This is a genomic window from Streptomyces phaeolivaceus (genome assembly GCF_009184865.1).
Lineage (GTDB): Bacteria > Actinomycetota > Actinomycetes > Streptomycetales > Streptomycetaceae > Streptomyces > Streptomyces phaeolivaceus.
The window spans coordinates 7107090-7221703 of record NZ_CP045096.1 but is presented as its reverse complement, the minus strand read 5'-3'; the positions used below and the strand labels follow the sequence as shown (position 1 = coordinate 7221703).

105 protein-coding genes, 2 tRNA genes, 1 pseudogene and 1 riboswitch (1 of these 109 only partly in view) are annotated in these 114614 nt (G+C 70.8%); of the genes and pseudogenes, 52 read left to right on the top strand and 56 right to left on the bottom strand.

Annotated features, from left to right (window positions below):
* Together F9278_RS33500 and F9278_RS33495 are read left to right on the top strand one after the other, a co-directional pair.
* Positions 1-962, top strand: the 3' portion of a protein-coding gene (locus F9278_RS33500) for a DUF4097 family beta strand repeat-containing protein (protein ID WP_152171643.1). Its footprint begins 163 nt before the window's first position; 962 of the gene's 1125 nt are visible here — the last part of the coding sequence; its start codon lies beyond the left edge, outside the window; its stop codon occupies positions 960-962.
* 1 nt (position 963) lies between these two features.
* On the top strand, positions 964-2139 hold the full coding sequence (locus F9278_RS33495; protein WP_152171642.1) for a PadR family transcriptional regulator: 1176 nt from the start codon (positions 964-966) through the stop codon (positions 2137-2139).
* Between the two features lie 67 nt (positions 2140-2206).
* On the opposite strand, the gene F9278_RS33490 is transcribed toward F9278_RS33495, so the two are convergent.
* The 4 genes from F9278_RS33490 to F9278_RS33470 form a co-directional block, all read right to left on the bottom strand.
* Entirely contained in the window at positions 2207-2791 is a 585-nt protein-coding gene (locus tag F9278_RS33490) for a Clp protease N-terminal domain-containing protein (RefSeq protein WP_152171641.1), read from the bottom strand.
* The gene (locus tag F9278_RS33485; protein ID WP_152171640.1) at positions 2791-3000 is read right to left on the bottom strand and encodes a helix-turn-helix domain-containing protein; all 210 of its coding nucleotides are present in this window, start codon (positions 2998-3000) and stop codon (positions 2791-2793) included. Before F9278_RS33485 ends, F9278_RS33490 begins: the two co-directional genes overlap by 1 nt.
* 102 nt (positions 3001-3102) lie before the next feature.
* Positions 3103-4068, bottom strand: a complete 966-nt coding sequence (locus tag F9278_RS33480) for a zinc-binding dehydrogenase (RefSeq protein ID WP_152171639.1) — start codon at positions 4066-4068, stop codon at positions 3103-3105.
* Between the two features lie 378 nt (positions 4069-4446).
* The gene (locus F9278_RS33470) at positions 4447-5688 is read right to left on the bottom strand and encodes an NAD(P)-dependent malic enzyme (RefSeq protein WP_152171637.1); all 1242 of its coding nucleotides are present in this window, start codon (positions 5686-5688) and stop codon (positions 4447-4449) included.
* A 611-nt stretch (positions 5689-6299) separates the two neighbouring features.
* Between F9278_RS33470 and F9278_RS33465 the strand changes: the two genes are divergently transcribed.
* From F9278_RS33465 to F9278_RS33455, 3 genes are read left to right on the top strand one after another with little or no spacing between them, the layout of a single operon-like run.
* The gene (locus tag F9278_RS33465; RefSeq protein WP_152171636.1) at positions 6300-7265 is read left to right on the top strand and encodes an ABC transporter substrate-binding protein; all 966 of its coding nucleotides are present in this window, start codon (positions 6300-6302) and stop codon (positions 7263-7265) included.
* Between the two features lie 50 nt (positions 7266-7315).
* Positions 7316-8257, top strand: coding sequence for an amino acid ABC transporter permease (locus tag F9278_RS33460; RefSeq protein WP_152171635.1), 942 nt, complete (start codon positions 7316-7318; stop codon positions 8255-8257).
* Positions 8254-9015, top strand: a complete 762-nt coding sequence (locus F9278_RS33455; RefSeq protein WP_152171634.1) for an amino acid ABC transporter ATP-binding protein — start codon at positions 8254-8256, stop codon at positions 9013-9015. Before F9278_RS33460 ends, F9278_RS33455 begins: the two co-directional genes overlap by 4 nt.
* A gap of 103 nt (positions 9016-9118) precedes the next feature.
* On the opposite strand, the gene F9278_RS33450 is transcribed toward F9278_RS33455, so the two are convergent.
* Positions 9119-9877: a class I SAM-dependent methyltransferase gene (locus tag F9278_RS33450; RefSeq protein WP_152171633.1), complete on the bottom strand. Its 759-nt coding sequence runs from the start codon at positions 9875-9877 to the stop codon at positions 9119-9121.
* 125 nt (positions 9878-10002) lie between these two features.
* On the opposite strand from F9278_RS33450, the gene F9278_RS33445 reads away from it, so the two are divergent.
* Positions 10003-10632 (top strand): CGNR zinc finger domain-containing protein, encoded by a 630-nt coding sequence (locus F9278_RS33445; RefSeq protein ID WP_152171632.1) that lies wholly within the window; start codon positions 10003-10005, stop codon positions 10630-10632.
* Here F9278_RS33445 and sodX read toward each other — a convergent pair.
* Positions 10536-10997 carry a nickel-type superoxide dismutase maturation protease gene (gene sodX / locus F9278_RS33440; protein WP_152171631.1) on the bottom strand — a complete coding sequence of 154 codons (462 nt, stop codon included), beginning with the start codon at positions 10995-10997 and terminating at the stop codon, positions 10536-10538. The genes F9278_RS33445 and sodX overlap by 97 nt on opposite strands.
* Positions 10998-11153: 156 nt before the next feature.
* On the opposite strand from sodX, the gene sodN reads away from it, so the two are divergent.
* Both sodN and F9278_RS33430 read left to right on the top strand, forming a co-directional pair.
* Positions 11154-11549, top strand: coding sequence for a superoxide dismutase, Ni (gene sodN / locus F9278_RS33435; RefSeq protein WP_005480378.1), 396 nt, complete (start codon positions 11154-11156; stop codon positions 11547-11549).
* Between the two features lie 185 nt (positions 11550-11734).
* On the top strand, positions 11735-12499 hold the full coding sequence (locus F9278_RS33430; RefSeq protein WP_152171630.1) for a hypothetical protein: 765 nt from the start codon (positions 11735-11737) through the stop codon (positions 12497-12499).
* Positions 12500-12521: 22 nt separating this feature from the next.
* Here the strand turns inward: F9278_RS33430 and F9278_RS33425 are convergent, their stop codons facing one another.
* Entirely contained in the window at positions 12522-13904 is a 1383-nt protein-coding gene (locus tag F9278_RS33425) for a glycoside hydrolase family protein (RefSeq protein WP_152171629.1), read from the bottom strand.
* A 220-nt stretch (positions 13905-14124) separates the two neighbouring features.
* Between F9278_RS33425 and F9278_RS33420 the strand changes: the two genes are divergently transcribed.
* The 7 genes from F9278_RS33420 (at position 14125) to F9278_RS33390 (ending at position 20493) form a co-directional block, all read left to right on the top strand.
* Complete coding sequence (locus F9278_RS33420) at positions 14125-15144, top strand: LacI family DNA-binding transcriptional regulator (RefSeq protein WP_152171628.1); 1020 nt, start codon at positions 14125-14127, stop codon at positions 15142-15144.
* 79 nt (positions 15145-15223) lie between these two features.
* Positions 15224-16588 carry an ABC transporter substrate-binding protein gene (locus F9278_RS33415; RefSeq protein WP_226967064.1) on the top strand — a complete coding sequence of 455 codons (1365 nt, stop codon included), beginning with the start codon at positions 15224-15226 and terminating at the stop codon, positions 16586-16588.
* Between the two features lie 99 nt (positions 16589-16687).
* Positions 16688-17674, top strand: coding sequence for a carbohydrate ABC transporter permease (locus tag F9278_RS33410; RefSeq protein WP_152171627.1), 987 nt, complete (start codon positions 16688-16690; stop codon positions 17672-17674).
* Positions 17675-17678: 4 nt separating this feature from the next.
* Entirely contained in the window at positions 17679-18560 is an 882-nt protein-coding gene (locus tag F9278_RS33405) for a carbohydrate ABC transporter permease (protein ID WP_152171626.1), read from the top strand.
* Between the two features lie 59 nt (positions 18561-18619).
* Positions 18620-19066 carry a helix-turn-helix transcriptional regulator gene (locus F9278_RS33400; protein ID WP_152171625.1) on the top strand — a complete coding sequence of 149 codons (447 nt, stop codon included), beginning with the start codon at positions 18620-18622 and terminating at the stop codon, positions 19064-19066.
* 9 nt (positions 19067-19075) lie between these two features.
* The gene (locus F9278_RS33395; RefSeq protein WP_152171624.1) at positions 19076-19540 is read left to right on the top strand and encodes a VOC family protein; all 465 of its coding nucleotides are present in this window, start codon (positions 19076-19078) and stop codon (positions 19538-19540) included.
* A gap of 137 nt (positions 19541-19677) precedes the next feature.
* A complete protein-coding gene (locus F9278_RS33390) occupies positions 19678-20493 on the top strand; it encodes a VOC family protein (RefSeq protein WP_404818964.1) in 816 nt (271 codons plus the stop codon).
* Positions 20494-20590: 97 nt separating this feature from the next.
* Here F9278_RS33390 and F9278_RS33385 read toward each other — a convergent pair whose 3' ends face one another.
* The 4 genes from F9278_RS33385 to F9278_RS33370 all read right to left on the bottom strand — a co-directional run bounded on the left by F9278_RS33385 (position 20591) and on the right by F9278_RS33370 (position 23544).
* A complete protein-coding gene (locus tag F9278_RS33385) occupies positions 20591-21868 on the bottom strand; it encodes an RNA polymerase sigma factor (RefSeq protein WP_152171623.1) in 1278 nt (425 codons plus the stop codon).
* 28 nt (positions 21869-21896) lie between these two features.
* Positions 21897-22310 carry a YciI family protein gene (locus F9278_RS33380; protein WP_152171622.1) on the bottom strand — a complete coding sequence of 138 codons (414 nt, stop codon included), beginning with the start codon at positions 22308-22310 and terminating at the stop codon, positions 21897-21899.
* 203 nt (positions 22311-22513) lie between these two features.
* Positions 22514-22906, bottom strand: a complete 393-nt coding sequence (locus tag F9278_RS48515; protein WP_193242119.1) for a hypothetical protein — start codon at positions 22904-22906, stop codon at positions 22514-22516.
* A 53-nt stretch (positions 22907-22959) separates the two neighbouring features.
* A complete protein-coding gene (locus F9278_RS33370; protein WP_152171621.1) occupies positions 22960-23544 on the bottom strand; it encodes a dihydrofolate reductase family protein in 585 nt (194 codons plus the stop codon).
* A gap of 154 nt (positions 23545-23698) precedes the next feature.
* On the opposite strand from F9278_RS33370, the gene F9278_RS33365 reads away from it, so the two are divergent.
* The gene (locus F9278_RS33365; RefSeq protein WP_152171620.1) at positions 23699-24289 is read left to right on the top strand and encodes a TetR/AcrR family transcriptional regulator; all 591 of its coding nucleotides are present in this window, start codon (positions 23699-23701) and stop codon (positions 24287-24289) included.
* A 169-nt stretch (positions 24290-24458) separates the two neighbouring features.
* Here the strand turns inward: F9278_RS33365 and F9278_RS33360 are convergent, their stop codons facing one another.
* Positions 24459-25676 carry a family 2 encapsulin nanocompartment cargo protein polyprenyl transferase gene (locus F9278_RS33360; RefSeq protein ID WP_450372851.1) on the bottom strand — a complete coding sequence of 406 codons (1218 nt, stop codon included), beginning with the start codon at positions 25674-25676 and terminating at the stop codon, positions 24459-24461.
* A 123-nt stretch (positions 25677-25799) separates the two neighbouring features.
* Positions 25800-27206: a family 2B encapsulin nanocompartment shell protein gene (locus tag F9278_RS33355; RefSeq protein ID WP_152171618.1), complete on the bottom strand. Its 1407-nt coding sequence runs from the start codon at positions 27204-27206 to the stop codon at positions 25800-25802.
* 314 nt (positions 27207-27520) lie between these two features.
* On the opposite strand from F9278_RS33355, the gene F9278_RS33350 reads away from it, so the two are divergent.
* Positions 27521-28111: an N-acetylmuramoyl-L-alanine amidase gene (locus tag F9278_RS33350; protein ID WP_193241746.1), complete on the top strand. Its 591-nt coding sequence runs from the start codon at positions 27521-27523 to the stop codon at positions 28109-28111.
* A gap of 54 nt (positions 28112-28165) precedes the next feature.
* Positions 28166-29110, top strand: a complete 945-nt coding sequence (locus tag F9278_RS33345) for a 1-aminocyclopropane-1-carboxylate deaminase/D-cysteine desulfhydrase (RefSeq protein ID WP_152171617.1) — start codon at positions 28166-28168, stop codon at positions 29108-29110.
* Here the strand turns inward: F9278_RS33345 and F9278_RS33340 are convergent.
* Positions 29107-30702: a Na+/H+ antiporter gene (locus F9278_RS33340; RefSeq protein WP_152171616.1), complete on the bottom strand. Its 1596-nt coding sequence runs from the start codon at positions 30700-30702 to the stop codon at positions 29107-29109. The two genes, F9278_RS33345 and F9278_RS33340, sit on opposite strands and share 4 nt — an antisense overlap.
* Before the next feature lie 59 nt (positions 30703-30761).
* Here F9278_RS33340 and F9278_RS33335 point away from each other — a divergent pair, with 59 nt between their 5' ends.
* The 3 genes from F9278_RS33335 (at position 30762) to F9278_RS33325 (ending at position 32927) form a co-directional block, all read left to right on the top strand.
* Positions 30762-31022 (top strand): UBP-type zinc finger domain-containing protein, encoded by a 261-nt coding sequence (locus F9278_RS33335; RefSeq protein ID WP_086758367.1) that lies wholly within the window; start codon positions 30762-30764, stop codon positions 31020-31022.
* A 337-nt stretch (positions 31023-31359) separates the two neighbouring features.
* Positions 31360-31773, top strand: a complete 414-nt coding sequence (locus tag F9278_RS33330; protein WP_037695150.1) for an ATP-binding protein — start codon at positions 31360-31362, stop codon at positions 31771-31773.
* Positions 31770-32927, top strand: coding sequence for an RNA polymerase sigma factor SigF (locus F9278_RS33325; RefSeq protein WP_152171615.1), 1158 nt, complete (start codon positions 31770-31772; stop codon positions 32925-32927). Before F9278_RS33330 ends, F9278_RS33325 begins: the two co-directional genes overlap by 4 nt.
* 63 nt (positions 32928-32990) lie before the next feature.
* Here the strand turns inward: F9278_RS33325 and F9278_RS33320 are convergent, their stop codons facing one another.
* Positions 32991-33443 carry a hypothetical protein gene (locus F9278_RS33320; RefSeq protein WP_152171614.1) on the bottom strand — a complete coding sequence of 151 codons (453 nt, stop codon included), beginning with the start codon at positions 33441-33443 and terminating at the stop codon, positions 32991-32993.
* 161 nt (positions 33444-33604) lie between these two features.
* On the opposite strand from F9278_RS33320, the gene F9278_RS33315 reads away from it, so the two are divergent.
* Both F9278_RS33315 and F9278_RS33310 read left to right on the top strand, forming a co-directional pair.
* Positions 33605-34576: a diacylglycerol/lipid kinase family protein gene (locus F9278_RS33315; protein WP_152171613.1), complete on the top strand. Its 972-nt coding sequence runs from the start codon at positions 33605-33607 to the stop codon at positions 34574-34576.
* Positions 34577-34894: 318 nt separating this feature from the next.
* Positions 34895-35152, top strand: a complete 258-nt coding sequence (locus F9278_RS33310; protein ID WP_003992873.1) for a WhiB family transcriptional regulator — start codon at positions 34895-34897, stop codon at positions 35150-35152.
* Positions 35153-35355: 203 nt separating this feature from the next.
* Here F9278_RS33310 and F9278_RS33305 read toward each other — a convergent pair whose 3' ends face one another.
* Positions 35356-36831, bottom strand: coding sequence for a sensor histidine kinase (locus tag F9278_RS33305; protein WP_152171612.1), 1476 nt, complete (start codon positions 36829-36831; stop codon positions 35356-35358).
* 787 nt (positions 36832-37618) lie between these two features.
* Here F9278_RS33305 and nagB point away from each other — a divergent pair.
* Positions 37619-38404 (top strand): glucosamine-6-phosphate deaminase, encoded by a 786-nt coding sequence (gene nagB, locus F9278_RS33295; protein WP_152171611.1) that lies wholly within the window; start codon positions 37619-37621, stop codon positions 38402-38404.
* A gap of 104 nt (positions 38405-38508) precedes the next feature.
* Here nagB and F9278_RS33290 read toward each other — a convergent pair whose 3' ends face one another.
* From F9278_RS33290 to F9278_RS33275, 4 genes are all read right to left on the bottom strand, one after another.
* Positions 38509-40113, bottom strand: coding sequence for a glycoside hydrolase family 3 protein (locus tag F9278_RS33290; protein WP_152171610.1), 1605 nt, complete (start codon positions 40111-40113; stop codon positions 38509-38511).
* Between the two features lie 7 nt (positions 40114-40120).
* Positions 40121-40990 carry a carbohydrate ABC transporter permease gene (locus tag F9278_RS33285; RefSeq protein ID WP_152171609.1) on the bottom strand — a complete coding sequence of 290 codons (870 nt, stop codon included), beginning with the start codon at positions 40988-40990 and terminating at the stop codon, positions 40121-40123.
* Positions 40987-41979 (bottom strand): carbohydrate ABC transporter permease, encoded by a 993-nt coding sequence (locus tag F9278_RS33280; RefSeq protein WP_152171608.1) that lies wholly within the window; start codon positions 41977-41979, stop codon positions 40987-40989. The genes F9278_RS33285 and F9278_RS33280 overlap by 4 nt, the downstream gene beginning before the upstream one ends.
* Before the next feature lie 244 nt (positions 41980-42223).
* Positions 42224-43513, bottom strand: coding sequence for an extracellular solute-binding protein (locus F9278_RS33275; protein WP_152171607.1), 1290 nt, complete (start codon positions 43511-43513; stop codon positions 42224-42226).
* A gap of 367 nt (positions 43514-43880) precedes the next feature.
* Here F9278_RS33275 and F9278_RS33270 point away from each other — a divergent pair, with 367 nt between their 5' ends.
* The 9 genes from F9278_RS33270 (at position 43881) to F9278_RS33230 (ending at position 54785) form a co-directional block, all read left to right on the top strand.
* A complete protein-coding gene (locus tag F9278_RS33270; protein ID WP_152171606.1) occupies positions 43881-44645 on the top strand; it encodes a GntR family transcriptional regulator in 765 nt (254 codons plus the stop codon).
* 144 nt (positions 44646-44789) lie between these two features.
* On the top strand, positions 44790-46937 hold the full coding sequence (locus F9278_RS33265; protein WP_193241745.1) for a carbon starvation CstA family protein: 2148 nt from the start codon (positions 44790-44792) through the stop codon (positions 46935-46937).
* Positions 46909-47118, top strand: coding sequence for a YbdD/YjiX family protein (locus F9278_RS33260; RefSeq protein WP_152174279.1), 210 nt, complete (start codon positions 46909-46911; stop codon positions 47116-47118). Before F9278_RS33265 ends, F9278_RS33260 begins: the two co-directional genes overlap by 29 nt.
* A gap of 164 nt (positions 47119-47282) precedes the next feature.
* The gene (locus tag F9278_RS33255) at positions 47283-47570 is read left to right on the top strand and encodes a DUF3311 domain-containing protein (protein ID WP_152171604.1); all 288 of its coding nucleotides are present in this window, start codon (positions 47283-47285) and stop codon (positions 47568-47570) included.
* On the top strand, positions 47567-49195 hold the full coding sequence (gene mctP / locus F9278_RS33250; RefSeq protein WP_193241744.1) for a monocarboxylate uptake permease MctP: 1629 nt from the start codon (positions 47567-47569) through the stop codon (positions 49193-49195). The genes F9278_RS33255 and mctP overlap by 4 nt, the downstream gene beginning before the upstream one ends.
* A gap of 202 nt (positions 49196-49397) precedes the next feature.
* A complete protein-coding gene (locus F9278_RS33245) occupies positions 49398-50387 on the top strand; it encodes a nucleoside hydrolase (protein ID WP_152171602.1) in 990 nt (329 codons plus the stop codon).
* Positions 50388-50534: 147 nt separating this feature from the next.
* Complete coding sequence (locus F9278_RS33240; RefSeq protein WP_152171601.1) at positions 50535-51041, top strand: GNAT family N-acetyltransferase; 507 nt, start codon at positions 50535-50537, stop codon at positions 51039-51041.
* Between the two features lie 63 nt (positions 51042-51104).
* Positions 51105-51240: riboswitch (cobalamin riboswitch) on the top strand.
* A gap of 123 nt (positions 51241-51363) precedes the next feature.
* Positions 51364-53775: a ribonucleoside-diphosphate reductase subunit alpha gene (locus F9278_RS33235; protein WP_152171600.1), complete on the top strand. Its 2412-nt coding sequence runs from the start codon at positions 51364-51366 to the stop codon at positions 53773-53775.
* Entirely contained in the window at positions 53775-54785 is a 1011-nt protein-coding gene (locus tag F9278_RS33230; protein WP_152171599.1) for a ribonucleotide-diphosphate reductase subunit beta, read from the top strand. Before F9278_RS33235 ends, F9278_RS33230 begins: the two co-directional genes overlap by 1 nt.
* 11 nt (positions 54786-54796) lie before the next feature.
* Here the strand turns inward: F9278_RS33230 and F9278_RS33225 are convergent, their stop codons facing one another.
* Positions 54797-55018 carry a hypothetical protein gene (locus tag F9278_RS33225; RefSeq protein ID WP_152171598.1) on the bottom strand — a complete coding sequence of 74 codons (222 nt, stop codon included), beginning with the start codon at positions 55016-55018 and terminating at the stop codon, positions 54797-54799.
* A gap of 93 nt (positions 55019-55111) precedes the next feature.
* Between F9278_RS33225 and F9278_RS33220 the strand changes: the two genes are divergently transcribed.
* Positions 55112-56074, top strand: coding sequence for a GlxA family transcriptional regulator (locus F9278_RS33220; protein ID WP_152171597.1), 963 nt, complete (start codon positions 55112-55114; stop codon positions 56072-56074).
* Positions 56075-56107: 33 nt separating this feature from the next.
* On the opposite strand, the gene def is transcribed toward F9278_RS33220, so the two are convergent.
* The 8 genes and pseudogenes from def to F9278_RS33180 all read right to left on the bottom strand — a co-directional run bounded on the left by def (position 56108) and on the right by F9278_RS33180 (position 63229).
* A complete protein-coding gene (gene def, locus F9278_RS33215; RefSeq protein WP_152171596.1) occupies positions 56108-56758 on the bottom strand; it encodes a peptide deformylase in 651 nt (216 codons plus the stop codon).
* A 143-nt stretch (positions 56759-56901) separates the two neighbouring features.
* Positions 56902-57906 carry a tetratricopeptide repeat protein gene (locus tag F9278_RS33210; RefSeq protein WP_152171595.1) on the bottom strand — a complete coding sequence of 335 codons (1005 nt, stop codon included), beginning with the start codon at positions 57904-57906 and terminating at the stop codon, positions 56902-56904.
* A gap of 127 nt (positions 57907-58033) precedes the next feature.
* Entirely contained in the window at positions 58034-59263 is a 1230-nt protein-coding gene (locus tag F9278_RS33205) for an HD-GYP domain-containing protein (protein ID WP_152171594.1), read from the bottom strand.
* Positions 59264-59505: 242 nt separating this feature from the next.
* Positions 59506-60855, bottom strand: a pseudogene (locus F9278_RS33200) (HD-GYP domain-containing protein); the annotation flags it as partial.
* Positions 60856-61093: 238 nt separating this feature from the next.
* Entirely contained in the window at positions 61094-61483 is a 390-nt protein-coding gene (locus F9278_RS33195; RefSeq protein WP_152171592.1) for a roadblock/LC7 domain-containing protein, read from the bottom strand.
* Between the two features lie 53 nt (positions 61484-61536).
* A complete protein-coding gene (locus F9278_RS33190) occupies positions 61537-62055 on the bottom strand; it encodes a hypothetical protein (RefSeq protein WP_152171591.1) in 519 nt (172 codons plus the stop codon).
* Positions 62055-62891, bottom strand: coding sequence for a hypothetical protein (locus F9278_RS33185; RefSeq protein ID WP_152171590.1), 837 nt, complete (start codon positions 62889-62891; stop codon positions 62055-62057). Before F9278_RS33185 ends, F9278_RS33190 begins: the two co-directional genes overlap by 1 nt.
* Entirely contained in the window at positions 62888-63229 is a 342-nt protein-coding gene (locus F9278_RS33180) for a hypothetical protein (protein WP_152174278.1), read from the bottom strand. The genes F9278_RS33185 and F9278_RS33180 overlap by 4 nt, the downstream gene beginning before the upstream one ends.
* A gap of 196 nt (positions 63230-63425) precedes the next feature.
* On the opposite strand from F9278_RS33180, the gene F9278_RS33175 reads away from it, so the two are divergent.
* Positions 63426-63791 (top strand): hypothetical protein, encoded by a 366-nt coding sequence (locus F9278_RS33175; RefSeq protein ID WP_152171589.1) that lies wholly within the window; start codon positions 63426-63428, stop codon positions 63789-63791.
* Positions 63792-63882: 91 nt separating this feature from the next.
* On the opposite strand, the gene rsrA is transcribed toward F9278_RS33175, so the two are convergent.
* The 4 genes from rsrA to F9278_RS33155 form a co-directional block, all read right to left on the bottom strand.
* Positions 63883-64194, bottom strand: coding sequence for a mycothiol system anti-sigma-R factor (gene rsrA, locus F9278_RS33170; protein ID WP_152171588.1), 312 nt, complete (start codon positions 64192-64194; stop codon positions 63883-63885).
* Positions 64191-64862 (bottom strand): RNA polymerase sigma factor SigR, encoded by a 672-nt coding sequence (gene sigR, locus F9278_RS33165; RefSeq protein WP_193242057.1) that lies wholly within the window; start codon positions 64860-64862, stop codon positions 64191-64193. Before sigR ends, rsrA begins: the two co-directional genes overlap by 4 nt.
* A gap of 268 nt (positions 64863-65130) precedes the next feature.
* Positions 65131-65778 carry an alpha/beta hydrolase family protein gene (locus F9278_RS33160; RefSeq protein ID WP_152171587.1) on the bottom strand — a complete coding sequence of 216 codons (648 nt, stop codon included), beginning with the start codon at positions 65776-65778 and terminating at the stop codon, positions 65131-65133.
* A gap of 1 nt (position 65779) precedes the next feature.
* Positions 65780-66595 carry an SOS response-associated peptidase gene (locus F9278_RS33155; RefSeq protein WP_152171586.1) on the bottom strand — a complete coding sequence of 272 codons (816 nt, stop codon included), beginning with the start codon at positions 66593-66595 and terminating at the stop codon, positions 65780-65782.
* 105 nt (positions 66596-66700) lie between these two features.
* Here F9278_RS33155 and F9278_RS33150 point away from each other — a divergent pair, with 105 nt between their 5' ends.
* The 4 genes from F9278_RS33150 to F9278_RS33135 all read left to right on the top strand — a co-directional run bounded on the left by F9278_RS33150 (position 66701) and on the right by F9278_RS33135 (position 70398).
* Positions 66701-67423 carry a M50 family metallopeptidase gene (locus tag F9278_RS33150; protein WP_152171585.1) on the top strand — a complete coding sequence of 241 codons (723 nt, stop codon included), beginning with the start codon at positions 66701-66703 and terminating at the stop codon, positions 67421-67423.
* A gap of 160 nt (positions 67424-67583) precedes the next feature.
* On the top strand, positions 67584-68915 hold the full coding sequence (gene aroA, locus F9278_RS33145; RefSeq protein ID WP_152171584.1) for a 3-phosphoshikimate 1-carboxyvinyltransferase: 1332 nt from the start codon (positions 67584-67586) through the stop codon (positions 68913-68915).
* Positions 68916-68931: 16 nt separating this feature from the next.
* Positions 68932-69945: a ribosome small subunit-dependent GTPase A gene (gene rsgA, locus F9278_RS33140; RefSeq protein ID WP_152171583.1), complete on the top strand. Its 1014-nt coding sequence runs from the start codon at positions 68932-68934 to the stop codon at positions 69943-69945.
* 129 nt (positions 69946-70074) lie between these two features.
* On the top strand, positions 70075-70398 hold the full coding sequence (locus tag F9278_RS33135; protein WP_152171582.1) for a DMT family transporter: 324 nt from the start codon (positions 70075-70077) through the stop codon (positions 70396-70398).
* Between the two features lie 32 nt (positions 70399-70430).
* Here F9278_RS33135 and F9278_RS33130 read toward each other — a convergent pair whose 3' ends face one another.
* Entirely contained in the window at positions 70431-71057 is a 627-nt protein-coding gene (locus tag F9278_RS33130) for a TetR/AcrR family transcriptional regulator (RefSeq protein ID WP_152171581.1), read from the bottom strand.
* Positions 71058-71478: 421 nt separating this feature from the next.
* Here F9278_RS33130 and hisN point away from each other — a divergent pair, with 421 nt between their 5' ends.
* The 4 genes from hisN (at position 71479) to F9278_RS33110 (ending at position 74768) form a co-directional block, all read left to right on the top strand.
* Entirely contained in the window at positions 71479-72279 is an 801-nt protein-coding gene (hisN, locus tag F9278_RS33125) for a histidinol-phosphatase (RefSeq protein ID WP_152171580.1), read from the top strand.
* Positions 72280-72460: 181 nt separating this feature from the next.
* Positions 72461-72853, top strand: coding sequence for a CBS domain-containing protein (locus tag F9278_RS33120; protein ID WP_152171579.1), 393 nt, complete (start codon positions 72461-72463; stop codon positions 72851-72853).
* A 253-nt stretch (positions 72854-73106) separates the two neighbouring features.
* The gene (locus tag F9278_RS33115; RefSeq protein ID WP_152171578.1) at positions 73107-73523 is read left to right on the top strand and encodes a Fur family transcriptional regulator; all 417 of its coding nucleotides are present in this window, start codon (positions 73107-73109) and stop codon (positions 73521-73523) included.
* Between the two features lie 66 nt (positions 73524-73589).
* Positions 73590-74768, top strand: coding sequence for an IS701 family transposase (locus F9278_RS33110; RefSeq protein WP_152166950.1), 1179 nt, complete (start codon positions 73590-73592; stop codon positions 74766-74768).
* Positions 74769-75037: 269 nt separating this feature from the next.
* Here F9278_RS33110 and F9278_RS33105 read toward each other — a convergent pair.
* The 4 genes from F9278_RS33105 to F9278_RS33090 form a co-directional block, all read right to left on the bottom strand.
* A tRNA-Met gene (locus F9278_RS33105) sits at positions 75038-75111 on the bottom strand.
* Positions 75112-75328: 217 nt separating this feature from the next.
* The gene (locus F9278_RS33100; RefSeq protein ID WP_193241743.1) at positions 75329-77329 is read right to left on the bottom strand and encodes a tetratricopeptide repeat protein; all 2001 of its coding nucleotides are present in this window, start codon (positions 77327-77329) and stop codon (positions 75329-75331) included.
* Positions 77330-77500: 171 nt separating this feature from the next.
* Positions 77501-77574, bottom strand: a tRNA-Met gene (locus tag F9278_RS33095).
* 44 nt (positions 77575-77618) lie between these two features.
* The gene (locus F9278_RS33090; protein ID WP_152174276.1) at positions 77619-80555 is read right to left on the bottom strand and encodes a UPF0182 family membrane protein; all 2937 of its coding nucleotides are present in this window, start codon (positions 80553-80555) and stop codon (positions 77619-77621) included.
* A gap of 163 nt (positions 80556-80718) precedes the next feature.
* Here F9278_RS33090 and F9278_RS33085 point away from each other — a divergent pair, with 163 nt between their 5' ends.
* Entirely contained in the window at positions 80719-81261 is a 543-nt protein-coding gene (locus F9278_RS33085; RefSeq protein WP_264300188.1) for a PPA1309 family protein, read from the top strand.
* A gap of 130 nt (positions 81262-81391) precedes the next feature.
* On the opposite strand, the gene F9278_RS33080 is transcribed toward F9278_RS33085, so the two are convergent.
* From F9278_RS33080 to F9278_RS33065, 4 genes are all read right to left on the bottom strand, one after another.
* Complete coding sequence (locus tag F9278_RS33080; protein WP_152171576.1) at positions 81392-82489, bottom strand: YlbL family protein; 1098 nt, start codon at positions 82487-82489, stop codon at positions 81392-81394.
* A 74-nt stretch (positions 82490-82563) separates the two neighbouring features.
* Positions 82564-82785, bottom strand: coding sequence for a hypothetical protein (locus tag F9278_RS33075; protein ID WP_143673274.1), 222 nt, complete (start codon positions 82783-82785; stop codon positions 82564-82566).
* A 130-nt stretch (positions 82786-82915) separates the two neighbouring features.
* Positions 82916-83374, bottom strand: coding sequence for a molybdenum cofactor biosynthesis protein MoaE (locus F9278_RS33070; RefSeq protein WP_152171575.1), 459 nt, complete (start codon positions 83372-83374; stop codon positions 82916-82918).
* A 154-nt stretch (positions 83375-83528) separates the two neighbouring features.
* Positions 83529-84641 carry an SDR family oxidoreductase gene (locus F9278_RS33065; protein ID WP_152171574.1) on the bottom strand — a complete coding sequence of 371 codons (1113 nt, stop codon included), beginning with the start codon at positions 84639-84641 and terminating at the stop codon, positions 83529-83531.
* 190 nt (positions 84642-84831) lie between these two features.
* Here F9278_RS33065 and F9278_RS33060 point away from each other — a divergent pair, with 190 nt between their 5' ends.
* Both F9278_RS33060 and F9278_RS33055 read left to right on the top strand, forming a co-directional pair.
* The gene (locus F9278_RS33060) at positions 84832-86262 is read left to right on the top strand and encodes a zinc-dependent metalloprotease (RefSeq protein ID WP_152171573.1); all 1431 of its coding nucleotides are present in this window, start codon (positions 84832-84834) and stop codon (positions 86260-86262) included.
* A complete protein-coding gene (locus F9278_RS33055) occupies positions 86259-86774 on the top strand; it encodes an NUDIX hydrolase (protein WP_152171572.1) in 516 nt (171 codons plus the stop codon). The genes F9278_RS33060 and F9278_RS33055 overlap by 4 nt, the downstream gene beginning before the upstream one ends.
* Before the next feature lie 192 nt (positions 86775-86966).
* Here the strand turns inward: F9278_RS33055 and F9278_RS33050 are convergent, their stop codons facing one another.
* The 4 genes from F9278_RS33050 to F9278_RS33035 all read right to left on the bottom strand — a co-directional run bounded on the left by F9278_RS33050 (position 86967) and on the right by F9278_RS33035 (position 90794).
* On the bottom strand, positions 86967-87719 hold the full coding sequence (locus F9278_RS33050) for an AIM24 family protein (RefSeq protein ID WP_152171571.1): 753 nt from the start codon (positions 87717-87719) through the stop codon (positions 86967-86969).
* A gap of 27 nt (positions 87720-87746) precedes the next feature.
* Complete coding sequence (locus F9278_RS33045; RefSeq protein ID WP_152171570.1) at positions 87747-88424, bottom strand: AIM24 family protein; 678 nt, start codon at positions 88422-88424, stop codon at positions 87747-87749.
* An 8-nt stretch (positions 88425-88432) separates the two neighbouring features.
* Entirely contained in the window at positions 88433-90037 is a 1605-nt protein-coding gene (locus F9278_RS33040) for a TerD family protein (protein ID WP_152171569.1), read from the bottom strand.
* A gap of 160 nt (positions 90038-90197) precedes the next feature.
* Positions 90198-90794: a M48 metallopeptidase family protein gene (locus F9278_RS33035; RefSeq protein WP_152171568.1), complete on the bottom strand. Its 597-nt coding sequence runs from the start codon at positions 90792-90794 to the stop codon at positions 90198-90200.
* A 218-nt stretch (positions 90795-91012) separates the two neighbouring features.
* Between F9278_RS33035 and F9278_RS33030 the strand changes: the two genes are divergently transcribed.
* Both F9278_RS33030 and F9278_RS33025 read left to right on the top strand, forming a co-directional pair.
* Positions 91013-92278: a TOMM precursor leader peptide-binding protein gene (locus F9278_RS33030; RefSeq protein ID WP_152171567.1), complete on the top strand. Its 1266-nt coding sequence runs from the start codon at positions 91013-91015 to the stop codon at positions 92276-92278.
* Positions 92271-93626: an ABC1 kinase family protein gene (locus F9278_RS33025; RefSeq protein ID WP_152171566.1), complete on the top strand. Its 1356-nt coding sequence runs from the start codon at positions 92271-92273 to the stop codon at positions 93624-93626. The genes F9278_RS33030 and F9278_RS33025 overlap by 8 nt, the downstream gene beginning before the upstream one ends.
* Before the next feature lie 21 nt (positions 93627-93647).
* On the opposite strand, the gene F9278_RS33020 is transcribed toward F9278_RS33025, so the two are convergent.
* The 5 genes from F9278_RS33020 to F9278_RS33000 form a co-directional block, all read right to left on the bottom strand.
* Complete coding sequence (locus F9278_RS33020; protein WP_152171565.1) at positions 93648-93857, bottom strand: hypothetical protein; 210 nt, start codon at positions 93855-93857, stop codon at positions 93648-93650.
* A gap of 151 nt (positions 93858-94008) precedes the next feature.
* A complete protein-coding gene (locus F9278_RS33015; RefSeq protein ID WP_152171564.1) occupies positions 94009-94332 on the bottom strand; it encodes a hypothetical protein in 324 nt (107 codons plus the stop codon).
* Positions 94329-94697: a WhiB family transcriptional regulator gene (locus F9278_RS33010; protein ID WP_005480495.1), complete on the bottom strand. Its 369-nt coding sequence runs from the start codon at positions 94695-94697 to the stop codon at positions 94329-94331. The genes F9278_RS33015 and F9278_RS33010 overlap by 4 nt, the downstream gene beginning before the upstream one ends.
* 173 nt (positions 94698-94870) lie before the next feature.
* On the bottom strand, positions 94871-95194 hold the full coding sequence (locus F9278_RS33005; protein ID WP_152171563.1) for a hypothetical protein: 324 nt from the start codon (positions 95192-95194) through the stop codon (positions 94871-94873).
* Positions 95195-95359: 165 nt separating this feature from the next.
* Entirely contained in the window at positions 95360-97582 is a 2223-nt protein-coding gene (locus F9278_RS33000) for an ATP-dependent DNA helicase UvrD2 (protein WP_193241742.1), read from the bottom strand.
* A gap of 218 nt (positions 97583-97800) precedes the next feature.
* Here F9278_RS33000 and F9278_RS32995 point away from each other — a divergent pair, with 218 nt between their 5' ends.
* A complete protein-coding gene (locus F9278_RS32995) occupies positions 97801-98043 on the top strand; it encodes a mycoredoxin (RefSeq protein ID WP_152171561.1) in 243 nt (80 codons plus the stop codon).
* Between the two features lie 14 nt (positions 98044-98057).
* On the opposite strand, the gene nudC is transcribed toward F9278_RS32995, so the two are convergent.
* From nudC to F9278_RS32970, 5 genes are all read right to left on the bottom strand, one after another.
* Entirely contained in the window at positions 98058-99005 is a 948-nt protein-coding gene (gene nudC / locus F9278_RS32990) for an NAD(+) diphosphatase (protein ID WP_193241741.1), read from the bottom strand.
* A 95-nt stretch (positions 99006-99100) separates the two neighbouring features.
* Entirely contained in the window at positions 99101-100504 is a 1404-nt protein-coding gene (locus F9278_RS32985) for a dipeptidase (protein ID WP_152171560.1), read from the bottom strand.
* A gap of 76 nt (positions 100505-100580) precedes the next feature.
* Positions 100581-104072 (bottom strand): ATP-dependent DNA helicase, encoded by a 3492-nt coding sequence (locus F9278_RS32980; RefSeq protein WP_152171559.1) that lies wholly within the window; start codon positions 104070-104072, stop codon positions 100581-100583.
* Between the two features lie 57 nt (positions 104073-104129).
* Positions 104130-107531 (bottom strand): ATP-dependent helicase, encoded by a 3402-nt coding sequence (locus F9278_RS32975; protein WP_152171558.1) that lies wholly within the window; start codon positions 107529-107531, stop codon positions 104130-104132.
* Between the two features lie 311 nt (positions 107532-107842).
* Positions 107843-108220, bottom strand: a complete 378-nt coding sequence (locus F9278_RS32970; RefSeq protein ID WP_319023120.1) for an MGMT family protein — start codon at positions 108218-108220, stop codon at positions 107843-107845.
* A gap of 185 nt (positions 108221-108405) precedes the next feature.
* Here F9278_RS32970 and F9278_RS32965 point away from each other — a divergent pair, with 185 nt between their 5' ends.
* From F9278_RS32965 to F9278_RS32955, 3 genes are all read left to right on the top strand, one after another.
* On the top strand, positions 108406-111234 hold the full coding sequence (locus F9278_RS32965; RefSeq protein ID WP_193241740.1) for a lysylphosphatidylglycerol synthase transmembrane domain-containing protein: 2829 nt from the start codon (positions 108406-108408) through the stop codon (positions 111232-111234).
* A 118-nt stretch (positions 111235-111352) separates the two neighbouring features.
* Positions 111353-112903 (top strand): alpha/beta hydrolase, encoded by a 1551-nt coding sequence (locus tag F9278_RS32960; protein ID WP_152171555.1) that lies wholly within the window; start codon positions 111353-111355, stop codon positions 112901-112903.
* 119 nt (positions 112904-113022) lie between these two features.
* Positions 113023-114540, top strand: a complete 1518-nt coding sequence (locus F9278_RS32955; RefSeq protein ID WP_152171554.1) for an alpha/beta hydrolase — start codon at positions 113023-113025, stop codon at positions 114538-114540.
* Positions 114541-114614 lie beyond the last annotated feature (74 nt).

Below are 114614 nucleotides of genomic sequence, written 5' to 3'. Positions count from 1 at the left end.
CGCACAAGGACGGCACCCTGACCGTGGCCTACGACGATCTGCCGTGGAAGGGCTTCCTGAAATGGCTCGACCGCAAGGGCTGGCGTCGCAGCGTCCTGGTGTCGCTCGCCGTCCCGACGGGCACGCGGGTCGAGGTGGGAGTGGTCGGCGCCACCGCCGTCGTGTCCGGACTGCACGGGCGTACGGAGCTGAAGGGCATCTCCGGCGACACCACCCTGGTCGGCCTGTCGGGCCCGGTGCGCGCCACGACGGTGTCGGGGAACGTGGAGGCGCAGGCCCTCACGGGCGATCTCCGGCTCAGCTCCGTCTCCGGTGATCTGACCGTCATGGAGGGCTCCTGCTCCACCGTGAAGGCCGACTCGGTGAGCGGCTCCGTCATCCTCGACCTCGACCCCACGGGCGGCCCCACCGACATCGGTCTGACCAGCGTCTCCGGCGAGATCGCCATCCGTCTCCCGCACCCGACCGACGCCGAGGTCGAGGCCAACACCGCCAGCGGCACCATCTCCAACGCCTTCGAGAACCTCCGGGTCAGCGGCCCCTGGGGCGCCCACAAGATCACCGGCCGCCTCGGCACGGGCGACGGCCGCCTCAAGGCCACCACCGTCTCCGGCTCCATCGCCCTCCTCCGCAGACCCCCGGCGGAGGACACACCGTGGAGCGAGGAGGCCGCGCCGAGCACGGGCACACGGGAGAGCGGGGCACCGGGGACACTGCGGACTCCGGGCGCGACCGAACCGGACGGCGAGCCCGACACCCCGCCTATCACCCGGCCCGGAGACGTGACCGACAATGCGTCCGACGGTCCGAGCCCCGACCCGACCAAGGCCTCGCGCGACGAACCGGGCAACGGCCCGGTCGACGCCCCGGGCGACGACCCGGGCAACGGATCGAACGTCACCGGGACCGCCGGCCGGGCCGAGGCCGCGACCGACCGCACGACCGACAAGAAGGTGCTCTGACATGCCTCCCGTCTTCGCCCACGGACGCCTGCGGCTGTATCTGCTGAAGCTGCTGGACGAGGCACCTCGCCATGGCTACGAGGTGATCCGGCTGCTGGAAGAGCGCTTCCAGGGCCTGTACGCGCCCTCGGCCGGCACCGTCTACCCCCGCCTGGCCAAGCTGGAGGCCGAGGGCCTGGTCACCCACACCACCGAGGGCGGCCGAAAGGTGTACGCGATCACCGACGCGGGCCGCGCCGAACTGGCCGACCGCAGCGGCGAGCTGGCCGACCTTGAGCTGGAGATCCGTGAGTCGGTGGCGGAGCTGGCCGCCGAGATCCGGGCCGATGTACGGGGCGCCGCGGGCGATCTGCGCCGCGAGATGCGGGCGGCGGCCTCCGAGGCACGCAAGGGCGGCGGTGGGGCGGGCGAGGGGGAGCAGGGCCCGCTCGGGGAGTTCGGGGCGTACGCCGACCACGAGTCCTGGCGCGCCGCGAAGGAGGAGATGCGCCGCGTCAAGCAGGAGTGGAAGGAGCAGGCGCGCCGCGCGAAGGACGAGAGCCGACGCGCCCGCGAGGAGGCCCAGCGCGCCCGCCGCCAGGCCAAGGAGGCCCAGGAGCACGCCCGCACCCAGGCCCAGGAGGAGCTGCAGCGCATCGCCAAGCGGGTCCAGGACCACGTCCAGGACCACTTCACCCGGGGCGACTGGCCGACGGGGGTACGCGAGGGCCTGACCGAACTGGCCAAGGAGTTCGGCGAGTTCGGCAGGGACTTCGGAAAGGAGTTCGGCAAGGACTTCGGCTTCGGGCGGACGGGGGCGGAGAGGGGGACAGCGACGGATACGAGTTCAGGCACAGGTACAGGGGCTGGAGCGGGGGCTGGAGCGGGGGCTGGAGCTGGGGCCTCGGCAGGTGCCGGCACCGGGGGCGGGGCAGGCGCTCGGACCGGCTTCGGGGAGCCCGAGTACTCGACGACCCCCGAGGACTTCCCGGCCGACTACGAGCCCGCCTGGGTCCACGAGACCCCCACGGGCGACCCTGCCCGCGACCTGGACCGCCTCCTGGACCGCTTCCGCGACGACATCCGCGACGCCGCCCGCGACCACGGCGTCACCGAGGACCAACTCCGAGACACCCGCCGCCATCTGTCGACGGCGGCGGCACACATCGGAGCGGTACTGAGGACCCCGAAGGGATAAGGGATAAGGGATAGGCAGGAAAGGGGGCCAGGGGCGCAGCCCCTGCCCCCGCTTCAAGGGCGCCCACTCACCCCGCCTTGGCCTCCCCGGCGCCGTAAAGAACCCGTTCCAGCGCCTCATGGGTCACCCCATGGTCCGCGAGGATCTCGGCCGGTACGCCGGGGCGGGTGGTGAGGGCGAGAAGGAGGTGCTCGTCGCCGATGTGGCCGTCGCGGTGGGCGTGGGCGGCGCGGAGGGAGCGGGTGAGGACGTCCTTGGCGTCACGGGTGAAGGGCCGGTGCCCGGAGAGGCGCCCGAGAGCACTCCGGGCGACCCCCTTCCCGCCCGACTCCAACGCCCCCGCCCCATGGGCCTCTTCGACACGGGAGACGATCTCGGAGAGGTCGATACCGAGACCGGACAGCGCGTCCGCGTCGGCGCGGGAGAGCCCACCCCGGCGGCGGGCCTCGGCGAGCCCCCGCCGCACGGAGGCGCGGCGGTCGGCCTCGGCGAGCCCCAGCGCGGCCAGGGCGAACGAGGCGCGGCCGGCCTTCCGCTCCAACAGGGAGAGCAGCAGGTGCTCCTCCGTCACCTCTCTCGCCTGGGCGTGTTCCGCGTGCTCCACCGCTCCCAGAACCACCGCACGGGCGTCTTTCGTGAACCGTTCGAACATCAATGCCTCCCGTACTTCTTGTGCACGGCCTGCCTGCTGACGCCGAGTTCCGCGGCGATCTCCTGCCACGACCAGCCTTGATTGCGCGCGCTGCGCACCTGCACCGACTCCAGTTGCTCCAGCAGCCTGCGCAGCGCGGCGACGGCCCGCAGTCCGACTCGGGGGTCGCGATCGCCCGCGCGCTCGGCGAGTTCCGTTGCTTCGGTCATGACGTCAACCTATGTTGACACCCCGGGCCGCGTCAACCCAAGTTGACATGACGACGGCCGGCCCGGAGAACCGGACCGGCCGTCGTCATGTCGAAGAGACCGTCAGGGATTGGTGAGCACGATCTTGCCGAACTGGTCGCCCGCCGCGAGGCGTTGGAAGCCCTCGCGGGCGCGGTCCAGGGGCAGCACCTCGTCGATGACGGGGCGGATACCGGTCGCGGCACAGAAGGAGAGGAGGTCCTCCAGCTCGTCCTTGGTGCCCATGGTCGAGCCGACGACCTTGAGTTCGAGGAAGAAGATACGGGTCAGCTCGGCGTGGGAGGGGCGGTCGCCGCTGGTCGCGCCCGAGATGACGAGGGTGCCGCCGGGGCGCAGCGATTTCACCGAGTGGGACCAGGTGGCGGCGCCGACGGTCTCGATGACCGCGTCCACGCGCTGCGGCAGCCGCGCCCCCGACTCCAGCGCCTCCACCGCGCCCAGCTCCAGGGCCCGCTTGCGCTTGGCCTCGTCCCGGCTGGTGGCGAACACCCGCAGGCCGGCCGCCTTGCCCAGCACGATCGCGGCGGTGGCGACACCGCCGCCGGCGCCCTGGACGAGGACGGAGTCACCGGGGCGTACGCCGGCGTTGGTGAAGAGCATGCGGTAGGCCGTGAGCCAGGCGGTGGGCAGACAGGCCGCCTCTTCGAAGGAGAGTTCGGCAGGCTTGGGGAGGACGTTCCAGGTGGGGACGGAGACGAGTTCGGCGAAGGTGCCCTGGTAGCGCTCGGTGAGGATCGAGCGGGGTTCTTTCGGGCCGACGCCGTGGCCGGTCTGGCCGATCACCGAGTGCAGGACGACCTCGTTGCCGTCCTCGTCGACACCGGCGGCGTCACAGCCGAGGATCATCGGCAGCTTGTCCTCCGCGAGGCCGACGCCACGCAGGGACCAGAGGTCGTGGTGGTTCAGCGAGGCGGCCTTCACCTTCACGGTGGTCCACCCGGGCCTCGGCTCCGGTGCCGGGCGGTCGCCCAACTCCAGTCCGTCGAGCGGTCGGTCACGGTCGATGCGGGCGGCATAGGCGGCGAACATGGGCCTGACCATAGGGCGACGCCGGTACCGATGGAACCGAACCCCGATGTGACACGCGTCCCGTCGGCGTGTGCTGACTCGGGGGGGGCGGGTTCGTTGCGGGGTGCGGGTGGGTGGGGGCTGGTCGCGCAGTTCCCCGCACCCCTGAAAGCAAAGCAGGGCCTGCGGCCCTTCAGGGGCGCGGGGAACTGCGCGAGAAGCCCCACCGGACCCGCACACACCCACCCGCCCGAAACCACCCCGCCCCTCATCCCACCCACCCACCCCGAACCGCCCCACGAAGGGACACGAAGGGGGTCGAAGGGGCGCAGCCCCTGGGGATGGGAATGGGTAGGGGCGGCGGAGGCGAGAACTCACCCCACGCCACCCCGGAAGAAATCAGCGCCGAGCCACACCCTCGGCCCGAGCCGCGGCAGCGACCGCCGCGGTCACCGCCGGAGCGACCCGCTCGTCGAACGGCGACGGAATGACATAGTCCGCCGCGAGATCGTCCCCGACGACGGACGCCAACGCCTCCGCCGCCGCGATCTTCATCCCCTCGGTGATCCGAGAGGCCCGCACCTGAAGCGCACCGGCGAAGATCCCCGGGAACGCCAGCACGTTGTTGATCTGGTTCGGGTAGTCGGAGCGCCCGGTGGCGACGACGGCCGCGTACTTGTGGGCGACGTCCGGGTGCACCTCGGGGTTCGGGTTGGCCATGGCGAAGACGAACGCGCCCTCGGCCATCGAGGCCACCGCCTCCTCCGGCACGGTCCCGCCGGAGACGCCGATGAAGACGTCCGCGCCCGCGAGGGCGTCCTCCAGGGACCCCGAGAGGCCGGCCCGGTTGGTGAGTTCGGCGAGTTCCCGCTTGACCGGCGTGAGGTCCTGGCGGTCCGCGGAGACGATGCCCTTGCGGTCGGTGACCGCGACATCGCCGAGACCGGCCTCCAGGAGCATCTTGGCGATGGCGACACCCGCCGCGCCCGCGCCGGAGATCACGGCCCGCAGATCGCCCAGCCCGCGCCCGGTCAGCTTCGCCGCGTTCCGCAGCGCCGCCAGCGTCACGACCGCCGTACCGTGCTGGTCGTCGTGGAAGACCGGGATGTCGAGCGCGTCCTGCAGCCGCTTCTCGATCTCGAAGCAGCGGGGCGCCGAGATGTCCTCCAGGTTCACGCCGCCGAAGGAGGGCGCGAGGCGGACCACGGTCTCGATGATCTCCTCGACGTCCGTGCAGGCGAGCGCGATCGGGACCGCGTCGACGCCGCCGAACTGCTTGAAGAGGATCGCCTTGCCCTCCATCACGGGGAGCGAGGCCTCGGGGCCGATGTCACCGAGTCCGAGGACCGCCGTACCGTCCGTCACGACGGCGACGACCGACGACTTCCAGGTGTAGTCGTTGACCAGGTCGGGCTGCTCGGCGATGGCGGTGCACACCCGCGCGACACCGGGCGTGTAGGCGAGGGACAGGTCGTCCTTGTCACGGATCGGCACGGTGGCCTGCACAGCCATCTTGCCGCCGCGGTGCAGGGCGAAGGCGGGGTCGAAGGAGTCCAGGGAATTGAGGGGCTCCCCGCCCCCTTCCTGACCGGTACTGCCGTCGCCGCTGTCGGTGCGAGGATTGACAATCTCCGCTGCCACTTTTCTTACCCCTTAGGTCTTCATGGTCTGAGGGTGAACCGCTCCCGGTTCGGGAGCGGGCGGGCACCGCGTAAGTCCCAGGTCACCGATACGTACGGCGACGCCTGCGGGCTCAGACGCGACGGGCGCGCCGCACACGCGCCCAGGGCCCCGGATGAGGGGTGTAAGGAACCTTCTTACCGGACGGACGGCGCCGACGACGAGTCCATACGTCTTCATACCTCGAAGGTCACAACTCGAAGGTCATTTGAAGACGATCATGGATGGTTCGACTCTTCGGCGGATGACGGGACAGGTCCGATCATGTCGGGACAGATCCTGTACAGCCACGTGCGCGGAGTTCATGGCCGATCGCATGCTGAGATGCACCGAAGATCTTCCGGCCGGAAGGGGTGATTCCCGCACAGGATCCGGCGTGATCACCTGGTCCGCAGCGGTTCATGAGCCATTCGAGGGGTCGCCCGTTATCCGATTTTGACATGGCCGGTCATCTGAATGCACATGCCCGAATGGCAAGATGCCGTAATCACACGAGGTCGCCACACTCGAAGACGCGTGTTAATCGTCGACCTGTCGGCAACTCCACACCACCCCCGCCGGAGGAACCCACCATGACCGCAAGCACCACCTGTCGTACGACCGGCCTGCGTTCCCGTACAGCCGCGGTCGGAGCGATCGCGGTCGCGGGCGCCCTGCTGCTCACCGGCTGCGGTGACCAGACCAAGAGCAAGGACAACGGTTCCGACGACGCCTCCACCAGCGCGGCCCCGCTGGCGGACAAGCTGCCCGCGGCCGTCCGGGACAAGGGCGTGATCAACGTCGGCTCGGACATCGCGTACGCCCCGGTGGAGTACAAGGACTCCTCCGGCAAGGTCGTCGGCATCGACATCGACATCGCCGACGCCATGGGCAAGCAGCTCGGGGTGGACTTCAAGTTCCAGAACGCCACCTTCGACACCCTCATCGGTGGTCTGGCGGCCAAGCGCTACGACGTCGCCATGTCGGCCATGACGGACACCAAGGACCGTCAGGAGGGCATCGACGCCGACACCGGCAAGAAGGTCGGCGCCGGCGTCGACTTCGTCGACTACTTCACCGCGGGTGTCTCGCTGTACACCAACAAGGGCGACGACCAGGGAATCAAGACCTGGGACGACCTGTGCGGCAGGACGATCGCGGTGCAGCGCAACACGTTCTCGCACGACCTCGCCAAGGACCAGGCGGAGAAGTGCAAGAAGGACGGCGGCAAGGCCCTCAAGATCGAGGACTTCGCCACCAACCCCGAGGCCGAGACCCGGATGCGCTCCAAGGGCGCGGACGTCGTCTCCGCCGACTACCCGGTGGCCGCGTACTCCGTGAAGACCTCGGGCGGCGGCGACTACTTCGAGATCGTCGGCGACCAGGTCGAGGCGGGCCCCTACGGCATCGCCGTGGCCAAGGACAACACCGAGCTGCGGGACGCGCTGCAGGCCGCCGTGCAGGCGATCATCGACAACGGCGAGTACGAGAAGATCATCAAGAAGTGGGGCGTCGAGGACGGCGCGATCACCGAGGCCAAGGTCAACGGCGGCTCCTGATCCGCCGCTGATCCCGGCTCGGTTCTGCTCGTTCCTGAAAGGCTCCACCCGTGACTGTTGACGTCAGCAAGACGGACGGTCCCTCGGACACGCCCCCCGCCGGCCCGGAGGCCCTCAAGGCCGTTCCGGTCCGGCACCCGGGGCGCTATGTGTCCGCGGCCATCGCGCTCGCCCTCCTCGGTTCGATCGTCTACGCGTTCGCGCAGGCGAAGAAGATCAACTGGGGTGCCGTCCCCGACTACTTCTTCGACGACCGCATCATCGAGGGCGTACTGAACACCCTCCTCCTCACCGTGCTGTCCATGGTGATCGGCATCGTCGGCGGCATCCTGCTGGCCGTGATGCGGCTGTCGAAGAACCCGGTGACCTCGTCGGTCGCGTGGTTCTACATCTGGTTCTTCCGCGGCACCCCGGTCCTGGTCCAGCTCTTCGTCTGGTTCAACCTGGGCCTGGTCTTCGAGTACATCAACCTCGGTCCGATCTACAAGGACTACTGGTCGTCGTTCATGACGCCGCTGCTGACGGCGCTGCTCGGCCTCGGTCTCAACGAGGCCGCGTACATGGCGGAGATCTGCCGTGCCGGTCTGCTGTCGGTCGACGAGGGCCAGACCGAGGCGTCGCACGCGCTCGGTATGAGCCACTCCAAGACGCTGCGCCGGATCGTCATCCCACAGGCGATGCGCGTGATCGTGCCGCCCACGGGCAACGAGGTCATCAACATGCTGAAGACCACGTCGCTCGTCTCGACGGTGCAGTACGTGGATCTGCTCAAGGCGGCCCAGGACATCGGCCAGGGGTCGGGCTCCACCGTGGAGATGCTGTTCCTCGCCGCCGCCTGGTATCTGATCCTGACCAGCATCTTCAGCGTCGGCCAGTACTACCTGGAGCGGCACTACGCGAAGGGCTCCTCCCGGAGCCTCCCGCCGACACCGATGCAGCGTTTCAAGGCGGCCGTGCTGCCCGTCCGCCGCCCGAAGGGAGTCTCGGCATGACCGCCATGGTGAAGGCCGAGGCCATCCACAAGTCGTTCGGCCCCGTAGAGGTCCTCAAGGGCATCGATCTGGAGGTGCGGACGGGCGAGGTGTTCTGCCTCATCGGCCCGTCCGGCTCCGGCAAGAGCACGTTCCTGAGGTGCATCAACCATCTGGAGAAGATCAACGCCGGTCGGCTGTACGTCGACGGCGAGCTGGTCGGCTACCGCCAGAAGGGCGACAAGCTGTACGAGCTGAAGGACAGCGAGGTCGCCCTCAAGCGCCGTGACATCGGCATGGTGTTCCAGCGCTTCAACCTGTTCCCGCACATGACGGCCACCGAGAACGTCATGGAGGCACCGGTCCAGGTCAAGGGCGTCAGCCGGGCGCAGGCCCGTGAGCGCGCCCGCGAGCTGCTGGAGCGCGTGGGCCTCGGCGACAAGGCGGGCAACTACCCGTCCCAACTCTCCGGCGGCCAGCAGCAGCGGGTGGCCATCGCGCGGGCGCTGGCCATGGAGCCGAAGCTGATGCTCTTCGACGAGCCGACCTCGGCGCTCGACCCGGAGCTGGTCGGTGACGTCCTCGACGTCATGCGCGATCTGGCCGAGTCCGGTATGACGATGGTCGTGGTCACCCATGAGATGGGCTTCGCCCGCGAGGTCGGCGACAGCCTGGTCTTCATGGACGGCGGTGTGGTGGTCGAGTCCGGCAACCCCCGTGACGTGCTGACGAACCCGCAGGAGGAGCGGACGCAGTCGTTCCTCTCCAAGGTGCTGTAGAGCGCCGGCGCGACAGGAGTGAGGGGCGGAACGGGTTCCCGTACCGCCCCTCACCCGTACCGGCCCTCACCCGTACCGCCGTGGCGCAGGGGCCGGCCGGGGCCTACTTCACGGCCAGCACCAGTGAGTCGGAGGGTGAGCACCACACCGGGCGGGCCTCGGCGAAGCCCCGCTCACGCAGTACGCGGACATGCCGGTCGACGGGGAGTGTGTCGCCGTCCGCGTGCTCGCCGTAGATCTCGAAACGGCGGGCCGTCGGCGCGGCGAGCACGGGGTCCTCGGCCGCGAGCTGCCACCATTCGGCCCAGTCGGGGACACCGGCCGCCTTGGCTTGTTCCATACCCGCGTGACGGTGGGCGCGCTCCGCCGCGTTGATCCGGGGCGTCGACTCGTCGATCATGTGGTCCGCGTTCATGAAGACACCGCCGTCGCGGACGAGTTCCGCGACCTGACCGTAGAGGGCGGCGAGGGGTTCGCTGTGCAGCCAGTGCAGGGCGGTGGCCGTCAGGACGGCGTCGTACGAGTCGTACGGCAGACGGGTCGTCCAGGCGGGGTCGGTGAGGTCGGCGGTGACGAGGGTGACCCGCGGGTCGCCCTCGAACGTGCCCTCGGCGATGGTGAGGAGCGCGGGATCGAGGTCCACGCCGGTGCTGACGGCCTTCGGGAACCGGGCGAGGAGTCTGGACGTGATGGAACCCGTACCGCAGGCGAGGTCGAGGACACGGGGCTCGGGGCCGGTGAAGGCCTCGACCATGTCGAGCATCACCCGGAACCGCTCCTCGCGGTCCGGCAGATACATCTCCTGCTGCCGGTCCCAGCTCTCCTGCCAGGCGTGCCAGTCGGTCCCGGTCGTGGTGGTCATGAGGTCCCCTTCCTCCGCGTACCGCGTGCGCCCGCGCTTCCCGCTACCACGTAATACCCTGTAAGCACGAGCAGCCATTACCTGTCCCGCACCACGACAATAGAACGCCCCCGTAAGGACTACAAGTGGAACTGGCCCATTACTCGGACTATGCCGTTCGCCTCGTCAACACCGAGGAACCGGCACGGGGCAAGGACACGCTCACCTCGGTCGAGGCCGTCCGCGATCTCTTCGGGCCCAGCCGGCAGGCGGCCCGGCGGGCGACGGACGCCGATGTCACCCGGTTCCGGTCGGTGCGGGCCCGGCTGCGCTCGGTCTTCGAGGCGGCGGACGGCGGTGACGAGACCCTGGCCGTGGACCTGCTGAACTCACTGCTGCTGGAGTTCCCGGTGAACCCGCAGATCTCCGGGCACGACTTCCGCGACGACGACGGCCGCCCGCTGTGGCACATGCATCTGGCGGACCATCCCTCGAACGCGACGGCGGGCTATGCCGCCATCGCCGCGATGGGCCTGGCCTTCCATCTCACCGAGTACGGCGTGGACCGGCTCGGTCTGTGCGAGGCGGCGCCGTGCCGCAACGCCTATCTCGACACCTCCACCAACCGCTCCCGGCGCTACTGCTCGGACCGCTGCGCGACCCGTGCCAACGTGGCGGCCTACCGGGCCCGCAAACGCCTGGAGGCGGACCGGTCGCCGAGCACCGGCCTGGCGGCCGACAGCGCCCAGCGGGCGAGCGCGAACGGCGAGCGCTGACCGTCGGCGGCCCTGGGCCGGTAGCGGAACCGCACCTTCCCCAGCACCAGTTCATCGGGCACGACACCGTAGTCCGTGCTGTCCCCACCCGCGTACGCGTTGTCCCCGAGCACCCACCAGCCGCCGTCGCGCCGCTCGGCGATCCGCTTCACGACGAGCAGGTCCTGCTGGAAGGGATGCCTCAGCACGAGCACGTCACCGACCCGGAGACGGGCCCCGTAGTGGACGAGCAACTGGTCCCCGTGACGCAGGGTGGGAACCATCGAGGGCCCCGTGACCTCGGCCACCCCGAAGGGCAGAAGAGCTCTCCCCCGATCGACTCCCGGCTCGACTCCCGGCTCGCTCTCCTGCGACGGCTGCGGCATCACCCGGCACCTCCCCGGTCCGTTCCTCTCCGCGTCTCCATCAGTCCCAGTCTGACCCCGGACTTTTGTCCTAAGCCCATGGGGGCACCCGCGTAAACCTCTCTCGCAGGGAGTAATGTCCCACCTGAGAAGACGATCACGAGGAAGGAATGCTCCATGCTTTCCCGCCTGTTTGCCCCCAAGGTCAAGGTCAGCGCCCACTGCGACCTGCCCTGCGGCGTGTACGACCCGGCCCAGGCCCGCATCGAGGCGGAGTCGGTGAAGGCCGTGCAGGACAAGATGGCCGCCAACGACGACCCTCACTTCCAGGCTCGCGCGACCGTCATCAAGGAGCAGCGCGCCGAGCTCGCCAAGCACCACGTCTCGGTGCTGTGGAGCGACTACTTCAAGCCCCCGCACTTCGAGAAGTACCCGGAGCTGCACCAGCTGGTCAACGACGCCCTCAAGGCCCTCTCGGCCGCCAAGGCGTCCACCGACCCGGCGACGGGCCAGAAGGCGCTCGACTACATCGCCCAGATCGACAAGATCTTCTGGGAGACCAAGAAGGCTTGATCCTCGATCACGCCATTTGACCTGCGATTTCCTTGGTCGCCCGGTCAACCGGTCCGCACCCGGACCGTCAGGCCCGTCGAGCACGGCGTCCCTGACGGTCCGGGTGCGGTCTTCTTCGCCCGGCCCTGCCACAGGTGGGCGCGGCGTCGACCTCGTGGAGGATCCGCCGTGACAGAGGATTCGCCATGACAAGCGGGCACGAGACTCCCGGAACTCACGCGACAGCCTTCGGTCCTCGGTCGCTTCGGACACGTGCCCTGATCCGTGAGGCCGCGCGGGCACGGCAGCGCCTGGCCGCCGGGGAGTGGCGTCCGGCCCCGGCGGACACCGAGGCGGCGACGGCCGTGCTGGAGCGCCTCACCGCCCCGCTCCCGGCTCGACGGGCAGCGGCCTCGCGAACACCGGCCGCGGACCGGGACCGGGACCGGCGACTCCAACGCCTTCTCCGCACCACCCTCCACCACCTCGACGCGGGCGACGTCAGCCCGCCCGCGACCGCCCTTCTGGCCGCCGTCGCCCGCGCGTTCCTGCCCTGGCACGCCACCCCGAACCCACCGCGCGCGGCGGCGGCCCCGAGGTACGGGACCCCGGAGGGGACGGCAGCCGGCCCGGCCGGGGCCCCGACGGAGGCGGGTGAGGCCCTGCTCCCCGATCTGGTGGCGCTGTTCACCGTGCTGGCCTCGACGGGCCGGCCCGGGGCCGTTCCGCGCACGCCCCCGGTCGCGCCCTGGCAGGTCAGGTACGCGGGCCGTTTCCGTCGTCATGGCCGACCCGCTCCCGGGGTGTGGACGGCCGAGACCGTCGCCTGCCCGTCGTGCGGAGGAACGACCGGCCCGTGGACCGTGACCTGCGACTGGCGCCGGATCTCGCTGGGCTGCCCGTGCGGGGCGGTGACCCACGACCACGGGCTCGCCCTCTCCGAAGTCTGGCTTCTGCTACCGGACATGTGACCAGGCGTCGTCCGCCTTGCCTTCAGCGTCGGGACGGGCGCGGATTCGGTCGTCCCTCCGGGGTGGGGCCCGGCCAGATCGCCGAGGCGTCGTCGCGGGTGGGGTCCGGGAGGTGGAGGGGGCGGACGGGGACGCTGCGGGAGTGGCCTTCGGTGGTCGCCGTCCAGGGAGTGGGGTGCCCGGAGTAGGAGAGGGTGGTCAGGACGAAGACGCCGTCGGCGTAGACCTCCACGTACTCGCCGATCGTCAGGACGCGCAGGGACGTGGGGGGTTCGGGGAGGACCGTCTCGGCGATCGGGGTGCCGGCCGGGCCCGTGACGCGGAGGTTCTCGCCGTCGCGGGTGAGCGTGAGGGCGGGGCCGCCGGAGCCCTCGGCGGTGGTGCGGAGGGTGATGTCCACGAGGCCGTCGGAGACGTCGATGTCGCCGACCGCGTGGAGGGCCGGGGCTGTCGTCTCCTCGCCCAGCCAGGTGTCCAGGCCCGGCCACCAGGCCAGGTGGGGTGGTGAATCGGCGCCGGTGACCAGGGACTTGGGCTGGGCGAGCATGCCTCGGCAGTGGGCGCCGGTGTCGGTGAGGCCGACCCGGCGGGGGGTGGTGTGCAGGACGACCCGGGAGCCGTCGGGGGCGGGGATGACGCGGGGGGCGTACGCCCCCGTGGGGCCGAGTCGGCCCCGGCGGGTCCAGGGGCCCCGCAGGCGCGGGGCCGTCCATGCCTCGAAGCCGCGGGTCGCGCCGATGGAGCCGAGGAGGAGCCAGGTGCCGTCGTCCAGGCGCTCCAGGACCGGGCACTCCAGCTCGTCGACGTCGCCGGGTGAGATCAGCGGTGGGTGGACCGTCCAGTGCTCCAGGTCGGGGGAGGTGGCGAACGCCACGCAGCCACTGACCTCCACCGGGAGCGAGGCGTCGGCGGCGCAGATCACCATCGCCCAGCCGTCGCCCTCGTCGTCGCGCACCACGAAGGGGTCGCGCCAGCCCATGCGGTCGGCGGTGCGGTACCAGCGGGGGTCCGCCTCGACCACGGGTGCCGTGCCGTGGCGCCGCCAGCCCGTGCCGTCCGTGCGGTCGGAGTGGGCGAGGCCCACGGACTGCAGCGGCCAGCCCTCCGGCGTCAGTCCGCTCACGCCCGTGTAGGCCATCGCCATGCCGGTGCCGTGGCGGAAGGGGTGCATCGTCCAGACCGCCTGCTGGTCGAAGCGGCCGGGCAGGCCGTTGCCGAAGGCGGTGCCCTCGGGCCGCCAGCCGACCAGGTCGGCGGAGGTGGCCCGGCCGTAGGAGGTCTCCATCCGCAGATGGTCGAACTCGGCGGTCCAGGGGCCCTGGAGATGCAGCACGGCATAGCGACCGTCGTCGTCGCGGAGCAGGGCGAAGTCGTTCACGCAGAGGCCGGGCGGGGCGTATCGCATGCGCAGCAGTCCTGTCGCTCGCAGCGCCCAAACGCGTGCGCTGGCCATGGATCCGGAAGGTCTCGCTTGAGAATCAGCGCAAGTAAAACTGAACGCAAACGCTTGCGCAACAAGGGGGCCGGGTTTACGGTCACGTCACCCACCGACCACATCGCCGTGAAGACGTGAACGCGCGAACGCGTGACGGCGTGACGGCGTGAACCGACGGGAGAAGTCCGCCGTGACGGCTCGCATTACCGATGTCGCCCGCGCCGCCGGGGTCTCGGCGTCCACCGTGTCCCGTGCGCTGCGGGGCCGGGCGGGCGTCTCGGACGAGGTCCGCGCACAGATCGCGGCGGTCGCCGCACAACTCGGCTATACGGCCTCCCGTTCGGCGTCCAGCCTGGCCAGTGGGCGCACCTACACGATCGGGGTCGTCGCCCCGTACATCGGCCGCTGGTTCTTCGGCACCGTGCTGGACGCCGCCGAGCAGGTGTTCAGCGCCGCCGGGTACGACGTCCTGCTCTACAACCTGGGCTCGCCCGAGGCGCGGAAGCGGTTCTTCACCAAGCTGCCGGTGCGCAAGCGGGTCGACGCGGTGCTGTCGCTGCTCATCCCCGACGAGGACGAGTCGGCCGCGCTGCGCTCGCTCGGGGTGCCGCTGGCCTCGACGGTCGGCGGCCCCCGGCCCGGCTTCACCGTGGTCGGCATCGACGACCGGGCGGGCGCGGAGAGCGCCGTACGGCATCTGGTGAACCTCGGCCACCGCCGGATCGGCATGGTCTCGGGGGCCAGCGGCCCGCTGCACTGGACCACGCCCGTCGACCGCCGCACCGCCTATCTGCACGTCCTCGCCGAGGCCGGGATCGAACCGGACCCGGCGCTGGTGGCGGACGGCGACTACACGGTCGACGGCGGTGAGCGGGCGATGACCGAGTTGCTGGCCGCGTCCCGGCCGCCGACCGCCGTGTTCGCCCAGTCCGACGAGATGGCGATGGGCGCGTTGCGCGCGCTGCGCCGGCATCGGCTCCGGGTGCCGGACGACGTGTCCGTGGTCGGCTTCGACGACCACGAACTCGCCGATGTGGTCGGGCTGACCACCGTCGCCCAGCCGGTCGCGGGCCAGGGCGCGGAGGCCGCCCGGCTGCTGCTGCGGCAACTGGACGAGCCGGACGCCGAACAGCCCGGCCATGTGCAGATGCCCATCCGGCTCGTGCTGCGCGAGACGACGGCCCCGCCGCGCCCGCGCGGACCGCAGTGACCGGCACTGCCCCCACACCCGCACGGGTAGCAACTCCCCGTCCACGCGCCCTCATCCATCCCGCACGGAGGCACACACCATGAACCCGATCACCAGCTCGACCAGCTCGACCAGTGGAAGGTTCCGCCGTACGGCCCGTACGGGACTGGCCCTGGTCCTCCCCCTGGCGGCGGTGGCCGCCTGCGGCGGGGGCGGTGGGGGCGACACGTCCGCCGAGGCCGGCAGCGGCGAGGGGACGATCAGTGTCTGGGCCCACCAGGGGCAGAAGAGCGAGGCGGAGGCACTGCAGAACGCGGTGAAGTCGTTCAACTCCTCGCAGGGCAAGGTCAAGGTCGAGCTGAAGCTGATACCGGAGACCGACTACACCAAGACGATCACCGCGACCTCCCCCGACAAGCTGCCGGACGTACTGGAGTTCGACGGTCCGACCATGGCGAACTTCGTCTACAACAAGAAGCTCGCCCCGATCGACGACTACGTCTCCGCCAAGACCCTCGACAACGCCACCGACGCGAGCAAGGCGCAGGGCGAGATCGACGGCAAGCACTACGGCCTGGGCATGTTCGACTCGGGGCTCGGTATGTACGGCAGCAAGAAGCTGCTGGACGCGGCCGGGGTGACGTACCCGAAGGGCGTGGACGACGCCTGGACGGCGGACCAGTTCGACGCGGCGCTCAAGGCGCTGAAGGCGAAGGACTCGGACGGCAAGGTCGTCGATCTGCAAGAGGGTTCCGGCTATGCCAACGAGTGGGGCACCTACGGCTTCGCCCCGATCGTCTGGTCGGCCGGTGGCTCCCTGCTCAAGGACGGCAAGGCGGAGGGGTCCCTCGACTCCCCGGCCGTGGTGTCGGCGATGAAGACCTTCCGGTCCTGGAAGGCGTACACCGATCCCAACACCGACGGCAACGCCTTCGCCAAGGGCCGGGTCGCCCTGAGCTGGGTCGGGCACTGGATGTACCCCGCCTACAGCGAGGCGCTCGGCGACGACCTGGTGGTGCTGCCGCTGCCCGACTTCGGCGACGGCCCGAAGACCGGCCAGGGTTCGTGGGCGTGGGGCGTCGGCGCGGACAGCAAGAACGCCAAGGCGGCCGGCACCTTCCTGGACTTCCTCCTCGACGACACCAACGTCGGCGCGATGACGAAGGCGAACGGCGCCCCGCCCGCCACCAAGTCCGCGCTCGCGTCGAGTGAGTTGTACAAGGCGGGCGGCCCGCTCCAGCTCTTCTCCGACCAACTCGCCAAGCCCTGCGGCGCCGAGGACATCAGCACGTCCTGTGTCGCCGTCACCCGTCCGGTGACCGCCGGATACCCCGTGGTGACCGCGAAGTTCAGCGAGGCCGTCAACTCGATCTACGGCGGCGCCGACCCGAAGGCCGCCCTGGCCGAGGCCGCCCGCGCCATCGACCGGGACTTCTCGGACAACGCCGGTTACGAGATCCCGTAACGACGCGCCCTGCCGCACCCACCGGATCAAGTCGCCCCCATCGGCCGGGGCGGGCGCGCGTCGCGTGGCCGCCCGCCCCGCCGGGAAGAGGACCCTCCCGTGAAAACCGTGGAACCCGCGCCCGCGGCGGCCTCCGGCCGGCAGCAGGGCCCGCTCGTCGGCGCACCGGCCCCGAGGCCGTCGCGCCGGAGCCGTGAATGGCTGCACGGACTGCTGATGTCCGCCCCCGCCGTCGCCGGGCTCATCGCCTTCGTCGGCATCCCCTTCTGCTACGCCGTGGTGCTCTCCTTCCACAACGTGCGCCTCGGCTCCCCGCTGGAGCCCACCTTCTTCGGTGTCGAGCAGTACCGGCGGCTGTTCACCGACCCCGATCTGTCCGGCCCGTTCCTGCGGGCGCTGCTCAACAACCTGACCTTCGCCGTGGTCGTCGTCCCCCTCCAGACGGGCCTCGCCCTCGGACTGGCGATCCTGCTCAACCGCAAGCTGAAGGCGATCGGCCTCTTCCGGTCGCTCTTCTTCATGCCGGTCGTCTTCCCGATGGCGCTGGTCGCCGTGATCTGGCGGCTGATCCTCGCCCGCAGCGACCAGGGCATGCTCAACTCGGCGCTGGACGCGGTGAGTCTCGGCAACTGGGGCGCCTTCGACTGGCTCGGCGACGGGCTGACGGCGATGGCGTCGATCATCGTGCTGTCGGTGTGGCAGGGCGTCGGCTTCCAGATGGTCATCCTGCTCGCCGGGCTCCAGCAGATACCGGGCGAGCTGTACGAGGCCGCCGAGCTGGACCGGGCCTCGCGATGGCAGCAGTTCCGGCACGTCACGCTGCCCGGCATCCGGGGCACCCTCGTCTTCGTCGCGCTGCTGACATCGGTGCTGTCGTTCCGGGTGTTCGACCAGGTGTACGTGCTGGTGAAGGGCGGCGGGCTCGACGAGGACGCCGCGCGCACGGTGATGTACCAGGCCGTCACCACCGCCTTCGACCAGAACAACATCGGCCAGGCGTCCGCGATCACCGTCGTCTTCTTCCTGATCGTCGTCGTCCTGACCCTGATCCAGCGCCGCGTCGTCCGGCCCGACAACGAGGACTGAGCACATGAGCACGCTCACGAGCGGTCCGACCGGCGCACCACTGCGCCGTCCGACCCGCGCACCGCTGCGCCGCTTCCTGGACTACGCCGTCCTCTCCGTCCTGGCGTTCGTCTTCACGCTGCCCGTCCTCTACCTCCTCCTCGGCAGCCTCAAGCCGTCCGACGAGGTCCTGAACGGGCTGTCCGGTTTCCTCCCCACCCATCTGTCCTTCGACAACTACGCCGCCGTCCTGGACAGCCTCAACTCCGACAGCACGGGCTACTTCTGGCAGTTCATGGGCGTCTCGCTGCTGCTGGCGTTCGTGGTCGTGACCGGGGGCCTGTTCGTCAACTCGATGGCGGCGTACGGGCTGTCGCGGCTGAAGTGGCGTGGACGGGAAGCCGTGTTCACCCTGGTCCTGCTGCTGATGCTGGTCCCGTTCGAGTCGGTGGCCGTGCCGCTGTTCTACATGTTCAACGACCAGCGGAACACGCTCTTCATCCAGGCGCTCCCCTTCGTCGCCAACGCGTTCTCGGTCTACCAGTTCCACACGTTCTTCCGCTCGATCCCGCCGAGCATCGAGGAGGCGGCCCGGCTGGACGGCGCGGGTCCCTGGCGCACCTTCTTCGCGATCATCGTCCCGATGTCGAAGCCGGCGTTCGCGTCGGTCGCGATCCTGACCTTCCTCACGCAGTGGGGTTCGTTCCTGTGGCCGGTGCTGATGGTCTCCGACCCGTCGGTACGTCCGCTGCCGCTGGAGATGAGCGTCTTCCAGGGCCAGCAGCCGCCGGACTGGGGCCAGATCCTCGCCTTCGGTGTCCTCCTGGTCCTCCCGGTCCTGATCGTCTTCGCCTTCTTCCAGCGGTGGTTCGTGCAGGGGGTGGCCGGCTCGGCGGTGAAGGGGTGACCGGCCGGCCGCCGGTCTCCTCGGGGTCCGTTGTCAGTGGTCGGTGCGATGCTGGGGGCATGAACCGGGACGATCTGGTGCGGCTGCGGCGGGCACGCGACCGCATGGACCGCGAGTACGCCGAGCCGCTGGACGTGACCGCCCTCGCCCGCACCGCGCTGATGTCCCCCGGACACTTCCAGCGCAGCTTCCGCGCGGCCTTCGGCGAGACCCCGTACGGCTATCTCATGACCCGGCGGACAGAGCGCGCCAAGGCGCTGCTGCGCCGGGGCGACCTGACGGTGACCGAGGTGTGCATGGCGGTGGGGTGTACGTCACTGGGCTCCTTCAGCTCCCGCTTCACGGAGCTGGTCGGCGAGACGCCGAGCGCGTACCGGGCACGCTCGCACGAGGAGAGCGCGGCGATCCCCGCCTGCGTGGCGAGGCGCCTGACCCGCCCGACCCGGCATCGCATACGCACAACGGAACCGGACGAGCGCCCTGCGGAACCGAGTGAGGCGTCCTAGCGTGAGGGCATGGCTAAGAACGATCCGAACACGACAGATTCTTCGAACAGACTCGCGGCACCGGATGTGAAGCTCGCCCAGTGCTTTCTCGCCGTGGACGACCACGACAAGGCACTCGCCTTCTACCGCGACGTACTGGGCATGGAGGTCCGCGGTGACGTGGGCTTCGAGGGCATGCGCTGGGTCACCGTGGGGTCCCCGCTGCAACCGGACGTGGAGATCGTCCTGGAACCCCCGGCCGCCGACCCCGACATCTCCGCCGCCGACCGCGAGACCATCGCCACGCTCCTCGCCAAGGGCGTCCTGCGCGGGGTCAACTTCACCACCACCGACTGCGACGCCCTCTACGCCCGCGTCGAGGCCGCCGGCGCCGATGTCCTCCAGGAGCCCATGGACCAGCCGTACGGCGTCCGCGACTGCGCCTTCCGCGACCCGGCGGGCAACATGCTGCGCTTCATGCAGCGCCGGGCGTAGGGGACACGGGCCGGGGGACGCCCCACGGGTGCCGGTGTGCCGCCGGCGGAAACTCGTTGCGTGGAGCGCGATGGCGGGAGACCGTACGAGTCGTCCCACGATGGGGGGCGGACGAACGTACGAGAGGGAGCGGCGCTGTGGGTGGAGTGGGCGGGAACGGCGGCAGCGAGGACGCGGGGCAGAGCGGGCCGGGCGGGCCGGGCGGGCCGGGCGGAGGGATCCGGTGGACGTATGCCTTCGTCGACCGACCGCTGGCCGGGTTCGAGCGGGCGGGTGCCTTCTGGACGGCGGTCACGGCGACGAAGCTGTCCGAACCGCGCGGCGACCGGGCCGAGTTCGTGACCCTGCTGCCCGAGACCGGCGACGCGTGTGTCAAGGCGCAGGGGGTCGAGGCCGGTGCCGGCGGCGCTCATCCGGACCTGGCCGCCGAGGACGTCCCCGCGCTCGTCGACCGGGCGGTCCGGCTCGGCGCCGAGGTCGTCGCCCCGGACGACGGCTGGGCGGTGCTGCGCTCACCCGCCGGGCAGCTGTTCTGCGTGGTGCCCTGGCACGGGGAGTCCGTACGCCCGCCGGTGGTCGACGGCAGCCGCCTGGACCAGGTGTGCCTGGATGTCGCTCCGGCCGATTTCGAGGGCGAGGTCGCGTTCTGGGCGGCCCTGTCGGGCTGGGACTCGTACCCGGGTTCGCGCCCGGAGTTCCATGTCCTGCGCCCACCGGCCGGCCTCCCCGTGCGTATCCTCCTCCAACGCCTCGACGCTCCCCGCCCCGCCTCCGCCCACCTCGACCTCGCCTGCGCCGACATCGACACCACCCGCGTCCACCACGAATCCCTCGGCGCCACCGTCCTGGCCCGTCACCCGTACTGGACGGTGATGCGGGACCCGGCGGGCGGCACGTACTGCCTGACGGCCAGATCCCCGGAGACGGGCGGACTGCCGCCCACGGCGGGGTGACGTCGGCGGGGACGCGGACGGGGGACACAGGACGGGGGACGGGCACGGGGACGCGGGCAAACAAGCCGGCCCTGCCTCCCCTACGCCTGGCCCTCCCCTACTCCCGGCCCTCTCCGTCTCCCTCTCCCGTCAACCGGGCCGCCCGCGCCAGCAGATATCTCTGCTCCGGCAGGCTCAGCGTCCGCCGCGCGGCCGACCCGTACGCGGCCCGCGCCGCCGCGACCTCCCCCGCCCGCTCCAGCAGATGCGCCCGCACCGCCTCCACCCGATGCCCGATCGCGGCCGTGTCCTCCCCCAGTGCCTCCAGCTCGGCGAGCCCGGCCCGCGGCCCCCGGACCATGGCCAGCGCGACCACACGGCTGAGCCGCTCGACCGGCCCGGGAACCAGCTTCACGAGCACGTCGTACAGCCCGAGAATCTCCCGCCAGTCCGTGGCCTCGCAGGAGTCCGCCTCGTCATGCACCGCGGCGATCGCCGCCCGCACCTGATACGGCCCCGCGCTCCCCCTCGCCGCTCCCTCCCCCGATCCCGATCCCGATCCCGCCAAAGCCCAGGTCACCAGGGCGATGCCCTCCTCGACGGCCGCCTTGTCCCACAGACCCCGGTCCTGTTCGTCGAGCGGCACCAGCTCACCCCGCGCGTCCGTGCGAGCGGCCCGCCGCGCGTCGGTGAGGAGCATCAGCGCCAGCAGACCGGCCACCTCACGGTCTCCGGGCAGCAGCCGGCGCACCGTCCGCGTCAACCGGATCGCCTCGACCGCCAGATCCGCCCGCCGCAGACGTGGGCCCGACGTGGCCGTGTATCCCTCGTTGAACACGAGGTAGAGGACCTGCAGCACGGCGGGCAGGCGCTCCTCCCAGTTGTCGGGCCGCCCGAACCGCACCCCCCGCACCTTCCCCTTGGCCCGACTGATCCGCTGGGCCATCGTCGGCTCCGGCACGAGACACGCCCGCGCGATCTCGGCCGTGGTCAGCCCGCCGACCGCCCGCAGCGTCAGCGCGATCTGCGCGGGCACCGACAGTTCGGGGTGGCAGCACAGGAAGAGCAGGCTCAGGGTGTCGTCCTCGTTCGGTGCCCGGTCCGCCCCCGCCTCCGGCGCCACGAACGCGTCGCGCGGTGTCAGCGCGACCGCCCGCTCCTCCCGCAGCCGCCGCGCCCGCTCACTGCGCAACGCGTCCGTCAGCCGCCGCGAGGCCACCTTGACCAGCCACCCGCGCGGATTGTCCGGCACCCCGGTCGCCGGCCACTGCCCGGCCGCCGCGAGCAGCGCCTCCTGCACGGCGTCCTCGGCGGCGTAGAAGTGCCCGTACCGCCGCACCAGCGCGCCGAGGACCTGCGGCGCGCACCGGCGCGACAGGCCCTCGACCTCGTTCATCCGACCTACCGAACCTCTCGGTCCCCGCTCAGATGTCCGCCGCACCGTCCAGCACCGGCCGGATGACCACCGGGTACTCCTTGAGCCCCTCGGGGCCGGGGCACTGGGCGACTCGGGCCGCGATCTCCGTGACCCGGTCCAGGCTCGCGCAGTCCAGGAGCCAGTAGCCGGCCAGCAGCTCCTTGGTCTCCGGGTACGGTCCGTCCGTGATCACCGGCTTGCCGTCGGTGTCGGCCGTGACGAACCGGGTCCGGGCCGGCTCGGCCAGCCCCTGCCCGTCGATCATCTCGCCGGTCTCCGCGAGGTCGTCGTTGATCGCGCCCATGTAGGCGTACATGGCCTGCAACTGCTCCGGCGTCCAGGCCGGGGAGTGCTCGGAGGCCTCGCCGCGCATGCCCTCGTAGTCCGCCTGCGTGCCCAGGACCATCACCAGGTACTTCATGAGTCCGCTCCTTCGTCTTCCTCGGTTCGAACCACCCGCGCCGGGCGGCTCTCACAGGAGACGTCGGAGCCGCCCCGCGCTTCTCGACACACCCGCGCGGCGATTTCCCCGAGTGTTCTCCGGGTTCTGTCCGGGTTCTGTCCGGGTTCTCGGTTCTGTCCAGGTTCTCTCCGAGCCCTCTCCGGACCGGACGGACCCACGGCTCAGGCGGAGGCCCCGGGCCGCTCCACCCGTCGCTCCTCACCCCTCGCCCCAGCCGTCTCCCCCGGCTTCACCGTTCCCGCCGCCCCGGACGCCTCTGCTGTCGCTGCCGTCTCGGCCGTCACCTCGGCGACCTGTGTGTCGGCCTTCGCCACCGGCACGTCATGCCCGCCGTGCGTGTGGTGGGTGCCGTGTGTGCGCCGGGCCACCGCCCGGGGCTTCTCCGCGGCGGCCTCCTCGGCCTCGACGGCCGGGTCGACATACGCCGCGCACTCATGGTTCCTGCACGGGCCCGGACTCCATACGGGTACCCACGTGCCCAGCGTCTTGTGCCGCCGTACGACCGTGGCCACAGGCTGTCCGCAGACCGGGCAGACTTGCTCGTCGATGCCCATGTCCTCAGGGTATGACCGCCGGGGCCGGGACGCTCCCCGCCGTACACCGACAATCAGCGCTTCCTGCTGTACGTCCGCACCACCACCCCGTTGTCGAAGCTCCGCACCTCGTCGAGCGTGAACTCGGAGACGGCGAAGCCGGAGCCGAACATGGGCATGCCGGAGCCCTGTACGACCGGGTACGTCTTGATGACGATCTCGTCGATCTCGTCGATCAGCGCGCCCGCGACGGCGGAGCCACCGCAGAGGTAGATGCCGAGTCCGCCGTCCTCCGCCTTGAGCGCGCGGACCCGGCCGACCAGGTCCTCCGAGACGATCTCGACGTTCGGGTCGGGCGACTCCTTCAGCGTGCGCGAGGCGACGTACTCGCGCAGATGGGAGAACGGGCTGGTGATGCCCTCCTTCAGGGCCACGTCGTAGCTGGCGCGGCCCTGGACGATCGTGTCGAACTCCTTGTTCGGCAGCCCGTCCGTGCCGATGAGGCGACGGACATGGCTGGGGTTGATGTCCGGGTGCTCCGACTTGAGGTACTCGGCGAAGTCACCCACCACGTAGGGGTACATGTACGACGCGTCGCCGTCCGGGTCCCCGATGAAGCCGTCGATGGAGCAGGCGATGACGTATGTGAGCTTGCGCAAACCGGTCTCTTCTCCTCGTCCGGGTACGACGGATGAGCGGCATCCGTGTTCCGCGCCCCTCACCTAACCACGTCAGTTATAGTACTTCAGATGTAGTGGTTGCAAGGGAATCAGCGAAGCGGCGACCCCGGTGGCCGAGGATCGAGGAGCGCGGATGGTCAGGAACCCGGAGCGCAGGGGCGCTCTGCTGGACGCGGCGGTGGAGGTGCTGGCGCGGGAGGGAGCGCGCGGGCTGACGTTCCGGGCGGTGGACGCCGAGGCCGGGGTGCCGGTGGGGACCGCGTCGAACTACTTCGCCGACCGTGACGCCCTGCTCCACCAGATCGACGCCCGGCTGAAGGAACGTCTGGCCCCCGATCCGGCCGTGGTCGAGAACCTGCTCGCCTCTCCGAAGGATCGGACGCTGGTCATGGCCCTCATGCGCGACCTGCTGACCCGGGTCACCGGCGACCGCACCGGCTATCTCGCCCACCTCGAACTACGTCTCGAAGCCACCCGCCGCCCGGCCCTGCACGCCTCGTACAGCGAGTCGGTGCGCGGGGAACTGGAGTTCGGGATGCGCTTCCACCGCGAGGCGGGCCTCCCCGGCGGCGACGAGACGGTCATGGTCCTCTACCTGGCCATGCAGGGCCTCCTCCTGGAACACCTCACCCTGCCGAACGTCCTGGCGGACGCCCTCCCCGGCGTCACGGCCCCCGAGGGCCTGATGGAACGCGTGGTGGAGACGACCGTCCCCGAGCAATGACGTCAGCCGCTCGGACCCCACAACCCGGCGGGCCCCGCACACCGTGGGGATGTGCGGGACCCACCGACCACCCGAAGGCACCGACACCGCGCCGGGTCAGGTCGACACGGCACCACTGCCTCCGGAGCATCAACCGGCGCTCGGCCCCACTTCGCCCACCCAGGCAGCCTCAACTGCTGCGCCGCGTCACGAACTCGGCCAGCGCGAGCAGCCCACCGGCCGACTCCGGATCCGGAACGGCACGCGACAGCTCGTGCATGGCCCGCGCCATGTGGTCGGCCGCCTGGACCTGGGCCCAGTCACGACCGCCGGCCCGCTCCACCACCAGTGCCGTACGCTCCAGGTCCCCCTCCTCGTACGGCAGTCCGTACAACTGGGCCAGTTCCGCCGCCTCCGGGGTGCCGGAGGCCAGCGCGGCGACCACCGGGAGGGACTTCTTGCGGACCATGAGATCGGCCCCGGCCGGCTTGCCGGTCCGGCTCGGGTCGCCCCAGATGCCGATCACGTCGTCGATGAGCTGGAACGCGAGCCCGGCCTCCCGCCCGAACGCGTCCAGAGCCTCGACGTCCTCCGCACCCGCGCCCGCGTACAACGCCCCCACCGCACAGGCGCAGCCGAGCAGCGCGCCCGTCTTCGCCTCGGCCATGGCGAGCACCTCGTCGAGGGTGACCTCCTCGGGTCCGCGCCCCTCCATGTCGGTGTCCGTGTGCTGCCCCTCGCACAGTTCGACGACACAGGCCGCGAGCCGTGCGGAGGCCGCGGCCGACGCCGGATGCGGGTCCTCGGCGAGCAGTTGCTGCGCGAGTGCCTGCAGCGCGTCCCCGGCGAGGATCGCGCCGGGGACACCGAACACGGTCCACGCGGTGGCCCGGTGTCTGCGGGTGGTGTCCCGGTCCATCACGTCGTCGTGCAGCAGCGTGAAGTTGTGCACCAGTTCCACCGCGGCGGCGGCCCGTACGGCGACGGACTCACGGCCCCCGAGCGCGGCGACGGCGGCCAGGACCAGCGCCGGGCGTATCGCCTTGCCCGCGTTGCCCGCGGCGGGGGTGCCGTCCGCGTCCTCCCAGCCGAAGTGGTAGCGCGCGACCCGGCGCATCGAACCGGGCAACGACTCGACGGCCCGGCGCAGTTCGGGATCGACGGAGACCCGGGCCCGCTCCAGGATTCCCGCGGCCTCCTGCCCGTCGAACGGGCTCGCCGCGCCCACCGGCCCGACCCCGCCCCGGTCACCGACGGGACCCGCAGGCCTCACCGGCTCCCCGGCCCCGTTCGGATCCACCGGCTCCCCGGCCTGTTCCGGGACCCTCGCCGCATCCGGGGTCCCTGCCGCGTCCGAAGTCCCTGATCCGTCCGGGGCCCCGGCGGGTTTCTGCCTCGTCTCCGTCATGAACTCACCCATGGGATCGCCTCGGAGAGTCCGCGGACGGTGGCGGTTCCGCTGCCGGTGGGCGCGTACCCGCGGGGTGCACCCGCCCTGAGGGGCGGGTGCACGGCGTGCCGTCGGACAAGGTCACCGCCAGCGGCCGATCTCGACGTTCTCCAGAACGCCGAGCGCGTCGGGGACCAGGACCGCGGCCGAGTAGTAGGCCGTCACGAGGTACTTGATGATCGCCTGTTCGTTGATGCCCATGAAGCGGACGGACAGGCTGGGCTCGATCTCGTCCGGGATGCTCGCGGCCCGCAGCCCGATGACACCCTGGTCCTCCTCGCCGGTACGCAGGGCGATGATCGAGGTCGTCCTGGCCTCGGTCACCGGGATCTTGTTGCAGGGATAGAGGGGCACACCGCGCCAGGTGGGGATGCGGTTCCCCGCGATGTCGATGGTCTCCGGGACCAGTCCGCGCTTGTTCAGCTCGCGGCCGAACGCGGAGATCGCGCGCGGGTGGGCGAGCAGCATCTTGGTGCCCCGGCGGCGGGAGAGCAGTTCGTCCAGATCGTCCGGGCCGGGCACACCGTCGTGCGGCTGGAGCCGCTGGTCGTACTCGCAGTTGTGGAGGAGGCCGAACTCCCGGTTGTTGATCAGCTCGTGCTCCTGGCGCTCCTTCAACGCCTCGACCGTGAGCCTGATCTGCTGCTCGGTCTGGTTCATCGGCTGGTTGTAGAGGTCGGCCACGCGCGTGTGGATGCGCAGGACGGTCTGGGCGACGCTGAGTTCGTACTCGCGGGGCGCGGCCTCGTAGTCGACGAAGGTGTGCGGGATGTCCGGCTCACCGCTGTGGCCGGCGGCGAGGTCGATCTCCTTCTCGCCGTACTTGTTGGTGCGCTGCGAGGGGATCGCGCGCTGCTCCTGGAGGTGCTCGCTCAGCGTCTCGGCGCGCTCCGCGAGCTGCTCGACGGCCCGGCGCGGCAGGACGAGCACCGTGCACGCGGTGACCGCGCGGGCCGTGTACTCCCAGATCGCCTCGGCATCGAGGAGTGCCTGCTCCCCGAAGTAGGACCCGTCGGCCAGCACACCGAGGACCGCGTCGTCGCCGTAGGGCCCGGTGCCCATCTTCTCGACCTTGCCGTGGGCGAGGAGGAACACCTCCTCCGCGCGGCTGCCGAATTCGGCCAGCACGTCCCCGGGCCCGAACTCCCGCTGCTCGCACCGCTGGGCCAGCTCGCCCAGGACGTCGATGTCCTCGTAGGTCCGCAGGGCCGGCAGTTCGCCCAGCTCCGCGGGGATGACGGCGACCCGGTCGCCGGTCTTCACAAAGGTGACGCGGCCGTCGCCGACCGCGTAGGTGAGCCGCCTGTTGACCCGGTACGTACCACCCTGGACGTTCACCCAGGGCAGGGTGCGCAGCAGCCAGCGCGAGCTGATCTCCTGCATCTGGGGCGTGGACTTCGTGGTGGTGGCCAGGTTCCGGGCAGCGGCCGTGCCGAGACTCTGCTGCGGCCTGTCCTGCTGAGAGCGAACCTCTTCGCCTACCGACATACGGATTTCCCCTCCGGGTGTGCACTGATCTCGCGGTCACCGATCTCGCGAACCAGCCTCGCATCACGGAGCGTGCCGGTGCTATTACCCGAAAGAGCGGGAATGGATCTTAGAAGACTGGGCATATCAGGGGACTTTGTCGACCATGCGTACTCACCCCCCGTACCCCACCGCGCACTTGTGCCCCTCGCCGAATCTGACCGGATCGACCCGTACGGCCCAGCGTCGGCTGGCTCCCGTGGGGAGTCAGGGGTACAAGCCTGCGTACGAGGCGGCCACGACCGGCGGCCGTCGCACGCACGAAGGAGTCGGCCATGGCCCCACCCATGTCCGCGGGCAGGTTTCTCACCGTCCTCAAGAACGAGGGCGTCCGGGTCGTCGAGGTCGGCGACTGGGAGCATCACAACCGGAACCACGTGGGCCCGTGGGGGCCCGCGCACGGTGTGATGATCCACCACACCGTCACCTCCGGCGCCGAGCGCACCGTGCGCATCTGCCGGGACGGGTACTCGGGCCTGCCCGGCCCGCTGTGCCACGGCGTCATCACCAAGGACGGCCGGGTCCACCTGGTCGGCTACGGCCGCGCCAACCACGCCGGACTCGGCGACGACGACGTACTGCGGGCCGTGATCGCCGAGAAGGCGCTCCCGCCGGACAACGAGTCCAACACCGACGGCAATCGCCACTTCTACGGCTTCGAGTGCGAGAACCTCGGCGACGGCGAGGACCCCTGGCCGGAGGCCCAGCTCGACGCGATCGAGCGGGTGTCCGCGGCCGTCTGCCGTCACCACGGCTGGAACCAGCGGTCCGTCGTCGGTCACCTCGAATGGCAGCCGGGCAAGGTCGACCCCCGGGGCTTCACCATGTCCTCCATGAGAAACCGCGTGCGGGACCGCCTGAAATAGGCGCCCGGTCACACGGTTCCGGCATCGGCCGGTCATGTGTCCGACAATGGGCATGTGACCGGCCCGTCCTCCGCCCCCGACCCCCTCGCCGCCCTGCGCCCCCGGCTGCCGTCGCCGCTCCAGGAGGTCGTGGACGAGCGCTTCGCCGGCCACGGCGTCCGGCTGCTCCTCAAGCGGGACGACCTGATCCACCCGGGGCTCGTCGGCAACAAGTGGCGCAAGCTGGCCCCGAATCTGCGCGCGGCGGACGGACGCCCGCTGCTCACCTTCGGCGGCGCCTACTCGAACCATCTGCGCGCCACCGCCGCCGCCGGCCGTCTCCTGGACCTGCCCACCATCGGCGTGGTCCGCGGCCAGGAACTGGCCGACCGCCCCCTCAACCCGTCCCTGGCCTCCTGTGCGGCGGACGGCATGCGGCTGCACTTCGTCGACAGATCGACGTATCGCCACAAATCCGACCCGGCCACGCTGGCGGCGATCCTCCGCGCCGCCGACGCCGGGGACGCCTACGTCGTCCCCGAGGGCGGCAGCAACGCCCTCGCCGTGCGCGGCTGTCAGGAGCTGGGCGCGGAACTGCGCGGCCGTGCCGATGTCGTGGCCGTCGCCTGCGGCACCGGCGGCACCCTCGCCGGTCTGACCGCCGGTCTGACCGCCGGCCTGGCCCCCGAACAGCGCGCCCTCGGGATTCCGGTTCTCAAGGGGGGCTTCCTCGAAGAGGAGATACGACGGCTCCAGGACCGGGCGTACGGCGGCCCGCGCGGCGACTGGAGTCTCGACGACCGCTTCCACTTCGGCGGCTACGCGCGCACCGGCCCCGAACTGGACGCCTTCGCGGACGACTTCGAGATTCGTCACTCGCTGCCCGTGGAGCGTCTCTATGTCGCCAAGTTGCTCTACGGACTTGTCGCCCTGGCGGCGGAGGGCGCCTTCGCGCGCGGGACGACGGTCGCCGCGGTGATCACCGGAAGCCCCTTCGCGGAAGCGGACCACGCGTCCTAGGACGCCTCCCGGTAGACCGCCGCCTCCTCCAGGTCCAGCCGCCGCAACAGCGTGCGCAGCATCTCGTCGTCGATGTACCGGCCGTCCCGCAGCCTCACGAAGACCGCGCGTTCGGCGCCGATCATCTCCCGGGAGAGCCGGCTGTAGGTGTCGTCGACGCTCTCCCCGGTCACCGGGTTGATCGCGCCGAGCCGCTCCCAGACGGCGTTGCGGCGCCGCTCCAGGACCGCGCGGAGGCGGTCCTGGAGCGGCGGCGGCAGCTCGTTGCGCTCGTCGGCGAGCAGTTCGTCGAGGCGGGCCTCGGCGGCCCGGGACGCCTGGGCCTGGGCGTTGGCCTCGGCGAGGGTCTCGGCCTGCTGGTCGCGGCCCGGCAGCTTCAGGACCCGGATCAGCGGCGGCAGGGTCAGCCCCTGGATGACCAGGGTCCCGATGACCGTGGTGAAGGTCAGGAAGAGGATCAGGTTCCGCCCGGGGAAGTCGTCCCCGCCGTGCACCGTGAGCGGGATCGAGAAGGCGATGGCCAGCGAGACGACACCCCGCATCCCGGCCCAGGAGATGACGAAGGGCCCCTTCCAGGTGGGGTTGTCCTCCCGTTCCCTGATGCGCCGCGACAGGATCCGGGGCAGGAAGGTCGCCGGATACACCCACACGAACCGGGTCGCGACCACCACGAGGAAGACGGCCACGGCGTACCAGGTGGCGCTGGCCCCCTCGTACTCGTCCAGGCCTTCGAGGACGACCGGGAGCTGGAGGCCGATGAGGGCGAAGACGGCCGACTCCAGCAGGAAGGCGACCATCTTCCAGACGGCCTCCTCCTGGAGCCGGGTGGCGAAGTCGACCTGCCAGTTGCGGTAGCCGAGATACAGGCCGACGACGACCACGGCGAGCACCCCGGAGGCGTGCACCCACTCGGCGAGCCCGTAGGCGACGAACGGGATCAGCAGGGAGAGGGTGTTCTGGAGCAGCGCCTCCTTCAGATGCGTGCGCAGCCAGTGGATCGGCACCATCAGCAGCAGACCCACCACGACACCGCCGACCGCCGCCACCAGGAACTCGACGATCCCGCCGGTCCAGCTGGCGCCCTCGCCGACGGTGGCCGCGAGGGCCACCCGGTAGGCGGTGATCGCGGTCGCGTCGTTCACCAGGGACTCGCCCTGGAGGATCGTGGTGATCCGCGACGGCAGCCCCACCCGCCGGGCGACCGCGGTGGCCGCGACCGCGTCCGGCGGCGCCACCACCGCGCCCAGCACCAGCGCGGCGGTCAGCGACAGCCCCGGCACGATCAGATAGGCGGCCCAGCCGACCACCAGGGTCGCGAACAGCACATAGCCGACCGACAGCAGCGCCACGGGCCGCAGTTGGGCCCGCAGATCGAGGTAGGAGCTGTCGCTGGCGGCCGTGTACAGCAGCGGGGGCAGGATCAGCGGCAGGACGATCTCGGGGTCCAGCTCGTAGTGCGGCACTCCGGGCAGATAGGACACGACGAGCCCCACCGCGACCAGCAGCAGCGGGGCGGGCACCGGCGTACGCCGGGCGGCCCCGGCGACCGTCGCGCTCCCGGCGACCAGCAACAGCAAGGGCAAAAAGTGCATCGCTTCCGCCGCCTTCGTTTCCGCGCGAGGTTCCGCGCACCCGTCGTAACCTGGCAATCATGAAACAGTGCACGCACGCGGACGCGCTGCCGCACCCCGCGCCCGATCCGCTGACCGACACCTGCCCGGAGTGCCTGGCCGCGGGGAGCCACCCGGTGCAGTTGCGGATGTGCCTGGAGTGCGGCCACGTGGGCTGCTGCGACTCCTCGCCGATGCGGCACGCGACCGAGCACCACAAGGAGAGCGGCCATCCCATCATGCGCACGTTCGAAGCGGGCGAGACCTGGCGCTGGTGCTTCGTGGACCATGTACTCGTATGACGGACCTTGTATGCGTATGACGCCCGAGGCCGAGACGTCGTACGACGGAACCATGTCACCCCGTGACACGTCGAGGTACTCGTGTGACAAGGTTCGGCGGTCCGGCGTCTGGGTACGTCAATCCGGCGCGCGCTCTTCCTATTTGAGGCCCGCAAACCTCTAGCCACCGAGCGTATTCATAGGCTTACTATGAGTGACAGCATGGGGTGGGGTCCTCAGGACCCCGAGGACACGGCGCTCGGTAGCGCGATAGCGTCACCGCTGAACCACGTAGCGCGTTACCCCGGGGGGCGACCCCTGGGCCCCCGAAAGAGCTTGTACCACCTTGGAGGTGAGGGTGTCCCAGATCGCAGGCGAGCCCGGGACCCAGGACTTCGTGGAAGTCCGGCTGCCGGCCGCGGGTGCCTACCTGTCGGTGCTGCGTACGGCGACGGCCGGCCTCGCGGCCCGTTTGGACTTCACCCTCGACGAGATCGAGGACCTGCGCATCGCGGTCGACGAGGCCTGCGCGATCCTGCTGCAGCAGGCCGTGCCCGGCTCGGTGCTCAGCTGTGTCTTCCGTCTGGTCGACGATTCGCTGGAGGTCACCGTCTCGGCCCCCACCACGGACGGCCACGCCCCCGCGCGTGACACCTTCGCGTGGACCGTGCTGTCGGCCCTGGCGGGCAAGGTCTCCTCCGCGGTGGCCGACGACAAAACCGTTTCGATCAGCCTCTACAAACAGCGCGGCGCGGGACCCGGGCCGGCGTGAGGAACGGGGACGGGCCGGTGCGGGACGAAGAGCGCGGCACACGGGGACTTCCCGCGGAGGACGACGACGGTCCGAGCGGGCCGGCGCATCTCGCGGACGGCGTCGACGGCATCCCCGAGCAGGCCCGGCCGCACCCGGAGGACGAGTCCTCGGCGGCCGGGATGTCTCGGTGGACGGCGCCGGCCGACGGCGAGGCGCCCGAGGCGCCCTCCGACGGGCGACGGGACCCGGAGGACGTCCTCCGGAGCACCACGTCCTCACGAGAGCGGACTGGGGCCTCCCCCGCACAGTCGAGAGCTGGGGGAACGGTGACGGCGGGCGGGACTATGAGCGAGCACGAGCGACACGACGAGGCGGGCGCGCAGAGCGCGCAGAGCGCGCGAAGCACTCGGCACAACCCTCAGGACCGCAGCGGGGCGCGAGCCCTGTTCGTGGAACTGCGCGCCCTGCCGGACGGAAGCGCGGAGTACGCGGAGCTGCGCAACCGGCTGGTCCGGATGCATCTGCCGCTCGTGGAACACCTCGCACGCCGCTTCCGCAACCGCGGTGAGCCGCTGGACGACCTCACCCAGGTCGCCACCATCGGGCTGATCAAGTCGGTGGACCGCTTCGACCCGGACCGCGGCGTGGAGTTCTCCACGTACGCGACCCCGACGGTCGTCGGCGAGATCAAGCGGCACTTCCGCGACAAGGGCTGGGCGGTGCGGGTGCCGCGCAGGCTGCAGGAGCTGCGCCTCGCGCTGACCACGGCCACGGCCGAGCTGTCCCAGCAGCACGGCCGCTCCCCGACGGTGCACGAGCTGGCCGAGAAGCTGGCCATCTCGGAGGAGGAGGTCCTGGAGGGCCTGGAGTCGGCCAACGCCTACTCCACGCTGTCCCTGGACGTCCCCGACACCGACGACGAGTCCCCGGCGGTCGCGGACACCCTCGGCGCCGAGGACGAGGCGCTGGAGGGCGTCGAGTACCGGGAGTCCCTCAAGCCGCTGCTGGAGGATCTGCCGCCCCGCGAGAAGCGGATCCTGCTGCTGCGCTTCTTCGGCAACATGACCCAGTCGCAGATCGCCCAGGAGGTCGGCATCTCCCAGATGCACGTCTCCCGGCTGCTGGCGAGGACGTTGGCGCAGCTTCGGGAGAAGCTGCTCGTGGAGGAGTAGCCGAGGGGTGGTGAGGGGTTCGCGCTCCCGCGCGACCGCCCCGGCCGCCCCTTCCTCCACCCCTTACCCCTTCGTCCCCTCCGCCCGGCCCGGCCCCTGGATCCCGAGGGCCCGGGTCGTCGCGGGATTGATCAGCAGGACCAGCGCCACCACGGCGACCAGCGCCAGCACGATGCCCGCCGGGATCGCCACGCTGTCGGCGCGCAGCAGGTTGTAGGCCACCGGCAGCGCCATGATCTGGGTGATGACGGCGGGCCCCCGGCTCCAGCTCCGCCGCAGCAGCAGCCCGCGCGCGGCGATCAGCGGCAGCAGGGCCAGTGCGACGAGGGTGAGGCCTCCCGTGACACCGGTGGTCAGGTCGTCCGAGTCGCCGTTGAGGCCGAGGAGCAGCATGGCCCCGCCGCCCACCAGCAGGGCCACCCCCTCCAGCGCGGCCAGCGCCGCCGCGGCGGTCAGCCGCCCGGGGCGGGCTTCGGCGTCGGAGGTGTCCGGGGTCGGGGTCTGCTCTGGGCTCACCCCAGAAGGGTAGCCGTCGCCCCGGCGCGCGCCCCGGCCCCGGTGCCCGGCCCGTACGCCGCGCTCGCGCGCCCCCACGTGCTCATCGTCACTACCCGATCTCCCCCTTGATCCGCACCTCGGTATGGGCCGGGTACCACCCAGTAGGTACCCTGCAACCCATGCGTGCACTTCTCGTGGTCAATCCGGCGGCAACCACCACAAGCGCACGGACGCGCGATGTGCTGATCCACGCCCTCGCCAGCGAGATGAAGCTGGAGGCCGTCACCACCGAGTACAGAGGCCACGCGCGGGACCTCGCCCGGCAGGCCGCGGACGGCAAGGGCGACATAGAACTGGTCGTCGCGCTCGGCGGCGACGGCACGGTCAACGAGGTCGTCAACGGCCTGCTACACCACGGCCCGGACCCCGACCGCCTCCCCCGTCTCGCCGTGGTCCCCGGCGGCTCCACCAATGTCTTCGCCCGCGCCCTGGGGCTGCCCAACGACGCCGTGGAGGCGACCGGCGCCCTGCTCGACGCCCTGCGCGAGAGCCGGGAGCGCACGGTCGGCCTGGGGATGGCCTCGGGCACCCCGGGCACGGAGGACGAGGCGGTGCCGTCCCGCTGGTTCACGTTCTGCGCCGGCCTCGGATTCGACGCGGGTGTGATCGGCCGGGTCGAGCAACAGCGGGAACGCGGACGGAAATCCACACACGCTCTTTACCTGCGTCAGGCATTTCGGCAGTTCCTGGAAGAGCCCCATCGCAGACTCGGCACGATCACTTTGGAACAGGCAGGCCAGGATCCGATTTCCGATCTTGTGCTGTCCATAGTCTGCAACACGTCCCCGTGGACGTTTCTGGGCAATCGCCCGGTGTACGCGTCGCCTAAGGCCTCGTTCGATAAAGGCCTCGACGTACTCGGCCTCAGCCGCATGTCGACGCCCGCACTCGCCCGATATGGCACACAGTTGCTCACTTCGTCCCCCGAGCGCGGACCCCAGGGCAAGCACGCCACCACCCTGCACGATCTGACCGACTTCACCTTGCATTCGAAGGTCCCCCTGCCCCTCCAGATGGACGGCGACCACCTCGGGCTGCGAACGAGCGTGACGTTCACAGGCGTACGCCGTGCACTGCGTGTGATTGTGTGAGCGGAACGGGCAAAAGTCCTTCCACTCGAACGTTTAGGCCAGCATCCACCCCATGGAAGTACGGCTGTGACACAGTCGACACCGAGGAATCAAAAAAAACTTTCCGGTAGGGGTTGTATCCGCCGCTGAGGTTTGCGAGTCTCTACGTGGCGCTCGGGACAGCCCGCAACACCGGCTCACGAGAGCGCCAGAACCCCTCCTCAATCCACAGGACCACACCAGTCCGTCTGGTGATCGGCCCTTCACTTGTTGAGGGATTCGTGAAAGCGTTCACATTCACAAGCAACGTGCATGTAATACCAAGGAGAGGTAGCAGCCATGGACTGGCGTCACAACGCCGTTTGCCGCGAGGAAGACCCCGAGCTCTTCTTCCCCATCGGCAACACCGGTCCTGCGCTGCTGCAGATCGAGGAAGCCAAGGCTGTCTGCCGTCGCTGCCCGGTTATCGAGCAGTGTCTGCAGTGGGCGCTTGAGTCCGGCCAGGACTCCGGCGTCTGGGGTGGTCTCAGCGAGGACGAGCGCCGCGCCATGAAGCGCCGCGCCGCCCGCAACAGGGCCCGTCAGGCATCCGCCTGACATCCCATCCCAGCAACAGCCTGAGCTTGGCGGCGCGCACAGCGAGTGCGCTTCTCCCGCCCCCGAGCCGCAGCGCGCAGTGCCCCCGGTGCGCTTAATCAGCCACGAGCCCGAGCCCCGGACCAGATCTTGGTCCGGGGCTCGGTGCTGTTTCCGGTACGCCGACCGTGGGCCCGCGAGGGGTACGACCGCCGTACGCGCGCCTACTTCTGGGCGCGCACCGGGAGGTCCAGGATGACCCGGGTGCCCCGCTCGGGAGCCGGGACCATGTCGAAGGTTCCGCCCAACTCCCCCTCCACCAGCGTCCGTACGATCTGCAGGCCGAGGTTGCCCGAGCGATGCGGGTCGAAGCTCTCGGGGAGACCGACGCCGTCGTCCTGGACGGTGACGAGGAGACGGGTCTCCTTGGTGGTGCCGCCGCGCACCGCCGAGACCTCGACGGTGCCGGTGTCGCCTTCACGGAACCCGTGTTCGAGGGCGTTCTGCAGGATCTCGGTGAGCACCATGGAGAGCGGGGTGGCGACCTCCGCGTCCAGGATGCCGAACCGTCCGGTGCGCCGGCCGACGACCTTGCCCGGTGAGATCTCGGCGACCATCGCGAGCACCCGGTCGGCGATCTCGTCGAACTCCACCCGCTCGTCCAGGTTCTGGGACAGCGTCTCATGCACGATCGCGATCGACCCGACCCGTCGTACGGCCTCTTCGAGGGCCTCACGGCCGCGCTCGGACTCGATGCGCCGGGCCTGGAGGCGCAACAGCGCGGCGACGGTCTGGAGGTTGTTCTTCACCCGGTGGTGGATCTCCCGGATGGTGGCGTCCTTGGTGATCAACTCGCGTTCGCGGCGCCGCAGTTCCGTCACGTCCCGCAGCAGGACCAGCGAACCGATGCGCGGGCCCTTGGGCTTGAGCGGGATCGCGCGGAACTGGATCACCCCGTCGACGGACTCGATCTCGAACTCGCGCGGCGCCCACCCGCTCGCCACCTTGGCCAGCGCCTCGTCCACCGGGCCCCGGGAGGGGGCGAGTTCGGCGGTAGTACGGCCGAGATGGCAGCCCACGAGGTCGGCGGCGAGACCCAGGCGGTGGTACGCGGAGAGGGCGTTCGGGGAGGCGTACTGGACGATGCCGTCGGCGTCGAGCCTGATCAGCCCGTCTCCGACGCGTGGTGAGGCGTCCATGTCGACCTGCTGGTCGGGGAACGGGAAGGCGCCCGCGGCGATCATCTGGGCCAGGTCGGACGCGCTCTGGAGATAGGTCAGCTCCAGCCGGCTCGGGGTGCGCACGGTCAGCAGATTGGTGTTGCGCGCGATGACCCCGAGGACGCGCCCCTCCCTGCGCACGGGGATGGACTCGACCCGTACGGGGACCTCCTCGCGCCACTCCGGGTCGCCCTCGCGGACGATGCGGCCCTCGTCGTGCGCGGCGTCCAGCAGGGGGCGCCGGCCGCGCGGGACCAGATGGCCGACCATGTCGTCCTGGTACGAGGTGGGGCCGGTGTTGGGGCGCATCTGGGCCACGGAGACATAGCGGGTGCCGTCCCGGGTGGGGACCCACAGGACCAGATCGGCGAAGGAGAGGTCGGACAGCAACTGCCACTCCGACACCAGCAGATGCAACCACTCCAGGTCGGAGTCGCTGAGAGCGGTGTGCTGGCGGACGAGTTCGTTCATGGAGGGCACATGTGCGAGCGTACCTGGCGGTACGAAGTTGACCGGAAACAGTGGTCGGCATGGCCGGTAAGGGTGCCGGAAGCGGCTGGGGCGGGGCCCGGGACCGGTCCACCCGGCCCGGAAACACCCGCGGGCCGCGGCGCCTGAGAGGGACCCTCAGCCCTCCCGGCACCGCAGCCCGGAGCAACATCGGCCGTGGGGTGTGCGGTCCCATTCGGCCGAAGGATGAGGATCCGGAGCAGTCAGGGCAGAGAGCGCCGGGTCCTCGGTCCGCCTTCCTGTGCGGGGAAGACGGAGGCTCTGTTGTCGCGCATATGCGATCGTCCGCGGTCGGGACCGCTGATCGATCAGATGCCCTACCACGCATTGTTGACTAGACCACTGCGCGTGTCCATGCGTTGGCGGATGTTTGTTGTTGTTCCCTTGTCCGGCATCCGCCGACCGCTCACAGGCAGGGTAGCCCGCTTCGGCCCGGGGGCGCGCCGGAATGCCGCGGCCGGCCGCGGGGCCGGTCGCGCAGCCGGTCCAGCGGCCGGCGCGTAGCGCGTCAGGGGCTTGGCGTTGCGTCGCTCGCGCAGGCACGCGGCGGCCTCCCGCAGCGTGCGTGCGACGGCGCGGCGAGCGGTGGGCTCCTCGGCGAGGGCCCGGCCGCTGTCCCGGCCCCCGTCCCGAAATCGGCCCTGTGATGGACGGGTCACCCCTGTTAGATTGGTCTACACCACATGGGAAGTGCTTGACCCAGCGAGTTCCGGTCGAGTCTTCTTGAGTCCTTACTTTCCAGATCGGCAGGCACAGCGTGGAAGTTGTCATCGTTCCGGATGCCGAGGCGGGTGGCGCGCTCATAGCCGAGGCGATGGCCGAGTTGTTCCGGCGCAAGCCCGAGGCGCTGCTCGGGGTGGCCACGGGGTCGACCCCGCTGCCCATCTACACGGCCCTGGCGCGGCAGGTGCGGTCCGGTGCCGTGGACGCCTCGCGGGCCCGGGTCGCCCAGCTCGACGAGTACGTGGGCCTGCCCGCCGAGCACCCCGAGTCGTACCGCTCGGTGCTGCGGCGCGAGGTGCTGGAGCCGTTGGGGCTCGGCCTGGACGCGTTCATGGGGCCCGACGGGACCGCCGAGGACGTGGCGGGGGCCTGCGAGGCTTACGACAGGGCGCTGACCGAGGCGGGGGGTGTGGATCTGCAACTGCTCGGCATAGGGACCGACGGGCACATCGGATTCAACGAGCCGTGCTCGTCGCTCGCCTCCCGGACGCGGATCAAGACGCTGACCGAGCAGACCCGGATCGACAACGCGCGGTTCTTCGACGGTGACATCGAGCAGGTGCCACACCACGTCATCACCCAGGGCATCGGCACGATCCTGGAGGCCCGGCACCTGGTGCTGCTGGCCACGGGCGAGGGCAAGGCGGACGCCGTCGCGGCGACCGTGGAGGGGCCGGTGGCGGCGGTGTGCCCCGCGTCGGCGCTGCAGCTCCACCCCCATGCGACGGTCGTGGTGGACGAGGGCGCCGCGTCGAAGCTGAAGCTGGCGGACTATTTCCGGCACACGTTCAGCAACAAGCCCGACTGGCAGGGGATCTAGGGCGGCCTGAGCCGCGCACAGGCGACAGACGACAGAAGACAGGCGCCACGGCCCGGTGAGACGGGCCGTGGCGCCTGCGCGTGCAGGACGCCGGTGCTGTGGTGCTACCGCACCCCCGCGATGACCTCCGCCGCCGCCCTGCCGCAGACCCTCGCCGCGCCGTGGGTCGCGATGTGCAGGGGGCCTCGGGGCGGGGACTGGGGGATGCCCATCTCCACGACGATCGTGTCGGGGCGGGTGGCGAGGAGGGTGTCGAGGGCCGTGGTCATCCAGGGGTGGCGGTGTTCGTCACGGACGACGGCGACGATACGGCGGCTGCCGGCGACCGCCAGGGCGGAGGCACCGGCGCTGTCGCCGGCGAAGGTGCCCGTCTCGGTGCCCGGGAGGAGACGGGCCAGTTCCGCGCCGACGCCCCAGGGGGTCTCGTCGCCCACGGCGATGTTCGCCACCGGGGTGAAGGCCGCGACGTAGAGGGGCTGGGCGGGCGGGTCGTAGGGTCCCGCGAAGGTCGTGGTGAGGGCGCGGCGGGCGGCCACCAGGCCTATGCCCCCGCCGGTGCCATCGGCGCCATCGGCGCCGCCGGTGCCATCGGTGCCATCGGTGCCTCCGGTCTCCCCGGGGGCCTCGTGGCGCGTCCCGGCGCCGTCGACCGCTCCCCCGGCCGCCGATCGCGTCCACTTCGCCAGTGCCCGGACCCGGTTCGCCGCGTCCGTCAGGCGTTCCTCCGGGAGGTCGCCGGTGCGGACGGCCGTGACGAGGGCGTCGCGGAGACGGAGGACGGTCTCCTCGTCGGCGAGACCGCCGCCGACACAGATGGCGTCGGCACCGGCGGCGAGCGCGAGGACGCTGCCGTGTTCGATGCCGTAGGTGCCCGCGATGGCCCGCATCTCCATGCCGTCGGTGACGATGAGGCCGTCGTAGCCGAGTTCGCCGCGGAGGAGGTCGGTGAGGATGCCCCGGGACAACGTTGCCGGAAGGTCGGGGTCCAGGGCCGGGACCAGGATGTGGGCGCTCATCATCGCGTGCGAACCGGCGGCGATGGCGGCCCGGAAGGGGGCCAGGTCCCGGGAGTCCACGAGCGCGCGGTCCGCGTCGATACGGGGCAGGGAGAGATGGGAGTCGACGGCGGTGTCGCCGTGGCCCGGGAAGTGCTTGGTGCAGGCGGCGACGCCCGCGGCCTGGAGGCCGGTGACATAGGCGGCCGTGTGGCGGGCGACCAGGCCGGGGTCGGCGCCGAAGGAGCGGACCCCGATGACGGGGTTGGACGGGTTGGCGTTGACGTCCGCCGACGGGGCCCAGTTGAAGTTGACGCCGCACTCGGCGAGGCGGCGGCCCAGGGCGAAGGCGACCTCCCTGGTCAGGTCCACGTCGTCGACCGCGCCCAGGGCGTGGTTGCCCGGGAAGGAGGAGCCGGTGCGGACCTCCAGGCGGGTGACGTCGCCGCCCTCCTCGTCGATCGCGACCAGGACGTCCTCGTGCTCGGCCCGCAACTGTGCGGTGAGGGCGGCCAGTTGTTCGGGCGAGGTGATGTTGCGGCCGAAGAGGCCGACGGAGGCGAGGCCCTCGCCGAGGCGGCGCAGCAGCCAGTCGGGGGCGGTGGTGCCGGTGAAGCCGGGCTGCAGGACCGTCAGCGCGTCCCGCGCGAGGCCGTCCTGTCCGGAACCGGAAGGGGAAGGGGAACCGGGCGAGCCGGTGGCGAATGTCGTCATCGGGGGGTCATCCCTTCACGGCGCCCGCGGTGAGACCCGCGGCCATCTTGCGCTGGACGAGGAGGAAGAGAACGACGATCGGCACGGCCATCAGGGTGGAGCCGGCCATCATCGGGGCGTATTCGGTGCCGTGCTTGGTGGTGAAGTTGCCGAGCCAGACGGTCGCGGTCTGGTTCTGCTGGCTCATCAGCATCAGGGCGTACAGGTACTCGTTCCACGCCTGGATGAAGCCGTAGACCGAGGTCGCCACCATGCCCGGCGCGAGCAGCGGGAAGACCACGCGGATGAAGGCGGTGGTGCGGGAGCAGCCGTCGACCATGGCCGCCTCCTCCAGTTCGCGCGGGATGTTGACGATGAAGCCGCGCAGGGTCCACACCGTGAACGGGAGGATGAACGTCAGATAGGTGAGGACCAGGCCGCTGAGGCGGTCGTACTGGCCGAGGTCGTTCAGCAGCAGGAAGACCGGGATGATCATCGCGACCAGTGGGACCATCTGCACCGCCAGGATGCCGACGATGACCACCTTGCGGCCGCGGAAGGCGAAGCGGGAGATGGCGAGCGCGGCCAGCATGCCGACGACGATGCCGATCACGACCACGGTCAGGGACACGATGAGGCTGCGGCCGACCGGGCCCCAGAAGTCGGCGATGTTCAGCGCCCGGCTGAAGTTGGAGAAGGTGATCGACGTCGGCAGCAGGCTGGGGTCCGGGTCGATGGCGTCCTTCGCCGGTTTGAACGCCGTGTTCAGCATCCAGTAGACGGGGAAGCCGGCGGTGACGAAGACGAACAGGCCGAGGAGGTTCCAGCCGAGCTTGGACTTCCGGGGACCGGAGCGGCCGGTCGTGTTCCGGGGGCCGGAGACAGTGGCGGTACTCATTCGACCTCTCCGATCTTCAGCATCTGGCGCATGTAGACGCCGATCACGCCGAGCAGCAACAGCACGGTGAGCAGGGCGATCGCCGAGCCCTGCGCGTAGTCGTTGACCACGAACGCCTTGTCGTACGAGTAGGTGGTGAGCAGCTGGAACTCGGCCTCCGGGTGTCCGTTGCGCATCACGAAGACCTGCGGGAAGACGCCCATGTCCCAGATGACGGAGAGGGTCGTGAGCATCACGATGATCGGCTTGAGGATGGGGAGGGTGACGTAACGGAACACCCCCCACGCGCCCGCGCCGTCGAGGCGGGCGGCCTCCTCCAACTCCTTGGGGACCTGGGTGAGTCCGGCGCTGAGGGTGATGACGACGAACGGCACCGCGCCCCACACCACGAGGAGTGTGATGACGGCCAGGCCCTCGGGGCCGCTGGCGAACCAGTTGTGGCCGATCATGTCGACGCCGGGGAGCTTGCTGAGAAGCGCGTTGAAGATGCCGTAGTCGGAGTCGAAGAGCCACTTGAAGACGGTGGTGGCCACGATGATCGGCATGCCCCAGCTCGCCACGAGCGCGATGTTGACGAGCGTCTTCACCCAGCCGGAGACCTTCTGGAGCAGCAGGGCGATCGCCATGCCGATGACCATGGTGAAGACGACGCAGGAGGCGGCGAAGACGATGGTCCGGACGACGACCGTCCAGAACTCGCTGTCCCCCAGCACCGCGGCGAAGTTGGCGAAGCCGACCGACCCGGCGGGCTTGAACCCCCACAGCTGGGACTGCCCGAACTCCTGGAAGGAGAGCGTGACGAGACGGACCAGCGGATAGCCGAGGACGACGGCGAGGATGAGGAGGCAAGGGGCCAGGAGCGCCCAGGGGACGGCTGTCGCACCTGCCAAACGTTTGGTCGAACCCCCGGTAACCACCGGCGGAGTCGGCGGCGGCGCCGACCGCGCGGGCGGCACCTTCACCGGGGCTGTCGTCTCTGCGGCACTCATCGCGCGCTCCTAAGCAACTGAAGGAGGGGCCGGCAGCAGCGCGCCCCGAAGGGGCGCGGGGAACTGCGCGACCAGCCACGACGCACCGGCACCGAACCCGACACCCATCGCGGCACTTTCGTAGATCACCCACCGGCCGAACCGATGTCATCGACCGGCCGCACCGGTGTCCCCCACCGGCCGACCACGACGGGACCCCGGTCGGGCCCGGCCACCACGGCCGGGCCCGACCCGCGGGTCACCGTCACTCGTTGTTGATGACCTTGTCGATCTCGGCGTCCGCCGTCTTCGCGGCCTCCTCGACCGACTGCTTGCCGGTGCCGATGGACTGCAGCATCGTCTGGAGGATCTGCGCCTTCTCGACCCGGCCCCAGCCCGGTGCCATCGGCACGAACCAGTTGGACTCGGCCGCCGTGGCCGGAACCGCGGTCGCCGGGTCGTCCTTCAGGGTGGCGAGGTCGGTCTTGTTGTTGGGCAGGTTGCCCTTCGCGATCAGACCCTTCTGGCCCGAGGGCCCGGTGAAGGCGTTGATCCACTCGGCGGCGACGGTCTGCGCGTCGGACTTCACCGGGACGGCGAGGTCGGAGCCGCCGAGGAAGACGGGCATGTTCTTGCCGGACGGGCCGGGGAGCACGAAGTTCTCGACGTTGCCGGCGAGCTTGCCGGTCTTGTCGTTCTCCTTGGCCGCGGCGGTCGCGCCCTCCCAGGCGGGGGCGAAGATCATGCCGGACTTGCCCTGGCCGTAGACGATGTAGCGGTCGGACTCGTCCTTGGTCTTGTCGCCGTGCATGTACTTGTCGACGACGTTCTTGAACTCGTTCAGCCCCTCGATGGACTCGGGCGAGGAGAGGTTGGCCTTCCACTTGCCGCCGGACTCGACGGCTATGGAGCCGCCGGCGTCGTAGACGAAGGACATGGCCGCGTACCAGTCACGGGTGGGCTGGTACCAGGCGCTGAACTTGTCGCCCTGCTTCTTCTGGACCTTGTCGAGGGCGGCGGTCAGCTCGTCGTAGGTCTTCGGCGTGGACTTGACGCCCGCGTCGGCGAAGACGTCCTTGCGCCAGTTGGCGACGCGGCCACCGGCGTAGTACGGGACGCCGTAGGCCTTGCCCTCGTAGGTGACGGAGGCCTTGAGGCCGTCCAGCCAGGCATCGGAGTTGTCGAACTTCGCCGCGTCGAGGGGGGCGAAGGCGCCCTTCACCATGTAGGCGAGCATCTCCGTGTTGCCCATCTCGACCACGTCGGGGGCCTTGTCGGTGGCGAGGACGGCGTCGAGCTTGGCGTTCTTGTCGGGCCAGCCGTAGTACTCGTGCGTGATGGTGATGCCGGGGTGCTTCTTCTCGATCGCCTCGTCGGCGGCCTTGACCAGCTCCGGCCAGTTGTTCTGCGCGTCGACCGTGAGCCAGACCGTCAGCTCCTTGGTGTCCGCCCCCGTGTCGGAGCTTTCACGTCCGCTCCCACCACCGCCCCCACACGCCGCGACGGAGACCATCATGCCCGCGATACAGACCGCGATCGTCAGCTTCCTCTTCACGCCACCCTCCTCAGGGATGCCATTGCTCAGGGATGCCACAAACCCCCCTGCTCCCCGCGGTGACAGATGTACCGCCCATGGGGCCAGGACCTGGACCAATGGTGTAGACCAGTAGGCGGAGCTTGGCTCAGACCATTCGACGTGTCAAGAGGGTGCGAACCGGCTCCCACCAGCCGTTATGTGACCTACATATGCAAGAACCTTTATGTAATAAGCCAGCGAAAACCGCGCGCTTGAGCCACACTCTTCGGGTAGACCACTGCACCTTCGTGGAGTAGACCAGCGGAGCCCCCTCCGTGGACTAGACCAGCGGGGCCTGCGAAGGTATACAGAGGGATCACGCCACGAGGAGCCGGGAAGGCGGAGCATGAGCACCGACGTCAGCAGTGCGGAAAACGAGAACGGGGCGACCGTCCGTACCGCACGCGTGCCCAAGTACTACCGCCTGAAGAAGCACCTGCTCGACATGACCGAGACGCTGCCGCCCGGCACGCCGGTGCCGCCCGAGCGCACCCTCGCCTCCGAGTTCGACACCTCGCGCACGACCGTGCGGCAGGCGCTCCAGGAGCTGGTGGTCGAGGGACGGCTGGAGCGCATCCAGGGCAAGGGCACGTTCGTCGCCAAGCCGAAGGTCTCCCAGGCGCTGCAACTCACCTCGTACACCGAGGACATGCGCGCCCAGGGCCTCGAACCCACCTCCCAGCTGCTGGACATCGGCTACATCACCGCCGACGACACCCTCGCGGGACAGCTCGACATCACCGCCGGCGGGCGCGTGCTGCGGATCGAGCGGCTCCGGATGGCCAACGGTGAGCCGATGGCGATCGAGACGACGCATCTGAGCGCCAAGCGCTTCCCGGCCCTGCGCAGGTCCCTGGTCAAGTACACCTCGCTCTACACCGCGTTGGCCGAGGTGTACGACGTCCGGCTCGCCGAGGCCGAGGAGACCATCGAGACCTCGCTGGCCACCCCGCGCGAGGCCGGTCTGCTGGGCACGGACGTGGGCCTGCCGATGCTGATGCTCTCCCGCCACTCGCTGGACAAGGACGGACAGCCGGTGGAGTGGGTGCGGTCCGTCTACCGGGGCGACCGGTACAAGTTCGTGGCGCGACTCAAGAGGCCCCAGGACTGAGCCGGTTGGGGCCGCCCGACGGCCGATCCCACGACCTCCCCGAAGGCCCCCGAGGCGAGTAACAGGTGATGCACGCGGTGTAGCGCAACCGCAGCTCCTGTTCTACGGTCCTTGCGTCGCCGCATGGACACGGGAGGCCCCGCTGTGCGTACCGCGAACGTCCGCACCATCGTCGTCTGGACCCTGGTCGCCCTGGTCGCCGCGACCGGTTGGGCCGTACTCGCGCTGGCCAGGGGCGAGAACGTGTCGGCGGCCTGGATGGTCGCCGCCGCGCTGGGCTCGTACGCGATCGCCTATCGCTTCTACGCCAGGTTCATCGCGTACAAGGTCCTGAAGGTCGACAGGACCCGGGCCACGCCGGCCGAACGGCTCGACAACGGCATCGACTTCCACCCCACCGACCGCCGGGTGCTGCTGGGCCACCACTTCGCGGCGATCGCGGGCGCGGGACCGCTCGTCGGGCCGGTGCTCGCGGCGCAGATGGGCTATCTGCCCGGCACGATCTGGATCATCGCGGGCGTCGTCTTCGCGGGCGCGGTCCAGGACATGGTGGTGCTGTTCTTCTCGACGCGCAGGGACGGCCGGTCGCTCGGGCAGATGGCGCGCGAGGAGATCGGCCCGTTCGGCGGGGCCGCCGCGCTGCTCGCGGCCTTCGCCATCATGATCATCCTGCTGGGTGTGCTGGCGCTGGTCGTCGTCAACGCCCTGGCGCAGTCGCCGTGGGGCACCTTCTCCATCGCGATGACCGTCCCGATCGCCCTGCTGATGGGCTTCTATCTGCGGGTTCTGCGGCCGGGACGCGTCGCCGAGGTCTCCCTCATAGGCGTCGGCCTGCTGCTGCTCGCACTGGTGGCCGGCCGCTGGGTCGCGGAGTCCTCCTGGGCGGAGACCTTCACGCTCGCCCCCTCCACGCTGGTGATCTGGCTGGTGGCGTACGGGTTCATCGCCTCGATCCTGCCGGTCTGGATGCTGCTCGCACCCCGCGACTACCTCTCCACCTTCATGAAGATCGGCACGATCGTGCTGCTCGCGCTGGGCGTCGTCCTCACCCTGCCGACGCTGAGGATGCCCGCGGTGACCGACTTCGCCTCGCGCGGCGACGGCCCGGTCTTCGCGGGCTCGCTCTTCCCGTTCGTCTTCATCACCATCGCCTGCGGCGCCCTCTCCGGCTTCCACGCCCTGATATCCAGCGGTACGACGCCGAAGATGATCCAGAAGGAGACGCAGGTCAGGATGATCGGCTACGGCTCCATGCTGATGGAGTCGTCCGTGGCCGTGATGGCGCTGATCGCCGCCTCGATCATCGACCCGGGCCTGTACTTCGCGATGAACGCGCCCGCCGGGGTCATCGGCGACACCGTGCAGAACGCCTCGCAGGTGGTGAGCGGTTGGGGCTACTCGATCTCGCCGGAGGAGCTGGCCGCCGCCGCGAAGAACGTCGAGGAGGCCTCGCTGCTGTCCAGGACCGGCGGCGCGCCCACGCTCGCCGTCGGTGTCTCGGAGATCTTCTCGCAGGTCACCGGGGACGGACTGCGCGCCTTCTGGTACCACTTCGCGATCATGTTCGAGGCGCTGTTCATCCTCACCGCCCTCGACGCCGGCACCCGCGTGGGCCGGTTCATGCTCCAGGACACCCTCGGCAACGTCTACCGGCCCTTCAAGAACATCAGCTGGAAGCCCGGCCTGGTCATCACCAGCGCGATCGTGTGCGGACTGTGGGGCTACTTCCTGTGGGTGGGCGTCCACGAACCGCTCGGCGGGATCAACCAGCTCTTCCCGATCTTCGGGATCTCGAACCAGCTGCTCGCGGCGGTCGCGCTGACGGTCTGTACGACGCTGCTGGTGAAGTCGGGGCGGCTGAAGTGGGCCTGGATCACGGGCGTTCCACTGGCCTGGGACGCGACGGTCACCCTGACCGCCAGCTACCAGAAGGTGTTCTCCAGCGATCCGCGCGTCGGCTTCTTCGAGCAACGGAGCGTCTACCAGGCCGGCATCGACCGGGGCGAGGTCATCGCCCCCGCCAAGAGCATGGACGACATGCACACCATCGTCACCAACTCCACGGTCGACGGCGTGCTGTCGGCGGTCCTCGCCCTGCTGATCATCGTGGTGATCGCGGACGCGGCACGGGTCTGCGTACGGCATGTACGCCGCCCCACGCTGTCCACGCTGAGCGAGGCCCCGTACGTGGAGTCGAAGATCGTCGCCCCGGCCGGGCTGATCCCGACCCAGCAGGAGAAGGAAGAGGAGGCGACGGCGCGTGATGCGGTCGGTGCTGGACAGGGCGGCTAGGGCGGCGAGGGGCGTGCGCTGGTATGTACGGGAGCTGACAGACGAGTCCGCGTACGACCGCTATGTGGAACATCTGCGCACGCACGCCCCCGACGCGCCGGCGCCGACCCGACGGGAGTTCGAACGCAGGCGGACGGACCGCCAGGAAGGGGACCCCCGACAGGGATTCCGCTGCTGCTGACCCACCGAACACACCACCACTGAACACACCGCCGCTGAACACACCGCCGCTGAACACACAACCTCCGCATCCGATATCCGGACAGGGGGTTCCGTACGACGGAACGCGTCCCTTAGATTTCCTGCGCGTTAAGCAGGTGATCAGCGAGGGGACGGAGTCGGGACATGCCAGAAACGCCTGAAGTGAGACCGCCGGGGGCACCGGCGGCACCGGTGGTGACACCTGTCAGGGTGGTCATCGCCCTGTGTCTGCTCGCCCCGTTCGTGGCGATGCTCTGGGTCGGCTCCTACGCCAGGACGGACCCGGCGTTCATCGGCATCCCCTTCTTCTACTGGTACCAGATGGCCTGGGTGCTCATCTCCACGGCGCTCACCGCCACCGCGTACGTCCTGTGGCAGCGTGACCAGCGCACCCGCCAGTCCGAGAGCAAGGGTGGGGGTGCCGCACAGTGAAGGACGGCGTGAACGGCGTGGCACTCGCCGTCTTCATCTTCTTCTTCCTGGCCGTCACGGTCATGGGCTTCCTGGCCGCGCGCTGGCGCAAGGCCGAGAACGAGAACAGCCTCGACGAATGGGGCCTCGGCGGCCGGTCGTTCGGCACCTGGGTCACCTGGTTCCTGCTCGGCGGTGACCTCTACACGGCGTACACCTTCGTCGCCGTCCCCGCGGCGATCTACGCGGCGGGCGCGGCCGGGTTCTTCGCGGTGCCGTACACGATCCTCGTCTACCCGCTGATCTTCACGTTCCTGCCCCGCCTGTGGTCGGTCTCGCACAAGCACGGCTATGTGACGACCTCGGACTTCGTGCGGGGCCGCTTCGGCTCGAAGGGCCTGTCGCTGGCGGTCGCCCTGACCGGCATCCTCGCGACGATGCCCTACATCGCCCTCCAACTCGTCGGCATCCAGGCCGTGCTGGACGTGATGGGCGTGGGCGGCGGCGAGGACACCAACTGGTTCATCAAGGACCTGCCGCTGCTGATCGCGTTCGGCGTGCTGGCGGCCTACACCTACTCCTCCGGCCTGCGGGCGCCCGCGCTGATCGCGTTCGTGAAGGACACGCTGATCTACCTCGTCATCGCGGTGGCGATCATCTACATCCCGATCAAGCTCGGCGGCTTCGACGACATCTTCGCCAAGGCGGGCGAGGCGTACGGCCAGACCAACCCGGCGACGGACAAGCCGCGCGGCTCCCTCGTCCCCGGTGACGCCAACCAGTGGACGTACGCGACGCTGGCCCTCGGCTCGGCGCTGGCGCTCTTCATGTACCCGCACTCCATCACGGCGACGCTGTCGTCCCGGAGCCGCGAGGTGATCCGCCGCAACACCACGATCCTCCCCCTGTACTCCCTCATGCTGGGCCTGCTGGCACTGCTGGGCTTCATGGCGATCGCGGCCGGGATCCAGGTGCAGAACGGCCAGTTGGCGATCCCACAGCTGTTCGAGACGATGTTCCCGGACTGGTTCGCGGGCGTCGCCTTCGCGGCCATCGGCATCGGCGCGCTGGTGCCGGCGGCGATCATGTCCATCGCGGCGGCGAACCTGTTCACCCGCAACATCTACAAGGACTTCATCAAGCCGGACGCCACGCCCGCGCAGGAGACCAAGGTCTCCAAGCTGGTGTCCCTGCTGGTGAAGGTGGGCGCGCTGGCCTTCGTCCTCACCATGGACAAGACGGTCGCCATCAACTTCCAGCTCCTGGGCGGCATCTGGATCCTGCAGACCTTCCCGGCCCTGGTCGGCGGCCTGTTCACCCGCTGGTGCCACCGCTGGGCGCTCCTCGCGGGCTGGGCGGTCGGCATGCTGTACGGGACGATCGCCGCGTACGGGGTGGCCTCACCGACGCAGAAGCACTTCGGCGGCTCCTCGGCGGAGATCCCCGGCATCGGCGAGATCGGCTACATCGGCCTGACCGCGTTCGTCCTCAACGCCGTGGTCACCGTCGTCCTCACCTTCGTCCTCCGCGCCGCGAAGGTCCCCGACGGTATCGACGAGACCCGCCCCGAGGACTACACGGCCGACGCGGGCGACCCGGGCGTCCGCACGGACCTGCCACCGGCGACGGCGGGGGCGAGTCACTAGGAGCCGGGGGGTGCGTTGTCGGGTGCGGGTGAGTGGGGGCTGGTCGCGCGGTTCCCCGCGCCCCTGAAAAAGCGGGGCTGCGCCCTGCTTTTTCGGCCCGAAGAGCACGGGGCGCAGCCCCGGCTCTTCGGGGGCGCGGGGAACCGCGCGAGAAGCCCCACCGGACCCGCACCCGGCAACGCACCCCGACTACGCTGAACCGGTGACCGCTCGCGCACCGATCGTCCTCGACAGCGACCCCGGCATAGACGACGCCGTAGCCCTCCAGTACCTCCTGGGCACCGGTCTGTGGGACCTCAAGGCGTACACCTCGGTCGGGGGCAACCTCCCCGCCGAGGGGACGTACACCAACGCCCGCGCCCTGGCGAGAGCCCTCCGCATAGACACCGACATCCCCGTGCACAGAGGCGCCGGCCGCCCCCTCTCCCGCCTCCCCTACCGCGAGGCATCCGCCTTCCACGGCCCGGCAGGCCTGGGCGACGAGGCCCTCCCCGACTCGACGGCCCCGCACCCCACGGCGTCGTCCGCGCAGACCCTGCTGCGCCTCTCCCGGGAGTACGAGGGCGAGCTGACGGTGTGCGCCACCGGCCCGCTCACGAACGTGGCCATCGCCCTGCTGGAGGACCCCCAATTCGCCCGCCGCGTCCACAGGTTCGTGTTCATGGGCGGCGCCGCCCAGGTCCCCGGCAACATCACCCCCGTCGCCGAGTTCAACATCTGGGCCGACCCGGACGCCGCCGAGATCGTGCTCTCCTCCGGCATCCCGTTCACCATGGTCGACCTGGACGCCTCGCACCGCTGGCTCTTCCGCCCCGCCGACCTCGCCGCGCTGGAGGCCGCGGGTCCGGGCACGGCGCTGGCCGCCCGGCTGATGCGCACGTACATGGACGCCTACACCCGGCACGGCGGCGACGGCACCTGCCCGCTGCACGATCCGCTGGCCGTGGGCGTCTGCGGCGACGAGGCGTTCGTCAAGGCCGCCGACGGGGCCGTCGTCGTGGAGTGCGCGAGCGAACTCACGCGCGGCCAGACCGTGTTCGTACCGGCCGCCGCCGGGCGCGTCCACTACCCCGAGTCCCCCGCCCTGACGGCCCGCCTCCGCACCACCGGCCGTGTCGCCCTGGGTCCGGGCACCCGCGACTTCAGCCAGGACTTCGTGGCGACGCTGCCGCGATGGCCGACGACGACCTGAACGCCCTGCCCCACCCCGCCCCACCCCACCCTGCTCTGTCCCGCCCCCTGCCCTGTCCCGGCCCACTCGGGCCGATCATCCGATGAACGACGGCGCCTGTGGAAAACCCCGGTCACGTGAAGTCGCCCCTGATGCAGACTGCGACGCATGGACATCACGATCAGGCGAGCGGCTCCCGACGAGTACGCCGCCCTCGGCGAGATCACCGCGCAGGCCTACCTCGGCGACGGACTGCTGGACTTCGGGGAGAGCGACGCGTACCTCGGTGAGCTGCGGGACGTCGCGAAGCGGGCGGCGGCGGCCGATGTGCTCGTGGCCGTGGCGGACGACCGGGTGCTCGGCGGTGTGACCTTCGTCCCGGCGGGCGGCCCCATGGCCGACATCGCCCGTACAGGAGAGGCCGAGATACGGATGCTCGCGGTCGCCCCGTCGGCGCGCGGCCGGGGTGTCGGCGAGGCCCTCGTGCGGGCCTGTCTGGAGCGGGCCCGGACCGTGGAGGGCTGTGCGCGCGTCGTGCTGTCGACCCAACGGAGCATGCACGCGGCCCACCGCGTCTACGAACGCCTGGGCTTCACCCGCACACCGGAGCGCGACTGGAACCCCTTCCCCGACCTCCTCGACCTCACGCTGATCACCTATGAGTTGACGCTCTGACACCCTGCGAAGTCGATTGCGACACAACATGTGGGGGTGACACCGCGCCCCGGCACTAGATGTATGCTCATGCTCGCTGTCGCCGCAGGGGAATCCGGTGCGAATCCGGAACTGTCCCGCAACGGTGTACTCGCGTGCGTACCTCTCCATTTGCGCACGCCTGTTCAGTCCGAACACCTGCCGACAGCGCGCCCGGCCGACCGGTCCGGGTGCCTGACGTCCGGGCCTCGTGGAATGGGCCGGTGGACGCGACGCCGCCGTGCGCTCGTGTGCTGCCGCCTGCCCTCCGCAAGGCCCCTTGCCGAGCGAGGGAGAGCCCCACGTGACCATCGCGCCAGCCGACCCGGTTTCAGCCGAACCGGCTTCAGCCACCCCGGCGACGGAGACCGACGGTCCCGGTACCGCGTTGCTGCGGACCCTGACCGAGCTGACCGTCGACCTCCCCGACGCCGACCCCGGCCGGGTCGCCGCCGCCGCCCTGCGCGGCCGGTCGGCGCGGGCCGACGAGGCGGAGCTGCGCGAGCTGGCCACCGAGGCCGCCGCGGGCCTCATCTCCGAGGACCCCGCCTACTCGAAGCTGGCCGCCCGACTGCTGGCCATCGGCATCCGCGCCGAGGCCGCCTCGCAGGGCGTCACGACGTTCACCGAGTCCATCACGGTGGGCCGGCGGGAGGGTCTGGTCGCCGACCGCACCGCGGAGTTCGCCCAGGCGCACGCCGGGCGTCTCGACACCCTGATCGACCCGGCGGGCGACGACCGCTTCGGCTACTTCGGTCTGCGCACCCTGCACAGCCGCTATCTGCTCCGGCACCCGATCACCCGCAAGGTCATCGAGACGCCCCAGCACTTCATGCTGCGCGTCGCCGCCGGCCTCGCCGAGGACGAGACCCCGCGCGCCATGGACGAGGTCGCCGCGCTCTACCGGCTCATGAGCCGCCTCGACTACCTCCCCTCCTCCCCCACCCTCTTCAACTCCGGTACGCGACACCCCCAGATGTCGTCCTGCTACCTCCTCGACTCCCCGCTGGACGAGCTGGACTCCATCTACGACCGCTACCACCAGGTGGCCCGCCTCTCGAAGCACGCCGGCGGCATCGGTCTGTCGTACTCCCGTATCCGCTCGCGCGGTTCGCTGATCCGGGGCACCAACGGGCACTCCAACGGCATCGTGCCGTTCCTGAAGACACTGGACGCCTCGGTCGCCGCGGTGAACCAGGGCGGGCGGCGCAAGGGCGCAGCCGCGGTCTACCTGGAGACCTGGCACTCCGACATCGAGGAGTTCCTGGAGCTGCGCGACAACACCGGTGAGGACGCCCGGCGTACGCACAATCTGAACCTGGCGCACTGGATCCCGGACGAGTTCATGCGCCGGGTGAACGCCGACGAGCCGTGGTCGCTGTTCTCCCCGTCCGACGTGCCCGAGCTGGTCGACCTGTGGGGCGCGGAGTTCGACGCCGCGTACCGCAAGGCGGAGGGCGACGGCCTGGCGAAGAAGACCATCCCGGCCCGCGAGCTGTACGGCCGCATGATGCGCACCCTCGCACAGACCGGCAACGGCTGGATGACCTTCAAGGACGCGGCCAACCGCACGGCCAACCAGACGGCCGAGCCGGGCCATGTCGTCCACTCCTCCAACCTCTGCACGGAGATCCTGGAGGTCACGGACGACGGGGAGACCGCGGTCTGCAACCTGGGCTCGGTGAACCTGGGTGCCTTCGTCGACCTGACGACGGGCGACCTGGACTGGGAGCGGCTGGACGAGACCGTCCGTACCGCCGTCACCTTCCTCGACCGCGTCGTCGACATCAACTTCTACCCGACCGAGCAGGCGGGCCGCTCCAACGCCAAGTGGCGGCCGGTCGGCCTCGGCGCGATGGGCCTCCAGGACGTCTTCTTCCAGCTGCGTCTGCCCTTCGACTCCCCCGAGGCGAAGGCGCTGTCCACGCGGATCGCCGAGCGGATCATGCTCGCCGCGTACGAGGCCTCCGCCGACCTCGCCGAGCGCAACGGCCCGCTGCCGGCCTGGGAGAAGACCCGTACGGCCCGCGGGGTGCTGCACCCCGACCACTACGGCGTCGAGTTCACCTGGCCGGAGCGCTGGGCGGCCCTGCGCGAGCGTGTCGCGACCACGGGCATGCGCAACTCCCTGCTCCTCGCCATCGCGCCGACGGCCACCATCGCCTCGATCGCCGGTGTGTACGAGTGCATCGAGCCGCAGGTGTCCAACCTGTTCAAGCGCGAGACGCTGTCCGGCGAGTTCCTCCAGGTCAACTCGTACCTGGTGGCCGAGTTGAAGCAGCTCGGGGTGTGGGACGCGCAGACCCGGGAGGCGCTGCGCGAGTCCAACGGCTCGGTGCAGGGCTTCACCTGGGTGCCGCAGGACGTCCGCGACCTGTACCGCACGGCCTGGGAGATCCCGCAGCGCGGCCTGATCGACATGGCCGCCGCGCGCACCCCGTATCTGGACCAGGCCCAGTCGCTGAACCTGTTCCTGGAGACGCCGACCATCGGCAAGCTCTCCTCGATGTACTCGTACGCCTGGAAGTCGGGTCTGAAGACCACCTACTACCTGCGTTCCCGCCCGGCGACCCGGATCGCCCGCGCGGCCCAGGGCCGGGCCCGGGAGCAGACCTCGGCCCAGCCCGAGAAGACCATCCCCGTCCAGCAGTCGGCCGACCCGGATGCGGTCGCCTGCTCCCTTGAGAACCCCGAGTCCTGCGAGGCCTGCCAGTAATGCCCAGCAACCAGAACCTGCTCGACCCCGGCTTCGAGCTGACTCTCCGCCCGATGCGCTACCCGGACTTCTACGAGCGCTACCGGGACGCGATCAAGAACACCTGGACCGTCGAGGAGGTCGACCTCCACTCGGACATCGCCGACCTGGCGAAGCTCTCCGAGGGAGAGCAGCACATGATCGGCCGGCTGGTCGCGTTCTTCGCGACGGGCGACTCGATCGTGGCGAACAACCTCGTGCTGACCCTCTACAAGCACATCAACTCCCCCGAGGCGCGGCTGTATCTGAGCCGTCAGCTCTTCGAGGAGGCCGTGCACGTCCAGTTCTATCTGACGCTGCTCGACACCTATCTGCCCGACCCGGAGGACAGGGCCGCCGCCTTCGACGCGGTGGAGAGCATCCCGTCCATCCGGGAGAAGGCCGAGTTCTGCTTCAAGTGGATCAACGAGGTCGAGAAGCTGGAGAGCCTGCGGACCCAGGCCGACCGCCGTCGCTTCCTGCTCAACCTGATCTGCTTCGCCGCGTGCATCGAGGGCCTGTTCTTCTACGGCGCCTTCGCGTACGTCTACTGGTTCCGCAGCCGGGGTCTGCTGCACGGCCTGGCCACGGGCACCAACTGGGTGTTCCGCGACGAGACGATGCACATGTCCTTCGCCTTCGAGGTGGTGGACACCGTCCGCAAGGAGGAGCCGGAGCTCTTCGACGACCTGCTCCAGCAGCAGGTCACGGACATGCTCAAGGAGGCCGTCGAGGCCGAGCTGCAGTTCGGGCGCGACCTGTGCGGTGAAGGTCTGCCGGGCATGAACACCGAGTCGATGCGGCAGTACCTGGAGTGTGTGGCCGACCAGCGCCTCACCCGCCTCGGCTTCGCCCCGATCTACGGCTCGGAGAACCCGTTCTCCTTCATGGAGCTGCAGGGTGTCCAGGAGCTGACCAACTTCTTCGAGCGGCGTCCGTCCGCGTACCAGGTGGCGGTGGAGGGCACCGTCGACCTGGACGAGGACTTCTGAGCCACCCTGGATCAGGCGGCTCGGGCGGCACGGTGTCCGTGCCCGGAGGTGGTGCGGACGTGCCGCTCCGGGGCGGCGCCGTCCCGGGCGGCGGTACGTGCCGGCGCCTCCCTGAGCTGCCGGTCGATCCGTCGGTCGTGCACGACGCCGATGATCGCCGGCAGCGCGACCAGGGCGAGCAGTCCGAGAACGGCCAGCATTCCGATGAGTCCTTGCAGCTGTGTCGTATCCATGGACACCACTGTCGCGCCGAACGCCCCTGACAAACAGTGGCAGGACTGCCGCACCCCCTCGAATTCCTGCCACATCCGAGGCACACTGGCAGCATGCTGAAAAACGTCGCGGCCATCGTCCTGGACGGAGTCCATCCCTTCGAGCTGGGTGTCGTCAGCGAGGTCTTCGGGCTCGACCGCAGCGACGAGGGCCTGCCGGTGTACGACTTCGCGGTCGCGTCGGCGGAGGGCCCGACCCTGCGGACGCACGCCGGGTTCACCGTCTCCACCTCGTACGGCCTGGACCGGCTCGAAGAGGCCGATCTGGTGGTCGTACCGGCGGGTGACAGCTATGTGCACCGGATTTACCCGGCCGACCTGCTGGACGCGCTGCGCCGGGCCGCCGACCGGGGCGCCCGGGTGCTGAGCGTGTGCTCGGGGGTGTTCGTGCTCGGCGCCGCCGGTCTGCTGGACGGGCGGCCGTGCGCGGTGCACTGGCGGCACGCCGAGGAGCTGGCCCGGCAGTATCCACGGGCGGTCGTCGAACCGGACGTGCTGTACGTGGACGCGGACCCGGTGATCACCTCGGCGGGTACGGCGGCCGGTATCGACGCCTGTCTGCACATCGTCCGCAAGGAGCAGGGCCCGGAGGTCGCCAACAAGATCGCCCGGCGGATGGTGGTGCCGCCGCACCGCGACGGCGGCCAGGCCCAGTACATCGAGCGACCGCTGCCCCGCTCGCAGTGCGACACGGTCGGCGAGGTGCTCGTGTGGATGGAGCAGCACCTCGACGAGGAGGTCACCGTCGAGCAGCTCGCCGCCCGCGCGCACATGTCCCCGCGCACGTTCGCCCGCCGCTTCCAGCAGGAGACCGGGACCACGCCGTACCGCTGGATCCTGCGTCAACGGGTGCTGCTGGCCCAGCGGTTGCTGGAGGCGACGGACGAGACGGTGGACGCGATCGCCTGGCGCACCGGCTTCGGCACCGCCGCCGCCCTGCGCCATCAGTTCGTACGGTCGCTCGGCACGACCCCGCAGACCTACCGCCGGACCTTCCGGGGCCCGGAGGCCGCCTGAGGGCGGCCCGGTCGGCGCGCCCGGCGGGGCGGCTCAGTCGTTGGCGACCACGGGGTAGCGGGGCTCGTTCTCGGCCATCTGCCGCAGCGCGTCCTTGCGATCGCGCTTGGAGAGCCGGTCGATGTACAGGTAGCCGTACAGGTGATCGGTCTCGTGCTGGAGGCAGCGCGCGAAGTAGCCGGTGCCGCGCACCTTGATCGGGTTGCCCTTCTCGTCCTGCCCGGTGACCTCGGCGTAGTCGGGGCGGGCGAGCGGCATGTACGCGGTCGGAACCGACAGACAGCCCTCGTTGCTGTCGTCCAACCGGCGTGTCCCGGCGGGCAGTTCGACCAGCTTGGGGTTGCAGATCACACCGGTGTGCCGCTTGCCCTCGTCGTCCGGGCAGTCGTACACGAACACCTTGAGGTCGACGCCGACCTGGTTCGCGGCGAGACCCACGCCCTCCGCCGTGTGCTGGCTGGCGAACATGTCGTCCACCAGCTTCGCCAGTTCGTCGCCGAACTCGGTGACGTCCTTGCACTCCTTGTGCAGCACCGGGTTCCCGACCACGGTGATCGGCAGGGACGTGCCACGCTCCCGGTACGCCTGCTCGCGCTCCTCGCAGTCCTCCGTGTCGACGACGAACCCCTCGTCATCGACGGGGAGCACGCCCACGTGCTGCTGATCGGTGTCCTGCTGGGCCATGACAGACGTACGCCTTCCTCAAAACAACAAGCGGTGAAGTTGCTGATACAGGGTACGGGGAGCGCGCCCCGTCTTTCGGGGGCGCGGGGAACTGCGCGAGAAGCCCCACCGAGCCCGCGGCCGAAAAACGAACCGCGAGCCCGCTAACAAACCTCTTCCAGATCCCGCCAATCACGAGAATCGGGACTGTCCGCCACCCACCCGTCCAGCAACCCCCGAACCAGCGAGGCCGGCGCAGCCACCCCGCACTCCCGCTCCGGCGCCCACAACTGCCCGTCCGTCACATGCCCCAGCGGCCCGGGATGCCCCGGCTCACTGTGATCGTGCGGATCCAGATGCTCCCCGTCGCCCTCGTCCGACGGCATCCGCGACTCCGAGCACAGCCGGCACAGCAATCGCACCGACGACGACCAGTCCTCCGCCGCGAACCCCGCGTCCGCCGCGAGCCGCTCCAGCGCGTCCCGGTCCGCCTCGGTCGCGGCCTCAAGGAGCACCACCCACGTCGGCACGGGAGACGGCGCCCACAACTCGATCTCGTCGAACACCGGATACGCGTGCCCCATGGCCGTGGTCCGCTCCCCGTGCGGCACCCCGTCGTGCAGGACGACCTCGCCCCAGCGGCGCCCGGACGACGGCAGCGGAATGGAGAGGACCTCGATCCGGGCGGGGTCGAGCCGCCGCCCCCACACGACCTCGGCCTCACCCTCCGGCGAGAGCCGTACGGCCGCGCTGCCGAGGTCCATGCCCACCGGCTCCCCGGTGTCCCCGGCCCCCCCGGGCTTCGGCCGGGACGCGCCTCCGGGCACCCGCAGCCCGTACGCCTGCCAGGCCCGGCGGGCCAGCGGCCAGTCCTGCAACGCGGTCGCGGCGATGCCCACGTTCCACCAGTCGGGCGCCCCGGTCTCCCGGTCGAGCAGCGCGACGGCCCGCAGCCCGGCCGCCCGCGCCTGCTCCCAGTCGTGCCGGAACTTGTGCAGCAGCGCGAGGTTGAACCAGGACTCGGACAGCCACGGCTCCAGGTCCGCGGCACGTGTCAACAGCGCGCCCGCGTCCTCGTACCGACCGTCACCGATCAGCGTGAACGCACGATCGGTGGCCTGCCGCCAAGAGGCGGAGGGCCGATGCCGTCCCTTGCCGAAGATCCTCACGATTCCCGCCTGCCAGTTACGGTTCCCGCCTGCCAGTTCCGTCGGAGTGGGCTGGCCGTCGCCCCCGGTACACCCTCTCCCTCGCATCCAACCACGACCGGATGGAGGGCCGCTCATTACCCATGGGTTACCCCACCTCGGGCAAGGTCAGACAGTCTCTCGACAGTACCCTCGCGAGCGATTCGACCACCTCCGGGTGATAGTCCCGGGCCGTTCCCAGCCGCAGTTCCGCCAGCGCCCTGAGCGGTCCTCCGGGCCCTGCTTCCCGGACCTTCTCCTCGTATGCGTTCACGGCCCGCACGATCCTCGCGCCCACCGGCTGTTCACGGTACGGATCCGCCTGGCGCTCCACCACCACGGCGACCTCGGCGTCCACCCCGGTCTGCCGTACGACCGCGCCGCCCAGCAGCGCGATCCGGCGCTGCTCGGCCGCCGGGAGCCCGGCCGTCGCACCGCCCGGTACGGGGTCGACGAGGCTCAGTTGGCCTATGTCGTGCATCAGCGCCGCGTACTCCAGCACGGTCAGGTCCGATTCGCCGAGGCCCAGCTCGCGGCCCACCTCTCGGCTGAGCACGGCCACCCGCCGGGCGTGCCCGGCCGGGGTGTACCCGGCGATCTCGGTGGCCCGCGCGAGCGAGGCGATGGTCTGCCGGTAGGTGGTCCGCACGGCCGCGTACCGCCGGAACGACAGTTGGGCGAGAAGGAGGGGCAGGGAGAAGACCGGCAGTGCCCACAGTCCGACGACACCGACCGCGAGCGCCATGACGACCCCGGTCGCGCACACCGCCGCCCCGATGCCCGGCAGCGCCCGCAGTTCGTCCCTCAGCAGCGGGCCGAACGGCCACCGGGTCCGGGAGTGGGCCATGGCCGCCGCCAGCACGGCGTCGCACAGCGCGGTCACGACGAGCAGCGCGACGAGCAGCAGTACATAGGAGGGGCCGCTCCACTCCAGCAGCCTGCCCCGGTTGTACAGCGGCTGGAAACAGAGGGCGGCGAAGGCGGCGGTGAGCACCCGCCGGGTGAGGTGATCGACGGTGGACCCGCATCCCCTCGCCACGTGCGGCACACAGCCCAGCAGCGCCGCCGCGACGACGACGGCGACGACCTGGAGCACCCCGTGTCCCGTCGGCCGGCCGTCGTTCTCCCCCAGCAGCGCGTACGCGAGCGCGCCGGCGGCCCCGAGCGGCGCGGCCTCCCGCCCCTGGACCCCACGCCCTCGCGACAGCTCCCCCACCACCATGAGCAGCCCGAACGCGAGTGCGACACCGGGTTCGTCGAGCCCATGCCAGAGCGTGTGGGCGAGGCCGAGGAGGGAGAGGAGGAGCGCGGCCCGACGAAGCCCGGGAAGCAGCCTCACGGTGCCCGCTTCCCGGCCGGTCGCACCCCTCGCGCACGCTCCCCGTCAGCCCGAGCGGCCCGCCCCGCACCGGCGCCACTCCCTGCACCGGCCTCCGCCCTGGCCTCCGCACCGGCCCCGTACGGCACATCGGCCTCCGCCCGCGCCTTGTCGGGGCGCCACTTGTCCAGGAGCCCCTTGTCGACCCGCACCTCGTCCGCCGAAGCCTCGTCCGCCCGCCCGGTTCCCGTCTCCCCCGCTCCCCGGCCGGCCCCGAGCGGCCCAGGCGGCCCATGCGGCGGTACGTTTCCGCAGGTGTCCGCGGTCACCGTCGGACGCCAGCCGTGTCGGCCGAGGGCCCGCGCCAGCGCGGCCACCATGACGGGGTCGAACTGCGCCCCCGCGCACCGGTCCAGTTCGGCCAGCGCGGCGGCGACGGGGCGGGCCCGCCGGTAGGAGCGGGTGGAGGTCATGGCGTCGAAGGCGTCCGCGACGGCCACGACCCGGGCGAACTCGGGGATCTGGCCGCCGGCCAGCCCGTAGGGGTACCCGCTGCCGTCCAGTCGCTCATGGTGGTGCAGGACCGCCGCACGGGCCTCCCCGAGGAAGGAGATCCCGCGCACGATCTCGTGGCCGTACTCGGGGTGCAGTTCGATGACCCGCCGTTCCTCGGGAGTCAACGGCCCGTCCTTGCGCAGCAGCCGCGTGGGCACCCCCAGCTTCCCCACGTCGTGCAGGATCCCGGCGAACCGGAGGACCTCGGCCCGCTCGTCGTCCATGCCCAGCTCGCGCGCGATCAGCAGGGACGCCTGCCCGACCCGCTCGCTGTGTCCGCGCGTGTAGCCGTCCTTGATGTCGACGGCCTGCACGAGCGCGCGGATGGTCGCCCGGTGCGCGACCCGCTCCCGGTGGTACTGCGCGAACACCCAGCAGGACACGTACATCGGCAGCAGCACGAGCAGCGCGGCGAGCGACCCGTACGGGCTGCGCCACAGCACGGCCATCATCAGCCCGGCGAGCCCGTGCACGGTGACGGGCGCCGACGACCGCAGGAAGAGCCCCTTCCAGGCGCCGCGCGCGGGGACCCGCTCGGCGAGCGCCAGAATGCCGCCGTCGAGGAGGGTGAGCACCGCGCAGAACACCAGTGCGGCGGCCCCGGCGGGCAGCAGCGCGTACGGGAAGTCGGGGCCGGCGACCGTCCCGACCGTCTCCCCGGCACCGAGCACGTCCCGGCCGCCGAGCGCCTCGTGGACCCGTGCGGCGGCCCATACCGCGAGCACGAGTCGGGCCGCGCGCCAGATCCGGCGCAGCGCTCGCGGGCGCTGCTCGACCCGGGAGAGCAGCGCTCCCGGCACGGCCACGAGCGCGGCGGCGGGCACCGGCAGCAGGAAGGCCCCGGCGAGCAGCACCGGGAAGAAGGTGCCCATGCCCCTGGGGGCCCGGTGGCCCATGAACGGGCACCGGGTGATCTGCTCGCACCCGGCGTACAGCGCGGCGAGCAGGGCCACCGCGCCCCACGGGACGCGGACGTCCGGCAGCGGGGAAAGACAGGCGAGGGCGCCGAGGGCGGCACAGGCGACGTACACACGTGCCCCTGCCGGCACCGACCCCATGGCACCCCTCCCGAGTCCAGGCTCCGGAGCCTAGGACGGGCCGGAGCGGGCGGGGACGGCTACGGATGAATCCATGGGGCCACGACGGCCGGATTAACCCCTTCGAGTGAAGACCACCGGGGAAGGCACCCGTGCGGACGCCCAGGACGGCACCGCCGCCCGAGGAGGGACACCGGCGACGGGATCCGACGGCGGGCGACAGGATCCGACGGTCGGAGCCCGCGCCCCCTCGCGCCGCTCAGTTCGCCACGTCCGCGGCGAGCACCTTGCCGAGCTGTTCCACGGTCGCCGGGGACTCGCGCTGGAAGGCGGCGATGTCGAGGCCGTCGTCGCCCATGACGGTCAGCAGGGTGCGTTCGCCGACGGCGACGACGATGACATGGCCGGCGCCGCACCGGACGACGACCTCACGGAGCGCGCCGGCGCCGGACTGGTCGGCCATGCGGCGGCCGACGCCGAGGGTGGCGGCGGCGAGCGCGGCGACGGACTCGGGGTGGACCTTGTCGACGTCGGCGACGACGAGGAGCCCGTCCACGGTGGACAGGACACTCTCGGAGACGCCCATCACCCGGTCACGCAGCGAGGCCAGGATGTCCGTCAGCGATTCGGTCGATGCGTGTGCGGTCATGGGGACGTGCTCCTTGGTCCAGACTTCTGCGGTGGTGGTGCGGTCCGAGCGGTTCAATCGGACAGGTGCCCATCGGACTCGGGGAGGGCCCGCAGCCCGCGGCGGACCCGCCGCAGCATGTCGACGGAGGGTTGGTCGGCGAGGAGTTCCTCGGCCGACAGCAGGGACAGGGGTGGGAAGGGGGGCGGCACGGCCGGGTTGTCCGACGTGTCGTCCCCGGCGTTCCCGGGAGCGGGTGCGGGTGCGGCACCCCGTACGGGTAACGGCGGCGGTCCCGCGGCGGCGCCACCGTCATCGGCGCGGGACGGGGTGGACGGTGGCTGTGCGGCAGTCGCGCCACCGGGCTCGGTGGACGGCGGCCGGGCCGCGATCGTGGGGACAGGCGCGACGAGCGGTGGGGTTTGGGCGGGTGGCGGGTGATCGGCAGGCGGTGGGTTCTCGGCGGGCGTCGGGGGTTCGGCGGGCGGGACCGGGCGCTCGTCCGCGGCGGCTCTGGGGACCGAACGCCGTCGGAGGCGGGCGGCCTTGCTGCGTATGCGGCGCTTGCGGGCCGGGTCTTTGTCGGGGCTCACTACCCGTCCTTCGCTCCGAGGTCTCCGATGGGAGAGCCTCCACCGGGCCTGCGTCTGGGCAGGGGACCGGCTCTCGGTGACGTTTCGTCGGATGCCGGCTGTCCCTGGGGGATCCGGGGCGCGGTGCCGGGCCGACCGTCGGGCGCGGTCCCGGTCTCCCAATGGACGGCCTGGAGCGATGCCAGCCGAATGAGGTCGAGCATCACCGCGTAGAGGCCGCGCCCCCGGGCGAAGGCGATGTCACGCGGGGTACGGCGGCCGTTGGCGCTCTCGACCAGGTCGCGGTGGCGTCGGGTCAGCCGGCCGTCGGATTCCGGGGTGCCGCGGCCGGTGGCCGATCGGGGCCGGGCGCGGGCGAGTTCGCCCGCGGGGCCCCACAGCCGGGTCAGCAGCGCCATGCGGCGGGTGATCTCCTCGGCCAGCGGCCTCGGCTCGACACCGGGCCGGGCGAGCAAAGTGGGTTGGCGTTCGGCCAGTTCCCAGCCGCCGGGCGGGCTGAGCGCCATCGCGAAGGCCCCGTCGAACACCGCCGCCGTACAGACGACCTCCAGTTCGGCGGCGCCGATCAGGCCGTCGGTCGCCAGGCGCGGACCGAGCCGGTCGGCGTCGGGTTCGGCCGCGCAGGCCGCGAGCCAGGCGTCGTCGTCGATGCGGCCCGAGGCGAGCAACGCGGTCGTCGCGGTCGGCGCGCCCGGTGTCTCGATCGCGCCGATGAGACCGTCCCGCAGGTGAATCGTGCCACCAGGGGAACCGGAGACCCGCACGGTACCGGTGTAGCCCTCCTGGTGCAGTGCCTGCAGCAGCGCGGGCACATTGCGTGCCGAGGGTGTCTTCACGCCAGCACCTCTCGGGCCCGGTCGCCGAGGCTGCGCAGCGCCAGGGCCACGTTCGCCCGGTCGCGGTCGAGACCGGCCGCCAGCAGCAGCGGGTCGCCGGCCGACCGGTCCACGCGGAGCAGCACCTGATGGCGCCTTCTGCTGGTCATGACCACGCTCTCCAACTCCCCCTGGGCCCCGGCCGCGCCGAGCCGCTCGGAGATGAGGGTGGCGAGATCGGAGCTCTCCGCCCCCGTCCCCGCCTGGGCGGCGTCGCCGGCCACGGCGTAGGTCAGGCCCGTGACCGCGTCGACGAGGGCCACGCCGGTGACGCCGGGAGAGTCGAGAAGCCGGTCCAGGGAGGCCTGGAGCGCGGGCTTCCTTTCCTCAAGTCCCCCCATTCGCCCTCCACGTTCACGCGCCGCACAGTACCTTGAACGCCAACTTCCGAAACACACAGAAAAGTTGATGTTTGTGACCGGTGGGTCACTCGCGTTCGATCGTAGTTGGCCGGACAGTGACCGGTCAGCAGCACTGAGGAATTGGGGCAGCAATATGAACATCGAGACCGCGCTCAAGGAAGCCATGACCCTCGACGGTGCGATCGGTGTCGCGCTGGTCGACTACGAGAGCGGTATGTCGCTCGGTACCCTCGGCGGCGGACAGGGCCTCGACCTGGAACTCGCGGCGGCCGGGAACACCGAGGTCGTGCGCTCCAAGATGCGCACGCTGGCCTCGCTGGACATGAACGACGTGATCGAGGACATCCTGATCACCCTGGGCCGGCAGTACCACCTGATCCGCCCGCTGACCAGCAGCAAGGGCTCGCTCTTCCTCTACCTCGCGCTGGACCGCTCCCGCAGCAACCTGGCACTGGCCCGGCACGGCCTGAAGCGCATCGAGAACGGCCTGGAGGTCTGAGCCCGTTCCGGCACCGCTCCGCGCGCGACTGAGCCCGTTCCGGGGACGGCTGGGCGGCCGTCCCCGGAACGGGCTCAGTCGTGCGTCAGCTTCAGCTCTCCTGCGGTGCGACCGGCGAAGCTGTCACATCATGCTCGGGAACGGTCTGTCCCGACCGGATCAGATCGATCCTGCCCATCACCTTGGCCCGCAGATCGGTGGGCACGTCGTCCTGCCCACAGCACCGCTTCACCAGCTTCTTGACGGCCTGTTCGAGCCCGTACTTCTCCAGGCAGGGCGAGCACTCCTCGAAGTGGTGCTCGAACTTGGTGCAGTCGGAGTCGGGCATCTCCCGGTCGAGAAACTCGTAGAGATGATCGAGGATTTCGCTGCAATCCGTCTCATGCGGCTCTCCGCAGCTCATGAGCCCGAGCCTTTCGCTTCGTTCGACTCTCCCGCGCCCGCCGGGACGAGCCCTCGGTCACGGGCGTAGTCCTCGAGCATGCCGCGCAGTTGACGGCGGCCCCGGTGCAGCCGGGACATCACCGTACCGATGGGTGTCCCCATGATGTCGGCGATCTCCTTGTACGCAAAGCCCTCGACATCGGCGAGATAGACGGCGATGCGGAACTCCTCGGGGATCGCCTGCAGCGCTTCCTTCACATCCGAGTCGGGCAGGTGATCGAGCGCCTGCGACTCGGCGGAGCGCAGCCCGGTCGACATGTGCGACTCGGCGCGCGCCAGCTGCCAGTCCTCGATCTCCTCGGCCGCCGAGCGCTGGGGTTCGCGCTGCTTCTTGCGGTACGAGTTGATGAAGGTGTTCGTGAGGATGCGGTACAGCCAGGCCTTGAGATTGGTGCCCTCGCGGAACTGGTGGAAGGACGCGTACGCCTTCGCGTACGTCTCCTGCACCAGGTCCTCGGCGTCGGCCGGGTTGCGCGTCATCCGCAGCGCGGCCGAGTACATCTGGTCGAGGAATTCCAGAGCGTCCCGCTCGAAACGGGCACTGCGCTCCGCGGCGGTCTCGGTGCCCTCGGGCTGCTCCGCCTGGCCCCGTTCGGTCCCTGCGTCGGTCCCAGTGACCGGACCCACCTCCTCCAGCGTCTGTGCGATACCGAAACCGGTACCACCAGAATCGGAGGATAGACGACGATCCATGCCCGCCGCCGCCCGTACAGGGCCGCTCTTGGCCGCGTGCAGCACCGTCCAGTCCAGGTCAGCGCGGCTGCTACGGCTCGGGCAATAGGTCGAACCCATGCGGCGGACTTCCTCTCCTACGGCGGTCAGCACGCTCTTTCGCGCTGTCTGATCCGCACAACAGAGGCCCGCCGCTCCGCATTCCCGGCCGCCGCCCGGCCCGTCATCCGAGTGACGCGATCCACTCCACGACACCGTCGGTGATCACCGAGAGAGCCTCCTCCTGCCCGAGGGGCGCCCGCTTCGGCACCACGAACCCGTGATCGCCGTACGGCACCTCCACGAGCCCGTACGAGCCCTCCGGGAACTCCTCGGGCCGCCCGAACGGATCGTTCCCGCCCTGGACGACGAGCGTGGGCACCCCGGCCCCGAGCAGCTCGTCCGCCCGCGACTTCTCCGGCTTCCCCGGCGGATGCAGCGGAAAGCTCAGCGCCAGTACGGCCGCCGCGCCCAGCTCCGTCGCCGTACGGCAGGCCACCCGGGCACCGGCGCTGCGCCCGCCCGCGATCACCGGCAGCCCCGGCTTCGCCACCGCGGGCCACAGCCCCCGCCAGCCCACGTCCAGCGTCCTCGGCGCGGGCGCCAGCTTCTTCCCGGCCACCCGCCACGGCTGCTCCACCAGCGCGACGGTCACCCCGTGCGCCGGGAGCACCGCGGCGAGGGCCTGAAGATCACGCGCCTCGATCCCGCCACCGGCGCCATGGGAGACGGCTAGGACGAAATTCGGCCGCGCGGCCTCGTACCAGCCGACACGGGCCGTCCCGGCCTCGGTGTCGATCTCTTCCCTCACTGCTGCCTCGATCCCGGTCACGTCAGAAGAGTGTGCCCTCCTCGGGCCCCTCCAGCTCCGTCAGCAGCTCCGGGCTGTTGTTGCGGACGTTGCTGACGGCCGTGGAGACCGGGTAGGCGCGCATCAGCCCGGTGGGCGGCGGTGCGAGCAGCCCGCGCAGGTCGTCGAGGTCCGTACGGGCCGGATCGAGCCAACCGTCCCAGCGGTCGGGCGTGAGCATCAGGGGCATCCGGGGATGGATCTCGGCCAACGCGTGCGGGCCGTCGGCGGGGGCCACCGCCAGCGGGGTCGTCTCGGCCTCCGTCGTGATCACCGAGCAGGTGACCCACCAGGCCCCCGGGTGGTCGTCCGGGAGGGTCCGGTCCCGCCAGAACTCGTACAGCCCGGCCATCGCGAAGACCGACCCGTCCGCCGGGAGCACGAAGTACGGCTGCTTGCGCGGGCGCTTCTTCTTCCCCTCGACCTCCAGATCGCGCTCCCCCTTGCCGGTGACCCACTCGAAATAGCCGTCGGCGGGCAGGATGCACCGCCGGGTGGCGAAGGCCCGGCGGAACGACGGCTTCTCGTGCACGGTCTCCGCACGGGCGTTGATCATCCGGGCGGCGCCCTCGGGGCTCTTGGACCAGGAAGGGACCAGACCCCACTTCAGCTTCCGCAACTGGCGAACCGGCTTCTTGTCGTCGGCGTCCTTCAGAGGGCGGTCGAGCACCGCGTGGACCTCTTTGGTCGGAGCGACGTTGTAATCCGGCTCCAGGGTCTCCTCCGGCTCCCACTTCTCGATCTCAAAGATTCCTGCGAGATCCTCGGGCCTACGACTCGACGCATACCGTCCGCACATAAGTGCCACACTGCCAGGCCCACCCGTCACCCGACCACCACCACCCGACGATGGCGCTCCGCGCCAGCCCCTGTGGACCGCGACCCCGAGGAGCCACCGCAGAACATGGAAAGCACCGCAGCCACCTCGCTGGCCTCCCTGTGGGACGAGGTCTTCGGCACCCAGCCCGACCCCGACCTCTGGGTGGTCATAGCCACCGCCGTCGCCGCCCTCGCGGCGATCGTCCCGCACGGCGTCTGGCGGCTCTCGCGCAACGCCATCACCATCGCGCACGAGGGCGGCCACGGACTGATCGCGCTGCTCACCGGCCGCACCCTCACCGGCATCCGGCTGCACTCCGACACCAGCGGGCTCACGGTCAGCCGCGGCAAGCCCACCGGCCTCGGCATGATCCTCACCGCCGCCGCCGGCTACACCGCGCCCCCGCTCCTCGGCCTCGGCGGCGCCGCCCTCCTCGGCTCCGGCCGCATCACCCTCCTCCTCTGGCTCTCCACGATCCTGCTGGTCGCGATGCTGGTGATGATCCGCAACGCCTACGGCGCCCTGACCGTGCTCCTCACCGGCGGCACCTTCGTCGTCGTCTCCTGGCTGGCGGGCCCCCAGGTACAGGCCGCTTTCGCCTACGCGGTCGTCTGGTTCCTCCTTCTCGGCGGCGTACGCCCGGCCTTCGAACTCCAGGCCAAGCGCAGGCGCGGCGGCGCCGGCGACTCCGACGCCGACCAGCTCTCCCGCCTGACCCACCTCCCGGCGACGGTCTGGCTCGTGATGTTCCACGTGGTGTCGCTGTGCGCCCTGATGGGCGGCGGCCGATGGCTCCTGAACCTCTGAGAACGTTCAAAGTCCGGGGTCGAGGTGCGCGCCCCTGAAGGGGCGCGGGCGTATCGATTTGCGGCTCCGCCGCGTGGGCGCGAGAAGCCCCACCGGACCCGCGCCCGCCCACGGCGATCACGAGGCACCCCCTTGGGCGAACCCCTACTAAAGTGGCCGCATGGCCCTGAACGCACAGCCCGCCCTCTGGCCCGCCCCCACCGCGAGCGGAGCCGTCGACGCGACGGTCCACGTCCCGGGGTCCAAGTCGGTCACCAACCGCGCCCTCGTCCTCGCCGCCCTCGCGAGCGAGCCAGGCTGGCTGCGCCGCCCCCTCCGCTCCCGCGACACCCTCCTGATGGCGGCGGCGCTGCGCGCGATGGGCGTCGGCATCGAGGAGACCGTCTCCTCCAGTTCGTCCGGCGCGGGCGGCTCCGGCGAGGCCTGGCGCGTGCTGCCCACCGGTCTGCACGGCCCGGCCACGGTGGACGTCGGCAACGCCGGCACGGTCATGCGCTTCCTCCCCCCGGTCGCCGCCCTCGCCGACGGCCCCATCCGCTTCGACGGCGACCCCCGCTCCTACGAGCGCCCGCTGAACGGCGTGATCGACGCCCTGCGCGTCCTCGGCGCCCGGATCGACGACGACGGCCGGGGCGCCCTCCCGCTGACGGTGCACGGCGGCGGCGCCCTCGACGGCGGCCCGGTGGCGATCGACGCGTCCTCGTCCTCGCAGTTCGTGAGCGCCCTCCTGCTCTCGGCCCCCCGCTTCAACCAGGGCGTCGAGGTCCGCCACATCGGCGCGACGCTCCCCTCCCTCCCGCACATCCGGATGACGGTCGACATGCTGCGCTCGGTCGGCGCGCAGGTGGACACCCCGGAGTCGGGCGGCGAGCCGAACGTCTGGCGGGTCACACCGGGCGCCCTGCTGGGCCGCGACCTGACGATCGAGCCGGATCTCTCCAACGCCCAGCCGTTCCTCGCGGCGGCCCTGGTGACCGGCGGCAAGATCGTCGTCCCCGACTGGCCCGCGCGCACCACCCAGCCCGGTGACCAGCTCCGCGAGATCTTCACGGAGATGGGCGGCATCTGCGAACTGACGGAGTACGGACTGGTGTTCACCGGTTCGGGCGCGATCCACGGCATCGACGTGGACCTCGGCGAGGTCGGCGAACTGACCCCCGGCATCGCGGCGGTCGCCGCCCTGGCCGACTCCCCCTCGACCCTGCGCGGCGTCGCCCACCTCCGTCTCCACGAGACGGACCGCCTGGCCGCGCTCACCAAGGAGATCAACGAACTCGGCGGCGATGTCACCGAGACCGCCGACGGCCTCCACATCCGCCCGCGCCCGCTGCACGGCGGTGACTTCCACACCTACGACGACCACCGCATGGCCACCGCCGGTGCGATCATCGGCCTGGCCGTGGAGGGCGTACGGATCGAGAACGTGGCGACGACGGCCAAGACCCTGCCCGACTTCACCGAACTGTGGGCCGGGATGCTCGGGAAGAACTGACGGGCGGACCGGGATCATGCGCCGTTACGGCAAGCACACCGACGAGGACGACATCCGCAGCCGCCCGAACCGCAAGGGCAACCGTCCCCGTACGCACATCCGCCCGAAGCACGAGGACGCCGCCGAGGGCATGGTCCTCACCGTCGACCGCGGCCGGCTGACCTGTCTGGTCGAGGACCGTGTGGTGATGGCGATGAAGGCCCGTGAACTGGGCCGGAAGGCGGCCGTCGTCGGCGACACCGTCGCCCTGGTCGGCGACCTCTCCGGCAAGAAGGACACCCTCGCGCGGATCGTCCGCATCGCCGACCGTGCGTCGGTGCTGCGCCGCACGGCCGACGACGACGACCCGTACGAGCGCGTCGTCGTCGCCAACGCCGACCAGCTCGCCATCGTCACGGCCCTCGCCGACCCCGAGCCCCGCCCCCGGCTGATCGACCGCTGCCTGGTGGCGGCCTACGACGGCGGCCTCACCCCCCTGCTGGTCATGACCAAGTCGGATCTGGCCTCCCCCGACAAACTCCTGGAGCTCTACGGTCACCTGGACATCCCCCATGTGGTGACGAGCCGCCAGGAGCTGGAGGCGGGCGACGCCGCCGGCCGGGTACGCGAACACCTCGACGGCAAGGTCACGGCGTTCGTGGGCCACTCGGGCGTCGGCAAGACGACCCTGGTCAACGCACTGGTCCCGGAGGACCTGCGCCGGTCGACGGGCCATGTCAACGCGGTGACGGGCCGGGGCCGGCACACCACGACCTCGGCACTGGCCCTCCCCCTCGCGGACTCGGACGGCGGCTGGGTGGTGGACACCCCCGGCGTACGCTCCTTCGGGCTCGCCCACATCGACCCGTCCCGGGTCATCAACGCGTTCCCGGACCTGGTGCCGGGCACGGAGGGCTGTCCGCGCGCGTGCAGTCACGACGAGCAGGACTGCGCGCTGGACCAGTGGGTGGCGGACGGACACGCGGACCCGGCCCGCCTTTACTCTCTGCGCAGGCTCCTCGCGACACGCGAACGACGGGAAGGCGACTGACCTCCGCGTTGTTTGCGCCCCCGTCCACCCGGTAAGTGCATAATCGCACCAAGTCGGACCCAGACCAGACGAGATCAGCCGAGAACAGACGAAGCGGTCACGGAACGTGGGGACACGGGAGGACGAGACATGGCGTGGCTGCTGGTGGTCGTGGCGGGGCTTCTGGAGACCGGATTCGCCGTCTGTCTGAAGCTCTCGCACGGATTCACCAGACTCTGGCCCACGATCGCCTTCTGCGTCTTCGCGCTCGGCAGCTTCGGCCTGCTGACCCTGGCGCTCAAGAAGCTCGACGTCGGCCCCGCCTATGCCGTCTGGACGGGCATCGGCGCGGCCGGCACCGCGATCTACGGGATGATCTTCCTCGGTGACATCGTGTCCACCCTGAAGATCGTCTCGATCAGTCTGGTGATCGTGGGGGTCGTGGGCCTGCAACTGTCGGGCTCGGCGCACTAGTTCGCGCCCGCGGTCCGTGTTCCCCCTTCCGGCTACAGGTGGTTGAGGGGCCGGCCGAACTGGCGGGGCAGCGCGGTCCGCACGAGGTCCGTGACCCCGCCCTCCCCCGGGGGCGCGGCCACGCACGACAGGGCGATCCGCACGGCGAGTTCGCAGGACCGGGCCAGCTCCACGGTGTCCGACTTGGGGGTGCCGGGCGCGGACAGCACGGCGACGGCCCGCTCGCGCACCAGGGCCACGAAGTCGGTGGGCGCGGGCAACGGGCCGTCCGCGCGGCGCTGCGCGGGCACCGCCGAGGACGAGGGCACCGCCGACAGCGTCGGCGCCGGCAGACGCTCGCCCCAGCAGCCGGTGAGCATGGCCCGGACCAGCGCGTTGTTCCGGGAGGCCGCCACGGTCCACTCGGCGGTCGCGGCCAGCCGGTCCCGGGTGTCGGCGTGAGCGGCCAGCGCCCGGTCGACGCCCGCCAGATAGCCGTCCGCTTCCCTCCTGACCAGGGCCCGCGCGAGCCCCTCCTTGCTGCCGAACTCGTTGTACAGCGTCTGACGTGACACTCCGGCCACCGCCGCCACGTCCACCATGCGCACGGCGGACCACGGCCGGCGCACCAGCGCCGTGTAAGCGGCGTCCAACAAGGATTCCCGCGCTGCAGGCATCATCGCCTCCCTAACAAGCGAGCGGGCGGCTCTGGCCCTCAGATTTGACGCGCATCAAGTCACTGTCAAGGGTTCGCGGCGGCCCCCAGGGGCGCACTCCAGCCAACGTGCGCGGCAACAACACGCAACAGCAACACCCTCATGTGTGCCCACCGCCCCCTCCCGTACGCAACCACGAACAGCCATACCGCCGGGGCGGCGCCGCGGGCTGTCATGGCTACGGGCATTTCATGCCACTGGGGCGGCGCCGCGGCCTGTCATGACTGCGGGCAGTCGGGCCGCTGGGGCGGCACGGGTGGGCGCGGGCGGCACCCCGCGAGCGCCGGTGAGCGAACCCCCGCCCGGCCCGGCCCCGGCGGAGGGCGCCCAACCGACCCCGGCCCCCTGTAGCCCCGTACCGACCTCGACAGATACCGTTCGCCACATGGCCGACTACCTCGACGACCTCCGCTTCGCCCACGTCCTCGCGGACGCCGCCGACGCGACCACCATGGCCCGCTTCAAGGCCCTCGACCTGAAGGTCGAGACGAAGCCGGACATGACCCCGGTGAGCGAGGCCGACAAGGCGGCCGAGGAACTCATCCGAGGCCAACTCCAGCGCGCCCGCCCCCGCGACGCCATCCTCGGCGAGGAGTTCGGCCTCGACGGCACCGGCCCCCGCCGCTGGGTCGTCGACCCGATCGACGGCACCAAGAACTACGTCCGCGGCGTCCCCGTCTGGGCCACCCTGATCTCCCTGATGGAGGCGGCCGAGGGCGGCTACCAGCCCGTGGTCGGCGTAGTCTCCGCCCCCGCCCTGGGCCGCCGCTGGTGGGCCGCGAAGGGCCACGGCGCCTTCACCGGCCGCAGCCTCAGCTCCGCCTCCCGGCTGCGCGTCTCCGGCGTCGCCAAGCTCTCGGACGCCTCCTTCGCGTACTCCTCCCTCAGCGGCTGGGAGGAGCGCGGCCACCTCAACGGCTTCCTGGACCTGACCCGCGACGTGTGGCGCACGCGCGCGTACGGCGACTTCTGGCCGTACATGCTGGTCGCCGAGGGCGCGGTGGACATCTGCGCCGAACCCGAGCTGTCCCTCTGGGACATGGCCGCCAACGCGATCATCGTCACCGAGGCGGGCGGCAGCTTCACCGGTCTCGACGGCCGCCCCGGCCCGCACAGCGGCAACGCGGCGGCCTCCAACGGCCTGCTCCACGACGAGATGCTGGGATATCTGACCCAGCGTTACTGAACGCACAGCGCCTGCCGATGCGGACGGGGCCCCCGAGTGATCCCGGGGCGCCCCGAACTGGCCCCGCACGCCCCCTTGTTGACCTCCGCTTTACCTGCCACATTGAGAGTCCCCCCACTTGTGAACTTGTGAATCCTTGAACTAGCAGTTCACCGGATTCCCTAGGAGGTGGCTGAACTCCATGCTCGTCCGCGACGCCATGAGCACAGTGGTCCTCACCATCGGCCCCGATCACACCCTCCGCCAGGCCGCCGCCCTGATGTCGGCTCGCCGGATAGGCGCGGCCGTGGTCCTCGACCCGGACGCCGGCGGACTCGGCATCCTGACCGAACGCGACGTCCTCAACTCCGTAGGCCTGGGCCAGAACCCGGACACCGAGCGGACCCACGCCCACACCACCAACGACGTCGTGTTCGCCGCGCCGTCCTGGACCCTGGAGGAGGCGGCCGGCGCCATGGCCCACGGCGGCTTCCGTCATCTGATCGTCCTCGACCAGGGCGCCCCGATAGGCATCGTCTCGGTCCGCGACATCATCCGCTGCTGGGTCCCGGCCCGGCAGCACGCGACGGCATAACGGGCCCCGGGCATGCGAACGGGCCGGGAACCTCGCACGAGATCCCGGCCCGTCCTCGACGGCAAGCGGTCCAACCCCGGCCGGCCGCACAGAGCCTGGACGGCGGCCTCCAGGTGCTTGCCGAAGCCTCGGCCATCCGAAGACGCCTCGCCTGATCGAATCCGATCCTACATTGGACTAAATCCAAGTCAAGGCATGCTCCAAAGTCACACCTGTTCGGAATCTGGTTCCACCTGCTGTTACGCTGACCGTTATGAGTGACCTTCTGGAGCGGCTGCGCGGACGGGGATGGCGTATGACCGCGCAACGGCGCGTCGTGGCCGAGGTCCTCGACGGCGAACACGTCCATCTGACGGCCGACGAGGTGCACGCGCGAGCTGTCGCCAAGCTGCCCGAGATCTCCCGGGCGACCGTCTACAACACGCTGGGTGAGCTGGTCTCCCTCGGCGAGGTGCTCGAGGTCGCCACGGACAGGCGCGCCAAGCGGTACGACCCCAACGCGCACCGCCCGCACCAGCATCTGGTCTGCGCCCGGTGCGGGACGATCCGTGACGTCCACCCCACGGGCAACCCCCTGACCGACCTCCCCTCCTCCGAGCGGTTCGGTTTCACCGTCTCGGACGTGGAGGTCACCTACCGAGGCGTCTGCCCGACCTGCACGACGGCCTAGTACTGCAACCGCATCTGGCGTGACGGATGGTCGGCGGTCTCGTTGGTATGACTGTGTGCTGATGCGCTGACGGTTGAGCAGGTCGAGTCGTGGTCCGAGGGGGTGGCCGGGCTCCATGCCCGGTTCGCCCACCGTTTCGGCAGGTCGGAGCCCCGCGAGCGGGCGCTGGACTACCTGAACGGACTCGTCGCGCCGCTGGAGAAGAAGAACGGGTGGACGCTGTCCGAGCAGGTCGGGCAGCTCCGCCCGGACGGCGTCCAGCGCCTGCTCAACCACTCCGACTGGGACGAGAACGCGGTCCGCGACGATGTGCGCGACTTCGTCGTGGAGACCATCGGAGCCAAGAACGCGGTCCTGATCTGCGACGACACCGGTTTCCTGAAGAAGGGCACCAAGTCCGCCGGAGTCCAGCGGCAGTACACAGGTACCGCCGGCCGCACGGAGAACTGCCAGATCGGGACCTTCCTGGCCTACGCCTCCGCCAGGGGGCGGGCATTGATCGACCGTGAGCTCTACATCCCCGTTTCCTGGACGGATGACCGTGAGCGCTGCCGCGCAGCCGGGATCGACGACGAGATCCCCTTCGCGACCAAGAATGAGCACTGCAAGTGGATGCTGCAACGTGCCGTCGACGCAGGCATCCCGTTCGCGTGGGTCACCGCTGACGAGGCATACGGGCAGGTCAAGCACCTGCGGGTATGGCTGGAGGAACGCAGGATCGCGCACGTACTGGCCACCAAGGTCAACGACACCGTGACCACGGCGGACGGCGGCGACGCCAGGGTGGACCAGTTGGTCGCCGCCCTGCCCAGGCAAGCGTGGAAGCGGGTTTCCGGGGGCCAGGGCGCGCACGGCGAACGGATCTACGACTGGGCCCGCGTCGCCATCCGCCCGTACTGGGAGAACGGCTTCGGGCACTGGGTTCTGGCCCGCCGCAGCATCAGCGACCCCACCGAGATCGCCTACTACGTCTGCTACGGATCGGTGGCCTCCCGGCTGAAAGACCTGGTCAAGGTAGCCGCCGCGAGGTGGGCGGTGGAGGAGTGCTTCCAGACCGCCAAGGGCGAGTGCGGCCTGGACCACTACCAGGTGAGGCTCTACCGGGCCTGGTACCGCCACATCACCCTGGCCATGGCCGCCCTCGCCTACCTGACCGCCGTCCGCGCCGCAGAAGCCGCAAAAGGGGCGGAGCGAACGACGAGCAAGACCTCATACCCCTCAGCGTCCCGGAGATCCGCCGACTGATCGGCCACATCATCGTCACGCCCCGCCACCACAGCAACGACCATCATCTGCACTGGTCACGCTTCCGACGACGCAGCCAGGCCCGTGCCCGCCGCTCCCACTACAAACGCCGAGGCCACAACCCGCAGATGCGGTTGCAGTACTAGCCGACACCGACCCAGGACAGAGCCCCCGGCGACCGACCGCCGGGGGCTCTTTCGTCATCGTCCGTCCACCGCGGACACACTTAGGGCCCGGAACCTGATCGGTTCCGGGCCCTAAGTCTTCAGTAGCGGGGACAGGATTTGAACCTGCGACCTCTGGGTTATGAGCCCAGCGAGCTACCGAGCTGCTCCACCCCGCGTCGACAAGCTGAACACTACGTCACCGCCATCGACCAGCGCAAATCCATTAGGAGCCGCTTCCCACGGCCGTCCCGCCTGCGGGCAATCGTGCCGCTGGGGGCGGCACGGGTGGGCGCAGCGGCACCCCGCGAGCGCGGGCGAGCGAGACCCCGCCCGGCCCAGCACCCACCCCCGGGCACCCTCACCGCCCCCGGCCACACCCAGCCGGAGCGCCCTCTACGCCGACAACTCGTCCCGCAACGCGTCCCGCAACCGCGCCGCCCGCTCCGCGACCTCCACCGGCCCGAGCGCGACGGCCCGATCGGCCCACCGCTTCCCCTCCACCAGCTCTCCCCGACGCGCGTAGACGAGGGCGAGCCGCAACGCCGCCCGCCCATGCCCCGCGTCGGCGGCGCGGGCCCACCACACGGCGGCCTCCGGCTCACTCCCCTCACGGGCGAGCAGCAGACCCAGGTTGAACGCCCCGTTCCGGGACCCGGACTCGGCGGCGACCCGGTACCACCGTGCCGCCTCGACCACGTCCCCCCGCCCGGCCGCGAGCATGCCGACCCGCACCTGCGCCCGCCGATGCCCCTGCGAGGCGGCCCGCTCGTACCACTCCTCGCACTCGTTCTTCTCCCGCACCGGCTCCCCCAGCTCATGCGCGGGCGCGGGCGGCCGGCGCGCGTCGAGCACCGCGGCCAGCCGGTACGCGGCCTCGGCGCTGCCCCCTCCGGCGGCACAGCGCAGATGCCGCTCGGCGGCCCGCTCGTCCCCGTCCCGCAGCCGCGCGATGGCGACCTGGAGCGCCGCCTCGGTGTGCCCGGCGGCAGCCGCCCGCTCGTACCAGACGAGCGCCGTCGCGTCGTCGCCCCGCCCGGCGAACAGGATGCCCAGGTTGAACGCGGCGTCCACGCTGCCGGCCTCGGCGGCCTTGGAGAACCACGGCTCGGCCCCGGACGCGTCCCCGACCTGCAGCAGCAGGATGGCCAGTGCGTTCGCCGCCTCCCGGTGCCCGGCGTACGCGGCACGCCGGTACCACTGCTCGGCCTGCGCGGTCCGGCCCTGCTCGGCGCAGAGCAGCCCGAGGTTGTAGGCGCCGTTGATGTCACCGGCGTCCATCGCGGCCCGGTACCACCGCTCGGCGGTCTGTGTCTCACCGCGCTCGGCGTGCAGCGCGCCCAGCGCGTTCGCCGCGTTGCCGTCGCCGTCCTGGGCGGCCCGCAGCCACCACACGGCCGCGCTCTCGGTGTCGCCCGCGTCCCGCAGCAGGAACCCGAGCGCGCACGCGGCCCGCGGCTCGCCGTCCTTGGCCGAGGTCAGATACCAGCGCCCGGCCTCCTTCAGCTCCCCGCGCCGCTCCAGGATCGCCCCGAGGTGCAGCGCGGCCCGCCGGTGACCGCGCGCGGCGGCCTGGCGGTACCACTGCTCGGCCTCCTCGGCGGCGGCGCCGACAACGCTGTCGGCGCCGGGCTCCCCCGCTCGCACGGCGGCGCCGCGGCCTTCCCGTACGACGGGACGGCCCTCGCGGGCGGCCTCACGGCTCGCGCTACCGATCTCGAACGCCGCGCGTGCGATCCTGCGCCCCTCGCGCACGGAGGCGCGCTCCTCCTGCTCGGCGATCCGGTCGAGCGCCCGCGCGAGCCGGTACGCGGCCTCGCGGTGGCCGCGCTCGGCGGCGACCCGCATCCAGCGCTCGGCGGCGGCGTCGCTGCGGTGCTCCAGCAGGTCGGCGAGGGCGTACGCGCCGAGCGCGTGCCCCTGCTCGGCGGACTGGCGCAGCCAGTACTCGGCGGCGGGTTCGTCGCCGCGCTCACGGTGGTGCCGACCGAGCGCGTGCGCGGCTGCGGCGGACCCCGCGACGGCGGCGATCCGCCACCAGCTGGCGGCCTCGTCGGCGTATCCGCGCTGATGCAGCAGGACACCCAGGTTGTTGGCGGCGGCGCGGTCCCCGGCGGCGGTGGCACCCCGCAGATAGGGCTCGGCTCCGTCGAGGTCACCGCGGCGCAGCAGCATGGCCCCGAGGACACTCATCGCCTCGGCGTCGCCGGACTCGGCGGCGAGCCGCTGACGCGCCTCCTCCACGGCGTCCCCCGTCTCGTCCTCCTCCGCGGCCCGCACGGACTCGACCGACGAAGCGGACGCGGGCACCACAAGGTCGGCAGGCACCACAAAGTCGGCGGGCTGCGCAAACCGCCCTGTCTCCAACAGAGTTGCCTTGTCCCCCATAACGTCCATCGTCGCACCACCTGCAACCTGGGTACACCTGGTATACCGCAGCCATTGAGGTCACTACAGCGTTTTGTCGACATGCCCACAGAGCGACAAGTCAAACACAGATTTCCCGAGCACCCCAGGCAACACGTCGAAGGCCCGGATCCTTTAGAAGATCCGGGCCTTCAACTTCAGTAGCGGGGACAGGATTTGAACCTGCGACCTCTGGGTTATGAGCCCAGCGAGCTACCGAGCTGCTCCACCCCGCGCCGTTGCGTTGCAACCGTACCACGGTGCGGGGTGGAGCCTTGCATCAGCCGCTTCCGGAGCCCTCGTCGGCGCTCTGGCCGCCTTCCTCCTCGCTGCCGCCGCTGCCTCCGTCGCCGGCCTTGGCCTGTGCGTCCTCGGCCCGCTTCAGCGCGTCCTCCAGGTCCTGTTGGGCCCGGCCGTACGCCTCCCAGTCGCCGTCCTTGAGCGCCTGCTGGCCCTCGTCGAACGCCTTCTGGGCCTCCTCCAGGGCCTGTTGGACCGTCGGATCGCCGGACGTCGGCGGCTCGTCGGTGCCCTCGTCGGGATCCTCCACCGGTGGCTCGGTGGGCGAACCCTCGGTCTCGAACACCTTGTTGAGTGCCTCGTCGAGGGTGTCCTCGAAAGCCGTGTTCCCGCCGTAGGTGACCAGCACCTTGCGCAGCAGCGGGTACTTGAGTCCGCCGCCTCGCACATAGACCGGCTCCACGTAGAGCAGTCCGCCGTCGAGCGGGACCGTCAGGAGGTTGCCGTACTCGACCTGCGAGTCACCTCTCTTGAGGAGGCTGATCGTCTCGGCGATGTCCTGTTCGGAGTTGAACTGGCTCTGGACCTGTTTCGGTCCGTCGATCGGTTCGCTGGTCGGCAGTTTCAGAATCCTGATCTTGCCGTAGTCCTTGGTGCCCGCCTCGGCGTTGACCGCCACGAAGGCACTGAGGTTGTCCCGGCCGTTCGGGGTGAGCGTCGTCGTCAGCGAGAACGCCTGTGCCGTCTGGCCCGGCAGCTTCATGCTCAGGTAGTACGGCGGCACCGCGTTGCCCGAGGTGTTGGTCGGGTCGTCCGGGACCTGCCAGACCTCGCTGCCGCTGAGGAACGTCTCGGCGTCCTTCACGTGGTAGCGCGTCAGCAGCTCACGCTGGACCTTGAAGAGGTCCTGCGGGTACCGCAGATGGGCCAGCAGCGAGTCGGAGATGTCGTCCTTCGGCTCCACCGTGCCCGGGAACGCCTTCATCCAGGTCTTCAGGACCGGGTCCTGGGTGTCCCACTGGTAGAGCTCGACCTGACCCGTGTACGCGTCGACGGTCGCCTTCACCGAGTTGCGGATGTAGTTGACCTGGTTCTGCTGGGCCACCACCGCGCGCTGGCTGTTGTCCGCGGTCAGCGAGTCGGCCGTCGTGTCGCCCAGGGTGGTGCGGGAGGCGTACGGATAGCCGTTGGTGGTGGTGTACGCGTCGACGATCCACTGGATCTTCCCGTCGACGACGGCCGGGTAGGCGTCGCCGTCGATGGTCAGCCAGGGGGCGACCGCCTCGACGCGCTCCTTGGGCGTGCGGTTGTACAGGATCCGCGAACCCTCGCCGATGGCACCGGAGTAGAGGATCTGCGGCTCGTTGAACGCCACCGCGTACGCGGCCCGGTTGACCGGGTTGGAGAGGTTGACCCCGCTCTTGCCCTTGTAGCTGGTGGTCTTCTCACCGCTGTCGTCGGAGTAGTCGATCTCGTCCTGGGGACCGCCGACGATCGAGTACTGGGTGGTCTTCTCGCCGTAGTAGACCCGCTGCTGGTACTTGCCCAGGTCGCCCTTGGACGGCAGGTCGGACTCGGTGAACACCGGTCGGCCGCCTGAGGTGGCCTCGGTGCCCTTGGCGGCGACCACGCCGTACCCGTGGGTGTAGCGGAAGTGGTCGTTGATCCAGTTGTTCTTCGGGATACCGGCGAGGTTCAGCTCGCGCAGACCGATGACCGTGTCCTGCTCGGCGCCGTCCTCATTGCTGTACCGGTCGACGTCCAGGTTCGTGGGGAACGCGTAGTAGTTCCTCATCTGCTGGAGCTGCTGGAACGTCGGCGAGACGATGTTCGGGTCGAGCATGCGGATGCTGGCCGTGGTGTCGGCGTCGGCACGGAGCTTGGTCTTGTCCGTGGTGTCGCTCACACCCGAGTACTCCTCGACCTCGGTCCCGTCGATGCCGTAGGCCTGCCGGGTCGCCGAGAGGTTCTTCTCGACGTACGGCGCCTCCTTGGCCTGCTCGTTCGGCTGGACCTGGAACTTCTGCACGATCGCCGGGTACAGCCCGCCGATCAGGATCGCGGAGAGCACCATCAGACCGAAGCCGATGACCGGCAGCTGCCAGGTCCGCCGCCAGATGGTGGCGAAGAACAGCAGCGCGCAGATGGCGGCGATGCAGAACAGGATGGTCTTGGCCGGCAGATACGCGTTCGCGTCGACGTACCTCAGGCCCGTCCAGTTCCCCGTCGCCTTGAAGTCGCTGGACTTCACCGCGAGCCCGTACCGGTCGAGCCAGTACGCGACCGCCTTCAGGGTGACGAAGATCCCGAGGAGCACCGACAGATGTCCGGTGGCCGCGGCGGTGGCACGCGCGCCCGGGGAGGTGACCCGGAGGCCGCCGTACAGGTAGTGCGTGAGCGCGGCGGCGATCACCGAGAGCACGGCGGCGGCGAAGCCGAAGCCGAGCAGGAAGCGGTACCAGGGCAGGTCGAAGGCGTAGAAGGAGACGTCCAGACCGAACTGGGGGTCCTTCTGACCGAACGACACTCCGTTGACCCACATCAGCCAGGTGCGCCACTGCCCGGAGGCGGAGGCGCCGGCGATGAGGCCCACCAGGGAGGTGATCCCGAGGAGCAGCCACTTCTTGTAGGGCGCGATGCCCATGCGGTACCGGTCGAGGCTCTGCTGCTCCATCGACATGGCGCTCAGCGGCGGTCGCAGCCGGTGGGCCAGCCAGATGTTGAAGCCGACCGAGGCCGACATCAGCAGACCGAAGACGAAGAAGAGCCCGATCTTCGTCCAGAGCGTGGTGGTGAAGACGGACGAATACTTCACCGACCGGTACCAGAGCCAGTCCGTCCAGAACCCCGCGAACATGACGAACGCCATGCCGAGGACGGCAAGGACGCCCAGCGTCATGAGCAGGGTCCGGACCCGTCGGGACGGTCGGCCCACTCTGATCCGCGGCCCCGTCGGGCCTCCGCCGCGGTCCGGCATCTGGAAAGCCAAGGTGCGCACCTCGAAGTTCGCTGTCGATACGTCAGGCCCGCGTCTACGGACCCGCCAGCGGGCCCCGTGATCGCAGGGGCCTCACCTATGCAACTTACTCACGCTTTACTCGGTTCCCGCTTCCGGGAACGAACGAGGCAGGATTGTGACCATGTCCAACACTCCCATGGCAGCGAACCCCCTCACCCGGGCGGTGCTCGAGATCGACGAGTACGCCTCGGGCCTCGGCTGGGACCAGCCCGCTCGCCTCTTCGCCCTCGTGGATACCGCGCGTCTGCGGACCCAGGAACCCGCCCTCGCCGCCCAGCTCGGTCTCCAGGACGAGTCCGAGACCACCGGTCTCACCCCGATCGAGCAGGACGAGATCCCCGCCGGCAAGGCGCTGGACGACTTCCTCGGCACCATCGCCTGGCCCGACGCGGTGGTCGGCTGCGCGCTGACCGTGGAGCGGCTGATGCTGCCGCCGTCCGCCGAGGCGTCCGTCCCGGAGGGCCTCGACGGGGCCCGTCTCACCAAGTGGGTCGCCTCCCACCCGGACCGCCAGGAGGTCCGGATGACGGTCGCGGTCCTGCGCGACGGCTCCCGCGACTCGGCCCTGCGCCTGCGCGACAAGGACACCCCGACCGAGGTCCTCACCGGCCCCGAACTCGTCCCGGGCCTGGCGGAGGCCCTGTCCGCGACCTTCGTGGACTGATGACCTTCGTGGACTGACGACCTTCGTGGACCGGTGACCTTCATGGACTGATTTCCGTATCTACGACGATGGGGGCGCCCTCCGCTTCGGAGGGCGCCCCCACGCGCGTGTACGCCGTGCCGTGCGCCTGTCAGCCCTTGGTGGTGCACTTCGGCAGGTCGGCGGTGTCGCCGGAGCGGATGTCCTCCAGGGCGCCCAGCGCGTCCTCGATGGTGTCGACCTTGACGAGGGTGAGTCCGCCCGGGGTGTCCTTGGCGGCGGCGGCGCAGTTGTCCTTGGGCGTCAGGAAGTACTCGGCGCCCTTGTCGCGCGCGCCGACCGTCTTCATCTCGATGCCGCCGATGGGACCGACCTTGCCCTCGTCGTCGATCGTGCCGGTGCCGGCCACGAACTTGCCGCCCGTCAGATTGCCCGGTGTGAGCTTGTCGTAGATCCCGAGGGCGAACATCAGCCCGGCGCTGGGGCCGCCGACGTCGGCGAGCTTGATGTCGATGGTGAACGGGAAGGTGTGGTCGGTCCCGGCGGAGATGCCGACGATCGCCCGCTCCTCGCCGGTGTCGTCGGACTTGGCCGTGGTGATCGTGACCTTCTCGGTCTCGGTCGCCGTCCTGTTCGCCTTCTCGGCGGCGGCCTGGGCCTTGGCAGGCACGATGACGAAGTCGACGTCCTCGCCCGGCTTGTGCTTGGTGACCAGCTTCGCCACGTCCTCGGGCGCCTTGACCGCCGTACCGTCGACGGACTTGATCACGTCACCGGCGTGCAGCTTGCCCTCGGCCGGGGAGTCCTTGAGGACGGTGGAGACGATCACCCAGGACTTCACCGGAATGTCCAGTTCCTTCAGGGCCGCGACCTTGGCGCTCTCCTGGGACTGGCTGAACTCCTCGGCGTTCTCCTGGGTCGACTGCTCCTCGGTCTTGCCGTCCGGGTAGAGCGTGTCGTGCGGCACTACCTTGTTGTCGTGTGCCAGCCAGCCGTACACGGCCTCGACGAGGTTCATCCGGTAGTCGGCGCTGGTGACGCGGACCGTGGTCATGTTGAGGTGACCGGTCGTGGCGTACGTCTTCCGCCCGGAGATCTGCAGCACCGGCTCGCCGTCGTGCTTCCCGAGGGTGTTCACCGTCGGCCCCGGTGACATCTCCGCATAGGGCACGGGAATGATCACACCCGCGCACAGGAGCGCGATCAGCATCAGGGTGGAAGCGAGCATCGTCGCGGTGCGGCGTGGCATGGAACGACAGTACGGGACAGGCCTGTCGGCGCACTGCCGGGGCCGTCCGTCCGGGGCGACCCCACAGACAGGTCCTAGCCGCCGGAGTGGGATCGCTCCATGGCCTCACGGAAGCGCGAGTAACCCGCGAGTTCGGTGCCGTCCTCGATGCTCTTGCGGTTGCGGCTGGCCCAGCCGCCCCACAGTCCGGCACCGATCGCGGCCACAAGTGGAATCAGCAACCAGGCGAGCGCCGCCATGCCGGCCTCCCAACCCCTATCAAGCAACCACATCTGACTGATCAGCAGATTATCCATCCGCTCCGTCAACGCTCGCGCCGGGGGGCGGGTTACGCAACCGGAACGCGCGGGGGCGCATTCCGGTCACGGCTTCAGCAGGCCCCCACCCGCCCTCCCGTCGCCCGACCACCACCCCTCACCGACGGCGCTACGCGCCGACCCATTCCTCCGTGCCGTCGGAGAACATCTGATGCTTCCAGATGGGCACCTCGTGCTTGAGATCGTCGATCAACTTCCGGCACGCCTCGAAGGCCTCGCCCCGATGCGGACACGACACGGCGACGACCACCGCCAGGTCCCCGATCTTGAGATTTCCGACCCGGTGGACGGCCGCGAGCGCCCGGACCGGGTAGTCGGCGACCACCTTCTCCGCGATCCGTCGCATCTCCGCCTCGGCCGTCGGGTGGCACGAATAGCCGAGCGCGTCGACATCGGCTCCGCCGTCGTGGTTCCGCACGGTCCCCACGAACAGCGCGATCCCCCCGGCCGCGTCGTCCCCGACCGCCCGGAACACCTCGTCCAAGGAGAGCGCCGTCTCCCGAATCCCGATCAACTTGACGGGCTCCGCGGCCCCCTGCTCACCAGGATGATCCTCATTCACAGCCATACCCCCCATCGTGCCTCATCCTCGATTCAGCCCGTCCGGCGCTTGAGGACGAGGCAGCAGGCCGACCCGGGGGGTCTGGGGGCGCAGCCCCCAGGGATGGGACGGGTAAGGGCGGCGGGGGCGAAAAAATCAACGCACGCCGCCGACCCACCCCTCAGCGCCGCCCCCGAGCCTTCCGAACCTGCCGCACCAACGCCGCCGTACCCAGCAGCGCGACCGTCGCACCGGCCGCCCCCGCCGCTGTCGCGTCCTTGCGCCCCAGCCGCCGCCCGGCCACGGTGTGCCGCCCGGCGACCTCCTCCAGCAGCTCCGCGAGCACTTCCTCATTGGTCCACAACGGCCGCCACCCGGCGTCGTGCAACCGGCTCCCACTGACGACCCACGGATACATCGTGTACGCCAGATCCCCGGCAGGCGACGGCGTCAACCCGATCCGGTGCAGCCGAGCGGCGGCCCCGAGAGCGACGGCGGACGGCAGCTCCATGCGCCGGATCCCGCTGAGCTCCTCGACCTCCTCCTGCTCCAGCCACCCCTCGCACCCGACGGCCAGCTCCCCGTCCACCTTCTCCAGCACGGCGTACTCCAGCGCCGCGCACAGATCCTCGACATGACAGAACTGCCAGGCGGGCCGCGACCCGGCCACCACCAGCAGCCGAGGCGACTCGAAGTACCTGGTCAGCGCGGTGTCCGTGCCTCCGACAAGGGTCGCGGGGCGTACGACGGTGACATTGAGGCCCGGATGGGCGCGCGGCGCCCGGCGCGCGAGCCGCTCGATCTCCAGCAGGTCGCCGACCCCGGTGGCCTCGGCGGTCGCCCGCAGCTCGGCGTCCTCCGACAGCGGCAGCTCGTTCTCGGGCAGCGCCCCGTAGACCATCGCCGAGGTGCACAGCACGACCCGGTGCACTCCGGCCGCGGCGGCGGCCGTGAGCACCGTCTGCGTACCGCGCACGTTGTACGCGCTGCGCGCCGCCGAGTCCGTGCCCAGGTCGAGGTCGACGGCGAGGTGCACCACGACGTCCGCCCCGCGCAGCTTCTCGGCGATCGCCGGGTCCCGCACGTCCAGGATGTGCCACTGCGCGGCGGCGCACTCCCCGCGCCGCTCGTCGATGGCCACGACCTGCCGGATCTCGTCGGACTCGGCGAGCCGCTCGGTGAGCAGCGCTCCTACGCCGGACGCGGCGCCGGTGACCGCGACGACGGGCCCGCGCACGGCGGGACTGGTTGAGTGGTTTCGCGCTGCGCGAACCTGTGGATCTGGGGAACTCACCGGGCGTCTCCAGCGGTTGTCTTCAGTACGAACGCGGGTGACGCGTACGTACCAGGTGGCATCCATCCTGCCGCAGGCCTTCGGTCGGCGGAGCACCGAGGCCTTAACCCGCCGTGGTGTCTACGCTGGGTGGTGTTCGGGCAGCCGTGCCGTCGGAGAAAACCGATGGCCCTATCAGCCGAGGAATCCCGTGAGTGACACCCCATTCGGATTCGGCCTTCCGCCGGAGGAGCCGGACGACGGCGACGAGGGCAAGAAGAAGGACCAGGAGAGCGGTGGTGGTCAGGGACCGGCCAACCCGTTCGGCTTCGGGTTTCCCGGAGCCGGCGGCCCCGGCGCCGACAATCCGTTCGCCGCGATGTTCGGTTCCATGAACCCCACCGACCTGGGCGCCGCCTTCCAGCAGCTGGGCCAGATGCTCTCGTACGAGGGCGGCCCGGTGAACTGGGACATGGCCAAGCAGATCGCCCGCCAGACGGTCGCCCAGGGGACCGCCGACGGCACGAAGGACGCCAGCGTCGGCCCCGCCGAGCGCACCGCCGTCGAGGAGGCCGTCCGCCTGGCCGACCTGTGGCTCGACGACGTGACGTCCCTGCCGTCCGGCGCGGGCTCCGCCGTGGCGTGGAGCCGCGCGGAATGGGTGGAGGCCACCCTGCCCGCCTGGAAGGAGCTCGTCGATCCGGTCGCCGAGCGCGTCGGCGGCGCCATGGGCGACATCCTGCCGGAGGAGATGCAGGCCATGGCAGGCCCGCTGATCGGCATGATGAAGTCGATGGGCGGCGCCATGTTCGGCCAGCAGATCGGGCAGGCCGTGGGCGTGCTCGCGGGCGAGGTCGTCGGTTCCAGCGACGTCGGCCTGCCGCTCGGCCCGGCCGGCAAGGCCGCGCTGCTGCCGATCAACATGGAGGCGTTCGGCAAGGACCTGGGCGTCGCCAAGGACGAGGTGCGGCTCTACCTGGCGCTGCGCGAGGCCGCCCACCAGCGGCTCTTCGCCCATGTGCCGTGGCTGCGCTCGCATCTGTTCGGCGCGGTCGAGGGCTACGCGCGCGGGATCAAGGTCGACACGGCCAAGCTGGAGGACGTGGTCGGCCAGTTCGACCCGCAGAACCCCGAGGAGCTGCAGCAGGCGCTTCAGCAGGGCATGTTCCAGCCGGAGGACACTCCGGCGCAGAAGGCCGCCCTGGCCCGTCTGGAGACCGCTCTGGCGCTGGTGGAGGGCTGGGTGGACGCGGTGGTGCACGCCGCCGCGAAACCGCGTCTGTCGTCCGCTGACGCGCTGCGCGAGACCCTGCGCCGCCGCCGCGCCACGGGTGGCCCGGCGGAGCAGACCTTCGCGACGCTGATCGGCCTGGAGCTGCGCCCTCGCCGGCTGCGCGACGCCTCCCGTCTGTGGGCGTCCCTCACGGACGCGCGCGGTGTCGACGGCCGGGACGCCCTGTGGGCCCACCCCGACATGCTGCCGACCGCCTCCGACCTGGACGACCCCGACGGCTTCGTCCACCGCGAGCAGCTGGACTTCTCCGAGCTGGACAAGATGCTCGGCGAGGCCGCTGGCGGCTCCTCCGAGAAGCCGGACCTGAAGAAGCCCGACCTGAAGAAGAAGGACGACGACACCGAGTGAGCCTGCACGACAACGCGGTCCTCGTACTGAAGAGCTACGAGGACCAGGTCGAGCTGCGTCAGGCGTATCTCGACCACCTCTCGGCCCACCCGGACGGCATGTGGAAGGCGTGCGGTGCCGGGCACATCACGGCGAGCGGCCTGGTGATCGACCCCGAGCGCGGCCGGGTGCTGCTCACGCTGCACAGGAAGCTGCGGATGTGGCTCCAGATGGGCGGCCACTGCGAGCCCGAGGACAGCACCCTCGCGAGCTCCGCCCTCCGCGAGGCGACGGAGGAGTCCGGCATCACGGGCCTGACGCTCCTGCCGGGCGGCCCGGTCCGCCTCGACCGCCATCCCACCCCGTGCGCCTGGCACCTGGACGTCCAGTACGCGGCCCTCGCCCCGGCCGACGCCGAGGAGGCGATCAGCGACGAGTCCCTCGACCTGCGCTGGTTCCCGTACGACGAGGTGGCGACGGTCGCCGACGACTCGGTCGTACGCCTGCTGAAGGCCACCCGGGCACGGCTCTGACCCTCGCCGCCGAAGTCGCTCTTGCGGCCGACACCGCTCTTCCGGTCGACGTCGCTCTTTCGCGTGGTGTGGACGGGCCGACGGTGTGCTGCCGACGCGCTGTGGGCAGTCCCCCGCCGGGGGGGACGAACGCGGTAAGGGGCGCCCGCAATGGCGGACGCCCCTTACCCATGTGCCAATGGGTACGGCTGATCAGCTGCGACTGCCCCCGAGGGAGTTTCCGCTCAGTCCGCCGCCACCCATGCCGAACTGTCCGAGCACCCCGGACGTCCGCAGGTGCTGCGGCGGAAGCAGTTCGCTGGGCTGCACCAGGACATGCCCCTGACCCCCGAAGTGCATCTCCCAGCCCTCACCGGTGGAGCCCCTGCGGCGCCACACGGCGGAGGTGGAGGTCGGCGCCTGGAGCTGCGTCCGCAGCGAGGTGGACCAGGCGATGACGGCGTCCGAGTCGACGCAGACGTTCTTCTCGGGCGTCACTTCGAGCGCGAGCGGCGGACCCGAGGTCATCAGGACGACCTTGCCGCCACCGGACAGCTCCAGGTTGTACGCCCCGGCCGAGGCGACCTCGACGGCGCTGTCCACGGCGACGATGCCGACGTTCAGGGACCCGTCGAAGGCGAGGACGGCGGAGGAGTCGACGGTGATGCCGCGGCCGACCTCCATGATGTGCAGGTACTGCGCGAAGTTGGCGAGATACACGATCCCGTTGCCCTTGCAGCGCATGAGTTCGAGCCGCTCACCGGTCATCCGCTCAGCGTTGCGCCAGCTGCGGTTGCGGTACTGGCTGTCGAAGTCGACCTGCCCCTCGAAGGCGACCATGGCGCCCTGGCGGGCCAGGACGGGGCTGCTGCCGACGGTGACGTCCGTCTTGAGCAGCTGCGGATTCTGCAATGTGTAGCGCTCGGTGTGGTTCACCGGGATGTGCGCGAAGAGCGTGCTGTGCATGGTGTGGTGTTCTCCTCTCGGCCCCGGTCAGCCACGGATCTTGAAACGGTCGCCAGTGTCCTCGCTGGGCTGGACGACCACGAAGCCCTGCCCCTTGAACCCGATCTGGAAGGCTTCCCCACTGCCCCGGCCGATGAGCGCACTCGCCTTCATGGAGCGGCGGGCCTTCATGTCGAGACCGTCGGTCCAGGCGATCAGCGCGTCCGGGTCGACGTACGTCTCCCGCTCCGCACAGTCGAGGGAGATCGGCACACCCCGGCTGACCAGGGCGACCCATCCGGTGCCCCGGATCACGAGGTTGGTGAGGCCCGAGCCGGAGAGCTTGGCGAGGCCCTTGACCGGCTCGATGGTGAGCTGGAGGGAGGCGTCGCAGGCCAGCAGGGTGGGGCCGTTGACGGACAGCGCCTCGTTGTTCAGGTGGAGGATGAGGACGTCACCGCCGTAGTCGGCGAGGTACAGCTCACCGTCGCCCCGGCAGAGCATCAGCTTGCCGCCCTCGCCGGTGACCATCTCCTCGGCGCTGCGGCGCAGCGTGGCGGGCGGGCCGTCGAACTGCACATAGCCGTCGTACGCGATCATCGAGCCGGCCTTGGCCAGGAGGTCCTGACCGGTGACCATGCTGACCTTGAGCGTCTTGGAGCTGTGCACGCTCATACGGACGCCGGTGGAGGCGGAGCGGTGCGCGTTGAGTGTCTGGAGGTCCATGCTCTGCCTCACACCTCGAAGGGCTGGACGACGACGAAGTTGCCGGGAGCACCGCGGAACTGGAGGTTGACGGCCTCCTGGGTCTGCCGGGCGTACCCGGAACGGCGCAGCCTGAGCGAGGTCGTGGTGACGGCCTGCGCACCGGCGGACCAGGCGATGACGGCGTTGCCGTCGACGTAGGTGGCCGGGCCGACGGGGAGGACGACGGGGATGCCGCGGGTCTTTACGACGACCGCTCCCGTGCCGGAGAAGAGCATGCTGAACAGGCCGCCTCCCGGCAGGCCCGCGCCCTCGATACGGCGGATCTCGGTGTCCAGTGCCTCGTCGAAGGCGAGGACCCCGCGCGCGCTGGTGTAGAGCTGCTCGTTCTCCAGGCGGATCACGAAGAGGTGGCTGCCCTCGTCCGCGAGGAAGACCTCGCCGTCTCCGGAACAGCGCATCAGGGCCATGCCCTGGCCGGTGAGCTGGCCCGTCAACTTGCCGAGCAGGCCCGACCCCTTGTGGGCGAAGTCGATGTCGCCCTGGTAGGCGACCATGCTGCCCTGCTTGGCGAGGATGTTGGCGCCCTTGGTCAGCGTCGTCCGAACCAGCTGCGGGTTCTGCTCGGTCCAGCGGTCGCCGACGGGTGCCTCGGAGTACTTCGTCAGGACGACCCGCAGTCCCGCCTCCGGGGGCACGGGCGCGAGCTGCGTCCCGCCGCCGAAGGGCTGCCCCTGTCCGGGGAACGCCCCGGGAGCACCGGGGGGCGTGAACGGACCGCCTTGCGGAGCCGCGCCGGGCGGGGTGAAGGGCCCGCCCTGGGGCGGAACGCCGGGAGGGGTGAAAGGCCCGCCCTGGGGCGGAACGCCGGGAGGGGTGAAAGGCCCGCCCTGCGGCGGCGCTCCGGGCGGGGTGTGCAGGGGCGCGGCGATGGTCGGCGCGGCGTGCACGGAGGGTGAGGGCGCCGGGGGCGCGAACGGTTGCGCGGGCTCCGGGGCCGGTGCGGGCACCGGGGCGGCGGGAGCGGGCGGAGCGCCGAACGCGGGCGGGGCGAAGCCGGGCGCGGCGTCGGCCTGCGGCTGCTGCGGTGCGGGGGCGGGCTCCTCCTCGGCGACCTCGCCGCCGAAGTTCTTCAGCAGCGCGTCGAGGCCGCCGTCGAAGCCCTGTCCGACGGCCGCGAACCGCCACACGTCCTTCAGATAGAAGTCGCCCAGCATCACGGCGCGCTCGGTGGAGAACTCCGAGCCGTCGAAGGGGTACCGGGCGACTTCCTCGCCGCCCGCGACGATACGGACGTAGCCGGGGGCGATCTGCGACATCTGCCCGTTGCCGTCGATCGTCGCCGTGAAGGACAGCTTCTGGATCTGCGGCGGGATCTTGTCGAGAGTGACGCGGAAGGACTCCGTGTCGCCCGACTGGGCACCCAGGAGCTGGATCGACTCCTCGGGGGTCTTCGGCTGGTTGAAGAAGACGAAGTAGCGGTCGTCCGAGAGCCGTTCGTCGGCGTCCAGACCGAAGCAGCTGATGTCGAAGCTCAGCCCGGGGGCGGAGATCTGTACACCCACGTACAGATCCGTACCCGCGGTGAGGTCACTGATCTTGGCCTTGTGGCCGCGTTGGAATTCCCTGGCCATGCGTAACGACCGTCCCCCATCCCGAAAGTGCGTGCGCCTGCGAGTGCGTCGCGTCAGGCTAACCGCAAAGTCCTGGGACGTACGAGGCTGGTACAGAGCCGGTACAAAAGCGCGACTTCGGTCACCGGTCCCACAAACGCACACGCGTGACGCGGTGGCGTCACTCGTCCCGCTCGGCCGGCAGATGCGGCAGCCGGTCGGCGGCGACCACCCCTTCGAGGTAGCCGCGAGCACGCTCGGTACGCGGATACGCCTCCAGCAGCTGCCAGAAACGGGGCCCGTGGCCGGGTACGAGCAGGTGGGCGAGTTCGTGGAGGAGGACGTAGTCGACGACGTACTCGGGCATGCCCTGCAGCCGGTGCGACAGACGGATGCTGCCCTCGGCGGGGGTGCACGAGCCCCAGCGGGTGTTCTGGTTGGTGACCCAGCGGACCGACGTGGGCCGGGCGCGACCGCCGAAGTACTGGTCCGAGAGCCGGGCGGCGCGCTCCGCGAGTTCGGTGTCGCCGAGACGTCGTTTGCTTTCCTGCGCGGCCAGCTTGTCGAGCATGACCGTCACCCAGCGCTGTTCCTCCGCCTCGGACATCCGAGCGGGGATGAGCACGACGGTGCGATCGCCCTCGCGGTACGCGGAGACCGTTCTGCGCCGTCGCGCGCTCCTGCGGACCTCGATCGCGCTCGCCCGCGAGCCGCTCGGCGGCTGGCTCGTCGTGCTGCGCTGTGGTTTTCCGGCGCGGTGCAGTGGGTCGGCGGGCACGCCCCGACGTTACCCGCTGCACACGGGAGAAGTCCCGCCTCCGGGACGGTTCGATATCGATCCGCACTCCGAGCGCCTGATTTGTACGACGAATGCCGTCGCCTGTGGACAACTCTCGACACGCTTCGTCGCGGTCCGTGCATGCTGGCACTCGTCGGCGGACCAGGCACTGGCACCGTCGACACACGGGGACCTATCTCTGGCTACGGGGGCCGATCATGCATCCGATGGTGAAGCCCGCGCTCCGGCGCGGCTGGCGGGATCTCAACACCGTGCAGTTCGGTCTGGCGCCGGCGCACGCCATGGTGCTGGGCCCGATGGACATGGCGACGGGCAGTTTCCTCGCCCTGCTCGACGGCACCCGCGGGCTGCCGCTGCTGCGCGAGGAGGGGCGTCGCATGGGCCTGCCGGACGCCCATGTGGACGGTCTGGTGGACCGCCTGTCCCGGTCGGGCCTGCTGGACGACGCGACGGGCGGCGGCCCCGCCGCGGACGACCTGCGTGCCAAACCCGAGGTGCTCGACCGACTGCGCCCGGACGCCGCCACGCTGTCGCTGATCTCACCCGAGCCGGGCGACGCCATGAGGCGTCTGGCGACCCGCCGGTCACTGAGAGTGCAGGTACGGGGCGCCGGTCGGGTCGGGGCGGTGCTCGCCTCGCTGCTGTCTGCGGCCGGGGTGGGCGAGATCGACGTACGCGACGTCGGCCGGGTCGAGCCGTGGGACGTGACGCCGGGCGGACTGCCGGCCGAGTCGGTCGGCGAGCGCAGGGACATGGCGGCCCGCCGAGCCGCCCGGGACGCGGCACCCGGCCGCCCGCCCCGGCGCCGCCGCGGCTCCCGGCAGCCGGCGGACCCGACCGAGGAGGTCACGCAGAACCGTCTCCGTGAGGAGCCCGGCTTCTCCCTGGTGATCCTCGCCCCACGCGACGGTGTCGAGGCGCACGCCCCGAAGCCCGCCGCCACCGAACCGCTGATCGAATCGGGCACACCCCATCTCTACGCCGGTGTGGTGGAGGGGACGGGCGTGGTCGGTCCCCTGGTCCTGCCCGGTGAGACGGGCTGCGCGGGCTGCCTCGACCAGAGCCGCGCCGACCGCGACGAGACCTGGCCGCGGCTGGTCGCACAGTGGCGCTCCGGTCGCCCGCATCCGTACGAGGCCTGCGATGTGACCCTGGCCACGACGGTGGCCGGACTGGCCGCAGGCCATGCGCTCGCGTTCCTCGACGGACAGCTGCCGTCCAGCGCGGGCGCCCGCTGGGAGGTCTCGGTACCGGGCTTCGACTGGCACCCCCGCCCGGTGTGGCCCCACCCCGCGTGTTCCTGCGCGGCAGCTGAAAAAGGCGCCGCCGGGAAAGGTAACGGGGAACACACCGCAACGGACGGGGAGGCGCGCGCGACAATGGCGGGGCATCAGCGGTCAACGAGGTTGTCTCGCAAGGCACACGCGGCACGGCCTGCTGGGACTTGGAGGGCGCATGTCTGATCTTCCCCGGAAGGCGGTCACCCGGACCGCCAAGCTCGCCGCGCTTCCGCTCGGCATCGCAGGCCGGGCCACCTGGGGACTCGGCAAGCGAATCGTCGGCGAGTCGGCGGAGCTCGTGGGCCGCGAACTCCAGCAGCGCACGGCGGAGCAGCTGTTCAAGGTCCTGGGCGAGCTGAAGGGCGGCGCGATGAAGTTCGGGCAGGCCCTGTCCGTCTTCGAGTCGGCTCTCCCCGAGGATGTCGCGGGCCCCTATCGCGCGGCTCTGACGAAGCTTCAGGACGCGGCGCCCCCGATGCCGACCCGCACGGTGCACGCCGTTCTGGAGGAGCGCCTCGGGGAGGACTGGCAGGACCTGTTCCTGGAGTTCGAGGAGAAGCCGGCCGCCGCGGCCTCGATCGGCCAGGTGCACCGCGCGGTGTGGCACGACGGCCGCACGGTCGCCGTGAAGGTGCAGTACCCGGGCGCGGGCGAGGCGCTCCTGTCCGACCTCGGCCAGCTCAGCCGGTTCGCTCGTCTGCTGGGCCCGCTGATCCCGGGGATGGACATCAAGCCGCTCATCGCGGAGCTGCGGGACCGTGTCTCCGAAGAGCTCGACTACGGCCTGGAGGCCCAGGCCCAGCAGGCGCACGCGGAGGAGTTCGCGGGCGACCCCGATGTCGTGGTCCCGGCCGTGGTGCACCAGTGCGAGCAGGTGCTGGTGACCGAGTGGATGGAGGGCACCCCGCTCTCGGAGGTGATCACCGGCGGCTCCCAGGAGCAGCGGGACCGGGCCGGCCAGCTGCTGACCCGCTTCCTCTTCTCCGGCCCGGCCCGTACGGGTCTGCTGCACGCCGACCCCCATCCGGGCAACTTCCGCCTCCTGCCGGACGAGAAACGCGGCTGGCGCCTCGGCGTCCTCGACTTCGGCACGGTGGACCGGCTGCCGGGCGGCCTGCCGGCCCCGATCGGTGAGGCCCTTCGGCTGACGATCGAGGGCGAGGCCGAGGCCGTGTACGAGATGCTCTGTACGGAAGGCTTCGTGAAGGAGTCGATAGACCTCGATCCGGACACGGTCCTCGACTATCTGCGCCCCATCATCGAACCGGTCCGGGCCGACGAGTTCACCTTCGCCCGCGGCTGGATGCGCAGCCAGGCCGCCCGTATCGCCGACCCTCGCTCCCCCGCCCACCAGTTGGGGAAGCAACTGAACCTGCCCCCGTCGTATCTCCTCATCCACCGGGTGACGCTGAGCACCATCGGTGTCCTGTGCCAACTCGGCGCGACGGTGCGTATGCGCGACGAACTGGAGGAGTGGCTGCCGGGCTTCGTCCTCGAAGAGGAGGAGGGCGACTCGGCCGCGGAGGCGTAGCCGGTTGGGGCGGCGGCGAGGTCACCACCAGGCCGAGTCCAGCCTGCTTTCGATCGCTCGCAGGTTCTGTCTGGCGCAGGTGTCGCAGAAGTAGTGCCGTGCGCCGTTCTCCACGGAACAGATCCACAGGGGTTGAGGGGCGCCGGCCGTGGTGCCGCAGCGGGCGCACATGAGGGTCTGGGGTTCCGCGGCGGAGCCGCCGTTGTCGTTGTCCCCGGAAAGACTCGTCACTCGAGCGACGATATCGCCGCCGTCGACGGTTCCGTGGTCACCACGCACCGCGGGGGCCGGCCCCTTGGGACCGGCCCCCGCGGGGAGCCACTGCTGGCGATGGTCGTGCTGTGCCTGACCAGGCCGGTTCATGCCGGTTGTCGCGGGGCGACTACTGCATGACCGCCATGGCGAGCGCACGGCGGGCGCGCATCGACGCGCGCTCGGCCCGGCGCTGCATCCGGCGGGCGACCACCAGGCGCATGGCCCGGCGTTCCTGCTCCGCCTGGTGCAGGCGCTCGTGCATATGCGCACGAGCCAGGGCTTCTGGCATGAGATGCATCTCTCGGGTCCTGTTCTGACGCGAGGCGTTCGCGCCGGTGGTGGTGAAGTCTGGAGTCGCTGAGCCGACGGGCTCACTCGTGGACGGCTTCATCGGGGCCTGCTTCTTGGGATCGTGCGTGAGGGGGCGGTCGATCGTTCCGGTGATGTTCATGCCGTGACCGGGTTCTTGCGCGGGCGGCCACGGGGCCGCTTGCGGGCCACGACGACACCCTGGACGAAGAGCTCGCCGCCCCAGACGCCCCAGGGCTCACGCCGCTCCTTGGCGCCGGCGAGGCAGGCCTCCATCAGCGGGCAGGTGCGGCAGAGGGACTTGGCGTACTCGACGTCGGCCGGCGACTCGGCGAAGAAGACCTCCGGGTCGTAGGAACGGCAGGGGACGGGTACGCCGAGGTTCTCGATGGCGTCGTCGAGCGCGGTGAGCGCGGTGAGCGGGGTCAAGGTGGAGTCCTCCGTGAGGCCGGGCGGGGGGATCGTTTCGGAAGGCGGTACGGACGGGGCGTGCGCTTCGAGTTGCACGGTTCGTCTTCCTCGTCTGGTCGTTCCGGCCTGTTGGCCGGTGGCGGCTGGTACCGGGTTCTTTTCTTGTCCCGAGGCCCCTTCGCTCCGCAGTCCCCGGTCGGGGACAAACAGAAGGGCCGCGGATCCCGGATGGGGTTCCGCGGCCCTGAAGGCGCCGGCCTGATCGTCGATCAGGCTGGATCACTCCAGGGTTCAGGCCCACGGAAGGCCCACATCAGGTGGTGGTGCGTCGTCTGCTTCCGGAATCCGGCACCGGCCGCCGCGACGGCATAGGCCTGGGCCTGTGCCGTTACTGCTGCTTCCAGTGCCTTGGTCGGTCGCTCATTGCGCTCACGGACGGGGAGACCCGCCAGAGACACGGAGGACGCCGGACGGCCGCCACTGATGGCGGACAGACCGGTGCCCAGGTTCGAGACGCCGAGCAAGCACAGGGAGACGGCCGAGCGATCGGTCATTTTGACCGTGCTGGTGAAGCTGGTGTCGATGCTGATCACTGGACTCGCCTCCTCTCGGCGTCTATGGGGACCGGTGCGAACCGATCCGACGGATATGAAGTACATCACGAAACCGGGGCCTTCGAGAAGGCCGCCTGCTCTCGTGCCTAAGAACCTATGGGGATTGCTGGGGCATGCGCAAACTATTTTTTCGACGAGTTCGTATCAGTCGTTCTCGTCCTCGTACCCGGGCTCCCGACCTGCGCAGATGTCGAGAACATCGGCGCCGTACCGCTGCAGCTTGCGGGCCCGGACACCGGGGATGCGACCGAGTTCAACCGGAGTGCTCGGCCCCGCTTCCGCGATCGCCATCAGTGTCCGGTCGGTGAAGACACAGAAGTCGGGTTGGCCGCTGCGCTGTGCCTGGACCGCGCGCCACTCGCGCAGTCGCTCGTAGAGGCCCTCGTCCATGTCGGAGGGGCAGTCCTCGCAGCGCATCAGTTTCATGTCTCCGGCGTCCCGCAGGGTGCGCCCGCAGACACGGCAGCGGGCCGGGGTCCGGCTGGTGCGGCGTGGCGCCGCCTCGGGGCCGCCGCCCGCGAGATCACCCGTCCGGCCGCCCGTCGTGCCCCGCTCGACGCCCCCGGGGCCGCCCGTAGTGGTCCGGCCCATCGTGGCGGTGGATCCGGGGCGCAGGCCGTTCAGAAAACGGCTGGGGCGGCGGTTGGGGCGGCCGCCGGGCGACCGGGACAGGGACCAGGAGACGGAGAGCTGTTCGCGCGCGCGGGTGACGCCCACGTAGAGGAGCCGTCTCTCCTCCTCGATCTGTTCGTCCGTCCGCGCGTAGGTGATCGGCATCATTCCCTCGGCGACACCGACCAGGAAGACGACGTCCCACTCCAGGCCCTTCGCGGAGTGCAGTGAGGCGAGCGTGACGCCCTGGACGGTCGGGGCGTGCTGGGCGCCCGCCCGTTCGTCGAGTTCCGCCACCAGGTCACCGAGGGTCGCGTCGGGCTTGGCCGCGGTGAAGTCCTGGGCGAGGTTCACCAGGGCCGCGAGTGACTCCCAGCGTTCCCTGACCGCGCCGGAGCCCGCCGGCGGTTCACCGGTCCAGCCCTCCCCGGAGAGCACGGCCCGTACCTGTGAGGGAAGGTCGACGGCGTCCTCCAGGAGGGCGTCGTTGCCGCCGAAGCGGGCGGCTGCTCTCAGCGCGGCCCCCGCCTTGCGCACCTCGGGGCGGTCGAAGAACCGTTCCGCGCCGCGCAGTTGGTAGGGCACTCCGACGTCCGCGAGTGCCTGCTCGTAGGTCTCGGACTGGGAGTTCGTCCGGAACAGGATGGCGATCTCGCTCGCCGGGACACCGGAGGCGATGAGGTCACGGATGCGGCGGGCGGCGCCCTCGGCCTCGGCGGGCTCGTCCGTGTACTCGGTGTAGCGGGGCTCCGGGCCCGCCGGGCGCTGGGAGATCAGTTCGAGTCGGTGGTCGGCGGCGCGGCCTCGGGCCTGGGAGAGCAGACCGTTGGCGAGATGGACGACCTGTGGGGTGGAGCGGTAGTCGCGGACGAGCTTGACGACGGTGGCCCCGGGGTGGCGGTGACGGAAGTCGAGCAGATGGTCGGGGGTTGCGCCGGTGAACGAATAGATCGTCTGGCTGGCGTCGCCCACGACGCACAGGTCGTCCCGGTCGCCGAGCCACAGCTCCAGCAGACGCTGCTGGAGGGGGCTGACGTCCTGGTACTCGTCGACCACGAAGTGCTGGTACTGGGAGCGGACCTGCTCGGCGATGTCGTGGCGGTCCTGGAGGATGCCGACCGTGAGCAGGAGGACGTCCTCGAAATCGATGACGCCCCGCTCGCGCTTGAGGTCCTCGTACGTCGCGTAGATCTGGGCGATCTCGGCCGGGTCACGGGGGGCCTCGCGGCCGTGCTTGGCGGTGGCGGCGGCGTAGTCGGCGGGGACGGTCCGGGTGACCTTGGACCACTCGATCTCGGCGGCGGTGTCCCGGAGTTCGTTGCGATCGAGACGGATGCGGCAGGCGGCGGCCGCGTCCGCGACGATCTGGATCTTGCGGTCGACGATGCGCGGCATACCACCACCGACGGCCTTCGGCCAGAAGTACTGGAGCTGGCGCAGCGCGGCCGAGTGGAACGTCCGGGCCTGGACTCCGGCGGCACCGAGCTGGCGGAGCCGACCCCGCATCTCTCCGGCGGCGCGGTTGGTGAAGGTGACGGCCAGCACACTGGCGGGCTGGAGCATCCCGGCACGCACGCCGTAGGCGATCCGGTGGGTGATCGCCCGCGTCTTGCCCGTACCGGCCCCCGCCAGCACGCACACCGGACCGTGCAGGGCGGTCGCCACCGCGCGCTGCTCGGGGTCGAGCCCTTCGAGCACCGCGTCGGCCGAGTCGGGGACCCGCGGGAAGAGGGTGGAGTGCGTTGCTGCTGTCACATGGCCATGCTGCCAGGTCGCCGGAGACGGCTGAGCAAGTTGTCCACAGGCAGGCACTCGCAGTCGTACCAATGCGGCAGGCGCTTGTGTGTTCCCGTACGTCGGGCGCCGGGGCGCGGTGGTGGGCGGCACCCGCGCAAGGGAATGGCGGGCGTGTCGCGTACGTTCCACTCACTGCGAACAAGCACCCCATCGGACCGTGAAGGAGCGCCAGGGACATGCCGGGCACTGTGACGATGTACAGCACCACGTGGTGCGGCTACTGCCGTCGGCTGAAGAGCCAGATGGACCGCGAGGGCATCACGTACAACGAGATCAACATCGAGCATGACCCGGACTCCGCAGCGTTCGTGGAGAAGGCGAACGGCGGGAACCAGACGGTTCCCACCGTCCTCTTCCCGGACGGCTCGACGCTCACGAACCCCTCGCTGGCGCAGGTCAAGCAGAAGATCGGCGCGTAGCGGCAAGCGGGTCCCTAGCCGATGTGACTTCGCGTCGGCAGGGGCTTGCCGTACCAGAGTTCGATCAGTCGGGCCGCGATCGAGATGCCGTAGGGAGGCAGGACCTCCCCGGAGTCGAACGCGGCCCGCAGCTCTTCCCGGGAGAACCAGCGGGCCTCGTGGATCTCGTCGCCGTCGACCTCCACGGTGGTCGAGGTGGCGCGGGCCATGAAGCCCAGCATCAGGCTGGACGGGAAGGGCCAGGGCTGGCTGGCGATGTACTCGACCTGGCCGACGGTGATGCCGACCTCCTCGTGGACCTCGCGCCGTACGGACTGCTCGATGGACTCGCCGGGCTCCACGAAGCCCGCCAGGGTGGAGAAGCGGCCCTCGGGCCAGTGCACCTGGCGGCCGAGCAGGATGCGGTCCTCCTCGTCCGTGACCGCCATGATCACCGCCGGGTCGGTGCGCGGGTAGTGCTCGGCGCCGCAGGCCTGGCAGCGGCGGATGTGACCGGCCGCCGCGATGACCGTGCGCTCGCCGCAGCGGGAGCAGAAGCGGTGGGTGCGCTGCCAGTTCTCCAGGCCGACCGCGTGCACCATGAGGCCCGTGTCACGCGGTGACAGGAGCATGCCCGCCTCGCGCAGTCCGGCCGGGCGCGCGGACTGGTCCATGCGGCCGGGGAGCGCGTCCTTCTGGAGTGCGAAATAGCTCACACCGTCCGCGTCGGTGCCCAGGAAGTAGCGGTGTGCCTCGGTGAGCGGTGCCTCGAAGGAGGGGATCATGACGAGTTCGGTGGTGCCGTCCGGGGTCTCGTCGATGAGGACCTGGCCGCCGGAGACCACGAAGCAGCGGGTCGTGGGGTGGCTCCACGCCGCCGCGAGCCAGGCCTCGTCGAGCCGGTGGTGGGCGGCCCGGTCGATGCCGCCGGGGGCGGTGAGGGCGATGGGGCGGTCGGCGGTGTGGTCGGTCCAGGTGGTCACGGGTGCTTCCAACTCCCCCGGTGAAACGGTTGATGGGGCGGGTGGTTCGGCGGGGCGTGCGGCGTGCGGGTGGGCTGGGGCGTGCGGGGCCTTCTTCAGTGTGCCTCGCCGGGGCCTCGGGCCAGTTCGCCCCAGAGGTACGCGCTGGTCTCGACGCCTTTGAGGAGCAGATCGAGTTCGACCTTCTCGTTGGGGGCGTGCCAGCCGTCGGAGGGGACGGAGATGCCCAGGAAGAGCACGGGTGCGTCGAGGACTTCCTGGAGGTCGGCGGCGGGGCCGGAGCCGCCCTCGCGCGTGTGGCGGACCGGCTGCTGGAAGGCGCGGCCCATGGCCCGTACCAGCGACCGCAGGGCCGGGTGGTCCAGCGGTGTCAGGCAGGGACGGGTGGACCCGCTGAACGTGATCTCGTGGCGGACACCGGCGGGGATCCGCTCGGCGGCCCATGCCGTGACGGCCTTCCGGATGTGCTCCGGGTCCTGTCCGGCGACCAGGCGGAAGGACAGCTTCACCATGGCCGAGGACGGGATGATCGTCTTGCTGCCGGCGCCCTGGTAGCCGCCACCGATGCCGTTGACCTCGGCGGTCGGGCGGGCCCAGACGCGCTCCAGGGTGGTGTGTCCGGCCTCGCCGTGCGTCGCCGTCGACCTGGCCGTGCGCAGCCATCGCTCCTCGTCGAAGGGCAGTTCGGCGAGGAGTTCGCGCTCGCGGTCGGTGAGTTCGGCGATGCCGTCGTAGAAGCCGGGGATCGCCACGCGCGCGTGCTCGTCGTGCAGGGCGGCGACGAGGCGGGCGATCTCGGTGGCCGGGTTCGGTACGGCGCCGCCGAAGGAGCCGGAGTGGATGTCCTGGTCGGGGCCGTGCAGGTGGATCTCGCACTCGGCGAGGCCCCGCATCCCGGTGCACACGGTGGGGGTGTCCTCGGCCCACATGCCGGTGTCGGAGACGACGACCGCGTCGGCGGCAAGCCGCTCGGCGTGCTCCTCGACGAGGGCACGGAAGTGCGGGGAGCCGGACTCCTCCTCGCCCTCGATCAGCATCTTCAGGTGGACGGCGGGGGTGGTGCGGCCGGTCGCGGCGAGGTGGGCGCGGACACCGAGTGTGTGGAAGAACACCTGGCCCTTGTCGTCGGCCGCCCCGCGCGCGTGGAGACGGTTTCCGCGGATCACCGGTTCGAAGGGCTCGCTGTCCCAGCCGTCGGCGAGGGCCGCGGGCTGCACGTCGTGGTGCCCGTAGACGAGAACGGTGGGGGCGTCGGCGTTCGCGGAGGGCCACTCCGCGAAGACGGTGGGGGCACCCGGTGTCTCCCAGACCTCGGCCGTGGGGAAGCCGGTCTCCTTGAGCTTGGCGGCCAGCCAGTCGGCGCTGCGTCGTACGTCCGTCGCGTGCTCGGGCTGGGCCGAGACCGACGGGATGCGCAGCCATTCCACGAGATCGTCGAGGAAGGCGGCACGGTGGTTCTCTATGTACGTACGGACGACGCTGTCCGGGGTCTCGCTCATGCTCACGAGCCTATAGGCCCGCACCGGCAGGCTCGTCCGGCGGTTCGTCCGTGACCGCCCCCTGCCAGTCCGCCGACTATTCCCGTCCCTCTCCGGTCGAGTCCGGTCTCCCGCCGTCGGGCTCCTCCAGGAGCAACCGCTCCAGTGCGACCCGGTCGGGGAGGTTCGTGGGCCGTACGACGTCCCCTGTGCGGACGTACAGGAAGGCCGCTCCGACGGACTCCAGGGGCACGCCGTGCTGCTCGGCCCAGGCGAGCCGGTAGACGGCGAGCTGGAGCGGGTCGGCGGTGCGGGTGCGGCTGGTCTTCCAGTCGACGATCTCGTACCTCGTCGTCCCGTCGCCGTCGCTCTCCCGGTAGACGGCGTCGATACGGCCACGTACGACGCGTCCGGCGATGCCGAGTTGGAACGGTGCCTCGACCCGGTGGGGCGTGCGGTGTGCGTACGGAGTGCGGTCGAAGGCCTCCTTGAGGGCCTCCAGGTCCTGCTCGTCGGCGATCTCGGCCTCGCCGCCGGGCAGCTCGTCGGGCTCCAGCATGGGCAGCCGCAGCTCTTCGAAGCGGGCCTCGACCCAGGCGTGGAATCGGGTGCCACGACGTGCCCCGGGCTGCGGAGGGCGGGGCATGGGGCGCGCGAGTTCCTGTGCGAACGCGTCCGGATCGGCGGCCAGACGCATCACCTGCGAGGCGGTCAGCGAGGCCGGCAGGGGTACGTCGGTGACCTTCGTGCGGGCCCGCACGAGTTCCCCGGCGAGGGCGTCCAGGTCGCGGTCCCAGGAGGCGACGGTGCGTGCCTCCTCGGGGCTGAGACCGGACGTGGCGGGGTGCCTGCGCGCGCGTGGGACGGTCGGCGTGTGCCTGTCCCGGACGGTGTTCTCCGCGTCCTCCACGCGCGCGTGGAGGCCCGGTGCGGGGCGGTCAGACGACCAGGAGTCCCAGTCGCCGGTGTCCTCCTCCTCGTCACCGGAGTCCTCCTCGAAGGGCTCGAAGGGCTCCAAGGGAATGTCGTCCGGGGCCTCCTGGGCGTCCTCCTCGGCGGCGCCCGGATGCGCGTCCTCGTGGGACGACGCCGTCTCCAGATGGGCCAGTACGGTCGCGGCGGCGGCGCGGCGGCGCATCAGGGCCGCGCCGTCGAGCGGGAGGGGCCAGGCGTGGTCGGCGGCGGCCTCTCGGAGGGCGGGGTTCTCGGCCTCCTCCTCGGGTTCGTCGGCCCATGCCTCGATCTCGCCGTGTCCGGCGACGCAGTGGTCGTGGAGGGCCATGAGGAAGTCGGACGGACCGCGCGGGCGTTTCTGCGAGGGGCCCCACCAGTGGCCGGAGCCGAGGAGCAGGGAGCGGGGGCGGGTGAAGGTGACGTAGCCGAGGCGGAGTTCCTCGGTGTGCTGGTGGTCCTTCATGGCCTCCTGGAAGGCTTTGAGGCCGCGGGAGTCCCAGGCCTCGACGTCGGGAAGGGTGTCGGCGTCGCCGCGCAGTTCGTGCGGCAGGACCTTGCCCTGTGCGGTCCACTTCTCGCGTCCCTGGGTGCTGGGGAAGGTGCCGGTGACCAGGCCGGGGACGGCGACGACGTCCCATTCCAGTCCCTTGGACTTGTGGGCGGTGAGCACCTTGACGGTGTTCTCTCCGCCCGGCAGGGCGTTGTCGAGGCCCTTCTCGTACTGGGCGGCCGTACGCAGGAAGCCGAGGAAGGCGAGCAGGGTGGCCTCGCCTGCGCTGTTGGCGGCGAAGGAGGCGGCGATGTCCAGGAAGTTGGACAGGGTCTCGCGGCGGCGGGCGGCGAGCGCGTGCGGGGACGCGGAGAGTTCCACCTCCAGGCCGGTGGCGGCGAGGACGCGGTGGAGGACGTCCATGAGCGGATCGGCCAGCGAGCGGCGCAGGTCGCGCAGTTCGGCGGCGAGCCGGGCGAACCGCACGCGCGCGTCCGGTGAGAACGGCAGCCCGTCGTCCTCCCGCTCGGCTTCGAGTGGCAGTTCCAGGAACGTGTCCAGCGCGTCCGCCAGCGAGATCACCTCGGACGGGTCGACGCCCTCCACGGCCGCGGCGAGCCGGCGGTCCGGGTCGTCGTCGCCGTCCACGCGCGCGTGGGACACCAGCAGCCTTGCCCGGCGCCCCAGGAGGGCGAGATCACGGGGGCCGATCCGCCAGCGCGGGCCGGTGAGGAGGCGGACGAGGGAGGCATTGGCGCCGGGGTCCTGGAGGACCTCGCAGACGGCGACGAGATCGGCGACCTCGGGCAGGTGGAGCAGCCCGGAGAGGCCGACGACCTCCACCGGGATGTCACGGGCGACCAGGGCGCCCTGGATCTCGGCGAAGTCTCCGGCCGTACGGCACAGGACGGCGATCTCGCCGGGTTCCTTGCCGGTGCGCACGAGGTGGGCGATCGAGTCGGCGATCCAGTCCAGTTCCTCGGCGTGGGTGTTCAGCAGGGCGCAGCGGACCACTCCGGCGCGTTCGGCGCCCGGGGCGGGCCGGAGGGCCTCCACGCCCGCGTGCATGGCCCGCAGGGGCTCCGCGAGGCCGTTGGCGAGGTCCAGGAGACGGCCGCCGCTGCGGCGGTTCTCGCTGAGCGACTGCCGGGTCGCGGGGCGGCCGTCGGGGTGGGCGAAGTGCTCGGGGAAGTCGTCGAGGTTGGCGACGGAGGCGCCGCGCCAGCCGTAGATGGCCTGGCAGGGGTCACCGACGGCGGTCACCGGGTGGCCGGTGCCGCCGCCGAACAGGCCCGCCAGCAGCACGCGTTGGGCCACCGAGGTGTCCTGGTACTCGTCGAGCAGGACCACCCGGAACTCGTCCCGCAGGACGCGCCCCACCTCGGGGAGCCGCGCGAGGCCGGCCGACAGGGCGATCTGGTCGCCGAAGTCGAGGAGGTTCCGCTCGCGCTTGGCCGCGCGGTAGCGGCCCACCAGTTCGGTGAGTTCGCGCCGGGCGGCGGCGGCCTCGGGGACCTTGCGGAGGTCCGCGTTGGTGAGCTTGGCGCCCTCCAGCTCGCGCAGCAGTCCGGCGTCGTACGCGCGCAGGTCCTCAGGGCGTACGAGGTGCTCGGCGAGTTCGGAGTCGAGGGTCAGGATGTCGCTGACCAGGTCCGGGAAGGAGCGGGTCAGCGCCGGGTACGGGCCCGGGGACTCGCGCAGGACGCGGGCGGCGAGCTGGTAGCGGGTGGCGTCGGCGAGGAGCCGGGAGCTGGGTTCCAGGCCGATGCGCAGGCCGTGGTCGGTCAGGAGGCGGCCCGCGAAGGCGTGGTAGGTGGAGATGACCGGCTCGCCCGGCGGGTTGTCCGGGTCGATCACGTCGGGGTCGGTGATGCCGGCCCTGACCAGGGCCTTGCGCACACGCTCGGCGAGTTCGCCCGCCGCCTTGTTGGTGAAGGTCAGGCCGAGCACCTGTTCGGGGGCGACCTGTCCGGTGCCGACCAGCCACACCACGCGCGCGGCCATCACCGTGGTCTTGCCCGACCCGGCTCCCGCCACGATCACCTGCGGGGCGGGCGGCGCGACGACGCAGGCCGTCTGCTCCGGGGTGAACGGGATGCCGAGGAGCTCCTTGAGCTGCTCGGGATCGCTGATAGGGGCGGACATTCCAGAGAGGCTAGCCGCGGCCACTGACAGCGGATGCCGGCCGCCCCGCGGGCCCGGTCACTCGACCACGTGACGGCCCTCCGGGCGCGCGCTGCACGATGCCCGGAAAGCGCAGTGTGCACAGTGTTGTCCGGCGGTCGGGGAGAAACGTTCGTCCAGGACCTTGCCCGCGGCCGTCGCCAGGAGGTCTCCGACCCACTCCCCTTCCGCGCCCTCAAGGGGGGCCTGAGCCTGCACCTTGGGGACGGTCTCGCCGCCGTTCTTCTTGGCGGCGCCCTGCCGCAGCTGGACGAGTTCGGCGCCGCCCGGCTCGGGCCGCACGCCACCGAACGGCTCGTCGACGGCTCCCTCGCGGACCGCCAGCTGGTACACGGCGAGCTGGGGATGGCGGGTCACCTCGGCGGAACTCACGGCTTGCTTGCCCGTCTTGAAGTCCACGACATACGCGCGGCCCTCGGCGTCGGTCTCGACACGGTCCATGGAGCCCCGGATGCGCACCTCGTAGTCGCCCGCTTCGAGGGTGACGTCGAAGTCGTGCTCGCTGGCCACCGGGGCCCGCCCCGTGCGGTCCATGACATGCCACTTCAGGAAGCGTTCGAGCGCCACGCGCGCGTGTTGCTTCTCCTGCTCCGACTTCCAGGGCGCGTCGAAGGCGAGCGCGTTCCACACGGAGTCGAGGCGCTCCATGAGGACGTCGAGGTCGGCGGGCGTGCGTCCGGAGGCGACCTCGTCGGCGAGGACGTGGACGACGTTGCCGAAGCCCTGGGCGGCGGTCGCGGGCGCGTCGGCCTTCACCTCTCGGCCCAGGAACCACTGCAGGGCGCAGGTGTTGGCGAGCTGGTCGAGGGCGCTGCCGGACAGCACCACGGGCTGGTCGCGGTTTCTGAGCGGCACCTTGCTCTCGGTGGGCTCGTCCATGCCCCACCAGCGGTACGGGTGCGCCGACGGCACCAGCGGGCGGTCGTCCTCGTCGCTCAAGGCGGCCAGCCGGGCCAGCCGCTGGGCCGCGGCCTCGCGGAGGCTGTCCGACACGCGCGGGTCGACGGTCGTGGCGCGCAGTTCGGCGACCAGTGCGGCCACGGAGAGCGGGCGGCGGGGGCGGCCGGTGACGTCCTTGGGCTCGACACCGAGTTCGGCGAGGAAGCGGGAGGGCTGGTCCCCGTCGTCGGCCGGGGCCTTCACGGCGGTGACGACGAGGCGTTCACACGCGCGCGTGGTGGCCACGTAGAACAGTCGGCGTTCCTCCGCGAGCAGCGCGCCCGGGGTGAGCGGTTCGGCGAGACCGTCGCGGCCGATGCGGTCGGCCTCCAGGAGCGAGCCACGACGGCGCAGGTCCGGCCACAGCCCCTCCTGGACGCCCGCGACGACGACCAGCCGCCACTGGAGGCCCTTGGAGCGGTGCGCGGTCATCAGGCGTACGGCGTCGGGGCGCACGGCCCGTCCGGTGAGTGTGTCGGCGGCGATGTCCTCGGCCTCGATCTCCGCCAGGAAGTTGAGGGCGCCGACGCCGCCGGTGCGCTCCTCCGCGCGGGCCGCCGTGGCGAACAGCGCGCACACGGCGTCGAGGTCACGGTCGGCGTTGCGTCCGCCCGCGCCGCCGCGCCGGGCGGCCCGCTCCAGGCGCTTGGGCCACGGTGTGCCGTCCCACAGCTCCCACAGCGCCTCCTCGGCCGTACCGCCGCCCGCGAGGTGCTCGCGTGCCTTCCGCAACAGCGAGCCGAGACGTTGCGCGCCCCGCGCGTACACCGGGTCGTGCGCCACCAGGCGCTCCGGCTCCGCCAGCGCGCGGGCGAGCAGTTCGTCCGAGGGCGGCGGCACGGGGTTGCCGCCGGCCCGCTCCTCCTCGCGCAACGCGCGGCCGAGGCGCCGCAGATCGGCGGTGTCCATGCCCGCGAGCGGGGAGGCGAGGAGGTCGAGCGCGGTCTCGGTGTCGAGCCAGGAGGGTTCTTCGTCGGGCGGATCGGGCGCGTCGAGTGGCTCGGTCCCGTCAGACGACTCGGTCCCGTCAGGCGACTGATCGGGGTCCGTCGCCGAGGCCGTCGGGGCCGTCGGGGCCGCCTTGCCCAACTCCGCCCGTGCCACCGCCCGCAGTGCCGCCAGGAGGGGCTGTACGGCCGGCTCGTGGCGCAGGGGGAGGTCGTCGCCGTCGATCTCCAGAGGGACGCCCGCGGCGGTGAGGGTGCGCCGGATCGACGGGATCGTGCGGGCGCCGGCGCGTACCAGGACGGCCATCTCGCTCCAGGGGACGCCGTCCTCCAGATGCGCCCGGCGCAGGACGTCGGCGATGTTGTCCACTTCGGTGCCCGGCGTCGGGTACGTGTGGACCTCCACGCGCCCCCCGTCCCGCACCGGCCTCAGCTCGCGGTGGGCCCGCACCTTCTCCGCCGGGAGCCGGGTGAGCGGCATGCGCCGGGTGAGCAGGCGCGTGGCGGCGAGCAGGTCCGCTCCGGAGCGGCGGGAGTTCCGCAGGACCGTCACCGGGGCCGGGCGGCCGTCCGCGCGCGGGAAGGCCGCCGGGAACTCCAGGATGCCGTTCACGTCGGCGCCCCGGAAGGTGTAGATCGACTGGTCGGGGTCGCCGAAGGCCACCAGGGTGCGACCGCCGTCCGCGAGGGCCCGCAGCAGCCGCACCTGCGCCGGGTCCGTGTCCTGGTACTCGTCGACGTAGACGGCGTCGTACTGGGCGGCCAGCCGCTCGGCGACGCCGGGGCGGCCGGCCAGGAGCACCGCCCGGTGGACCAGCTCCGCGTAGTCGAGCACTCCCTGCAGATCGAGGACGTCGAGGTACTCGGCGAGGAAGGCGGAGGCCGCGAGCCAGTCCGGGCGGCCGATGCGCGCGGCGAAGGCCCGTAGGTCCTCGGGGGCCAGGCCCAGTTCGCGGCTGCGGGCGAGGACCGCGCGGACCTCGTCGGCGAACCCGCGCGTGGTCAGACAGGCGCGCAGCTCGTCCGGCCAGCGCACATGTGCGAGGCCCAGGCGCTCCAGGTCGGGCTGGCCCGCGAGCAGTTCACGGACCGCCACGTCCTGTTCGGGACCGGACAGCAGTCGCAGGGGTTCGACGAACAGGTCGCTGTCCTGGTGGGCGCGGACCAGGGCGTAGCAGAACGAGTGGAAGGTCGTGGCCTGCGGGGCGCGCGGGGCGCCCATGCGCAGCGCCATGCGGTCGCGCAGCTCCACGGCCGCCTTGCGGCTGAAGGTCAGGACCAGCACGCGCGCGGGGTCCGCACCGCGCGCGACGCGGGCCGCCACGGACTCGACGAGCGTGGTCGTCTTGCCGGTGCCCGGACCCGCGAGGACGAGGAGAGGGCCCCTCTCGTGGTCAACCACGCCGCGCTGCTCGGCGTCCAGACGAGGGGGGTCCGTCCGGGCCGGTGGGGTACGCACCAGTCGGTAAGCGCCACGGCTCCCCTGTCGCACCTGGGTGTGCGACAGGCGCCTGGTGGAGAAAGAGGAGCTCACGTGGTTCGCCGGTCCTGGTGGGTGTGCGAGAGGTCACTGCCGGCGCGGTGCGCCGGCGTCGAGGGGCGGTGGTCGGGAAGCGGGTGCGAGACCCGCCGCTCGTCGAGAGCGGTGGCCGCGGGGTGAGAGGGACACGTGCAGCCGACGCTACGCCGACCGTCGGTTCGGAAGCAGGGCTTCCTCTTGTTCCCTCCCGGCTCGCGCGGCCCGTGCGTCCCTCGCCCCACGAACGTACGGCATACCACCGATGTGCCCCGTGTCCCCCGGACGGAGCAGGGGCCGCACCGAGGTCCGCCGGATGCCGGAGGCTGTCAGGTGTGACCCTCCGCGTGTCCGCCCGTGTGCCCACCGCCGTCCCAGCGCGCCCGTCTCATGTCGACGCGCGGCACATGGCCCTCGGTGGTGCGGCTCGCCTCGCGCAGGGGGGTGGCCTCCGCGCGGTAGTGCTCCAGGGCTCTCAGTTCGTGGCCGAGCAGCAGCACGCCGTCCGCGCGGACGACCCGCCACCACGGAACCGCGCCCCCGTAGAGGGCCATCGCACGGCCCACCTGGCGCGGGCCGCCCTCCCCCAGCCATTCGGCGACGTCCCCGTATGTCATGACCCGCCCCGGCGGGATCAGGTCGGCGACCTCGAGGACCCGCTCCGCGTACTCCGGCAGGGCGTCCGCCGGAAGGCTCTCCTCGCTCATCCGCCCCATCCTGCCCCACCCCACCGACAATGGGACGTGGTGGCCGCCGCGTGCGTCCCTCGCTCCGGGGGCGGTCTTCGGGCAGACTGTGCGCCCCCGCATTGCACCCTGATGCCCCTGTGTGCCCACCCGGCATGCCACCATCGTGCGGGCGGTGACTGGTGATACGAGACCAAGAAGAGACGATGAAGCAGCAGAGCGTGCACCCCGATGACGCGGCGGGCACCTCTGACGCCTCATCGCGCCCGAACGCCTCCCAGGGAGGCGACGAGGGCACCGACGACGTCTCGGAGAAGGCCTCCGACACCACCCCGTCCTCCCCGTCCGTGGCCGAGAACACCTCCCCCAAGGCGGACGAGAACGAGAAGCAGCGGGCGGAGCCGGACGAGGACGATCCCGGTGAGGCGCACGCCGAGGAGGTGGAGGGCGACGAACCGCTGCTCCCCGCGCGCGTGCACCGTCCTTCCGACCTCATGCGGCTGTCGGTGGGCATCCTCGGGATCATCGTCCTGCTGGCGATCGCCGCGTTCGCCCATGGCACCACCTCCGGACTCGAACAGGACATCAACAAGGGCACGGGGCAGGCGCCGGATCTCCTGATCAAGCTGGCGGGCCTCGGGTCGAGCATCGCGATCCTGCTGGTACCGGTCGCCTTCGCGATCGAACGGCTGATCAAGCGGGACGGGCTGCGCATCGCCGACGGTGTACTCGCCGCGGTCCTGGCACACGGGGTGACGCTGGCGACCGACCTGTGGGTCGCCAGGGCCGCCCCGGACTCCATCCAGGAGGCCCTCACCCAGCCGTCGCCCGGCGACATCCACGCTCTCACCGACCCCGTGCACGGCTATCTCGCACCCGTCATCGCGTACATGACCGCCGTCGGGATGTCCCGCAGACCGCGCTGGCGGGCCGTGCTGTGGATCGTGCTGCTGCTGGACGCCTTCTCGATGCTGGTCACCGGCTACACCACACCGTTCTCGATCATCCTGACGGTGCTGATCGGCTGGACCGTGGCCTACGGGACGCTCTACGCGGTCGGCTCCCCGAACGTACGCCCGACCGGCCGGACCCTCATGGCCGGCCTCCGGCGGGTCGGCTTCAAACCGGTGAGCGCCGCCCGCGAGGAGCTCCCGGAGACGGCGGAGGGCGGGGACCGGGGCCGCCGGTACTTCGTGACGCTGGAGGACGGCCCACCGCTGGACGTCACCGTCGTCGACCGGGAGCAGCAGGCGCAGGGCTTCTTCTACCGCGTCTGGCGGCGGCTGACGCTGCGCGGCATCACCACGCGCCGCAGCCTCCAGTCGCTGCGCCAGGCGCTGGAGCAGGAGGCCCTCCTCGCGTACGCGGCCATCGCGGCCGGCGCCAACGCTCCCAAACTGATCGCGACCTCCGAGCTCGGACCGGACGCCGTGATGCTCGTCTACGAGCACACCGGTGGGCACACGCTGGACTCCCTGGCGGACGACGAGGTCACCGACGAGCTGATGTCGGACACCTGGCACCAGGTGAAGGCGCTGCAGTCGCGGCGCATCGCGCACCGCAGGCTGGTGGGCGACGCGATTCTGGTGGATCGTTCCGGCACGGTGATCCTGACCGATCTGCGAGTCGGCGAGATCGCGGCGGGCGACCTGGTGCTGCGCATGGACGTCTCCCAACTGCTGACGACCCTGGGCCTGCGGGTGGGTGCCGAACGCGCGGTGGCCTCGGCGGTGAGCGTCCTCGGCCCCGACGCGGTGGCCGACTGTCTGCCGATGCTGCAGCCCATCGCCCTTTCGCGCTCCACGCGCGCGACCCTGCGCAGACTCGCCCGGGAACGTGCCGAACGCGAGCGCGAGGCGGTCCTGGAGGCATCCCACCTGGCCAAGCAGGCGCGCGCGGAGGAGCACGGCAAGGCTGCCGAGCCAGGCAAGGCCGGTGAGCCCGGCAAGGCGGACAAGAAGGCCGTACGGGCCGAGCAGCGGGCCGAGAAGAGGGCGCTCGACGAGGCCCTGGAGGAGGCCCGCGAGGAGGACCTGCTCACCCAGATCCGCCATCAGGTGCTGCTGATCAGGCCCCAGGCCCCGGTCGAACCGGCCCGGCTGGAGCGGGTCAAGCCGCGCACCCTGATCAGTCTCATCGCCGGCGCGATCGGCGCGTACTTCCTGCTGACCCAGCTCACCCACATCGAGTTCGGGCCGCTGATCGAGAACGCCGAGTGGGGCTGGGTCGCCGCCGCCGTGTTCTTCTCCGCGCTGAGCTATGTCGCGGCGGCCATGAGCCTGCTGGGCTTCGTACCGGAACGGGTGCCGTTCCTGCGGACGATCGCGGCGCAGGTCGCCGGGTCGTTCGTGAAGATCGTGGCGCCTGCCGCGGTGGGCGGTGTGGCGCTCAACACGCGCTTCCTGCAGCGCGCGGGGGTACGGCCGGGGCTCGCGGTGGCGAGTGTCGGTGCGTCGCAGCTCTTCGGCCTCGGCTGCCACATCCTGATGCTGCTCGCCTTCGGCTATCTGACCGGCACCGAGAAGACGCCGTCCCTGTCGCCGTCCCGCACCGTCATCGCGGGCCTGCTGACGGTCGCGGTGCTCGTCCTGGTGGTGACGTCGATCCCGTTCCTGCGCAAATTCGTCGCCACGCGCGTGCGGTCGCTCTTCGCCGGTGTCGTGCCGCGCATGCTCGACGTGCTGCAGCGGCCGCAGAAGCTGGTCACCGGCATCGGCGGCATGCTGCTCCTCACCGGCTGCTTCGTGATGTGCCTGGACGCCTCGATCCGTGCCTTCGGCAACGACGACGTCTCGATCAGCATCGCCAGCGTCGCCGTCGTCTTCCTCGCGGGCAACGCGCTCGGTTCCGCGGCGCCGACCCCGGGCGGTGTGGGAGCGGTCGAGGCCACCCTGACGGTGGGCCTGATCGCCGTCGGCCTCCCCAAGGAGGTCGCCGCGCCCGCGGTGCTGCTGTTCCGTCTGCTGACGCTGTGGCTGCCCGTGCTGCCGGGGTGGCTGGCCTTCAACCAGTTGTCCCGAAAGGGCGCGCTCTAGGCGGTCCCCGCGCGCGTGGGTCCCCCTCGCCACGCGCGCGTGGCGGCCCTTCCCGTGTCTCACCCGCACGGGCCCGCGCCCCGAGCGCATCGCCCCGGGCGCCTCCAGGATGGGGTGCATGCCGACCTCGCCCCGATCATGTGCCGTCGCCATGACCGCCGTCGCCGTCCTGCTGTCCCTGTCGGCGGCGGGCTGCGGAGACGACTCCCAGGGCGACGACGGGGATCTGACCACCCAAAAGCTGAGCTGGGAGACCTGCGGGGCACCCTCCCAGGCCCAGGGCGGCGGCAGCGCGCCCGCACCGCTGCCGGACGGCCAGGTCTGGCAGTGCGCGACCATGAAGGCGCCCCTCGCATGGGACGAGCCCGAACGCGACACGATCGGCATCGCCCTGATCCGGGCCGAATCCAGCGGCTCCGGGAAGCAGCGCATCGGCTCGCTCGTCTTCAACTTCGGCGGCCCCGGCCTCTCTGGCGTCAAGACGCTCCCCTCCTTCGGCGAGGACTACGCGAAACTGCGCACCCGCTACGACCTGGTGAGCTTCGACCCGCGGGGCGTCGGTCGCAGCGTCGGCGTCGAGTGCGAGGACGACGAGGAACTCGACGAGTACTTCCAGCAGGACGGGACCCCGGACGACGCGGCCGAGCGTACGGAGTTCCTCGACAACACGAAGACCTTCAACTCCACCTGCGAGGAGAACTCCGGCACGACCCTCCCGCACGTCCGCACCACGGACGCGGCCCGCGACATGGACCTCCTGCGCCAGGTCCTCGGCGACGACGCACTGCACTACTTCGGCTTCTCGTACGGCACCGAACTCGGCGGCGTCTACGCCCATCTGTTCCCCGAGAACGTCGGACGGGCCGTGTTCGACGCGGTCGTCGACCCGACCCAGACCGCGGAACAAAGCTCGCTCGGACAGGCAGAGGGCTTCCAGCTGGCGCTCGACAACTACGCCCGGGACTGTGTGTCGAAGGTGGAGGACTGCCCGGTCGGCGACACCGAGCAGGACGTCGAGGACCGGATCGTCAAGCTGCTCGACGACCTCGATCGCAAGCCGATCGCCGGAGTCTTCCCCCGCGACCTGACCGAGTCGGAGGCGCGGGCGGGGATCGCCCAGGCCCTGTACTCCGAGGATCTCTGGCAGTACCTGACCGAGGGCCTTGAACAGGCGTACGACGGGGACGGCAGTGTGCTGATGCTGCTGTCCGACTCGTTGAACGGGCGCAGCGAGAACGGTGAGTACAGCAACATCACCGCGGCGAACATCTCCATCAACTGCGCGGACGACAAGCCCCGCTACACCACCGAGGACGTGGAGGCGAGACTGGCCGAGTTCCGGGCGGCCTCCCCCCTCTTCGGTGAGTGGCTCGCCTGGGCCATGCTGAGCTGCACGGACTGGGCCGTCGTCGGCGCGGCCGACCACCCCGACGTGCGTGCCCCTGACTCGGCGCCGATCCTCGTGATCGGCAACACGGGCGACCCGGCCACCCCGTACGAGGGCGCGCGGAAGATGGTCGAGGCGCTCGGGGCGGGGGTCGGCGTCGAGCTGACGTACAAGGGGCAGGGGCACGGTGCGTACGGCAGCGGCAACTCCTGCGTACAAACGGCCGTGGACGGCTACCTGCTGACGGGGAAGGTACCGAAATCCGGCACGGTCTGCTCCTGAACATGCAGGTCAGAACGTTATCCACAGGCCTTCTCGGCCGACACGGCGGTCCGCATACCATGGCATGACTGCCATTCGGGACATCCGGTGGACGGTATCGCGAGAGGGGGGAAGTGCTCATGGCGCGTTTTCCACGGGGGGCGGCTCTGGCCGCTGCCGTGCTGCTGATCGCCGGCTGTAGTGGCGGCACGGAGGACAAGGCGAGCGAGGACGCGGACGACGGAAAGGCTGCCTCGACTTCCGCAGCGGCGCCGCAGAAGCTCGACTGGGGGCGCTGCGAGGCGACTTCGGAGGGCCCGGCGCCGGGCGACGACTGGCAGTGCGCGACGCTGAAGGTGCCGCTGGACCACGCGAAACCGCACGACGGCACGATCGGGCTCGCCCTGATCCGCAGCAAGGCGACCGGTGACGCAGACGACCGTGTCGGCTCCCTCCTGTTCAACTTCGGCGGGCCCGGTGGCTCGGGCGTGTCCATGCTGCCGTCGTACGCGGGCCTCACGAGCGAACTGCACGAGCGGTACGACCTGGTGAGCTGGGATCCGCGCGGGGTGGCCGAGAGCGAGGGGGTGCGCTGCCGCAGCGACAAGGAGATCCAGGCGGGCGAGTCGGTGGACGCCACACCGGACGACGCGACGGAGGAGACGGCCTTCTTCAAGGACGCGTCCGACTTCGGCGCGGGCTGCGAGAAGGCCGCCGGCAAGCTGCTGTCGCATGTCTCGACCACCGAGACCGCCCGCGACATGGACCTCATGCGCCAGGCGCTCGGCGACGAGAAGCTGCACTACTTCGGCATCTCCTACGGCACCGAGCTCGGTGGGGTCTACGCCCATCTGTTCCCCGAGAACGTGGGGCGCCTGGTCCTGGACGCGGTGGTCGACCCCACGGCCGACACCGTGGGCCACGCGAAGAACCAGACCCTGGGCTTCCAGCGCGCGCTGGACAACTATCTGAAGTCCACGGGCCAGGACCCCGCGGCGGGCACCCGGAAGATCGAGGCCCTGCTGGAGCGGATCGATGCCGAGCCCCTGGCGACGACGTCCGGCCGTGAACTCACCCAGACGCTGGCCACCACCGGTATCGTCCTGCCGCTCTACAGCGAGCAGAGCTGGTCCACGCTGACCAGCGCGCTCGACGCGGCCGAGGACGGCGACGGCACCGAGCTGCTCACGCTGGCCGACGGTTACAACGAGCGCGACCCCTCGGGCCGCTACGGCACGACGACCCACTCCCAACGGGTCATATCGTGCTTGGACCAGAAGCAGCGGCCGACTCCCGAGGAGACGAAGAAGCTGCTGCCCGAGTTCCGGAAGATCTCGCCCGTCTTCGGCGAGTACCTGGGCTGGGACACCGCGGGCTGGTGCTACGACTGGCCGGTGCCTGGCCTGACGGACTCACCGGAGGTGAGCGCCCCCGGAGCGGCGCCCGTCCTCGTGGTGGGCAACACCGGGGACCCGGCGACGCCCTACGAGGGTGCGCGGAAGATGGCCGGGGAACTGGGCGAGGGCGTCGGTGTGATGCTCACCTGGAAGGGCGAGGGCCATGGCGCGTACGGCAGCGGCAGCAGTTGTGTCGACTCGACGGTGAACGCGTATCTGCTGGACGGGACCGTACCGAAGGACGGCAAGGTCTGCACGTAGACAGGGGCCGCCGCCGACCCCCACTCGCCCACCCCTTCCCTCTCCCGGTCGCGCGGGCGGCAGCGGAAAGGGGC

Bases quoted from the DNA above. Each gene is read 5' to 3' on its own strand.
- F9278_RS33315 (WP_152171613.1), top strand. From the start codon at position 33,605: ATGCGTGCACTTCTCGTGGTCAATCCGGCGGCAACCACCACAAGCGCA.
- F9278_RS33290 (WP_152171610.1), bottom strand. From the start codon at position 40,113: ATGACGACATTCGCCACCGGCTCGCCCGGTTCCCCTTCCCCTTCCGGT.
- F9278_RS33450 (WP_152171633.1), bottom strand. From the start codon at position 9,877: ATGACCACCACGACCGGGACCGACTGGCACGCCTGGCAGGAGAGCTGG.
- F9278_RS33255 (WP_152171604.1), top strand. From the start codon at position 47,283: ATGCCAGAAACGCCTGAAGTGAGACCGCCGGGGGCACCGGCGGCACCG.
- F9278_RS33015 (WP_152171564.1), bottom strand. From the start codon at position 94,332: ATGAACATCACCGGAACGATCGACCGCCCCCTCACGCACGATCCCAAG.
- F9278_RS32965 (WP_193241740.1), top strand. From the start codon at position 108,406: ATGAAGCAGCAGAGCGTGCACCCCGATGACGCGGCGGGCACCTCTGAC.
- F9278_RS33380 (WP_152171622.1), bottom strand. From the start codon at position 22,310: ATGAAGTACCTGGTGATGGTCCTGGGCACGCAGGCGGACTACGAGGGC.
- F9278_RS33230 (WP_152171599.1), top strand. From the start codon at position 53,775: ATGCCCAGCAACCAGAACCTGCTCGACCCCGGCTTCGAGCTGACTCTC.
- F9278_RS33425 (WP_152171629.1), bottom strand. From the start codon at position 13,904: ATGCGATACGCCCCGCCCGGCCTCTGCGTGAACGACTTCGCCCTGCTC.
- F9278_RS33310 (WP_003992873.1), top strand. From the start codon at position 34,895: ATGGACTGGCGTCACAACGCCGTTTGCCGCGAGGAAGACCCCGAGCTC.
- F9278_RS33335 (WP_086758367.1), top strand. From the start codon at position 30,762: ATGAAACAGTGCACGCACGCGGACGCGCTGCCGCACCCCGCGCCCGAT.
- F9278_RS33075 (WP_143673274.1), bottom strand. From the start codon at position 82,785: ATGGATAATCTGCTGATCAGTCAGATGTGGTTGCTTGATAGGGGTTGG.
- F9278_RS32980 (WP_152171559.1), bottom strand. From the start codon at position 104,072: ATGTCCGCCCCTATCAGCGATCCCGAGCAGCTCAAGGAGCTCCTCGGC.
- F9278_RS33195 (WP_152171592.1), bottom strand. From the start codon at position 61,483: ATGACCGCACACGCATCGACCGAATCGCTGACGGACATCCTGGCCTCG.
- F9278_RS33150 (WP_152171585.1), top strand. From the start codon at position 66,701: ATGGAAAGCACCGCAGCCACCTCGCTGGCCTCCCTGTGGGACGAGGTC.
- F9278_RS33400 (WP_152171625.1), top strand. From the start codon at position 18,620: ATGAACCGGGACGATCTGGTGCGGCTGCGGCGGGCACGCGACCGCATG.
- F9278_RS33455 (WP_152171634.1), top strand. From the start codon at position 8,254: ATGACCGCCATGGTGAAGGCCGAGGCCATCCACAAGTCGTTCGGCCCC.
- F9278_RS33385 (WP_152171623.1), bottom strand. From the start codon at position 21,868: ATGAACGAGGTCGAGGGCCTGTCGCGCCGGTGCGCGCCGCAGGTCCTC.
- F9278_RS33225 (WP_152171598.1), bottom strand. From the start codon at position 55,018: ATGGATACGACACAGCTGCAAGGACTCATCGGAATGCTGGCCGTTCTC.
- F9278_RS33100 (WP_193241743.1), bottom strand. From the start codon at position 77,329: ATGGACGTTATGGGGGACAAGGCAACTCTGTTGGAGACAGGGCGGTTT.
- F9278_RS33175 (WP_152171589.1), top strand. From the start codon at position 63,426: ATGAACATCGAGACCGCGCTCAAGGAAGCCATGACCCTCGACGGTGCG.
- F9278_RS33030 (WP_152171567.1), top strand. From the start codon at position 91,013: ATGCATCCGATGGTGAAGCCCGCGCTCCGGCGCGGCTGGCGGGATCTC.
- F9278_RS32995 (WP_152171561.1), top strand. From the start codon at position 97,801: ATGCCGGGCACTGTGACGATGTACAGCACCACGTGGTGCGGCTACTGC.
- F9278_RS33415 (WP_226967064.1), top strand. From the start codon at position 15,224: ATGAACCCGATCACCAGCTCGACCAGCTCGACCAGTGGAAGGTTCCGC.
- aroA (WP_152171584.1), top strand. From the start codon at position 67,584: ATGGCCCTGAACGCACAGCCCGCCCTCTGGCCCGCCCCCACCGCGAGC.
- F9278_RS33360 (WP_450372851.1), bottom strand. From the start codon at position 25,676: ATGACGGAGACGAGGCAGAAACCCGCCGGGGCCCCGGACGGATCAGGG.
- F9278_RS33430 (WP_152171630.1), top strand. From the start codon at position 11,735: ATGACAAGCGGGCACGAGACTCCCGGAACTCACGCGACAGCCTTCGGT.
- F9278_RS33085 (WP_264300188.1), top strand. From the start codon at position 80,719: ATGTCCAACACTCCCATGGCAGCGAACCCCCTCACCCGGGCGGTGCTC.
- F9278_RS33270 (WP_152171606.1), top strand. From the start codon at position 43,881: ATGAGCACCGACGTCAGCAGTGCGGAAAACGAGAACGGGGCGACCGTC.
- hisN (WP_152171580.1), top strand. From the start codon at position 71,479: ATGGCCGACTACCTCGACGACCTCCGCTTCGCCCACGTCCTCGCGGAC.
- F9278_RS33395 (WP_152171624.1), top strand. From the start codon at position 19,076: ATGGCTAAGAACGATCCGAACACGACAGATTCTTCGAACAGACTCGCG.
- F9278_RS33355 (WP_152171618.1), bottom strand. From the start codon at position 27,206: ATGTCGGTAGGCGAAGAGGTTCGCTCTCAGCAGGACAGGCCGCAGCAG.
- sodN (WP_005480378.1), top strand. From the start codon at position 11,154: ATGCTTTCCCGCCTGTTTGCCCCCAAGGTCAAGGTCAGCGCCCACTGC.
- sodX (WP_152171631.1), bottom strand. From the start codon at position 10,997: ATGCCGCAGCCGTCGCAGGAGAGCGAGCCGGGAGTCGAGCCGGGAGTC.
- F9278_RS33120 (WP_152171579.1), top strand. From the start codon at position 72,461: ATGCTCGTCCGCGACGCCATGAGCACAGTGGTCCTCACCATCGGCCCC.
- F9278_RS33240 (WP_152171601.1), top strand. From the start codon at position 50,535: ATGGACATCACGATCAGGCGAGCGGCTCCCGACGAGTACGCCGCCCTC.
- F9278_RS33155 (WP_152171586.1), bottom strand. From the start codon at position 66,595: ATGTGCGGACGGTATGCGTCGAGTCGTAGGCCCGAGGATCTCGCAGGA.
- F9278_RS33405 (WP_152171626.1), top strand. From the start codon at position 17,679: ATGAGCACGCTCACGAGCGGTCCGACCGGCGCACCACTGCGCCGTCCG.
- F9278_RS33045 (WP_152171570.1), bottom strand. From the start codon at position 88,424: ATGGACCTCCAGACACTCAACGCGCACCGCTCCGCCTCCACCGGCGTC.
- F9278_RS33050 (WP_152171571.1), bottom strand. From the start codon at position 87,719: ATGCACAGCACGCTCTTCGCGCACATCCCGGTGAACCACACCGAGCGC.
- F9278_RS33130 (WP_152171581.1), bottom strand. From the start codon at position 71,057: ATGATGCCTGCAGCGCGGGAATCCTTGTTGGACGCCGCTTACACGGCG.
- F9278_RS33260 (WP_152174279.1), top strand. From the start codon at position 46,909: ATGCGGTCGGTGCTGGACAGGGCGGCTAGGGCGGCGAGGGGCGTGCGC.
- F9278_RS33490 (WP_152171641.1), bottom strand. From the start codon at position 2,791: ATGTTCGAACGGTTCACGAAAGACGCCCGTGCGGTGGTTCTGGGAGCG.
- def (WP_152171596.1), bottom strand. From the start codon at position 56,758: ATGGCCCAGCAGGACACCGATCAGCAGCACGTGGGCGTGCTCCCCGTC.
- F9278_RS33350 (WP_193241746.1), top strand. From the start codon at position 27,521: ATGGCCCCACCCATGTCCGCGGGCAGGTTTCTCACCGTCCTCAAGAAC.
- F9278_RS33465 (WP_152171636.1), top strand. From the start codon at position 6,300: ATGACCGCAAGCACCACCTGTCGTACGACCGGCCTGCGTTCCCGTACA.
- F9278_RS33115 (WP_152171578.1), top strand. From the start codon at position 73,107: ATGAGTGACCTTCTGGAGCGGCTGCGCGGACGGGGATGGCGTATGACC.
- F9278_RS33340 (WP_152171616.1), bottom strand. From the start codon at position 30,702: ATGCACTTTTTGCCCTTGCTGTTGCTGGTCGCCGGGAGCGCGACGGTC.
- F9278_RS33285 (WP_152171609.1), bottom strand. From the start codon at position 40,990: ATGAGTACCGCCACTGTCTCCGGCCCCCGGAACACGACCGGCCGCTCC.
- rsrA (WP_152171588.1), bottom strand. From the start codon at position 64,194: ATGAGCTGCGGAGAGCCGCATGAGACGGATTGCAGCGAAATCCTCGAT.
- F9278_RS33070 (WP_152171575.1), bottom strand. From the start codon at position 83,374: ATGGCTGTGAATGAGGATCATCCTGGTGAGCAGGGGGCCGCGGAGCCC.
- F9278_RS33365 (WP_152171620.1), top strand. From the start codon at position 23,699: ATGGTCAGGAACCCGGAGCGCAGGGGCGCTCTGCTGGACGCGGCGGTG.
- F9278_RS33220 (WP_152171597.1), top strand. From the start codon at position 55,112: ATGCTGAAAAACGTCGCGGCCATCGTCCTGGACGGAGTCCATCCCTTC.
- F9278_RS33025 (WP_152171566.1), top strand. From the start codon at position 92,271: ATGTCTGATCTTCCCCGGAAGGCGGTCACCCGGACCGCCAAGCTCGCC.
- rsgA (WP_152171583.1), top strand. From the start codon at position 68,932: ATGCGCCGTTACGGCAAGCACACCGACGAGGACGACATCCGCAGCCGC.
- F9278_RS33495 (WP_152171642.1), top strand. From the start codon at position 964: ATGCCTCCCGTCTTCGCCCACGGACGCCTGCGGCTGTATCTGCTGAAG.
- F9278_RS33135 (WP_152171582.1), top strand. From the start codon at position 70,075: ATGGCGTGGCTGCTGGTGGTCGTGGCGGGGCTTCTGGAGACCGGATTC.
- F9278_RS32955 (WP_152171554.1), top strand. From the start codon at position 113,023: ATGGCGCGTTTTCCACGGGGGGCGGCTCTGGCCGCTGCCGTGCTGCTG.
- F9278_RS33280 (WP_152171608.1), bottom strand. From the start codon at position 41,979: ATGAGTGCCGCAGAGACGACAGCCCCGGTGAAGGTGCCGCCCGCGCGG.
- F9278_RS33040 (WP_152171569.1), bottom strand. From the start codon at position 90,037: ATGGCCAGGGAATTCCAACGCGGCCACAAGGCCAAGATCAGTGACCTC.
- F9278_RS32960 (WP_152171555.1), top strand. From the start codon at position 111,353: ATGCCGACCTCGCCCCGATCATGTGCCGTCGCCATGACCGCCGTCGCC.
- F9278_RS32970 (WP_319023120.1), bottom strand. From the start codon at position 108,220: ATGAGCGAGGAGAGCCTTCCGGCGGACGCCCTGCCGGAGTACGCGGAG.
- F9278_RS33090 (WP_152174276.1), bottom strand. From the start codon at position 80,555: ATGCCGGACCGCGGCGGAGGCCCGACGGGGCCGCGGATCAGAGTGGGC.
- F9278_RS33480 (WP_152171639.1), bottom strand. From the start codon at position 4,068: ATGTTCGCCGCCTATGCCGCCCGCATCGACCGTGACCGACCGCTCGAC.
- F9278_RS48515 (WP_193242119.1), bottom strand. From the start codon at position 22,906: ATGGGCATCGACGAGCAAGTCTGCCCGGTCTGCGGACAGCCTGTGGCC.
- F9278_RS32985 (WP_152171560.1), bottom strand. From the start codon at position 100,504: ATGAGCGAGACCCCGGACAGCGTCGTCCGTACGTACATAGAGAACCAC.
- F9278_RS33485 (WP_152171640.1), bottom strand. From the start codon at position 3,000: ATGACCGAAGCAACGGAACTCGCCGAGCGCGCGGGCGATCGCGACCCC.
- F9278_RS33080 (WP_152171576.1), bottom strand. From the start codon at position 82,489: ATGCCACGCCGCACCGCGACGATGCTCGCTTCCACCCTGATGCTGATC.